Here is an 87,567-nt window from a genome sequence, read left to right on the forward strand (position 1 = left end):
CCAGCGCGTGGATCATCATGAGGTTGTCGACGAGACCGAAATCCTCGACCGTCAGCCCCTGCGCATCGACCAGCCGTCCGTCCTCGGAGGCGACGTCCATGAAACGGCCGACGCGGTCGGCATAGACGGCGCCGTCATTGGAATAGGCGAGGCAGAACTTACGCCGCCCGGCCATGTAGCCGAGCTCGTAGACGGTACCGGGATCGGCGCCGGCGCCCCGGAAGGGGGTGAGGTTCGCAATGATGGCGTCGGCCTTGTCCATCATCGCCTCGTTGCCGCAAAAGATCTGCCGCGAGACATCGGGCGCGGTGAGGTCGATCGCGTTGTCGAGGGGATAAAGGCCGGTAAGGCCATGAGCCGTGCAGATATCGACCTTGCGGCGGCCGATCTCTACCGCGTCCGGCAGGAACACGTCGGGGCCTGCCAGATAGATCTTCATGGAGTCAGAACCGGAAAATTAGGGTCGAGGAGCAAGCCACCGCGTGCGGTCTGCTCCCTCCCCCGCTTGCGGGGGAGGGTTGGGGAGAGGGTATCTCGGCAATCGAGAACCCCCAAGAGGAGAAAGCCCTCACCCGGATCGCTTTCGCGATCCGACCTCTCCCGCGCGCGGGAGAGGTGAAACCCATCAAGCCAGCTTGACCGTCTCGGCCTTGACGTCCTTGCCGAGCGCTTCAAACACCTTGGCGACGATGCCCTTGGCGTCGAGACCGGCGCGGGCGTACATCGCGGCGGGCGTGTCGTGATCCTGGAACACGTCGGGCAGCACCATTGAGCGGAACTTGACCATGCCGCTGTCCAGCACGCCCTGATCGGTCAGGAACTGCGCGACATGCGAGCCGAACCCGCCGACCGAGCCTTCCTCGATCGTGATCAGGATCTCGTGGTCGCGGGCGAGCTTGAGCACCAGCTCGGTGTCGAGCGGCTTCATGAAGCGCGCGTCCGCAATCGAGGTCGACAGGCCGTGGGCTGCGAGCTCGTCGGCCGCCTTCTCGCATTCGGCGAGGCGCGTGCCGAAGGAGAGCAGGGCGATCTTGCTGCCCTGGCGGATCATGCGGCCCTTGCCGATTTCGAGCGGAATGCCAACCTCGGGCATGTCGATGCCGCGGCCTTCGCCGCGCGGATAGCGCAGCGAACTCGGACGGTCGTCGATCGCGACCTGGGTCGCCACCATGTGCACGAGCTCGGCTTCATCCGCCGCCGCCATGATCACCATGTTCGGCAGGCAGCCGAGATAGGCGTTGTCGAACGAGCCCGCATGGGTCGCGCCGTCGGCGCCGACCAGGCCGGCGCGGTCGATGGCGAAGCGGACGGGCAGGTTCTGGATCGCGACGTCATGCACGATCTGGTCATAGCCGCGCTGCAGGAAGGTCGAGTAGATCGCGCAGAACGGCTTGTAGCCTTCGGTCGCAAGACCGGCGGCGAAGGTCACCGCGTGCTGCTCGGCGATGCCGACGTCGAAGGTGCGGTCGGGGAACGCCTTGTTGAAGATGTCGACGCCGGTGCCCGACGGCATGGCCGCGGTGATAGCGACGATCTTGTCGTCCTTCTGCGCTTCCTTGACGAGGCTCTGGCCGAACACGTTCTGGTAGGCCGGCGCGTTCGGCTTGGCCTTGGCCTGGGTGCCGGTGGCGACATCGAACTTGACCACCGCATGATACTTGTCGGCGGACGCTTCCGCCGGGCCGTAGCCCTTGCCCTTCTGGGTCACGACGTGGACCAGGATCGGGCCTTCCTCCATGTCGCGCACGTTCTTCAGCACGGGCAGGAGGTGGTCGAGATTGTGGCCGTCGATCGGGCCGACATAGTAGAAGCCGAGCTCCTCGAACAGCGTGCCGCCATCCATCATGAAGCCGCGGGAGTATTCTTCGACGCGGTTGGCGCGGTTGGCGAGGATCTTGGGCAGGCGCTTGTTGATCTGCTTGGCCGCATCGCGCAGCGTGCGATAGGTCTTGCCGGAGTAGAGCCGCGACAGATAGGCGCTCATGGCGCCGACCGGCGGCGCGATCGACATGTCGTTGTCGTTGAGGATCACGATCAGGCGCGAGTTCATCGCTCCCGCATTGTTCATGGCCTCGTAGGCCATGCCCGCCGACATCGCGCCGTCACCGATCACGGCGATAACGTTGTTCTTGCCGCCGGAGAGGTCGCGCGCCACGGCCATGCCGAGGCCGGCCGAGATCGAGGTCGAGGAATGCGCGGCGCCGAACGGATCGTAGTCACTCTCGCTGCGCTTGGTGAAGCCGGACAGGCCGCCGCCGGTGCGCAGCGTGCGGATGCGGTCGCGCCGGCCGGTGAGGATCTTGTGCGGATAGGCCTGATGGCCGACGTCCCAGATCAGCCGGTCGCGCGGCGTGTCGAAGACGTAATGGATCGCGGTGGTGAGCTCGACCACGCCGAGACCCGCGCCGAAGTGACCGCCGGTCACCGAGACAGCATCGATGGTCTCCTGCCGCAGCTCGTCGGCGACTTGGCGAACCTGCTCGATCTTGAGCTTGCGCAGGTCTTCCGGCGTCCGGATGGTGTCGAGAAGCGGCGTTTTACTGTATGCGTTCACGGCCATTTCCAATTTGTCAGCGCCGGAAGGTTCCGGTGCGCGATGGGTTTGCTCAATATCGGCGCAGCGCGAGTCCTCAAACCGTCGGAGCCACCTGCATGGGGCCAGGCCCCGTCTTCAAGCTTAGGTAAGCTTAAGTGCGCTCCGGTTCAGTCTCTGTGATCCCTGTCACTTAGATCGGCTTCGCCCGTCCCAGCCAATTTCATCAGCAGTTTGAAGCGCTTGTCGTCGGTAATCGTTGCCCACGCAAGGCTTACAAAAAGCCACACTCCGCGCAGCTTTACACCAAAGCTTGGGCCAAAGCCAACCCGCCGGGCCGATTGGGGGTATGCAGGTGCAACCGGCGGGCCGGCTTGGTTAACTGCGGCCCGTGACGGGGGGTTCCGGGCTCGTCCGGTTTCTTGGCGGACTTTTTTGCCAGAATCAGATCTTTTTCGTCCCTCGGAAGGCCTCAATCCGGAACGACCCCGACCAGCTCCCCACCCATGGAACCGTCACGCTTCATGGGACGGCGCCGTGCGATCATGAAAAATGCAGCTGGCAGCGCTCCCTGTGTGCCCTGTTAAAGGGACAAGCGCGGTCAGAAACCGAAGGGGGGGGAACTTGGCTTACTGGACGTCGAGCGGTGCGGTGCCGGTGGCCTGGCCGCTGGCGTCGGTGGTGATCTTGTCGACGCGGGCCTCGGCCTGGCGCAGCAGGTCCTCGCAGCGGCGCTTCAGGGCCTCGCCGCGCTCATAGATCGTCACGGATTCCTCGAGCGGCACCTTGCCGTCTTCGAGCCGCTTCACGATCGTTTCGAGTTCCTCGATCGCGCGCTCGAAGGTGAGCCTGGAGACGTCGATTTGGGTATTTTCGGCCATATCCGTTTCCGATTGCCCGATTCGCTTCACATGAGCAAAAGCAGAATTTTGCGGGCTTAATGTGGCGGGTTCGTCACGCGCCCATCAGGGCGCCGACATGCGCCGTAACAGATTCTTTCAGCCCTTGCAGGTCATAGCCGCCCTCGAGCACCGAAACAATGCGGCCCCCTGCGCTCTTGTCGGCGAGGTCCATCAGCTTGCGCGTCACCCAGGCATAGTCCTCGGCGCGCAGGTTCAGCGAGGCCAGCGGGTCGCGATAATGCGCGTCGAAACCGGCGGAGATGATGAGGAGCTCGGGGCTGAATTTTTCCAGCTGCGGCAGGATCAGATTCTCGAACGCGTTGCGGAATTCCGGCCCGCCGTCCTCGGACGCGAGCGGCGCATTGACGATGGTGTCGTGGTCGCCGCGCTCGCTCTTGGCGCCGGTGCCCGGAAACAGCGGCATCTGGTGGCGTCGAGCAGTACATCACGGTCGGGTCCGACCAGAAGATGTCCTGCGTGCCGTTGCCGTGATGCACGTCGAAATCGACGATGGCCGCGCGTTTGATGCCGTATTTGCGCTGCGCATGGCGCGCCGCGATTGCGACATTGTCGAAGAAGCAGAAGCCCATCGGCTTGCCGATCTCGGCGTGATGTCCGGGCGGGCGCACCGCGACGAAGGCGTTGCGATGCTCGCCCGCCATCACCGCTTCGGTGGCCGCGACCGCGCCGCCGACGCCGCGCATCACCGCTTCCCAGGTGCCCGGCGACATCGAGGTGTCGCCATCGAGATAGACTTGGCCGCTGGTCGGCGCGATGTGGCGCAGCTCGGTGACGTAGTGCTCGTTGTGGCACAGCGTGACGAGATCGAGATCGCCCTCCGGCGCCTGGTCGCGCGCCAGAAACTGGAAACGCTCGTGCGACAGCGCTTCCTCCACCGCGCGCAGACGATCCGGCCTCTCAGGATGTCCCGGCGGCGTGACGTGGTCGAGGCAGGCCTTGTGGGAGAGAAGGAGCGTGCTCATCAGGTCGGCCTCACAGAAAACGGCTCTTGACGTCGCTTGGCGCATCCGGCGCCAAAACGCAATGCAAAACCCAATCTCAGGCGTTTGGACGGCAATGGCAAAGGGTCGTCCCGCGCCGGCCCGTTTGATCCGGATCAATTCACCCGCAGGATGCGGGTGGGCGGTAGCGGACCGATCGGCCCATGCGCCCGGAAGAACGCGAACAGCGCGTCGGCGTCGTAGCCGCCATATTGCGGCGCCGAGCCCTGTTTGGCGACGGTAAAGCCGTCGCCGCCGACGGCGAGGTAATCATTGAGGGTGACGCGGTAGCCGCTTCCAGCTTCGATCGGCCTGCCGCTGAGCGTCATCTTCTCCGGCATTACGCGCTCGCCGAATGGTTTCGCCGCGTCCCAGGCATAGCTGAATCCGTTCGACACCTGCAGGATCCGCGGCCGCTTCGGGTCGAGCCATTGTTGTTCCAGCAAGTCCTTGAGCTGGCGGCCTGTGAGCGTCATGGTGACGAGGCGGTTGCGGAACGGCTGGCTGGCGAAGACGTCGCCAAACGTTATCGCGCCGTTCTCCTTCGGAACGATGTCGGTGCGGATGCCGCCGGGATTGGTGAGCGCGATGACGGCGCCGCCGTCCTTGGCATCGCGGGTTGCAAGCAATTGCGCATCCGCAATGACGTCGCCGAGCGCGCTTTCGCCGGCCTCGTTCGGAATGCGCGACAGCGTCTGCGTCACCGATCCGGCCGGCCGGTTGGCGATCGGCGCCGACAGCTTGTCGTAGGCTTCGATCAATGCGGTCTGCTCGGCATCCTTGGCCAGCGAGGCATTGGCGACGATGACGTTCTCGGCCCTGGCGCTGACGATGTCGCGGCTTGCGGGATCGAGCTTGAGGTCGATCGCGGTGACCAGCGTGCCGAATTTGTCGCCGCTGGTGACGAGCCGTCCATCGATATCGCAGACATAGGCGCGATGGGTGTGACCGCTGACGACGACGTCGACGGCGCGGTCGAACTTCTTGACGATGTCGACGATCGGGCCCGAGATGCCGGGACATTCGTTGTAGTCGCCGGCAGGCTCGCCGCCTTCGTGGATCAGCACCACGATCGCTTCCACCCCGCGCGCCTTCAATTGCGGCACGAGCGCATTCACCGTCTCGGCTTCGTCGCGGAATTCGAGACCGGCGATGCCGGCGGGCGAGACGATGCCGGCGGTGCCTTTCAACGTCAGTCCGATGAAGCCGACGGAGATGCCGTCGAACTCCCTGATCTCAAACGGCGGCAGCACGCTTTTGCCGGTCGCGGTCTCGATTGTGGAGGCTGCGAGGTAATGGAATTTGGCGCCCGTGAAGGGATGCGGCCCCTGGCAGCCGTCGACCGGATGGCAGCCGCCGTTCTGCATCCGCAAGAGCTCGGTCTTGCCCTCGTCGAATTCGTGATTGCCGACCGAGGTGATCGCAAGACCCATCATCGACAGCGACTCGATCGAAGGCTCGTCGTGAAACATCGCCGACAGGAACGGGCTCGCGCCGATCAGGTCGCCGGCGGCGACGAAGATCGTGTTCCTGTGTCCTTCGCGCAGCTGCTTCACCAGCGTCGCCATGTATTCGGCGCCACCGGCCGCCACCATCACCTTCTTGGCTCTATCCTCGGGATCTCCGATGCGAATGCCGCCCGGCGGCGGGCGCAGATTGCCGTGGAAATCGTTGATCGCAAGAATGCGCAGATCGACCGGCGCGGCGGTCTGGGCCGAGGCGGGGAGGGCAAAGGTAAGGGCGAGCGCGAAGGCGGTCAGGCGGAGAAGATGTCGCATGGAACCAGATTAGACGTTCGGCGCGAAGATTTCACGAAACCTTCTGTTGCATGCGGCGACTGCCGCGCACTCCCACCCGCCCCTTGAGGGGGCGGTGTCGCATGAAATGCGAACCGGGGCGGGGTGACAGACCATCCTGGCAGAAGGTGCCAGAAATTCTCGCGCATACGGGCGGGAGTTTTTGTGCGGCCCACCCCACCCCGCCCGCGCTTCGCGCGAGCGACCCTCCCCCTCCAGGGGAGGGTGGCAGCAGAGCGCTCCCTACCGCTTCTTCCGGTTCGCAAACGCATTGAACGCCGCCACCGCTTCGTCGGACTGCAGCCGCTCGCCGAACAGATGGCCTTCCTGGTCGATGCGGCGGGTGAGCTCCTCGGGCGGAGCGCGCAGCAGTCGGCGCGAGGTCGCGACCGCCTCGGCCGGCAAGCGGCAGATCTCGCGCGCCACCTTGCGCGCCTCGACCTCGGTGTGTCCCGGCGAGACCACGGTGTTGACGAAGCCTGCGGCGTGCGCCTCCGCGGCGGAAAAAGTCCGCCCCATCACCAGCATCGCGAAGGCGCGCTGGTAGCCCATCGTGTTCGGCATCAGCAGGCTGGCCGCGCCGACTGGTACGAGCCCGAGATGGATATAGGGTGCGGAGAAGGTCGCAGCGTTCGAGGCGAGCACATAGTCGCAGTGGAACAGCATCACGGTGCCCATGCCGATCGAGGCGCCGTCCACGGCCGCGATGATCGGCTTGGCATTGAGGGCGAGCGAATAGAGAAACTTGGCGCCATTCGACAGCATCTCGGGGTGCGAGGCGTCGGCCTTCAGGAAATCCTCGATGTCGTCGCCGGCGGTGAACACACCGGAGCCGCCGGTGATGATCATGCAGCGAATGTCGGAGTTGTTCTGCGCGGTGTCGATTGCGTGACTCATCTCCCGGTACATGTCCTGCGTGATCGCGTTCTTCTTGCTTGGACGACGCAGGGTGATCACGCGCGTTCCAAGCTCTTCGGTGACGACGATATTGCCATTCGGCATGAGAGCCCCCTGCGGTCGCCGCGGCGCTTGCCTTTGGCATGAACTCACGAAACGTCAGCCTACATCATCTTGCAGGCGTGCCAATGCGCTGGCTCAAGCTTTTCGATGCCGATCTTGTGACGCAGGTACATGGCGCCCGCAGCATCGGTGGGATCTCGCTATTGCGCGTTGCAACAAATGGCTACAATGTTTCAATTGAATAACCGCTGGTTGTGGGGCACGATCGTACCTTGCACCGTTTGCTTTGACCGATTGCTCGATTGATGATTGCCAAAACTGGTGTCGACGAATCCTCGCTGCACTACCGCGGCTGGCGTGTGGTGCTGGCCTGCTTCCTGATGGCCTTCTTCATGTTCGGCTTCGGCCTCTACGGCCAAGGCGTCTATCTCGCCGAGCTGCAGCGCGCCCATGGCTGGCCGGGCACGCTGGTCTCCGCGGCCAGCACCTTCTCGTTCCTCCTGACCTCCGTCCTCGTCATCTTCACCGACGATCTGCTCGCCCGCATCGGGCTGCGCAGGCTGATCCTGTGCGGCCTGTCGGCGCTGGGCGCGTCGACCGTGCTGCTGGCGCTGATGCAGACGCCCTGGCAGCTCTATCTCGCCTATGCGCTGATGTCGGTCGGCTGGACCGGTATGGGCACCGTGGTGATCGCGACCGTGCTGAACTCCTGGTTCGAGCGGCGCCGCGGGCTCGCGCTCAGCCTCGCCTTCAATGGTGCGACATGCGGCGGCATCGTCCTCGTCCCGCTGCTGCTGTCGCTGACCGGCAGCATCGGCTTCCGTTTCGCGATGCTGGTGGTCACGTTTGCAATGGTGCTGCTGGTGCTGCCGGTCGTCGTGACGTTCATCGCTTGGCCCGCCGGGACCTCGCCGGCATCGGCCGGACGTCCGTCCAGTGGCGATGCGGTCGCACCCAGCCAGTCGCGCAAGGCGCTGCTCGCCAACGCGGCGTTCTGGACCATGGTGCTGCCGATCGCGATCGCGCTGCTGGCGCAGATGGGCTTTATCATCCATCAGGTGACGTTCCTCGAGCCGCTGATCGGGCGCGCCAGCGCGGGCCTCGCCGTCACTCTCATGGCGGCGATGGCGGTGGTCGGCCGCCTGTCGCTCGGCCTGTTCGTCGACCGGCTCGATCCGCGGCTCGCCTGCGCGGCGTCGATGACGAGCCAGGCCGCGGCTCTCTTCGTGCTGCTCCAAAGCACGAGTCCGACCGTGCTGCTGGCCTGCTGCGCCGTCTACGGCTTCTCGATCGGCAACATGATCACGTTCCCGCCGCTGATCATCCAGCGCGAGATCGGCGCTGCCGCCTTCGCGGCCGCGATGGGGCTCGGCACCTCGATCAGCGGCATCGTCAGCGCCTTCGGCCCCGGCATCGTCGGCCTGGTGCGGAGCTTCACCGGCAACTACACGACGGCGTTCGCGCTGTGTGTGGTGCTCGATCTCGTCGCGGCCGCAATCGTGCTGTGGCGGCCGGGGGAAGGGCTGAGGTTGCAGCTTCGTAGCCTGGAGCGCGGCGCAATCCCTCGTGTGTGGTACGCTCGTCCCACACATTCGGTGTCATCGCCCGACTTGATCGGGCGATCCAGTACCCAGTGGCGTCAGTCGTTTATCGAGAAGCCGCGGCGTACTGGATTCCCCGCATTCGCGCAGGGCTGTCCGGGGAATGATTCACTGTGTCGCGGAGCATGCCCGGGTTTTCCCGGCTTGAAGCAGGTACTTTCTGGTTGTCGAGACTCAGAAAGGGGCCGGGCATGCGGTTTAGCGATAGCATTTTTGGAAGGCTGCTTGAACCGATCAATCGGCGGCAGTTTCAGACGACTGTGGATCGTTTGGATGGCGATGCCTACGACAAGACGTTCGACAGCTGGGATCATCTTGTCGCATTGATATTCTCCCAGCTCAGTGGCGTCGACAGCTTGCGTGCCCTTGAGGCGATCTGGAACGCCAATTCGCATCATCACTACCATCTTGGTGTCGGCAAATTGGCGCGCTCGACGCTTGCGGATGCCAATGCCCGACGGCCGGTCAGTATCTTCGCAGAAGTCTTTGAGCGATTGTCTGGGCATGCCGACCGAGCGCTGAAGCGGGAGGGTGCCGAGATGCTGCGGCTGATCGATGCGACGCCGGTGCCGCTGGATCAACTCAGCACCTGGGCCGGTTGGAACGGACGTACCCGTGGTCTCAAGCTTCACGTGGTTTACGATCCCGGCTCGGATCATCCGCGCCGTCTGGCGATCACGCCGTCGACGGTCAATGACGTCACACCAGCCCAGCAATTCCCGATCGAGGCCGGCGCCACCTATGTGTTCGACAAGGCCTATTGCAGTTATGCCTGGTGGACACGGCTTCACGACGCGGGCGCCTGCTTCGTCACCCGCCAGAAGAAGAATTTGCGCTTCAGAGCTACACGCTGGCGGAAGCTGCGGAAACAAAAGGGGAAGGGCTTTAAAATCATCGACGATGCTGAGGTAAAGCTCCTCAGCAGCTCCAAACTTGCTGTTCCGATGCGCCGCATACGCCTCAAACGCGATGACGGTACAAAACTGACCCTCATCACCAACGATCTGAAGCGTTCGGCCATCGAAATCGCTGCGCTTTACAAAACACGCTGGCAGATCGAGCTGTTGTTCCGCTGGATCAAGCAGCACCTCAAGCTTCGCAAATTTCTCGGCCGCTCCGAGAACGCGGTCCGTCTGCAAATCCTCGCCGCCATGATCGCCTATCTGCTGCTGCGGATCGCCGCACGCGAAAGTCGTCTAATCATGCCGGCTATCCGCTTCGCAGGTCTTGTCGCCGCGTCGCTGTTCGCACGAAAACCAATCGCCGACATCGACCGACCTCCCAAGGTGAACCCATCCGCTGCCCGCGACAGAAGCTCCCCCGACCAGATCAGCTTCTGTTATGCATAGAATTCCCCGGACAGCCCTGCGCATTCGCGGGGAATGACAGCGGAGGATGAAGGCGCGGTAGCGATGACGGGCAGGCAGGCAGGCAGGCAGATCTTACCCCAGCAGCGCCGCATCCGCCGCCGCGACCGATTCCGCGCTCTCCGTCACGGTGCGCTCGAGCGAAGGCGCCTGCACCGTGATGTTCTCGGCGAAGAAGCGGGCGAGCGAGACGTAGCGCGCGGCGTCCGTGGTGCCGTCGGCCTTGGCGGCGAGCGCCTCAGAGGCCAGCATGCAGCCGCCGAGCGTGGCGCCGAACTGCTGCAGATAGGGCGTCGCGCCGGCCAGCGCCTCGTTCGGCGCGGACGTACCGCGCTCCAGCAGCCATTTGCTGGTGCGCGTCAGCGCTTCCAGCGCCTCGCGCAGCTTGGTGGCGGTGGTGCCGAAGGTGGGATCGTTGGAGGCCTCGACTTGGCTGACGGTGGCCGAGAGCTCGTCGAGCAACGCCCACACCGAGGCGCCGCCATTGGCCGCGAGCTTGCGCGTGACGAGGTCGATCGCCTGGATGCCGTTGGTGCCTTCGTAGATCGCGGTGATGCGGGCATCGCGATAGTGCTGCGCAGCGCCGGTCTCCTCGATGAAACCCATGCCGCCATGCACCTGCACGCCGAGATAGGCGACCTCGTTGCCGATGTCGGTGGAATAGCCCTTCGCGATCGGCGTCAGCAGCGCCGCGCGTGCGGCCGCATCGGCACGCACCTTCGCGTCCTTGGCGCGGGTCGATACGTCGATCGCGACCGCGGTCGCATAGCAGATGGTGCGCGCCGCCGCGGTCTGCGCCCGCATCCGCATCAGCATGCGCTTGACGTCGGGATGGACGAAGATCGCATCCGAGCCGTCGCCTTTCTTGCCGACCGCGCGGCCCTGCTTGCGCTCTTGGGCGTAGGACAGAGCCTGCTGAAAGGCGCGATCGGCGACGCCGACGCCCTCGAGGCCGACGCCGAGGCGGGCCTGGTTCATCATCGTGAACATGCAGCGCATGCCCTGGTTCTCTTCGCCGATCACGAAGCCGATGGCGCCGCCATGATCGCCCATGGTCATGGTGCAGGTCGGGGAAGCATGCATGCCGAGCTTGTGCTCGACGCCGCTCGCATAGATGTCGTTGCGCTGCCCCAGCGAGCCGTCGGCATTGACCATGAATTTCGGCACGAGGAACAGCGAGATCCCCTTGGTGCCGGCGGGCGCGTCAGGCAGGCGCGCCAGCACGAAATGCACGATGTTGTCGGTCATGTCGTGCTCGCCATAGGTGATGAAGATCTTCGTCCCCTTGATGCGATAGGTGCCGTCGGCCTGCCGCTCGGCGCGGGTGCGCAGCGCGCCGACATCAGAGCCGGCCTGCGCCTCAGTGAGTTGCATCGTGCCGGTCCACTCGCCGGAGACGAGCTTCTCGAGATAGATCTTTTTCAGCTCGTCGCTACCATGCGCCTCCAGCGCCTCGATCGCGGAGGCCGTCAGCAGCGGGCAGAGGCCGAAGGCGAGGTTGGCGGCGCTCCAGATCTCGGTGCAGGCGGCGTTGATCGCGAGGGGCAGGCCCTGGCCGCCAAAACCTTCCGGGCCGGAGACGGCGTTCCAGCCGCCCTCGGTCCAGCGCTTGTAGGCGTCCGGCCAGCCCGGCGCGGTCGTGACCTTGCCCTCGCTCAGCTTGATGCCGTGTTCGTCGCCAACCTTGTTGAGCGGCGCCAGCACGTCGGATGCGAACTTGCCGGCTTCCTCCAGCACGGCCGCGGCAATGTCGGCGTCGAAATCGCCGTAATGGCCGGCCGCCACGGCGGCCTTGAGGCCCGCGCCGTGGTTGAGCGACAGCAGCATGTCAGAGATCGGCGCGCGGTAGGTCATGGCTCACTCCCGTGGACAAAATATTGGCGCCGTATTCCCATGAAACGGGGGCGGTCTCAATGGCCGGGAGGCGGGCCGGCGCCGGTCGGCCGCAGGGCCATCGCCGCGCCTATAATATAGAGTGAAGAGGGGAGGGGCGTCGGCCCGTGTGGTATTTTGCCCCTCCAGGCGGTTGAAATGCCGCGCCGCTCCCTATAGACCGACAGCACCTGAGGGAAATCCGCGGTAGCCCGATCTTCCGCCGTTCCGTCAGTCACCTGTTGGGGCGTAGCCAAGCGGTAAGGCAGCGGATTTTGATTCCGCCATTCGGAGGTTCGATCCCTCCCGCCCCAGCCAGTTGATATTGTTCGTCAAATCTCGTTGCTTCATTTGGAAATGGCGCTGTCCACTGTCCGTAGGGCGCCACGGCCCGGCACGCAATCAACATCTCTACACGTCCGTTGCTTCACCGCGCGCCGGATAGTTGTTCTTGAGCACATAGTCGATCGCAGCAAGAATGTCGGAGAAGTGCGGCCGCGCGAACGGCATGGTCTGGACGCTGCCGAAGTACAGCGTGCCGTCCGGTCGGATCAGATACAGCGCCGGTTCGGAGAAGCGCGCGGGCTCTTCCACGCCGGCGGACGTCATGCCGCGCCCTGATGAAATGAACAAGCCCCATCGGCGCGCGACAGCGAGATCGAGTCCATAGCCGATACGTAGCCGCGTCAGTCCCCAGGCTTCCCTGGTCTGCAGTGCCCGTTCCCTCGTATCGGATGATATAGCCACCACGGCTACGCCGCGCTTCTCGAACTCCTCGAGCTTCGATTCCAATTCCCTGAGCTGGGTCTTGCAAATCGGACAGTGAAGGCCGCGATAGAACACGAGAAGCGTGAACTGCTCCGGCTTCTCGCTTGCAGGATCGAAGGCGCCGCCCGAAGCAAGGTCGACGTGGAGTGGTGGCACGGGCTGCCGCGGAAGCAGTGGTTCCGGATTTGTCATGTAGATCATCCTCTAAAGGTGCTTCATGGCTGCGAAGCTGAGGCTCCGGGACTTGTGAGCCCACCCGATCTCTTTCATGCTCTACGCGCCGAAGGGATGCAGCCGCAAACTTCGCCCGAGATGCCAACGAGCTTAGTCCTTCGCATAAAGCGTTCGCGGCGCCACCCATCGGAACATCTTCCGGCCGAAAGCGCCTGCGAGACCGATAAACAGCACCGCCGTGCCGAAGTTCCACATCAGGATCATCACGGTCGCATCGATGATGTGGAAGAGCGACAGCGCGGTTGCCGTGATCGCGGCGACGGCCACGCTTCCCATGAAGGTGACGGCGGTCGGACGCAGCGGCGCTGCGTAGCGCAGCATCACCAGCATTGCGAGCGACAATGGCAGGCTGGTGAGCACGAGCGTGGCGAAGCAACGCGCGGCCTCGCCAAGGCTCATGCCGTCAGGACCGATGGCAACCCATTGCGTGAGGCACTGATAGCCGACATTCGAAAGCCAAAGGATGAGCGCGGGCATCGGCAGCAGAAGCCACAGACGCGACCGGTCGGGGAGGCTGACCAGGAAGGCCGCGATGGCCGCGAGCATGCCTGTCAGAGCTGCGGCCGGTCGCGGTAGCAGGTCCTTGATCGCATCGCATTAAGACTGACCTCTGCGTCAGAAACTGACTCATTAGTCATTCGCGCGCTCCTCCGTCCATTGGAACGCGGCTTCATGCCCGGCGTTCGCTTCTGAGAGTTGAGGTGCAGGGCATGGCCGAAAAGGAGACGCTCTATGTGGAGGAACTTGCTCGCTATGACTGCAGCCGTTGGATTTTGCGTTGCGATAGCCGGTCCTGCTGATGCACAGCGATCTGGCATGGGTATGAGTGGCCAGGGCATGGCCGGTGCGCACACTGGCTTCAGTGCTAGCCGAATGTCTCCGACGGCCACGCACAGACCCATGATGGCGAGAGCGCAAATGCATGGTCCTGCGGTCAGGCCGCCCGGCTGGAGTCATGGAAGGAAGGTCGGTTGGCACTGCCGTGTTGGGACCCGAGGGTGCATCCCGCCCGGCCTGCGCTGATGGAGTGACCGTCCGCCGCCCGTGCACGGGTTCTCTGGCGAGGTGCCCGAAGCATCTGAGCAGGTGGCAAGAGCGAATTCTCTTTCGCCGCCGTGTTCGGGCCTCGACGACGATCACCCAGCGCAGCACGACAATTTGGAAATCTCTTTACCAAACGACAGCGCTGCGAGCTTGAGGCCTTCGACGGTGGTCAGATAGGGAAAGATCGTCTCGACGAGATCAGCGACAGTCAGGCCCTGTCGGATTGCGAGCGTAGCCGTCTGAATGCTGTCAGCACCTTCCGGTGCGAGGATGTGCGCGCCGAGCAGCCGGTCGCTCCGTGCATCCGACACCAGCTTGATCAGCCCACGGGTATCGCGAGCGGCCATCGCCCGCGGCACCTGGTCGAGACCGATTGTGGAAACGCGCACGTCGTGCCCGGCGTTGCGTGCCGCAGCTTCCGTGAGGCCGACGCTTGCCACTTGCGGGTCGGTGAACACGACGACCGGCATGGCGCGGTTGTCGTAGCGCCGGCTATCGCCATTCAAGGCATTGATCGCCGCGAGCTTGGCGCCATAGGCCGCCATGTAGACGAACTGGTCGCGACCCGTCACGTCGCCCGCGGCGTAGATGCCGGTCCGGGTAGTCCGCATGTGTTCATCGACGACGATGCCGCCCTTTGGCGAGACAGCAATCCCGTATTCGGCAAGCCCAAGGCCTTCGATGTTGGGTGTGCGCCCGGTGGCGATGAGCACCTGGGCGGCCTCGATGGTTATGTTCCGTTCGCCGCGCGCGATGGTGAGCGCGATGCCTTCCCCCGTTTTCCGGATCTCGCGGTAAGCGACGCCGGCGACGACACGGATGCCCTCATCCACGAAATACTGCGTGAGCGCCGCGCTGATTTCAGGCTCGGCCTCGGGGAGCAGGCGAGACCGGCACACCAGCGTCACGGTTACGCCGGCGCGGACGAACATCTGGGCAAGCTCCGCCCCGACATAGCCGCCGCCGATCACGAGCAGCGACCGCGGCAGCGTCTCGAGATCGAGCGCCGTCGTGCTCGTCAGATAAGGCACGGTGTCGAGACCGGGTATGGCGGGAATCGCCGGACGCGCGCCGGTCGCGATGATGATCTTCCTGGCAAGAATGTGCGTGCCATCTACCGCGACCCCGCCGTCCGCAAAACGCGCTGGCCCTTCGCGAAGAGTGATGTCCCGGTAAGCCGGCAGCAGGTCGACATATTTGGTCTGGCGCAGTCCCGTGACGAGCGCGTTCTTCTGGCGAACGGTCTGCCGCCAATCGGTCACCGCGGCCTCAGCCGTGATCCCGGCGAAGCGCGCGGCGACGCGCGCATTGTGGAGTTGTTCTGCGGCACGGATCAATGTCTTCGATGGGACGCAGCCGACGTTGACGCAAGTGCCGCCGATGGTACCTCTGCCGACGAGAGCCACGCGGGCGCCCTGATCGGCAGCCGTGATCGCCGCCGAAAATCCGGCCGAGCCCGCGCCGATCACGACGAGGTCATAGGGGCCGTTGCTCGATCGGCGCCGACAATCCATAGCGATATGCGCCGCACTTCCCGGGCCGCAGTCATCCATCTCAGCTGCCTTGCGGCTTTGCATGCGCCGGGTAGCCTGCGTTCAAGCTCGCCGCTGCAATCGCGTCCGGATTCGTCTTTGCGTCATCGAAAGTCACGGTCGCGGTCTTGGCCGCAAATGAGACAGCGACCTTGGCGACGCCGTGGACTGCCGCCATCGAGCTCTTCACGATGTAGGGGCATGAGGCGCAGGTCATGTTGTCGACGGCGAACGTGACCGTCCGCTCGCCGGCAACGGCCGCCGTGCCCGATATTGCGAGAACGATCAGGGCGACGACGCCAAAGCTCTTGTTCATGGGGCAACTCTCCTCTCGGTTCTCAGGCGTCGAGCAGCAGCGGAGCGACATGGCCGAAGGCAAAGGCTGCCAGCACGAGCAGCGTCGCAAGCCAGAGCGCTACCTTAACGATACGATTGGAGATCGGACGGGCACAGATCGCGCCGTCGGCGCAGGTCTGTCCTGGCTTCCAATAAACGAGATAAAACCCATAGCCCAGCACCCCGACCGTCGCTGCCACGAACAGCGGCTGGTAGGGTGCGAGTGCGGTGAGATTGCCGATCCAAGCTCCGCCGACGCCCAGACTGAACAGGATGAGCGGCACGATGCAGCAAGAGGAAGCCGCAAGGGCGCCAAGGATGCCGCCAATGGCAACCACGTGCTGCTGTCCGACCAGGCCTCGTTCCGGCATGCCGGCCGCGGGAGGCACGATTCCTGTTGTTCCAAGTCGCCGGGCAGTCACGTCCTGTCTCTTTCCTTGCTCGAATTTCAGCCGCGCCGTAGCATCCGGTCTGTAGCGACTACAGGGTCAAGGAGATTCTCCAATGCGCGGTCACACCGGGGTGAAGAGCATGCAGCGGGCCGAGCTCGCCCAGCGGACGGGCTGCAACCTGGAGACGGTGCGTTATTACGAGAAGGTAGGTCTTCTGCCCGAACCGCCGCGTACGCCGGGCGGCTATCGGAGTTACGACGCGACGCACGAACGGCGTATTCGCTTCATTTTGCGGGCGCGCGAACTCGGCTTCTCGCTTCACGAAGTCCGTGAGCTATTACACCTCGTCGATGAGCGCGACCAGCCTTGCACTGATGTGCGCGTGATTGCTGCCGCACACCTCGACGACATAAGGGCGAAGATCGCAGACCTGAGGCGCATGGAGCGTGTGCTCAAGGACGTGGTCGCGCGATGCGCGGACGGCACCCAGCCAGAATGCCCGCTGATCGAAACGCTGTTCCGGGACCGAGCGATGACCTGAACGAAAACGCGCATCTGCGGGCTGCGTCTTATTTGGAAATGACGAGTAAGCTATTGAAATAGCTAGAGCGCATTTTTGACGTTTCTTCCAAATGCGCATTAAAATCACTGAATAATCAAACTGATTTTGATTCCGCCATTCGGAGGTTCGATCCTCCCGCCCCAGCCACCGGTATTATCAAGCCTCCTCAATCCTCCTCCGATCTCCTTCCCGCGCATCGCGCGCTTGGCGGCAATGCTTTGTTAATTATGGGCTTTTCTCCTCTAACCATGTCTTGCGTCCGCATCTCTCATCACCCGCCTCGGGCCGCCTTGAATTAAAAACGGAATTAAGCTAGATAACGCAGCGAAGTATGACTGGGCATTAAGCCCAATCGATCTTGGAATTTCCGAAATTATGACCAAGTTTTTCAACGCCAAAAATCTTCATTCCCTGCCGGACGGCGGGCTGGACGAGAAAGGCAAGCGCAAGCAGAAGCTCTATACCGATGAACACCATCGGAGCTTCAAACTGCTCGTGACCGGCAACTCGCGTCTGTTCTATTCGCAGTGGGAGAAGCCCAAGCACATGCTGAAGGAGAGCCAGAAGCGCCAGCCCAAGCTCACGCCACTCGGCAGCGTAGAGGATTTCTCTTACAGCGCCGCGCTCGCCGCGCATCTCAAACTGCAGGACGACATCAAGCAGGGCATCTATCCTGAGACCACCAAAGGCGTGGGCCGCCGCAAGACCGGCCCGACCTTCGAAACCTATGGCACGAAAGTCGTCGCAGGGTGGGCTGACAAGCGCAAGAACGCCAAGGATGCCGCAGGCATGAAGCGGATCATTCCGATCTATTGCACGGCGATCAACAACCTGCCGATTGAGAAAATCGGCACGCCCGAGGTGCTCGACGTCATGCGTCGGATCTGGGACGCCAAGCCGGCGATGGCCGAGGAAGTGCGTGCGCTGGTTGCCCGCGTCCTGAAGGCGGCGGCGAGGGAAGAACTGCGTCCCATGAGCGATCCGGCAAGCGTTGAGGCTATCGTCGCGGTGCTCGGCAAGCCCGTCAAAAAGCGCGGGCGGATTCGCGGACCCATGAAAGCGCTCAAGGGAGAGAAGATGCCTGAAGTTCATGGTCGAGCTGCGGGCCATCAAGAGCCAGTCGGCACGCGCGCTTGAAGCGCTGATCCTCTCCAACCTGCGCACCAATGCGGTGCGCTATCTGCACATCGACCATCTCGATCTGGAAGGCGGTGCTGACGATCCGTTGCGGCCGGGTCCGAAATGGACTGTGCCGAACGACCTGATGAAGGTCGATGACGACGGCCATCCGTTCATCCTGCCGATGGTCCCGCGTCTCGTCGCCGTGCTCAAAGAGCAGATTGCGTACCTGCAAGAAACCTTCCCGGCCAGCCGGTCGGGCTGTTGTGGCCCGGCGACGCTAGTCAGCTCAAAAATCCATTCGAGCAGCCGATCTCCGAAAACACCATGCGCGATCTGCTCGTGGATACGCTGAAGAAGAACGCGACGCCGCACGGCATGCGCGCCACCTTCCAGACGTGGGCGGAAAATGAGCTGCAGGACGACGGCGAAACCATGAAGTTCAATCCCGATGCCATCGGCTACTGCATGGCACACAATCCGGGCGACAAGGTCAAGCGCGCCTACCGGCGCAATCGGCTCTGGAAGCCCCGCATGGGCATCATGAATGCATGGGAGCGCCATCTTGCGCGGCCGAGGCCGCAGCTCAAGGCGGTCGCCTGAATATGCGGCGTTAGAGACGCAACGGAGGGCTCGTAGCTGAAAATTAGTCTTCACCGCGCGCCACGAACGGCGCGCGGTTGTACGTCGGGCCATTGCTCGATATAGCGCGTGATCTCGCTCGCCATCACCACCACCGAGTGTCCGTGCTTCTTGGCCTTCAGTTCGCCGCGCGCGATCACGCGGTCCAGTTTTGCCAGCGACATCCGCAATTCGATGGCAGCCTCCCGGCGTGTCAGGAACAGCCGCTGCGTTGGCGCTGGCACCTCTCGTTGCGCCTTGTGCATTCCCGTCATGGCCCGTCTCCTCTTTATCGGCGCTCCAGCTATCATCACTAGCTCCAGCTATCATCAGTCGCGGGCTTCGATCTCCCGCGGATGTAGCGGATGATGGTCTCGCTGAACCCGTCGATGTGGGTCCATCGGCCACAACCAACGCCGTTGCTTCTCGGCGTGGAGGCGGCAGATCCGCAACTGATCTTCGATCGATGCGTCGCGCTGATTGTCGGACGAGTAACGGGCGTAAAGTGCGATCTTCATGACTCCTCCTTAGTCCGGGAGACGGTCACGCTTCCGGTTCTCGGTTTCGGCTTGGACGAAATCCCGCGCGGCTTGCCGGGCGAGCAATCGCACCAGATTGATAAGGCGTGGATTGGGGCTGGACGCGACGAACGCAACCGTGGCTTTGGGCGCCGCATCGACGACCACGCGAAGCTTTTCGGCCGTTGTTCCTCTCGGTCGTGCCACCGCCGTGTCCCTGCCATTGCGCGGATCGCTCCGCCTAGTGACAAAGTGGCGACTTGCTGCCTCAAGACAAGGAAAAACAGCTCATGACATCAATGCGTTGCATCGCTGTCGCGCGCTGATCCGAGATGCGAGGAGTAGCAGATCGGGATGTGGCAAAGTCGAGCGCACAGAGAACATTTTCGTGATGACGAGTTCAAATCGCCATTTGCGTGATCGCGACATCGCCCATAGCTCCGCCCTCTTGTCATCCGCATCACAAACGACTCGCGGCCTTGCAACGAACCGAAGATTTGGCTATATATCCAGATATGCTATGGAGGCGATCAGTGAGCAAGAGCGCACAGAAAAGGGCGATCGAAAATTATCGATCCCGGCTGACGAAGCGTGGCATTGTGCGGTTCGAACTCCAGCCCTCGAGACCGACCGCGACCTCATCAGAGCGCTTGCGCGCAAGCTGACCGAGGAAGGGCCGGAAGCTAGGAATCTCCGGCGCACGGTTCAAAAAGCCGTTTCGAGCGAGCCGTCCAATCCCGGTGGCATCTTGAACGCATTGCGTCGCTCGCCACTCGTCGGCGCCGATCTCGACCTGACGCGCCCGCGCGAAGAAGGGCGCGAGATCGATCTGTGAAGCGCTATCTGCTCGACACCAACATCATCAGTAACGTCGTCAGGCCACAGCCGTCAGAGTCCCTGCTGGCCTGGATGGCAGTACAGCGAGACGAGGACCTGTTCATCGCGTCACTGACAGTCGCGGAAATCCGGCGCGGCATCCTTGAAAAGCCACGCGGGAAAAAACGGGATGCTCTCGATGTGTGGTTCTCGGGTCCGGAGGGACCTCAGGCCTTGTTCGCGGGTCGCATTCTGCCATTCGACGAGAAGGCCGGGCTTATCTGGGCGCGCCTGATGGCGGAGGGCAAAGTCGCCGGACGGCCGCGCAGTGGGCTCGACATGATCATCGCAGCCGTTGCGACGGCTAACGAATGTACTGTCGTAACGGATAACGAGGGGGATTTCGCCGGAGCTCAGATCATAAATCCGATGCGCAGACGCGGGCCGTGAGCGGCATCCGGTCCATTGACCTTCGCCTCATTGACGAACTCGTCGACCTTGTTCGCGTTGGAAGACCATGTGACGCGCGCTCGCCCGCCCCGGCAAACCGGCCGCGCGGCTATGCACTGGTCCGTGACATCCCGCACCACAGATCGATAATTTCTTTGAACACATCGCGAAGTCGCGGTTTTAAATGCTGAAGCTGTATTGGATCGATTTGCGGTCGGATAGGCTCGTCTATGCGACTGCAGTGCAGATACGTCGTGTAGCGCAGCTCGATCTGTAGCGCCTCCGTCGAAGAGTTCGGAGTGTCTCCGTAATCAAATAACCGCCCGAGAAGGGCTCGTTGCAGACCGTCCGGAAGCGTTGTCGTGCGAAGGCATTGATGGCGAGATTGGTCGTCTCTTGCCGACACGATACACCCCGTAGGTCACCGACGCAGACATCGTCTTCGATGGGTCCGAAAAAAGAGTGCAGATCAAGAAGCAGAACCCGCTCATGCAACGTCAGCAGGCGTCCGATGATATTTGACAGCTCTTCATGGTAAGGTGAGTGGTAGTCGACCAATCGTTGACGAAGAGCCGGTGCTTCCGGGAGCTCCTGATAGATCGGCGTTCCATCAAACATCGAGTTAAAGATGACAGCTTCGTGGAATGAGCCAAATAACAGTCCTTCCGGATCCCGATTTAGGTCAGTGACGTATCGACTGTGTGTAGCCGCGATAGTCGTAACGCCCAACTCAGGCAGAAAATCGTAGACCAGTGGGAGATACCAATCAGTGTTTCTCAGCCACGTTCGATGAAGTGGCGTAAATGCATTCGCGATCGATGGCGGAACGAAGGTGCCGCTGTGCGGCATACTAGCAACGACGGGAACTGATTTTCCCGGTGCCGGTTCCTCGATTCGATAAAGCTTCTGACAGCATGTATTCGCGCCAGCCAATATGTTGGTCACGGGAGCGTGCCTCACTCTCAAATTAACCGAACATCCACTCAGCTGCGCAGCCGAACGGCATCTACACCCCACTCTCCCCCGTTTGTTCACGTCAATCGCCAGTTGAGCAGGGGTCGCAATCTATCACTCAATAGACGCGACAGTGTGCGAAACATTTATTGCACGTCGATCCACAGGAAAAGGGATTGCAATAACGGGCGAACCAGCGTGGCCTGAACCGAGCGTTCGCCAAAATTGCCGATGCGTTCCAGATTGACGATTATGATCGCAACGCGGTGCCCGAATGTCTCGGTGTGTGGGAATTGGCTAAAGCTTGAGATCGACGTGTGCTGTCCCTTCTGCGGGTGTCTGTGCGGCATGCATTTTCGGGAAGGCTCGCAAATGTACTACCTGCATACGCTACGACAAGCTGACAGATTTTTCAGAGCTCGATCCGCATGACGAGTATCCGTAAGGGTTGAGGGGCCTCGAATTCTCTTACTATGAACTGAATCGACAGGCCAACTCGCTGAAAACGGCCAGAAGCACGGAAATACGCCGATGCTGACATCCTGACTTCCGGCATTGCGCGTTTGAGGGGGAGCGCCTTCCCTACGCCCGAGCCCGGTGTTCTGGCCGACCCCTTCTGCGGGGAGGTCCCCGCAACGCCCCCTTAGAGTTGAGAGTGCGGACTGGCTTCGCCGTGACGGGTTGCAGGCTGGAGGAGAGGCCTCCGGCGCCCGTCGCGGAGATCCGCGATGTCCAGAACGACCACATCCGCTCGCGCCGGCTCGAACCGGGCGAACCTCTATGATGAAATCACCCGACAAGATCGTCAGCGAGCTGGAGGCCGGCCGCGTGCCCTGGGTCCAGCCTTGGGGAACGGCAGCAGCGAAAGCGCCGCTCGCCATGCCGAAGAACGCCGCCACAGGCCGGCAGATTCGGGGATCAACATCCTGATCCTCTGGGGCGCCGTCATCGCCCATGGCTATCCCGGCCAGAGCTGGCTTACGTTTCGCCAGGCGCTCTCGCTCGGCGGTAATGTTCGCAAGGGTGAGCACGGCACGACCGTCGTGTATGCCGACCGCTTCGTGCCGGACGACGAGAAGAAGCGCGCGCGCGAGACCGGCGAAGAAGCCGCCACGATCCCGTTCCTGAAACGGTTCACGGTCTTCAACACGGCGCAATGCGAGGGCCTGCCCGAAGACGTCGCGATCGTCGCGCCGCCGCCTCCGCCAGGCCTGATCGAACCCCGGGTCGAGGCGCTGATCCGCTCCACCGGCATCGACTTTCGGATCGGCGGCAACCGTGCCTTCTACGCGCCGGACGCCGACTTCGTCATGGTGCCGCCGCCGCACGCCTACTTCGAACCAATCAACTGGCATCGGACGGCCTTGCACGAGCTCGGTCACGCCACCGGCCATGCCTCCCGACTCGGTCGCGATCTTACCGGCAGCTTCGGCACTGAAGAAGTACGCGTTTGAAGAGCTAATTGCGGAAATGAACGCGGGATTCTGCTGCGCCTCGCTCGGCATCGTGCCGACAGTTCGGCACGCCGATTACATCGGCTCCTGGCTCGAGGTGCTACGCGAGGACAATCGCGCCGTCGTCCGTGCAGCCTCACAGGCTAGCAAGGCGGCCGATCGGATTCTCGGCTTCCTGCTGGCCGACGACCGTGTCCAGTCCGGCATCGACAGGAGTGCGGCATGATCCTCCTCACTCCCGAGATACGCGAACGCCTACGCCCAACGGCGTGAGCCTGACACCGACCATGCCGGTGGTCAATTCTTCAACCCGCTCGGTGCGGAAGTCTGGCTCGCGACCGAGCTCGACTTGGAAGGCGATACTCTGTTTAGTCTGACCCATCTCGGCGAAGCCGAACTGGGGTCGTTTAGCCTGGCAGAGATCACGGCGTCCGTCTGCCGCTCGGCATGGGAATCGAGAGCGACCTTCTCTTCGAGGGCATGGCCCCGATCTCGGCCTGGGCCCAAGCCGCCAGGCAGATCGGCAGCATTCGGGCGGCGGAGCGCAAGATCTACGCCGCGGCGCCGTCCAAGCGCGAGCGCGGGTGATGGCGGTTCTCCCAGTCGTGACTTGTGAGGGTGAGCCGGAAAAAGAGAGGGAGAGGGCTGCGCCGGTCTTCGCGACGAGTTGGATGCGGAGAGAGAGGCTCTCCGCGCTCGTCGTGGAGACTATCCTGATGGCTACTGCCGTTCAGAAGATCACACTCTCGTCCTCGCGCGACATTCCCTTCAATAAGCTGGTGCTCAGCCAGTCGAACGTCCGGCGCCTAAAGGCCGGCGTCTCCATTGAGGAGCTTGCCGAGGACATCGCCCGGCGTACCTTGCTCCAAAGCCTCAACGTCCGGCCGGTCCTCAACGCCGAAGGCGCCGAGACCGGCATGTTCGAGATCCCGGCCGGCGGGCGCCGCTATCGCGCGCTTGAGCTGCTGGTGAAGCAGAAGCGCCTGGCCAAGACCGCGCCGGTGCCTTGCGTCGTGCGCAATCCCGCGACCGAGATTCCTGCCGAGGACGATTCGCTCGCCGAGAACATCCAGCGCGCGCCGCTGCACCCGCTCGACCAGTTCCGCGCCTTCCAGGCTCTGCGCGAGAAAGGCCAGACCGAGGAGGACATCGCCGCAGCCTTCTTCACCTCGGTCAACGTCGTGAAGCAACGTCTGCGCCTCGCCTCGGTTTCGCCCGTGTTGCTCGACGTCTATGCAGAGGACGGCATGTCGCTCGAGCAGTTGATGGCTTTCGCCGTCACCGCCGATCATGGCCGCCAGGAGCAAGTCTGGCTGGCTATCTCCGGCTCTTGGCAGAAGGAGCCGTATCAGATCCGCCGCATGCTGACAGAGAAGACGGTGCGTGCCCTCCGACCGGCGCGCCGTGTTTGTCGGCCTCGACGCCTACGAGGCGGCCGGGGGCGTGGTGCTGCGCGACCTGTTCGAGTCCGACGACGGCGGCTGGCTTGAGCACGCCGCTCTGCTCGACAGCCTGGTCGCAGAGAAGCTGAAGGCAGAGGCGGAAACGATCGCCGCCGAAGGCTGGAAGTGGATCGAGGTCGCGATAGACTTTTCCTACGGCCATACTCGAGGCCTACGCGAGTTGGACGAGGTGCCCTCCGGTCTCACGGCCGAAGAGCAGGCGACAATCGAGGCGCTCAACGCAGAACATGCCAGGCTCGAAGCCGAGTATGACAGCGTGGACGAACTGCCCGACGAGGTTGACCGGCGACTTGGCGAGATCGAGACGGCTCTCGCCTGCTTTCGATGATCGACCCGTCACCTATCAGCCGATCGACATCGCCCGCGCGGGCGTGTTCGTCGGCATCGACGCGGAAGGCAGGCTGTCGGTCGATCGCGGCTATGTCCGACCCGAGGACGAGGTGCCCGTGGCCGAGCCGGGGCAGGGGAGTGATGGCGAATTCGCTGCCGTGGCACCGGAGTGCGCGGAGCCATCGGCGCGGGTCAGCCAGCGCGCTGTCATCACCGTCGGCGGACAGATTGCAGAGCCCGAGGACGAGGATGATGATGCGGTGAAGACGCTGCCGGACCGCCTGCTGACTGAGCTCACGGCGGAGCGGGCGTTGGCGCTGCGCGACAAGCTGGCGGTCACGCCTTCGGTCGCCTTCCAGGCGGTGCTGCACAAATTCTGCCTCGACGTCTTCTCCCGCTATTCCTGCTACGGGACGGCGATGGAGGTTTCCGTGCGCAGCGCCGGCTTCCCGGTGCAGGCGCAGGGGCTGAAGGACACGCCGGCGGCCAAAGCGATCAACGCGCGCCACAAGTCCTGGGAGGAGCGTCTGCCGAAGGACAAGGCCGACCTCTGGGACTGGGTCACCGGCCTCAACGGCGACGAGCAGGCTACGCTCTTTGCGCACTGCGCCTCGTTCGGCGTCAACGCGCTCTACGAGAAGGGCGACCGCTACGGCGGCGGCACCACGCCGCACACCGTCGAGCAGCGCATCGCCGACGCCGATCGTATCGCGAGAGCAGTCGATCTCGACATGGCGGAAGCCGGCTGGCGTCCCACCGTTGAGAACTATCTCGGCCGGGTCCCGAAGCGCCGAATCCTCGATGCTGTGCGTGAAGGCGCCGGCGAGCGGGCGGCCCAGCTCATCGATCATCTGAAGAAGGGCGACATGGCCAAGGAGGCCGAACGCCTCCTGGCGGAGACCGGCTGGCTGCCCGAGCCACTGAGAATGGCCGACGCCGACCAGACGCCGACTGTCGACGCCGCGGAGCCCGAGGGCGATGCGCTGCCGGAATTCCTCGCCGGCGAGGACGAGGAAGCTCCGGCCGATGAAGCGGACGAGCCGCACATGATCGCGGCCGAAGTCAGCGGACCGCGTGCTGGAACCGTCCGCGGGCACCGGCCTGCTCGCTATCCTTGCTGAGATCGCCGGCGGCGGCCTCGTGCTGAACGAGCTGGCCGAGACCAGGGCCATGTTGCTCTCGTCCCTCTTTCCAGCCAACTCGGTCACGCGCTTCGACGCGGCCGAAATTGACGATCACCTCGATCCCGCGATCGTCCCGAGTGTCGTGCTGATGAACCCGCCGTTCTCGGCGATGGCGAACGTTTCCGCCCGCATGGCCGACACGGCCTACCGTCACATCGCTTCGGCCCTGGCGCGTCTCGCCGATGGCGGCCGGCTGGTCGCGATCACCGGCGCAAACTTCTCACCCGAAGCCTCGGCTTGGCGCGACGCCTTCACCCGGTTGCAGGAACGCGGCCGCGTGGTGTTTACCGCCGCGATTGCCGGCGCTGTCTATGCCAAGCACGGCACCAGGATCGAGACGCGCCTGACGATCATCGACAAGGCGCCGGCCGACGATCCGCACACGCTCCCGGAGTCGCCGGGACTAGCACCCGACGTCGCGACGCTGCTCCGCTGGATCGGCGAATACGTTCCTGCTCGCCTGACCATCAAATCAACCACCGCGCTTCCAATGTCGGCATCGCCCGCGCCTCGCAGCGTGCGCGGCTATCTCGTAGGCGCCGCCGCGCGGTCAGCCAAGGCATCGATCGTCGATCCCGAAGCCATCGACCTCGCCTATGAGACTATCGACTGGACGCCGCCCGAGAGCGCGCGCCTCAGCGACGCCATTTACGAGGAATACCGGCTGCAATCGATCCGAATAGTGGGCGCGCAAGCGCACCCGACCAAGCTGGTACAGTCCGCCGCGATGGCCTCAGTCGCGCCGCCGAAGCCGAGCTATCGGCCGCGCCTGCCGGCGAACCTGGTCAGCGACGGCATCCTGTCCGACGCCCAGCTCGAGACGCTGATCTATGCTGGCGACGCGCATGGCGACTATCTCGCTGGCGCTTGGACCGTGGACGAGACTTTCGATCTCGTCACGGCCGCCCGCGACGACGCGCCGAACGCCGTTCGTTTTCGTCGTGGCTTCATGCTCGGCGATGGGACCGGCACCGGCAAGGGTCGTCAGTCCGCTGGCATCATTCTCGACAACTGGCTGCAGGGCCGGCGCAAGGCGGTCTGGATTTCGAAGTCTGACAAGCTGCTTGAGGACGCGCAGCGCGACTGGTTGGCGCTCGGCATGGAGCGTCTGCTCGTCATGCCGCTCTCGCGCTTCCCTCAAGGGGGCGAGATCCGGCTGGCCGAAGGTATCCTATTTTTAACCTACGCTACGCTGCGGTCCGACGATCGCGGCGAGAAGCTATCGCGCGTCCGCCAAATCGTTGAATGGTTGGGAGCCGACTTCGACGGAGTGATCATCTTCGACGAGAGCCATGCCATGCAGAACGCCGGTGGCGGCAAGGGAGAGCGGGGTGACGTGACCCCTTCGCAGCAGGGGCGTGCGGGCTTGCGCTTGCAGCACGCGCTACCCCACGCCCGCGTCGTCTACGTCTCGGCGACCGGAGCCACCACCGTCCACAATCTCGCCTACGCCCAGCGGCTCGGCCTCTGGGGCGGAGAGGATTTTCCGTTCGGCACACGCGCGGAGTTCGTGGAGGCGATCGAGGATGGAGGTGTCGCGGCAATGGAGGTCCTCGCCCGTGACCTGCGGGCGCTCGGCCTCTACACCGCCCGCTCGCTCTCCTACGACGGTGTTGAGTATGAACTGGTCGAGCACCAGCTCACCGACGAGCAGCGGCGGATCTATGACGCCTATGCTGGCGCATTCGCCATCATCCACAATCACCTCGAGGCGGCGATGCAGGCCGCCAACATCACCGGCGAGACCGGCACGCTCAACCGCCAGGCGAAATCGGCCGCGCGCTCGGCCTTCGAGTTGGCCAAGCAGCGTTTCTTCGGCCATTTGCTCACCAGCATGAAGACGCCGACCCTGGTCCGCTCCATCGAGCGGGATCTGGCGGATGGCTATGCCGCCGTCATCCAGATCGTGTCGACCGGCGAGGCGCTGATGGAACGCCGGCTCGCCGAGATTCCAACTGAGGAATGGAACGACGTCCGCGTGGACATCACGCCGCGCGAGTACGTGTTGGATTACCTCGCCCATTCCTTCCCGGTGCAGCTCTACGAGCCCTTCACCGACAGCGAGGGCAATCTCGTCCCGGCCCGTCTTTCGCGACGGCCAGCCGGTCGAAAGCCGTGCGGCAGTCGAGCGCCGCAATGAGCTGATCGAGCGGCTCGCTTCGCTTCCGCCTGTTCCCGGCGCGCTGGATCAGATCGTGCAGCGTTTCGGCACAGACCTCGTGGCGGAAGTGACCGGACGTTCGCGGCGCGTGGTGCGCAGGGGTGACCGCCTTGGCGTCGAAAACCGCGCCGCCTCCGCCAATCTGGCCGAGACCGCCGCCTTCATGGATGACGCAAAGCGCGTGCTTGTCTTCTCGGACGCCGGCGGCACCGGACGTAGCTACCACGCCGAGCTGTCAGCGCGGAATTGCCGGCTTCGCGTCCACTATCTGCTCGAGCCGGGCTGGAAGGCCGATGCCGCGATCCAGGGTCTCGGTCGCACCAACCGCACCAACCAGGCGCAGCCACCGCTCTTCCGTCCGATCGCGACCGACGCGAAGGCAGAGAAGCGCTTCCTGTCGACCATTGCTCGCCGCCTTGACACGCTGGGCGCCATCACGCGCGGCCAGCGCCAGACCGGCGGCCAGGGCTTGTTCCGGCCCGAGGACAATCTGGAAAGCCACTATGCGCGCGACGCGCTGCGCCAGCTCTACCTGCTGCTCGTGCGCGGCAAGGTCGAAGGCTGCTCGCTCCAGATGTTTGAGGAGGCGACTGGGCTCGTCCTCCTGGATGCCAACGGCATCAAGGATGAACTGCCGCCGATCACGACCTTTCTCAACCGCCTGCTGGCACTGACCATCAATCTGCAGGGCGTGCTGTTCACGGCGTTCGAGCAGTTGCTCAACGCCAAGGTTGAGGGTGCAATCGCCAGCGGCGTCTACGACGTCGGCCTGGAGACACTGCAGGCCGAGAGCTTCGTCGTCACCGATCGTCGCGCGATCTACACGCACATTGCGACCGGCGCGGAAACCCGGCTGCTCACAATCACTGAGCGTCGGCGCAATCGCCCCATGGCGCTGGATCAAGCGCTCGATCATCTCGCCGATCCTCGCGCGGTGATGCTGGTCAATGAGCGCTCGAGCCGCGCCGCAGTGCAGATCCCCGCGCCGGGCTTCATGCTCGATGATGGCGAGATCGAACGCCGCGTGCGGCTGATCCGGCCGATGGAGCACCATCATGTTTCCCTGAAGTTGATGGACGAGAGCCACTGGCAGCTGGCGGAGCGCGAGGCCTTTGCTGCCGCATGGACCAGCGAAGTCGCCGACGTGCCGGAGTTCGCCGACAGCACGCTCCACATCGTCGCCGGCCTGCTGCTGCCGATCTGGAAACGACTCCCGAACGATTCGACCCGGGTTTATCGGCTTCAGACCGACGATGGCGAGCGCATCATCGGTCGCAGGGTCTCCTCGGCCTGGGCGGCGAACGCTTCCGTGAACGGGACCACCAGCTTGACCCCGGACGAAGCTTACTCAGTCCTGATGGAGGGCCGAACCGTCCTTGACCTTGCCGAGGGCCTGCAGCTCCGCCGCGTACGCGTGATGGGCGCCCACCGCATCGAGCTGTCCGGCTTCACCGACACGATGCGCGACCGGCTGCGCGCCTACGGCCTCTTCAGCGAGATGATCTCGTGGAAGCTGCGCATGTTCGTGCCATCAGATGCGACCGGTGCCGCCGTGTTGGCCAAGGTGCTCGACCATTATCCGGTCGAGCGCATCGGCGAGCGGGAGGCCGCCTGATGGCCCGCCACAACGCCTCCGAACTGGCCCGCCGTCTCGCACGTGACGCCGAAGCGGTGTGCCGCCATTACCTATCCAACGGGCGGCGACAGGGCCGCTACTGGATGGTGGGCGACGTTCGCAATACGCCCGGCCGGTCGATGTTCGTCCGGCTCAGCGGACCGGAATTCGGTCCTGGCGCCGCCGGGCATTGGCGAGATGCCGCCTCGGCCGAACATGGCGATCTCCTCGACGTGATCCGCGTGAGCTGCGGTTTCATCGACTTTCGCGATGTCGCCAATGAGGCACGGCGCTTTCTGAGTCTGCCGCGCGCTCAACCGCCTCCAAAGCCCGCGCGCACACCGGTCCCCGCCGGATCGCCGCAAGCGGCGCGGCGACTGTTCGCAATGTCGCAACCGATCGAGGGCACGCTCGTAGAAGCGTATCTCCGCGATCGCGGCATTAAGGCTTTGCACGCAACCGGAAGTCTGCGCTTTCACCCGCGTTGCTACTACCGGCCCGATGACCACAGCCCGACCGAGACCTGGCCGGCGATGATCGCCGCGGTCACCGATCTCTCCGGCCATTTGACCGGCGCACATCGCACCTGGCTTGATCCCGGCGGGTTCAGCGAGACGACACTCGGCAAGGCGCTGATCGACACGCCGAAGCGGGCGATGGGCGACCTACTTGGTCATGCCGTTCGATTTGGCTTAGCTGGCGAAGTCATGGCGGCCGGCGAGGGCATCGAGACGATGCTGTCGCTCCGCTGCGTCCTGCCGACCATGCCGATGGTCGCGGCCCTCTCGGCGGCACACCTCTCCGCCATCCTGCTCCCGGACACGCTTCGCCGGCTCTACGTCGCCCGCGACGACGATCCTGCCGGTGACCGTGCCTTGGCGACCTTGATCGACCGGACGCAGGAGGCCGGGATCGAGGCGATCGTGATCTCGCCACGGCTTGGCGACTTCAATGAGGACCTTCGCCTGCTCGGACTCGACGCCCTTCGGGCCGCAAGCCGCGTTCAGATCGCGGCGCAGGATGTCGCCCAATTCATGGAGCTGACGGCATAGCCGGTACGGGATGGAGGGGATGCGGTCGTCACCGCGAGGCCGATGGGTCGAGCTTCCCCTCGGCGGCGGAGAGGACCGCGCCCACGGCCTTCTTAGAGGGCGATCGGGCGGCAAGCGGCCCGGACCGGCAACCTCGTGGTCCGACTATTTCCGTCGGCGGCAGAGCCGCCTTTGCATCGCGAGGCAAAATAGTCGGCCCCTTCGGTCCTCCGCCAAGGCTCCGGCCCTCCGCTGCACTGCGGGTGCAAGTCCGTTCCGCCAGCCGCCTTCGTCGCCATGAAGGCCGCGATGGGCGCGGTCGATCCGACGAGGGAAAGCCCCGATGACCACCAACCATGACGACGATTTCGAGCCGCACCACAGCTCATCCCCGACCGACCAGATTCTGCAAGAACTCCAGCTCCACGGTTATCGTCCCTTCCAAGACGAGCCCGACCCCCGGCCGCTTCCGAAGCAAAGATCCTTGCCGGCAGCATCGCCGATATCTTCGACGCCCTTGTCGTCGCGCTGTCGGACACCCGCCTTGAGCCCGACCTTAATGATCTGCTCTGGTCAACAGTGAATGTCTTCCACCGTGCTATCCATCGTATTGAGCGCGAGCTTGATGATAACGAGGTGACCCAGCAGCGCTCCCAGCGGGAGCAGGACGGCAGCGAGGTCAAATCCGTCGAGCTGGAGCGATTGACAGCGGAGGGACAGACGCTGATCGAGCGCCGCAATGCCTTCGAGCTGATGCGCGACGAGGCCGCTGACCAGTTCGAACGCCACACCCACTCAGCTTGGCGACCGCGCAACGGCTCGATGGTCAACCACCGCAATCTCACCGCGGCAATGATCGACAGCCGCGACTTCCTGGCTGCGAAGAAGCGTGCCGACAACCAGGTGCTCGTCCCGGCGGGACCGAAAGTGGCGCTCACCGGCGGGATCGACTTCAACGATCATCGGCTGGTCTGGGCCAAGCTCGATCAGGTCCACGCCAAGCATCCGGACATGGTGCTGCTGCATGGCGGCAGCCCAAAAGGCGCCGAACTGATCGCCGCCAAATGGGCCGACAATCGCAAGGTGCCGCAGATCGCCTTCAAACCCGACTGGGCGAAGCACAACAAGGCAGCGCCCTTCAAGCGCAACGATGCGATGCTCGACGTGCTGCCGATCGGGGTGATGCACTTCCCGGCACTGGCATCCAGGACAACCTCGCCGACAAGGCGAGGAAGCTCGGCATCCCCGTGTGGACGTTTGGCGGCGCGTGAGCGCCGCATTTACTTCAATACGTAATGACGTGAAACCGGAAAGCCGGATCGTCGGCTTTCCGTAAAGCCACCTTTCAGTCCGGTTCACCCACAGTGATCGCGCCGCACAGGCAGAGAGTGCCAACTCGGTATCGTTCTCGATCAGGCCGTCGAGCAGCGCCTTCATGTCGCTCTGATCAGACGCCGATTGAAACGGCCCCGGCTGCCGCTCAATAGCCCAGCACCGCAATGGCTAGCGCCTTCTTCACCAGATGCAGTTCGTGTCTCTTGAACTCCGCCATGGCGCCTGTCTCAGCCATCATGTCGGCGCGTAAGCGCAGCTTAGCCCGATCGGTCGGGGCACCGTAAGGATAACGAGGTTTCGGCCGCAATCCACCGCCGGCTTCGACATACGGCTCCTGCCGGCGGACGCCACTCCGCTTCCATGGCGCTGATCCGGTCCGATCATGGTCCTGACGCCATCAACCCGCGAGGGGTCGGCTTACGCTGAAGCGTGCCGCCGCTTCGTCTTTGTCTACGCGGTGATTGCGGCCCCTGGCCGGACACGTCGGGCGCCTGTCGCGCGGGGATGGCCCCGCCACAGCACAGGAGCCGGATCAATGTCTCAGTCCCTCGCATTCGCCAATGGCTGGAACCTCGCTCGAACCCTTATGGTCTGCGTCGTCATCTTCCGCGCCGGCACGGGTGGATACGGTGTCATGCCCGCCACCGAATATGAAGGCGATCCCGCCGCCATCGTTCACGATTATGATCCGTTCGAGATTATGGACAGCTTGGATTGAAGAAGCCTGCGAGAGCGCAGCCCGACCCGGGATCGGGCTGCGCATAATCACAGTGACTGCAGAAAGGCCATGAGTTGATCCGGTGGACAATAACGTGCTGGCGCAGCGGCGATCGGTCGAAGTCGGCTCAATGCCGCCTCCTTCATGGCGAGGTCCGCCTCCATATAGATATGTGTCGTGCTTGGGTGCTCGTGGCCGAGCCACAATGCGATAACGGTGATATCCACGCCCGACTGCAGCAGGTGCATCGCTGTCGTGTGGCGGATCGTGTGGGGCGAGACCGCCCGTTCGGCGAGGGCAGGATGCTGGCACGCCGCCTGCGCAACCGCCTGCGCGAGCCGCTGCGTCACGCTCGAACGTGACAGTCGTTTGCCTGCGCTGCTCGGGAACAGGTACCCCTGCGAGCCGGCGCCCGGCAGGTGACGAAGCCACTGTCGGAGCGTCGCGGCGGTCGCCTTCCAGAGTGGAACGCTTCGTCGCTTTCTCCCCTTGCCATGGAGGTGTGCGACTGGCGAGACGTCCAGCACTACGTCATCGATCCGCAGGTTGATCGCTTCGGATACTCTGGCGCCTGTGTTGTAGAGGAGCGTGAACAGCGCCTGATCGCGCCGCCCGGCCCATGTCGCGCAATCCGGTGCCGCGATGATCGCATCCATTTCGGGCCGGGACAGAAAGCCGAGCACGGCTTTGTCGTGACGCTTCTGCGGGACGGCAAGGCTGCGCTCGATGACCGCAAGCGCGGTCAGATCCTCGTGGGCGGCGAACTTTAGGAAGGAACGGACCGCCGACAGGCGTGCATTACGGCTCCGCACGCTGTTCTTCCGCTCGCGCTCAAGGTGGTCGAGGAAGGCGAGGATCAACGTCGCGTCCAGGTCGGTGAGGGCGAGATCGGTCGGAGCTTTGCCGATCGCCTTTTGCGAGAAGGCGAGGAGCAGCTTGAACGTGTCGCGGTAGGCCGCGACTGTGCTGGGACTGACCGCCCGCTGCTGGCGAAGATGATCGACGAAGAAGCGTTGCAGGAGCATTGGGAACGAGGGAGTTACATCACTCATGGTGAGCCTCCGTGAACTGCGACGCGAGCGCCTCGAAGCGGCCTCCGGCGAGCGCCATCAGCTCGGGCACATCCTGCAAGTACCAGTAGGTGTCGCCGAGATTGACGTGGCCGACGTAAGTCGAGAGCGCCAGCATTGCGCTGTCGATTTCCGTACCGTCCGCCTGCCACAGCATCAGCCGGCGGCAGATAAAGGTGTGCCGCAGATCGTGGATACGGACGGAGGAATGGCCGCCGCGCGGCATGATACCGAGGCCAGCAGCCAGCCGAAGCCATGCTTGACGCGTAGTCCGATAACCCAAGCCCTTGCCGCTGCGCTCGTCGAGGAAGAACGACGCCGACTGGTCGGTCGAGCCGAACCTCGCCCGCCTGCGGAGGTAATCTCTCAAGGCCGCTGTCGCGGTCGGGTGCAATGGTACAATGCGTGTCCTCTCGAACTTGGAGTGCCTCACCGTGATGTGGGTTCCAGCCTCGTCGAGATCGCCGCACCGGAGTCTCAGCGCCTCGGAGATGCGAAGGCCCGTCGCGGCAAGCAGGCCAAGTAGCGTCGGGAGCGTGGCCGGGCCGGCGCCAAACACAGGCGGAAGGGCCCGCGCGGCTGCGATGATCGAGTCCACCTCGGCCGGTGTGAAGATGTGCGGTGCCAGGCGCCGCTTCGCACGCCCGAAGGGTGCGCCTTCCGGGAACGCAGTTGCTGGCTCGGCATCGGCCAGATTCCGCGCGAACGGCCGGAGCGCGTCGAGCCGCCCCGCCCAGGTGAAGGGGTCGGCATGCATCGCCTTCTCCTTCGCCCAGCGCAGCACAATGGCAGATGTGAGGGGACCTTCATGGCCGCTTGCGTCGGCAAAGCAGGCGAAGGCGCGCGTGAGGCTACCCGACCGGTCCAATTTGAACCCGAGCCGACGGCGTTCGGCGAGGTATGCCTCGGCGCGCGCGAGCATTGTGACGGGAGCGCTCATGCGATCGCTCCCGGCCAGGGCAACGCGACAGCCGATAGTCGAGCGATGTCAACCCGCGTGTAGGTTGCGGAGGTGACGATGCTGCGGTGGCGCAAAACGTCAGCGATCTGTTTCATTGACACGCCGGAGTTGACCAGTCGGCTTGCGAGCGTGTGACGTAGGATGTGAACCCGGCTTCTGTCCCAGCCGAGCCGAGCGTAGGCAGCATGGACCGTCTTCTGCACCACGCGTCTACCAACCGGCTCGCCCAGCGGGGCGACATGACGGACGAACACCTCGACGCCGCGCGGTCGCTGGCCGCTCATGGAGAATGTAATCGACGAGCGCTTCGCCGGTCGCGGGCGAGAGCGGGAGTATGTCGGACCGCCGAGCCTTCCCTGCGGATACCTTTACGATACCTTCCGTCCAATCGATGTCATCAAGGGTCAGACGGATGACCTCGCTTGAACGTAAACCGAGATCGACCAGACAACGCACGATGGCGTAGCCCCGTCGTCGCGACGGACATGGCCTGTCAAACGCCGAGAACAGTCGCTCGACATCCGCTGCCGACAGAGTTTCCGGGAGCTCCGCATCTCGCCAGAACGCCGGGCGCGGTACTGCTTTGCGGAGATGAGCAACGTCATCGCCAACCAAGGCGCGATAACGAAGGTAGCAACGGACTGCGCCAGCCATGACGCGAATGGTGCTGGTGCTCCAGTCGGCGTCGCCAAGCACAAAGGTGCGAACGGCATTGGGCGTGATCGCGCCGAGTTCAATCGGTCCTGTGCCAAACTGCTCCCGGAGCAGGCGTCGTACGATGCGCCGGCGATGATCTCGTGTGCCCTGCGTCAGCCCCCAGACGTCGCTCAGTTTTGCGTCGAATCGGACAAGCTCCATTTCGATCGCGTCGAGCGCTGGGGCCGCGACAATGTTGTGCGCGCGCAGCACGCGGAGCAGGTTGTTAAGCGCCGCCCTGTTGACGATCAGGCCGCGCGGAACTGGATGTCCGCATGAGCAGGTAGTCAGGTGGTCGGTGAGAAAGCGGCCGATCCGAAGTCTCGTCGATGTCGCCTGGTCCAGCGCCCTCGCTGCGCAACCAATCGCCGAAGTGAAGAGCTGAAGCGGCATATCGACGGCGACGCTCAGCGCAATAGCGACCACGCGCGAGATAGTCCGTGTAGAGGCCGATGATGGGCCAGAGAACATTGTCCGGATCTTCGATCCGGAGTTGGGGTCTAAGAGGCGTGGACATTCTTGATCTCCCTTGCTGATGAGAGACCAATCTGAAGCTCAGAATTATGTGCAGTTCAAAGAAGAAACGCCGGGCCACGAGCCCGGCGTTTCTGTCGATTGAGCGGCGGGCTGGCGTCAGCTCTCCATAATCTCGAACGGATCATAATCGTGCTTATGCGGATGTGAGCATAAGCACGAATTCGACCCCTTCCAGACATGAAGGGGCGCATCGCTAAGCGACTGCGGAAGGCCAGCGGGATTTACGCTCCCGCTGCCGCCTGTCTGCGGCTATACTCATGTTCGCGCCGTGGTGGTGGTGGAAGGCGCAACCGTCAGACCCTTATCTCACGGAGCCCACCGCCATGATCATCTTCGGACCACTGCTCGTCACCGTCGGCATCGGCTTCTTCTGCTGGCTGCTGTTCATGCTTGCTGTCTTTGCATTGCCTCTCTTCGTCGGCCTGACAATCGGCACCTGGGCCTTCCACGCCGGCGCCGGCGTGCTCGGCGGAATCGCAATGGGCCTCGTGGCGGGCGGCGCAACCTTTGGCGTCGGCCAGCTTGCGCTCGCTCTCGTGCCATGGATCTGGTTTCGGCTCCTGATCATCCTCATCTATGTCGCGCCCGCAACCGTTGCCGGCTACAGCGCCACGCATGGAATCGCCCAAATGGCGCTGCCTTCACCGATCTGGCAGACCATCTTCGCGATCTTCGGCGCCATTGCCGTCAGCATCACGGCGTTCGTCCGTTTCATTGGAATGGCCACGCCCGGACCAGCCGGACAGGGCTTGGCGAGGGGCTGACATCCTCATATCGACGGGGGTGGAACTTAACCATGCATCCGGAATGCCCGCGGTCCTCATCATCGAATTTGGAGTGAGCGCAGCCTGGGCGTCGAGGCTCGGCCCATCGTCACAGACTGGCCGGGTTCGTGCCGAAGACGGTATCGACCAGACAACGACGTCTCACAGACACGGCCGACGACTGCGTGAACGGGGCGTGCAGCTGAAGCTTGGTTGCGGAAGGGAGATGTATGTGCACCCGCGGCGTGCCAGGATAATCTGTCGATCCACTCGGCTGGCGCCTTCGCGTGCGCCGAAGCTCGCCGTATCTTGCGGCGGCTGGTACACCCCCAAGCACGCCAGTTGGCTCAACATGGTCGAAATCGAGATCGGTGTCTTGCGCGGCAAGTGCCCGACCGCAGAATCGACGACCCCAACCGCCTCGTCACCGAATCGGCGCATGGCAACGACAGCGCAATGCCGCCTGCGCTCGAATCAAATGGATGTTCACATCCGAAGAGCCGGCACCCAAATGGGCCACGCATATCCCAACGTGATCGAAAGAGTCACAATCACTGTGAGAGGTGCTAGGCTGGATCTGCTGACCCCATCGAGACTTCTGGAATATATCCCAGTTGCTGCGCCAGGGCGACCAAAGTCAGGCGGGCGGACTCCAATCTCGCCGTCGCCTCGCTCAGGGCCGCCCACGCTTTGTCCGACCGCGACACCGCTGCCGAGCCAATCTCAAGCAGGCTATCCTTGAGAGACGGCGCTGCCTCGTCTTGCATGGCGCGCCCCAAATCAAGCAGCGTGCTCGTTAGCGTTCGATGCGCGGAAGCGTCCTCTCGTTCCAGGTTTTCCACCTGTGTGAGGGCCTCGCGATAGTGTCGTATCGCTTCGACGACTCGGTTTTCGAGGTCGGTATTGTCGCTCATCTGTTTCTCCTCCGCGAGACTTTGAGCGATTTGTTGCCTGCTTCAACACACACCGGAGCACCATGTAGCCTCGGTCAGTTCAGGCTTGGAATCTCACCTCGCAAGAGATGTCCATGGCCGTACTCGGTCATCCATTTGGCCCGATTGAGATGGCTTTTGTAGGCGCGCCGGGCACGGTGAGGCTCGCGCTCTGGATCGATGTGCAGCACAATTTGTGCAACCTCCTCCCAGTTCGCTCCTTCGGCGTCGGCGTCCAGCAAACGTAGATAGGTGATGAGATGTTCGTGGTCGTATGGCGTTAGCATTGAGTCTGTCGGAGCCAAATCCGCCACATCGGGGTCGAGCGGGGGCTTTTGCATGTGCCTCCTTACATCTTTCGGTTGAACTGACTGGACTGCCGAATTTTGGCGATCTGATGTCGTGTCCTGCCATCGAAATGCGCCACGCGATGCCGGGTACGCACTGCCGGCTCTTTCAGGGTTCCGTAGAGACACAGGCCACGATGCGGACCACGCTCAGGATGTGCGCAAGATGCCACATACGGTAGCCGAACCGACGCGCTCGCGGCCAGTATCGCCTCCCTCGGTAGGCTGCAATATTTCGTTCGATGACACTTGGGCCGCTCACCGCTGGAGCCCACCGCCATGATCATCTTCGGTCACGGCTCGTCACCGTCGGCATCGGCTTCTTCTGCTGGCTGCTGTTCACCCTTGCCGTCTTTGCACACCCCTCTTCGTCGGCCTGACAATCGGCACCTGGACTTTCCACGCCGGCGCCGGCGGAATCGCAGTTGGCCTCGTGGCGGGCGGTGCAACCTTTGGCGTCGGCCAGCTTGCGCTCGTTCTCGCCCTATGGGCTTGACGCCCGGACCTGCGGGGCAGGGCATAGCGGGCGGCTGGGGTGACATCGAAAGGGGAACAGGATCAGGCATCCAGAGCGCTCGAGGTCCTCATCGTCGAAGCTGGAATGAGAGCGGCCTAAGCGTCGAGGCTCGCCCGATCATCGCAGAGAGGCCAGGTTTCGTGGCGGTCGTTGTAGCGGTATCAACCAAACGGCGGCGGCTCACATACGGCCAGTGGCTCTCGTGAACGGGCGTGCTGGCGAGGTCTGGTTGCGGAAACTGAGATCCGTCCGTTGCCAGGACAGAAAGCCAATCACCATTGAATTCGGTGGGCCGGACTCTCTACGGGACTCTGCAAGTCGTCACGTTCTCCTTGATGTCAGCTCTGTCAGGCCGAGCGCACACAACGGCCTCTTCGATGGATTGATCTGGCCGAAGGCCGGCTGAAGCCTCGACCGCCTATGGCGCAACAGCGGCGTCACAACTTTCTTCCCCTGCCGGCTGCGCCGTCATTCCTCGCGCGAGCCAAGAAGTCCTCCTTTGCTGTCGAGCCCCTTCGGGGTGCGCCGTCGGTCGCCTCCGGCCTCTCGATCACCATCGAGGCCGCAAGGTGCGGGCTCGGAAACAGAGATCAAGGAGAATTACCATGGCGACCATCGGCACCTTCAAGAAGACCGGCAACAACGAGTTCACCGGCGAAATCGTCACTCTCTCGCTCCAGGCCAGGAACGTCCGGATCATCCCCGAAACCAACCGCTCGGGCGACAACGCGCCCAGCCACCGGGTCTACGTCGGCCGAGTTCGAGATCGGGGCCGGCTGGTCCAAGCGCTCCAACGAAGGCCGCGACTATCTCGGTCTCAAGCTCGACGATCCGAGCTTCACCGCTCCGATCTTCGCCAATCTCTTCAACGACGAGGACGGTGAGAGCTTCAGCCTGATCTGGTCCCGCCCCAGCCGTCGCAACGGCGACTGACCCGACCCACAAGGCCTCGCCCGGCTGGTCCGGGCGGGGCATTGCCATGCTCAAGGGCTGGCCGCGCAGACCTTGCGGCGGTGGCGACGGCGCAGGTGGACGGGGCGGAACAGATTCCGATCAGCGGCGGCGAACCTGTCCCGGTTTGATTGACCGCCTTTCATTGGCCTCCAACACGCTATCGACAATCTCATCTCATGCGAGACAGCTTGCGATGAGCCGGTCGCACACCGTGGGATCCCGTTCGATCTGGCCGAACTCCTGGGCGCGCACAGTGCGACAAGATAGGTGGGAAGCGCGCAACATGAGGATGGCGAGTTGGTGTCGCGGCGAGGTGATGATTGCCGTGAGATGTCGCGCGCGAGAGGTTTTGTGGCTCGGGTGTCGCGCTATAGCTTGACCAAAACAACCGATTAAGGGATCTTCAACGCCATGGTCGACAAGGACACCCACATTGTTTCCCGGTTTACCGGTATCCCCACAGGCGGGATGCCGGGATGTCGACCACGCTAACTTATCAAGCGTATCGCCAACCTTGGCCTCGCCCTTCGCGGACGAGGTTTTTCGGCTTGTGAGCGTGCCTCGTCCCCGTCCAACAAGATGGAGAACACCATGGCACAGAATATTTACGACAATCCGGACTTCTTCGCCGGTTACAGCCAGCTTCCGAGACAGGTTCGCGGCCTTGACGGTGCGCCCGAATGGCCTTCCATACGTGCGATGTTGCCAACGGTTGCCGGCAAGCGCGTCATCGATCTGGGGTGCGGCTTTGGTTGGGCATCGCGCTGGATGCGTAAGCAAGGCGCAACCTCGGTGCTTGGTCTGGACCTCTCTAAAAATATGATCAGCCGGGCAACGGCGGATGCCAACGATCCAAAAATCGAATACCGGATTGCAGACCTGGAGACAGTGGAGTTGCCACGGGCAGCGTTTGACCTCGCTTATAGTGCACTCACGTTTCACTATATCAGGGATTTCAGCCGTCTCGTTCGCATGGTCCACCAGGCGCTCGTGCCTGGCGGGGAACTCGTATTCACCATCGAGCATCCCATTTTCATGGCGGCGGTCCATCCGCACTGGATCGCGGACGAGGACGGGCGCAAGACTTGGCCCGTCAATCGCTACGCGATCGAAGGCGAGCGCCAGACCGATTGGTTTGCGAAAGGCGTGATCAAGCATCACCGGACCATCGGTACTACGCTCAACACATTGATCCGCTCAGGCTTCCAGATCCTTGCCGTCGAAGAGTTTGCCCCGTCTGTCGAGCAGATCGCACAAACGTCTGAATTAGCGGTAGAGTTGGAGCGGCCGATGATGCTTCTCGTTTCCGCGCGTCGGTAGCATCCGGGGTCCCGGCTTAATCGAGCCGTTCGACACCGGTCGCGACCAGACCCGCCTGATGCAGCAATTCGGCGAACATGACCTGGAAGATTTCAGTATTGGGCGCTCACTGCAGCGAGTTTGCAGAAATGCTGCAAGCAGATTCTGAGAAAATAATTCATGGCTTATGATTTGCGAAGGACAGCCCATGAACGACGCGAACAATGACAGCGAAATTGTTTTGCGAGCGGCTCGTGCTGGCGATAGTCAATCTGTATAGCCGACCATCAACACTGCTTAGGTGATCCTCAACGCACCAGTTCTTACGGCCCAGCACACCCATACCTATCATCGACTACGATTAGAATGAACCGTCGTTCGTTTGATCGGGGCGGTTGCTGCGATGTCCAGCGCCTTCGCGATCCGGCCGAGCACCGTCACGCTGGCCGACACGTCGGCAACTTCGATTGCGCCGACCTAACGGACGCTTAGTCCGGCGCGATCGGCCAATTCTTCCTGCGTCGTCTTCTTCACATGACGTATCCGACACAGATTGATCGCCATGACCTCCTTGAGATCCATGACGACGGGAACCCGATAGGAACTGTCGTGCCAGGAACGATCGTTCCGAATTCGGACGATGCCATGCTGTTCATAGGCGCTGCCCAAAGCCTGTTCGCCCCTTCAGGGGAGCACCGTGATGCGGTCTGCGCATCACACCGCAAAGGCGAGATTATTTCGCCGCTTGCGGATTCTGTGGCAAATAAATCTCTAGCGTTGCTTCGATCTTGAGGGGGACGATCGCAATGAACAAAACCCCATTCCAGGACCAGCCGCCACTAACCGATCGTGTGAACGCCTATGACGAGCAACATCTCGCGATATATGTTCAGTTATTGATAGCCGAAGAAGAGGGCGCCGACTGGCGTGAGGTCGTCCAGGTGATCTTCGGTCTGGACCCTTCCCGAGAACCCGATCGCGCCAAAACCGTACATGACACTCATCTCGCGCGGGCCCGATGGATGACGGAGGCCGGATATCAGCATCTGTTGGAACCGCGGATGCAGTGACTGGGCATCATGGTCACGCAAATTGTGATCTCGCGTGATGCAACCTCTGGGTCTAGTTTGCTAAGCCGTCTTTCAAGATCGTGGTGTGTCCCTCCTTCGTGAGGACTGAACGAAGCAAGAGGAAACACCATGCCCACACAGTATTGGCGCTCGCCGGAGACGATTGAGCGCCTGAAGCGGCTTGAACGCCCGGGATTCGCCCTTGAGTTCCTGCGCCGCAATGCTGACTATCGCCGCGACTTCGCCCGCACAGAGCGCCAGATCGCGCGCGACGGCGTTGATCCCGAGACGGTCCGTTCCAGTCTCGCACGTCGCTGGGGGTTACGATTTCGCCCATGACCCAGCCTCTCCGGTAGGTCTCGAACCAACCATATGGCTGCCCGAGCTCTCACCGGGCACACTGATCCTGGCGCCGGCGCCGTCCGGCTTCGATACCTCCACGTCCTTCGATCGTAGCGCCTTCGCGCAGCCGCTCCTCGAGCGGAGCGATGCCGATGGGCGTGAGGTGGTGATCGCCGAGGGATCCGGTGAAGTCCATGTCCGTCTGCAAGACGAGCAGGCCGCGCGACGTCCCGCTGTGCTTCTGCCGATCGACAGCATGGCCGAGCTTCGGCTCGACGTCGCGTTGCGCTTCGTCCGCCGCCTTGGCGGCCAGAGTATTGGTCTTCTACCAGCGGCTCTCCGGCTGACGTCTCTTCAGAAACGGCGATTGATCCAGCTCCTTCACGCCTTCGACGTTCACGACTTGGGCGGCGGCCCGCGAGACGTGGCAGCGAAGGTGCTCGCCTCCGACCACGCTCAGCGTCGTTCGGTCGAGTGGAAGGATTCTCCACGCCCGCCGCAAGGCCAACCGTCTCATCCACGATTCGATCGCCTTGGTCGAGCGAGGCTATCTGAGGCTCCTGCGCGGCCTTTGGCTCGTCGATCCTCCAAGCAACCCGCCGTGATGACGCTAACCCGCTGGTAAGGCCTCGGTTCGCCTGGTTGCGACCGCGGGGGACACGCATGTGCGAAAATTTTCGTCCACCCCCAACGCCTGAACTCTCCGCCACTGTGACCCCGACATGCCGCGACTTGGCCGCGGCACTTCGAGGCAAGACGGAGACCTCCCATGCTCGACAGGTCCGCGCAGCTCACCACGCGCTACGTGCGCACCCATGAGGCCGCGCGCCTCCTTGGCCTCTCGCCGCGCACCTTGGAGAAATACCGCTGCCATGGCAACGGCCCGACCTTCCGCAAGCTCGGCGGCCGCGTCGTCTACGCCATCGGTGATCTCGAGGCCTGGGCCGATCAGGCCGCCTGCAGCTCGACGTCGGATCCGCGCTACGTCGAGGCCCGCGCCGCCGGCAACGCGCATCGCTAAAGGCAACGTTCGCCCATGTCGTCGTGCCGCCTCATCACGCCCAGCGAGCGAAGCAAGCTCGACCCGTTCGTTGTCGCTACCGGCTATGCCAGCCCGCGCGATCAGCGCGACCTGATGGAGCGGCCATTCTTCTCGCTCGCCAAGGCCAAGCGAACGACGCCGATCCTTTACGAGGCTGGCGACGTCCGTGTCGAAGTCTATGCAGTCCCCGAGCACGGTATGGCGACCATCTGGGACGCCGACGTGCTGATTGGGCGGCCAGCCAGATTGTCGAGGCTGAGAACCTCGGTCTGAGGACCTCGCGCTTCCTGCGCTTCACACCCTACCAGCTTCTGATCGCAGTAGGCCGGCAGACCGGGGCGCGCGACTACAAGCTGTTGAAAGGGGCACTGGCCCGCCTGCAGGCGACTGTCATCCGCACCACCATCCGGCACGGCGAGCATTGGCGGCGCCACCAATTCTCCTGGATCAATGAGTGGGAGGAATGCGCCAGGCGCGACGGTCGTGTGGAAGGCATGGAATTTGTCCTCCCCGACTGGTTCTATCGCGGCGTCATCGATCGCTCTCTCGTTCTCACGATCGATCCGGCGTATTTCAGCCTGACCGGCGGGATCGAGCGCTGGCTCTACCGCGTCGCGCGCAAGCATGCCGGCCGCCAGCCGAACGGATGGCTGTTCGAGATCGCGCACCTCCACAAGAAATCCGGCAGCCTGGTGCGAGTTTCCGACTTCGCGCTGCAGATCCGCCTTATCGCCGCACGCCAACCACTGCCCGGTTACAGCTTGCGCGTCGAACGCGAGGGCCGCCGCGAGCTGCTGCGCATTCTGCCGGCAAAGTTGTCCACTGCCCCTGTGGACGGCGATGTGGAAGCGCTCGGGACTTCGGACGCAAACCTTACCGGGAACTCCGCACGCAGCCCTATCGGGACTTCGCCCGCATGCATTAAGAATTTAACTTAGAGTCTAACTTAGAATCTAACTGTTGTAGTGGGCCCGTGCGTTTTGCGGATAATGCCGACGCATGCGTTGAGCCGCCAACCAAGCGCCCAAGCCAACAACAATCTTTGCCGCTTCTCCCCCACAGGGAGAGAGGCAAGCGATGATTGTCGCGCTGCTCAACCAGAAGGGCGGGGTCGGCAAGACCACGCTTGCCCTGCACCTCGCCGGCGAATGGGCGCTGCGCGGAAAGCGTGTGACGCTGATCGATGCCGACCCGCAGGGCTCGGCACTGGACTGGTCGCAGCAACGGGCGCGGGAGAACGTCTCGCGGCTATTCGGAGTCATTGGCCTCGCGCGCGACACGCTCCATCGCGAGGCACCGGAGATCGCGCGCACCGCCGATCATGTCGTCATTGACGGACCGCCGCGCTTCGCTGGATTGATGCGATCGGCGCTGCTGGCGGCTGACCTGGTGCTGATCCCTGTGCAACCGTCGCCGTTCGACGGTTGGGCGTCGGCCGAGATGCTGGCTCTGCTACGCGAGGCCCGCATCTATCGTCCACAGCTTGCCGCTCGCTTTGCGCTCAACCGCTGCGGTGCGCGCACGGTCATCGCCCGTGAGACAGCCGAAGCGCTCGCCGATCACGATCCGCCAGTGCTGGTCAGCACCATCGGCCAGCGCGTCGTCTTCGCCGATGCCGCGCAGTCGGGCCGGCTCGTCTTCGAACTTGCGGATAAGAGTGCTGCCGCCCGCGAGATCGCCGCGCTCGCCGTCGAAGTCGCGAGGTTCGCGCCATGAGCGAGCGCTCCAGAAAACGCGGCTTCGCGTCACGACCGGGCGATGCCGAACGCTGGATCAAGGCCAGCGAAGCGCGGCCGCGTCGAGTGGATGACGCATCGGCGTTCAGCGCGCGTCTGACCATCGACGTCGCGCCGGCGCTGCGCAGCCGCATCAAGGTCGCCGCGTTCCAGCGCGGCGTCACCGTCGCCGAGATGCTGCGCGAATTGCTGGCGCGCGAATTCCCCACGGACACCGGAGAGCCGTCATGAACGACAACGAGGCCTTGCCGCCACATACTGTGCCGATCTCGCATCGGCGCGGCGTTGCGCTCACGCATGTCGAGCTGACCTGGATCGAGAAGAGGATCGAGCACTGGCTACGCTTCGGCCGTCGCGCTGAGGAGAAGATCCTCGATCGCCGCCGCAGCATTTCAAGTTTTAACCCCGGCAGCATCTTCGGCTTCGTCCGCTGGGCGTCGAACGACTATGGCACCGTGGTGTCGCGCATGGACATCGTGCGCGCCGTGGAGGGCGGTCAGCGCTATCAGACGCTGCCCTTCGTGCGGCCCGGCGGCGAGATCCTGCTGCGCGTCGATAGCTGGCCGAAGGTCGAGCGCGTGTTGCAGGCGGTCGACGCGATCGAGGCGCTCGCCATCGATCCGGCTGACGCCGCGCCTGAATACTGGCGGCATCTCCACAACCGCCTCGCCGCCGGCCACGCGCCGCGCGGCTACACGCGCGAGCAGCATGTTGCCTGGCTCAAGCGCCGGAGCGTCACGCCATGACCCGCTTTGGCACCATCGTGGCGACGTTCATGGCGATGCTCGCCGCTAGCGGCTTAGTGTTGTTTCATCCGACGCCGCGGCTGATCTGGAATGCCACCCCAAGCACGCCGACAGGGTTCTACACGCTACATGCGGTCGGAGAGCTGCACGCCCTGGAACTGGTCGTGGTGCGGCTACCAGAGCCGATCGCGAGCTTCCTCGCCGATGGCGGCTTTCTTCCGAAAGGTATGCCGTTGCTGAAGCATGTGCTGGCGGTGCCCGGGCAGACCGTGTGCCGGTCCGGCGATGCCATCACCGTCGATGATGTCGATGTCGGCGCCGCGCACGATCGCGATCATCTCGGCCGTCCGCTGCCCCGTTGGAGCGGCTGCCTCACCCTTTGGCCCGGCGAGATCTTCCTCATGAACCCGACCGTCCCGGACAGCCTGGACGGCCGCTATTCGGCTCGCTCCCTGCCACCGCGATCGTCGCGCGAGCGGTTCCGCTTTGGACCAATGAGGCCGGCGACGGGCGCTTCGTCTGGCGCGCCCCCACCCATTGACCCGCTTCCCCACCCGCCAACCAAGGAGATTTCCCATGGCGCAAATCGGTCAGTTCACCCGCGATAAGTCCGGCTTCACCGGACGCATTCAAACGCTCCTCTTCGAGCGGATTCTCATCCTCGTTCCGGCCGAATCCTCAGATGCCGAGAACGCGCCGGACTACCGCATTCGCCTCGGCGATGGCGAAGGCCCGGAGATCGGCGCGGGCTGGAAGCGCACCAGCGAAAAGGCGGGCGACTATCTTTCGCTTGTCATCGACGATCCCACGCTGCCGCGGCCGATCCGCGCCAATCTCTTCCAGTCGGGTGACGACCAATCGGCCTGGACGCTGAACTGGAATCGACAGCCCCAGCGCGCCGAGCGGGAGTGATCGCATGCAGCGTCCCGTCGCTCGTGCCGGCAATAAGGCGCACCAGCGTTTAACCCCTTTGTTGGCGGGAGCAACGTCTCATCCTTTCATCCCGCTCAAACCTCAGACCGCCGCTGCGCACAGCGGCGGTCAAGGGTGCGCGCGGGCCGGAGCATCGCGCGTACCCTTGATGGGCGCGAGCACGACCCTTTCCTCGCGCTATGGCGCAGACATGGCCGGTGCCGTTACCGCCATTCTCCTGCTTGCCGGCTTGCTGACGATGGGCGCGCCAACGCCGGCCGCGTCTGCACAGGCAGCGCCGACGCAACATCAGCCGGCGAGCGATCACTATGCTACGCTCGTGGCGGAAGCCGCGCGGCACTTTGGCATTCCGGAAGCTTGGATTCGCGCCGTCATGCGGATCGAGAGCCACGGCAACCGGCGCGCAGTGTCACCCAAAGGCGCTCTCGGTCTGATGCAACTCATGCCCAGAACCTGGGCAAACATGCGCGCTCGCTATGGTCTTGGACGCGATCCCTTCGATCCGCATGACAACATCCTCGCCGGCGCCGCCTTTCTTCGCGAGCTGCACGACCGCTACGGCTCACCTGGCTTCCTCGCGGCCTACAATGCAGGTCCCGGGCGCTACGAGGATTTTCGGGATAGAGATCGTCCGCTCCCCGCCGAGACGGTCGCCTATGTCGCGGCCATCATCCCTTTTGTCGATGCGGAGAGCACGCCAGGACCTCTCCTCGTCGCGGCCTCTTCTCATTCATCCTGGACGCGGGCGCCGCTCTTTTTCGGGCACGCTGAGAATCGGTCTTCTGCCGCGCCGACGACACCCAGGGGATCGTCGAGCGACAAGCCGGTTGCGGTTTCCGTGCACGATCTCTCGGCCATCGCGCCGCTGTCGGAAGGCCTGTTCGTCGTGCTCTCGGCAACGGAACGATCGCAATGACTGCACCTCGTCGTCAACAAGAAAACCTCAATCGATGCACGCCAGCGAGCAGCCATGCTGCAGACATCTGCTCATTGGTCGCGCGATGGCCGCGTGCCGCCGCCATCAATCGGGAATTCGTGGTCAAGCGTGTCTCAGCGCAGGCCTGCGAGGAGAAAAGAGCAGGGGAGGGAGACGAGCAGGCAACGACCGAACGATGGCGAGATAAAAGGCCGCAATGTGCGGCTCGGTCGGTCGTCGTTTTTTGTGCCTGTTTCTCTTTGATCGGGCAATGTGCGGCTTCGGCGCGCAATGTGCGCCTCATCATCAACTCATTGCACGGGTTCTTAGTTTCGCACATTTGCGAGGCCGGCGATGGCTGAAGAGAAGGAATTTCAGCCTCGGCCCGGCCGCGTCCGTTCCTCGAGGAGCCAGCGGGCTAAGCCCTTCATCGCCCAGGCGCTCGCCGCCGCTCAGCGCGCCGGCGGCGGCGTGTCGCCAGCCGGCCGACTAACCAGCCATCGTCATTCGCGCTTCGGCCGCGGCCGGGTCGCCAGTGAACGGGCGAACCGTTTGCTTACGGGCCGGTCGCGTCTGGTGACGATCAAGACCCGCGTCGTCCGTCATACGGCGCGGTCCGCGCCGCTCGCCGCGCACCTCGGCTATCTCCGGCGCGAGGGCGTCACCCGGGACGGGGAGAAGGCCCACCTGTTCGGCCCCGAAACCGACGATGCCGATCCCAAGGCCTTCGAGCGTTGCCAGAATGACCGGCACCATTTCCGCTTCATCGTCTCGCCCGAAGACGCGTCTGAGATGGCTGACCTCAAAGGGTTCGCCCGCGAGCTCGTCGGCCAGATGGAGGTGGACCTGGCCACCCGACTCGACCGGGTTGCCGTCGATCACTGGAATACCCAGCACCCGCACGTCCACCTCCTCGTGCGCGGCATCGCCGAGGACGGCCAGGACCTCGTCATCTCCCGCGCCTACATCAAGGAAGGGGATGCGCGCCCGCGCGCAGGACCTGGTCACACAGGAACTTGGACTGCGCTCCGATCTCGACATTCGCCGCTCGCTCGAGCAGCAGGTCGAAGCCGAACGCTGGACACAGCTCGATCGCCAACTCGTTCGCGACGCAGACCGCCTCGGCGTTGTCGACCTTGCGCCCGATCGGACGCAGCAGCCCGATCAGTTCCATGCGTTGAAGGTTGGCCGGCTGCGGCGCTTGGAGAGCCTCGGTCTTGCGCATCAAGTCGGGCCAGGCCAATGGGTCATGGACGACGCCGCAGAGACGACCTTGCGCGAGCTCGGCGACCGCGGCGACATCATCAAACGCATTCACCGCAGCCTGACCGAACGCGGCATTGCGCGCGCGACCGCGGGCTACGTGCTTTCAGGCGAAAGCCTCGACGTCCCCGTCATCGGGCGTCTCGTCGATCGCGGTCTCGACGACGAGCTCAAGGGGACCGCCTATGCCGTGGTCGACGGCGTCGACGGCCGCACCCACCACATCAGGCTCCCCGATCTCGACGCCGCCGCAGACAGCGCACCGGGCTCGATCGTCGAGCTCCGCAAATTCGACGACGCGCGAGGGCAGCGTCGCGTGGTGCTGGCTGTCCGCTCCGATCTGTCGATCGAAGCGCAGGTGACGGCAAGTGGCGCGACATGGTTGGACCGGCAGGCGGTCGCGCGCGATCCGGTGGCACTTGGCCAGGCCGGCTTCGGCGCCGAGGTTCGCGAGGCCATGGAACGGCGCGCCGATCACCTCATCGAGCAAGGTTTTGCCGAGCGCCAGGCGCGCGGTTTGGTGTTCGCGAAAAACCTCATCGGTACGCTGCGCCGTCGGGAGTTGGAGGCTCTTGGTAGCCAGCTCGCTGCCGAGACGGGCCAGCCGTTCAACCCGTCGGCCGCCGGCGAATATGTCACTGGGACCTATCGACAGCGCTTCGCACTTGCCTCCGGTCGCTTCGCGATGATCGACGACGGCCTCGGCTTCCAGCTCGTGCCTTGGACGCCCTCACTCGAAAAGCAGCTCGGCCGACATGTCTCCGGCGTCGCCCGCGACGACGGTGGCGTCGATTGGGGTTTTGGGCGCAGCCGAGGGCTAGGCCTGTGAGCCGTCCCTCCAATCACCGAGTTTAAGGAAAGGGCGGCCACTATGTCCGCGACAAAATACTCTATGGGCAGGTCATCACTGTCTTGGCGATCGTCCTGCTGACGTTCTGGACCGCGACGGAATGGACGGCCTGGCGGCTCGGCTTCCAGCCGCAACTCGGACGCCCCTGGTTCGAACTGATCCATTTTCCGTTCTACCTTCCGCCCTCCTTCTTCTGGTGGTGGTATGCCTACGATGCCTATGCGCCACAGGTCTTCATCGAAGGTGCCTATATCGCGGCATCCGGCGGCATCATCGCCGCCGCCGTCGCGATCGGCATGTCGGTCTGGCGCGCCCGCGAAGCGAAGAATGCCGAGACCTATGGCTCGGCACGATGGGCAGAGGCGAAGGAGATCGCGCAGGCCGGGCTGCTCGGGCCCGACGGCGTGGTGCTCGGGCGGTTCGAGCGCACCTATCTCCGTCATGATGGACCGGAGCACGTCCTGTGTTTCGCGCCGACCCGGAGCGGTAAGGGCGTCGGGCTCGTCATCCCGTCGCTGCTGACCTGGCCGGGATCTGCGATCGTCCACGACATCAAGGGCGAGAACTGGCAACTCACCGCCGGCTTCCGCGCGGGGCATGGCCGCATCCTTCTGTTCGATCCGACCAATGCGAAGTCATCGGCCTACAACCCGCTGCTGGAAGTCCGGCACGGCGAGTGGGAGGTACGCGATGTCCAGAACATCGCCGACATCCTCGTCGACCCCGAGGGCAGCCTCGAGAAGCGGAACCATTGGGAGAAAACCAGCCACGCATTGCTGGTCGGCGCCATCCTCCACGGTACTTTATGCCGAGGAGGACAAGAAACGCCGCCGGCGTCGCAGCCTTCCTGTCCGATCCCAAGCGCCCGATCGAATCGACGCTTGCCGCGATGATGCGGACGCCGCATCTCGGCGAGGCCGGCGTCCATCCCGTTGTCGCCTCCGCCGCGCGGGAGCTACTGAACAAGTCCGGCAACGAACGCTCCGGGGTCCTGAGCACCGCGATGTCGTTCCTGGGCCTCTACCGAGATCCCGTGGTGGCGGAGGTGACGCGACGCTGCGACTGGCGGATCACCGACATCGTCGGGGCAGAGCGCGCGACCACGCTTTACCTCGTGGTGCCGCCATCGGACATCAACCGCACCAAGCCGCTGATCCGGCTGATCCTCAACCAGATCGGCCGCCGCCTGACCGAGGACCTAAAGGCCAAGGCTGGCCGGCGCCGGCTCCTCCTGATGCTCGACGAATTCCCGGCGCTCGGCCGGCTCGACTTCTTCGAGTCGGCGCTCGCCTTCATGGCCGGCTACGGCATCAAGAGCTTCCTGATCGCCCAGTCGTTGAACCAGATTGAGAAGGCCTACGGACCAAACAACTCGATCCTCGACAACTGCCACGTCCGGGTCAGCTTCGCGACCAATGACGAAAGGACGGCGAAGCGGGTGTCCGACGCGCTCGGCATGGCGACCGAGATGAAGGCGATGAAGAACTATGCCGGCAGCCGTCTGGCACCCTGGCTCGGTCACCTGATGGTGTCGCGCTCGGAGACCGCCCGCCCGCTGCTGACGCCCGGCGAGATGATGCAGCTCCCGCCGGCAGATGAGATCGTCATGATGTCGGGCCTCCGTCCGATCCGCGCCAAGAAGGCGCGCTATTACGAGGACAAACGTTTCCAGGAGCGCATCCTGGCGCCGCCAACGCTAACCAAACCCAACGACAGCCGGCCGGACGATTGGAGTTCACGACCACTCCCGCCGCGTCCCACCACACCGCCGGTGTCGACCGGCGACCAGACAGACGTAGAGGATCCGAAGACAGCCGACCGCCGGCGGCACCCGGAACTGGATCGCGACATCGTGGAAAAGAAGGAACCGCTTGAGAACGAATTCGCTCCTGACCTCCTCGACGAGCTCGATGAAGATGCCCCGCGGATCAGGCGCATGAACGACATGATGCAGGGCGTCGCGCGCCAGGCATCGCTCGATCCCGGCGACGATCTCGGATTGTCGAGGCAGGCATGACCGCCCCGAAGAAGAAAGCCCAGATGTCGGTCTGATCTCGATCCGGACGTCATGAGGACGCTGTCGGCCTATGCCGCCCGGCGCGAGCAGCCGATGTCGCTCATCGCCGAAGCCGCGATCGCGTCCTTCTTGTCGCCGGACTCGGATGAGCGGCGGGAGGCCGCTATCGCCAAGCGACTCGATCAGGTCGATCGTCGCATCGCGCGGCTCGAACGCGACATGGGGATCTCGGTTGAGACCTTGGCCTTGTTCGTCCGCTTTTGGCTCACGACGACACCGCCACTCCCCGAACCGGCTGCAAAGGCGGCGCGGGCGCAGGCGGCCGCGCGCTACGACAATTTCGTCGCGGCGCTCGGGCGACGGCTCAGTCAAGGGCCGAAGCTGCGGCAGGAAATCCCGGACGACTGCGATCGATATGAAAGCGACTGATGCGGATCGCTGAATGGGTCTCGTCATCGGGGCGCTGGAGGAGAGCGCCGCGCATCGAAGTTTCGCGTTTGCGGTCGCTCGCCTTCCCATTAGAGGCAGCTGGGAAGCGCTTCTTTAGGACTCGGGCGTAGGCGCTCGATTAGTGTGGATCGGGTTGGTTGGACACACAGCCCTCTCTCTTTGAGGGCCCCTTTTTGCTTCTCCGGGGCCTTCAACCTGTTCGGCGGAATTGCATTCGCCTCTCATGGATCCGATGTGCTCCGCTCATTCTTAGACGGAAATCTAGCATTGCGGGGCTCACGCCATAAATGGTCTGAGCTCTGTGAAGCAAACCGTTACTGACGATGTGGAGTGCGGCTTCGATTCGTAACCAAGAGAACGCCGCCGAGATAGTTGGCCTCTGCTTCGATACCTCCATCGCGAGCGCGATCGCCGTCCTCGGTCAGTGGCGGTGCGCACTCATGACCCAAAAAGCAGTGGGCCAACTCGTGACAAATATTGCTTCGCTGCCGGTGGGGGTGGTGGGAGTCGTTATGCACGATGGCGGTTCGGTAACCGCACGGGACAGTGACCGCCGAAAATAACGAACTCTTAGCACCCGAAAAAGGGGATCGAGGGTCTATCTCGCTCAGTTTGCTGAGGTGAATGTCATAGTGGTTACAAATAGCCATGGGATCAATTGGGTCGACCGGATCCAAGCCCATCTTCGCCCGAACGCGAAGGGCGATACGGTTCGCCTCCGCTTTGAAGCCCCGTCGAAACCCCACTTAGGTTCCTCTCAGCTTATTGTATGTGCTGATAACAATGTCTTCCATCAATTTTGCGTTCTGCTTGCTCAAATGTGGGTTCGCTCGCAACAATGCGGTGATCTCTGCAATTGGTTCTATTTTTTTCTTCCCCGATGCTCCAGGAATCAACGACTCGGCCTTAAGATTCGACCACTTGAGAAGTGCCGCTAGGCCATTCACATCTGGCTTAGCGCCCTGTTTAATGCGCGTAAGAGTTCGACGCGTTTACACCCGCCTCAGCGGCCACGTCTTTCCATGTGAGCTGACGACCTAATCTTACGGCATTGAGAGATGCGTAAAAGGCATCGCTATCGAATGGTTCTGTAGGCATGCCGGCTCCAGTTGCGATATTCAAATGGATTGCGAACTTGCAATTCGAGCGAATCTCGATTACAATTATCAAATCAATTGCTTTTTCGCAATTGAGGCAATTAGATCTGCCAGCTAGAGAATAGGAGAATGCTTATGGCGAATGAGGGAAAGGTCGAGGGAGAGATATTCTTCTTCTACGGCCAAGATAAGATAGTGGTCGATCAGGAGATCCCGACCGGAAAACAACTCAAAGATGTTATCAAGGCGCATGTGCCTTCTTTTGATCCGACTCACGATTTGGTGCTTGAAGGGCACGGCCACGACGCCGACCGGGTGATCGGGGATGGTGATACCGTCGATCTCGGGCGCGGTCATGGAGAAGGCGGGCCCAAACACTTTTTCAGCCGGCCTCCGACGAATTTTGGGTAGAATCGATGCTTTCGCCGGTGACAACTCGCCAGCTTGATCGGGTGCGCATTCGGTACCCGGATGTGCAAATTCAGCCCCTTCCATCAGGAGCGGCCCTGGTAACTATTCCTACGTTTAGTTTGCCGGGCGGCTGGAACGCATCGTCCACCTGCGTGAGGTTCATTTTGCCCGTGGGCTACCCGGGGCCGCATCCCGACTGCTTTTGGGCGTCGACCGGCCTCCGGCTTGCTAACGGACAGCTGCCCCAGGCCAGCCAAGAGCCGAATCCGATTCCAGAAACACCCTACGGCGGCCTGTGGTTCTCCTGGCACGTGGTGGACGCCCATGCGAACTGGAATCCTAACCGAGATGACATTAGTACCTATATTAACATTATCGCCGAACGGTTTCGCCGCCTGCAATGATTACGCTCGCCTTTGCCACGCCCCAGCTGCAATCGCTACGCGATGGCCTTCGCCACGAAACGCTCGAAAGTGCGGCGATTCTTCTTTGCGTGCCTGTGAGATCCCAAGCGAATGATGGTTGGCGCCTGCTGGTCCGCGAATCGTATGTCGCCTCCGGAGACGATTATCTCGAGCGAACCGCCACCTCAATTCGGCTGAACACGCAATTTTGCTTGCCTTTGGAGAAGAAGGCGAGGGCCAACAAGTGGTCGCTCATTTACGTTCACACGCATCCTCATCAGCAACTGCCTGTCTTCTCCAATATTGACGACACTGCCGAGATTGTCCTTGCTGAGTATGTGTCAGGACGAATACCGGACGTCCCGCATCTCGCGCTTCTGTTTGGTGCGACAAGATGCTTGGCTCGCGTACTGGGCACCCAAGAGCTCGCGCGAAGTCGTGGAAATCGGCGCCGATATAACAGTCTCCAGCGATCCGGGTAAGTCGTTGCTTCTTGAGGAGCGGTTCGATCGCCAAATCAGGGCGTTCGGAGAGGAGGGACAGGCGCGTATCGGGCAAATGCTGGTCGGTGTAGTCGGTCTCGGTGGAACTGGCTCCCTCGTCCTCCAGCAGCTGGCGCATCTCGGTGTGCGGCGCTTCCTGCTCGTAGATCACGATATAATCGAAGCGAGCAATCTCAATCGTGTCGTGGGTGCGCAGGCGCACGATGCGTCAACTACGCCAAAGGTGGACGTTGCTGAACGTCAGGTCATGAGCTTGCGTGCCGACGCCCAGGTGACCAAAATAGTCGCTGACGTCACTGACGGCCTAGTAGCTCGACGACTAGCCGACGCGGATTTTCTCTTCAACTGCACCGATACGCAGGCAAGCCGTCATGTGCTCAATCAGCTCGCGTATCAGTATAGGGTCCCGGTCATCGATCTTGGCGTTTCTATCACAGTGGTCGATAGGTCGACGCGGTTTGCCGGTCATGTTAAGATGCTTGCGCCAGGCCTTCCTTGCCTTTGGTGTATACGTCATCTCGATGCGGGACAGGTTCGCCAAGAGCTCATGACTGAAGCACATCGCGCGGCTGATCCATACTTTCAAGGAGGAGACGGTGTTCCGCAGCCAGCGGTGATCAGTCTCAACGGAGTTGTCGCATCTGTCGCCGTCACCATGTTTCTCGCAGCCGTTGCAGGCGTGCCAGCGCCAGCACGCTATGTCATCTATGATGGGAACCGATCTAGAATGAATGCGGTCACTGCCGAGATCGATCCAGCCTGCAATTTCTGCGGCCCAGACTCGACGGCTGGGTGGGGCCCCACATATTCAATGCCAACGCGCCAGCATGGTTAGAGCACGAACCATAAGATTTTGCGGCAAGGCCGAAGGGCATTCGGGAGCCGTAGCTTTGCTCAAGCAGATCGGCGACGTGGCGCTGGATCAGCGGGGCGTGCCTCGTTCACTGGTGATGATGTGTCCCGATGGATGTGGAGATATCCTTACCATCAATTTGGACCGACGCGCCGGTAAAGCGTGGCGCGCCGACGTCCGCGATGACAAATTCACCCTGTATCCGTCTGTTTGGCGCGACGAGGGATGCGAAGCCCATTTCATTCTTTGGAAGGACCGCATTCTGTGGTGTGATCGGCATGATGGACCGGAATGGCGGGATGATCGCGTAGTAGCCCAGATTCGCGATGAGTTGGGTCGTCACACCGACTTTGTACACTACGAAACCTTAGCCGAAGGGCTGGCGATTATTCCATGGGAGGCGCTTTGGGCGTGCCAGGCGCTGGTTCGATCTGATGAGGCGGAAGCCCGCAATTTCGGTTATTTTCGTATGCTGAGACCGAACGGACCAGCTATCCGTCGAGGGAAATGGGCTTAAGGAGGTTGCCTTGAGCAGCGATCGTTACCAGCTCAGCGTCAACGGCCAACATTTTGAAGTTCAGACGAGGGAATTGGTCGGGCTTCAAATTCGCGCACTAGCAGCCATTGACCCGGCTTATGATCTGGTACTGGAGGGGGAAGGAAGTGACCCCGATCGCATCCTAGGCGATGGCGACACGGTCGCGCTCACGGGCTCGCCGAAGCGGATATTTACCCGCCCTCCCACGGCGTTTGGTTGACTGAGAGCCCGTAAGTGCCTTTTCGAGCACAGGTTTTATGGATCGGCGTACCACCCCCCGATGATTTCGGACGTCGGTGCGGAGAGCGTGAGCTCACGCTAAAATTTGTCGCTTGCGACAAGGATCTCGCAAGCGAATGGGCACGGTCGCGTGCGGTTGTGTTCTCAATGGCAGATCCTGACGCGCCACTGCTCAAGATCGTCGTGTCTACTCTCGCCGCTACGGCCTTAGTCGAGGGTGTTCAAACGTACCTCGTTGCTCCTTTGGATGACATTCCCGCGATCGCACAAGCGCTTGCGACACTACCATTCAAAAATCGCGTCTTGCTGCGTGCTCCCACCGCGGTGCCAGGATTGGCGCAGGAGTGTGCATGTCTGCAGCCTGGAATGCCGCGGTCCACGAGTGTCAACCTAGACGGTTGCCGGAAAGACAAGCCGGAAGATCTATTTCTTCTCCAGCGCGCGTTCAGCGATTGCAGCGAAGTTCGATTCAGCCGATTAGACGGTGGTCGAAGCGCCGACGTGTTTCAGGCGTTTGCGCGACTTCGTGACTCGCGCGCCGGGCCGTATCCGTTGCCGTTTTTTGTTAAGCTGGACCGCTACACCAAAATCTCCAGAGAGCTTGATAATTACCGGGACTGCACGACGCTGTTTATTCCGTTCTTTGCCCGACCTAATCTTGATTTCGCGCGATGCATCCGGGGCGCCGAGCGAGGGCTAATTGTCGGAAATTTCGTCGAGCACTCTTGATTCTCTGCAAGAACTAGTTGATCGGGGTACTGCGCAAGCAGCTATCAATTCGCTCTTTGATGACGCCCTGCGTGGCTGGCGAAGCCAAGCCTATCTATCTCCGCAAAATAATCGGCACGTTCCGCTGGCACTGAGCCTCGGAGGTGCTATTGCGCAGTATTCATCTACTTCACGCACCCTCGCTGACGCATACGCCGAGGAGGCATCGGTCTTGGGAGCTACGTTGTCGGCTACCGAAATTGGCGGACAGCTCGACGGTTTGCCTGCGATCAAACATCATTGTGCGCTATTTCATGGCGACCTTCATGGTGAGAATGTGCGCGTTCGGGCGGGCCACGCCATCCTCATCGACTTTGCTGGTGTCCAGCACGGTCCGCTTGTTGCGGATCCAGCATGCTTGGAGACAGCACTCGTTTTGCGAGCCGCAGCTTCGAAGAAAGACTGGAGGGCCGTCATCCCCGATTTGTACACATTCGATAATCTACAAACCTTGCCGCAGCCTCGTGAGCCGGCAGCAGCTCTTTCATCGCTCTGGAACGCTGTTCGCCAAATCCGGCGCTTTGGTCTAGCTGAAGCGCAAAGTCCAAATGAGTACGCGACGGCGGTCGCAGTATATTTGCTTAGGCATGGTCTACGCGATCGCGACGATGGTGAGCAGCACATACGACGTCCAACGTTGGTATGGTTAGCTGAGCGACTAACGAAGGCGCTCGTATCGGAAGCCGGCGCCGGTCGGGAAGGTCCATAGGGTCGAATATGCCGCGACGAAATTATCCAGACGATATGCTGGCGAGATAGTCGCATCGTTCCCAAGAACCAATTCGCAAAGAAATGCGCCTGCAGCCTTCCAGAACCCCAGTCAAATTCATCCTTTGCCGATAAATCCAATTGCAGAAAATTGTCGCTAGGGTTTCGATCAGCACGTATTCGATACAGCAAGTATTTTTTCTCTGCCCTACGCCAGCCCCCTACCACGACTGAATACTTGTTGAACTGACCCATTTCCTGCCTCTTCTATTCATCCCCGTCGCCCATCGCACATTGCGATCGGCGTTCGACGGGGGACGATCGTGGGGGGCACTTCAATCCATTCGGAAGCCTTCTCGCGCGGCGCGCGCATGCTCCGCACCGCGCTTGGGCCGGCGATCGCGACTTTCCTCGAAGACCCCTCGATCGTCGAGGTGATGCTGAACCCCGACGGTCGGCTTTGGATCGATCGGCTGTCAGGCGGGCTGGAGGATAGCGGACGGACGATGTCCGCGGCCGACGGCGAGCGGATCGTCCGCCTGGTCGCGCACCATGTCGGCGCTGAGGTGCATGCCGGCAGGCCTCGGGTCTCGGCCGAGCTTCCCGAGACGGGAGAGAGGTTCGAGGACTTCTGCCGCCGGTCGTGGCAGCGCCGGCCTTTGCGATCCGCAAGCCCGCCGTGGCCGTGTTCACGCTCGATGACTACGTCGCCGCCGGCCACCATGACCGCCGCTCAAGCGGCGGCCCTGCGGGCCGCCGTCGAGTCGCGCAAGAACATCCTGGTCGCCGGCGGACACCTCGACCGGCAAGACCACTCTCACCAACGCACTGCTCGCCGAAATCGCCGGCCACCAACGATCGCGTGGTGCTGATCGAGGACACGCGCGAGCTGCAATGCCGCGCTCCCAACCTGGTCGCGCTGCGCACCAAGGACGGCGTCGCGTCCCTGTCCGATCTGGTCCGGTCCTCTCTGCGTCTACGCCCGGACCGCATTCCGATCGGCGAGGTGCGGGGCAGCGAAGCCTTGGACCTCCTCAAAGCCTGGGGCACCGGCCACCCCGGCGGGATCGGAACGATTCACGCCGGCACGGCGCTGGGCGCGCTTCGCCGCCTCGAGCAGCTGATCCAGGAAGCCGTCCTCACCGTGCCCAAGGCACTGATCGCCGAGACGATCGATCTTGTCGCGGTGCTGCGCGGCCGCGGCAGCGAACGCCGCCTCGCCGAACTTGCTTTCGTCGCCGGCCTCGATCCCGCCACCGGCGACTACCGCGTCCAGTCCGCCGGGGCGGGCGGCGAACCCTCGCTTGTCGGAGATCCCTCATGATTCAGTTTTCTTGCGCGATCCGTCGCATCCGCCGCCGCTTCACCGACATCGCGGCGATTGCCTTCATCTCCATCGCGTTCGCGCCCGCGGCGCACGCCTCCGGCTCCTCGATGCCATGGGAGACGCCGCTCAATCAAATCCTGGAGTCGGTGCAAGGCCCGGTGGCGAAGATCATCTCAGTCATCATCATCACCGTGACTGGGCTAACGCTTGCGTTCGGCGACACCGCCGGTGGCTTCCGCCGGCTGATCCAGATCGTCTTCGGCCTGTCGATCGCCTTCGCCGCTTCGAGCTTCTTCCTGTCCTTCTTCAGCTTCTCGGGTGGGGCACTGGTCTGATGGCTGCGATCGTCGATCCAGAGGTGCCGGGTTTCTTCGCGCCGGTCCATCGCGCGCTCACGGACCCGATCCTGATGGGCGGCGCGCCGCGCACTGTTGCGATCGCCAACGGTACGTTGGCGGCCGCCATCGCGCTTGGGCTGCGCCTGTGGATCCCCGGCGCGCTGATCTCGGCCGTCGGCCATGCAGCCGCCGTCTGGGCGGCCAAGCGTGACCCGTTGTTCCGTGGACGTCGTTCGGCGCCACCTCCGCTATCCACCCTACCTTGCCGCATGAGGCTTCTATGCTGAACCTCGCCGAATATCGTAACCGGCCCGCCAACCTTCCCGACTTCCTGCCCTGGGCCGCGTTGGTGGAACGCGGTGTGGTCCTCGACGAGGATGGATCGTTCCAGCGCACGGCACGCTTCCGTGGTCCCGATCTCGACAGCGCGACGTCTGCGGAGCTGGTTGGCGTGACGGCCCGCCTCAACAACGCGTTGCGTCGCCTTGGCTCAGGCTGGGCGATCTTCGTCGAAGCCCAGCGCATCGCCGCCCAGACCTATCCGTACAGCGCCTTTCCCGATGCCGCATCAGCGCTGGTGGATCTGGAGCGGCGGGATGCTTTCGAGGAGGCCGGCGCGCATTTCGAGAGCCGCTATTTCCTGACCTTCGTCTGGCTCCCGCCGGCCGAGGACGCCTCGCGGATCGAGGGCTGGCTCTATGAAGGCCGCGCGCAGAACGGCGTCGATCCCTACGAACTGCTGCGCGGCTTCGTCGATCGGACCAATCGCGTCCTGCAACTGGTCGAAGGCTTCATGCCTGAGGTGGCGTGGCTGGATGACGGCGACACGCTCACCTACCTGCACGCGACCGTCTCAACGCGGCAACAGCGCGTCCGCGTCCCAGAGAGCGCCGATGCATCTCGACGCGCTGCTCGCGGACGAGCCGCTCGCCGGCGGCCTCGAGCCGCGCCTCGGCAGCCACCATCTTCGCACGCTCACCGTGGTCGGTTTTCCGACCGCGAACTCATCCCGGAATCCTCGATGAGCTGAACCGGCTTGCGTTCCCTTACCGCTGGTCGACGCGCGCGATCCTCCTCGACAAAACCGACGCGGTAAAGCTGCTGACCAGGATCCGTCGACAGTGGTTCGCCAAGCGAAAGTCGATCGCCGCCATCGTCAGGGAGGTGATGACGAACGAGACCTCGACACTTGGTCGATCAGCGATGCAGCCAACAAGGCCGTCGATGCCGATCTCGCGTTGCAGGAACTGGGCACCGACGACGTCGGCCAGGCCTACGTCACCGCGACCGTCACTGTCTGGGATGAGGACCCCGGCCGCGCCACTCAGAAGCTTCGCCTTGTGGAGAAGGTGATTCAGGGGCGCGACTTCACCTGCATGCCGGAAGGGGTGAATGCGCTCGAAGCCTGGCTCGGCTCGCTGCCGGGCACGCTTACGCGAACGTCCGCCAGCCGCCGCTCTCCACATTGAACCTGGCCCACATGATTCCGCTTTCAGCGGTCTGGGCTGGGCCGTCGCGCGATGAGCATTTCCGCAGCGCACCGCTGTTCTTCGGCAAGACCGAAGGTTCGACGCCGTTTCGTTTCTCGCTGCATGTCGGCGACGTCGGCCATACCCTGATCGTCGGCCCAACCGGCGCCGGCAAGTCCGTGCTGCTGGCGCTGATGGCGATCCAGTTCCGCCGCTACCGCAAGAGCCAGATCTTTGCCTTTGATTTTGGCGGCTCGATCCGCACTGCGGCGCTCGCGATGGGCGGCGACTGGCATGGCCTCGGCGGCAGCCTGTCGACCACTGCCGATGACTCCGTCTCCCTTCAGCCGCTCGCACGCATTGGCGATGCGGCGGAGCGCGCCTGGGCTGCTGAATGGGTAACCGCGATCCTCGCGAAGGAAGGCGTCACGATCGACCCGACGGCGAAGGAGCATGTTTGGTCGGCGCTGACCTCACTCGCTTCCTCGCCCGTGGAGGAGCGGACGATCACCGGCCTGACCGTCCTGTTGCAATCGACCGCGCTCAAGCAGGCGCTGCAACCCTATTGCGTCGGCGGTCCGTCCGGCCGTCTGCTCGATGCCGAGGATGAGCATCTCGGCTTTGCGTCAGTCCAGGCTTTCGAAACCGAGGGCTTAATCGGGGCTGGTGCTGCGCCCGCCGTCCTCACCTACCTCTTCCATCGCATCGAGGGGCGGCTCGACGGCCGCCCGACGCTCCTCATCATCGACGAGGGCTGGCTTGTCCTCGACGATCCGGCCTTCGCCCAGCAGCTTCGCGAGTGGCTGAAGACGCTGAGGAAGAAAAATGCTTCCGTCGTCTTCGCCACGCAATCGCTCTCCGACATCGACGGCAGCAACATTGCACCCGCCATCGTCGAAAGCTGCCCGACGCGCATCTTCCTGCCGAACGAGCGCGCCATCGAGCCCCAGCTCACAGCCGTCTATCAGCGGTTCGGCCTGAACGATCGCCAGATCGAGATCATCGCGCGAGCAACGCCAAAACGGGACTACTACTGCCAATCGCGGCGCGGCAATCGGCTGTTCGAACTTGGTCTCGGACCGATCGCGCTCGCCTTCTGCGCGGCATCTTCAAAGGCCGATCATGCCGCCATCGAACGGCTGCTCGCCGAGCACGGCCGGGAGGATTCCACACCGGCCTGGCTCGCCGATCACGAACTGCTTTGGGCCGCCGATCTCATCCCTGACCTGACAAACATCGAGGTGCAATCATGACCGACCGCAAGACGCGACGTGGCTTAGTGGCGGCGACCGCTCTCTCGCTCGCCCTGTCTATCTCGCCGTTTTTGACGGCATCGACCTCCGCGCAGGTGATCGTCGACGATCCCAGCAACTTCAGCCAGAACGTGCTGACGGCTGCGCGTGAGCTTCAGCAGATCAACAATCAAATCCAAATGCTGACCAACCAGGCCCAGAGTCTGGTGAACCAGGCGAAGAACCTCGCGAGCCTGCCGATGTCGACGCTGGCCCAGCTTCCAATCGACGATCGCGCGGACCCAGTCGCTTCTCACGCAAGCGCAGAACATTTCTTTCAACGTTCAGCAAATTCAAACCGCGTATTCCAGCAGCTACGGCGCGGCGCCGACCACCGGGTCCAACGCGACGCTGTTCGCCGCCGCCCAAACCCGCTGGCAGAACTCGGTCGGCGCTTTCGAGGACTCGTTGAAGGTGCAGGCCGGTGTCGTCGGCAATATCTCGACAAATTCCAGCGCGATGACGTCGCTGGTGTCAGCCAGCCAGTCCGCGAGTGGCGCCCTACAGGCAGCTCGAGCCGGCAACCAGCTCCTTGCCCTGCAATCCCAGCAGCTTTCCGATCTTGTCGCGGTCCTCGCCGCGAAGGGGCGGGCGGACGCGCTGGAGCAGGCGCGCGTGACGGCAACGGAGTCGCAGGGCCAGCAGCAATACAAGATCTTCGCGACGCGCAGCGGCTACCAGCCCGGCAACGTGACCATGTTCAGCGGCAACTAAAGGCGCGGATCATGGAGCGTTCGGATCTCTGGCGCGGAGTGCGCGATGGTCATTCTGCTGGCCGTCTTCATGGCCACGCTGTCCTACATCCATCGGCGTCCCACGCCGCCGCGGGAGCTATCGGACGCTCCGGCCATCTCCGCACCCGACGATCTCTCGGTCGAGCTGAGCCGCTGCCGCGCGCTTGGACCAGAGGATGCCGAAGATCCGCACTGCAGAGCGGTCTGGGAGGAGAACCGCGCGCGCTTCTTCGGCAGGCCGGCGCGGCCACTTCTGCCGCAGGCCGCGCCGGCCACGTCGTCGACCACGGGCGCTACGGAAGGAGGGAGGTAGGCCATGAACAATGTCGGCGTCATCGACACCTTCCTCAATACCTTCACCACCTATATCGACTTAGGCTTCGGCCTGATCAAAGGCGAGGTCACCTATCTCGCCTCGACCCTGATCGTCATCGACATAACCTTGGCCGGCCTCTTCTGGGCGTGGGGCGCAGACGAGGACATCCTCCAGCGGCTGGTGAAGAAGACGCTCTACATCGGTTTCTTCGCCTTCATCATCACCAACTTCAAGAGCCTCTCAGGCGTCATCTTCAACAGCTTCGCCGGCCTGGGTCTGAAGGCCGGCGGCTCGTCGATCTCGGCAGCGGACTTCCTGCGGCCGGGCCGGCTTGCGCAGGTCGGTCTCGACGCCGGGCAGCCGCTGCTCGATGCCGCAAGCCAGATGATGGGCTTCACCAGCTTCTTTGCGAACTTCGTCCAGATCGCCGTGCTGATGGTGTCCTGGCTGCTGGTGCTCATCGCCTTCTTCATTCTGGCGGTGCAGCTGTTCGTCACGCTGATCGAGTTCAAGCTGACGACGCTTGCCGGCTTCATCCTCATTCCCTTCGCCCTTTCAACAAGACCGACTTCCTCGCAGAGAAGGTGCTGGGCAACGTCCTCGCCTCCGGCATCAAGGTCATGGTGCTCGCCGTCATCGTCGGCATCGGGACGGGGCTGTTCTCCCAGTTCACCACTGCCTACGGTGGCGGCCAGCCAACCATCGAGCAGGCGCTCTCGGTCGTGCTCGCGGCGCTCGCCATGCTCGGCCTCGGCATCTTCGGGCCTGGCATCGCAACCGGACTGGTCTCAGGAGCTCCGCAGCTTGGTGCGGGCGCTGCCGTCGGCACGGGTCTCGCAGTCGCCGGCACGGCGATGGCGGGAGGCGCGGCGCTTGGGCTTGCCGGAAGGGGAGCGATGGCGGCTAGCTCCGGCGCTGCGGCCGCCGCACGTGGTGGTACGGCGATTGCGGGCGGCATGTCCTCCGCCTACAGCCTCGCGTCAGCCGGTCAGTCCGGCGCCGGCGGCGTCGCGTCTGGTCTCGCCGGCGCGGGCCGTGCTGCGGCCAGTAGCGTGGCAGCACCCGGCAGACGCGCCGTTGCGCGAGCAGCCAGGATCAACGACGGAGAGCTTTGCATCAGGCGCCCGGTCCGGCGTCGCAAATACCGGTGGCTCCTCGACCATGGGGACCATTGGGCGTGGCGAGGCCGCCGGCGGAGCCACCTCTGGAGCGGCGATCGAGAAAGGTCCGCCTGCCTGGGCTCAACGCGTCAAGCGCAATCAGGCGGTTGTTCATGGCGCTCAGACCGCAGCACAAGCCCTCAAATCCGGCGACAGCCATGGTGGCGGCCACTCCGTCGACCTCTCGGGAGAGAATACGAATGTCAGTCTTTCGGCGATCGTCGGTCCGCTACGGCCGCACGCCCGAACCCGAAACACCCTATCAGCGGGCGGCGCAGGTTCGGACGACCGCATCGGCTCGGCGCGCGTGCAGGCGAAGAACTGGCGGGCTGATGGCCTTCGGTTCACTCGATTCTCGCTTGCGGTCTCGCCGGCGGGCTCGTCTGGCAGTCCACCCACGGCACCGTCGTTCCCTGGGTGGTCCAGGTCGATAAGCTCGGCGAGGCACAAGCAGTGGCGCCCGCTGTAGCTGACTACAGGCCGAGCGACCCGCAGATTGCCTGGTACCTCGCCCACTTCATCGCGATGGTGCGCTCGCTTCCGGCCGATCCGATCATCGTGCGGGAGAACTGGTTGAAAGCATACGATTTCACGACCACGGCTGGCGCGATGGCGCTGAATGATTACGCCCGCGCCAATGACCCCTTCGCCAATCTCGGAAAACAGCAGATTGCGATCGACGTCTCCAGCGTCATCCGCGCCTCGCCCGACAGTTTCGCGTGGCCTGGGTGGAGCACCGCTATCAGGACGGCGCGCTCGCCGGCCACCACGCGTTGGACCGCGATCCTCACCATCGCGGTTCAGCCGCCAACCGATGCCGATCGGCTGCGCAGAATCCGCTCGGCATCTACGTCAACGCCATCAACTGGTCGAAGGAGCTGGGACAATGACCTCGCCGATTTCCTCACATGCCAGCGGTCCGGCTTCGCGTCTCTTCGTCATTCCCCAAAGGCGGCAGCGTGGCGATCCGTGCTTCCGTAAATCCGCCTTGGCGGGTTTGCTGATGTCCGTCTCGACACTCGGCGGCTGCGCGCACAATTTCATTCCGCCCGACATCAACTACGACACTGCGGAGCCGGCAACACTCACCGCTGAACCGCCACCGCCCGTCAAAATCGTGGAGTTGCCGAAGCCGTTGCCGCTGCCCGGGCAGCTGAAACCGCTTGCTGCTGGTAAACGCGTCCCCGAAGCCGCCGACCCAAAAGTTCGCGTCGAACAGGCCAATGCCGCAGCGCGTGTGCAACCGGTCCGTCAGCGGCTTCATCAACGCGGTCCAAGTCTATCCGTTCTCCGGCGGAGCCCTCTATCAGGTCTATACGGCGCCCGGCCAGATCACCGATGTCGCCCTCCAGGAGGGCGAGCAACTCACAGGCTCTGGTCCGGTCGCTGCCGGCGATACCGTGCGCTGGATCATCGGCGACACCGAGAGCGGCGCGGGCGCGACCAAGAAGATCCACATCCTGGTCAAGCCGACGCGGCCGGAGTTGATCACCAATCTCGTCATCAACACCGACCGGCGGACCTATCTGCTCGAGCTGCGCTCGACGGAGAAGACCTATATGGCCTCGGTCTCTTGGCAATACCCCGAGGATCAGCTCATCGCGCTTCGGCAGCAGAACGCGACGGCTGAAGCCGCAGCGCCAATTGCGGCCGGCGTCGATCTCGCCTCGATCAACTTCCGCTACGCGATCGAGGGCGATGATCCGGCCTGGCGTCCGCTGCGCGCCTTCGATGACGGGAATAAGGTCTACATCGAATTCCCCAGCGGGATCGTCCAAGGCGAAATGCCGCCGCTGTTCGTCATCGGTCCGGCCGGCGGCTCCGAGCTGGTCAACTATCGGGCGAACCGCAACTACTACATCGTCGATCGCTTGTTCGCTGCCGCCGAGTTACGTCTTGGCGATAAGGATAGCGAGCGGCGCGTGCGCATCGTCCGAACTGACGGAAGGCTGCGGTCATGGCGATAGGCAGCGAAGACGAACGTCAAAGCGACATCCCACCCGTCGCACCGCCGGATCTTCGGCTCCGAGGCGAGCGTCCGCGTGTCACCCGCCTCTCGCGCAAGATTCTTATCGGCCTCGGTGCGGTGTCTGCCCTCGCAGTCGCGGGTGCGCTTGGCTACGCCGTCCAGACCCGCAACAAGGCGCAGACCGGACAGGAGTTGCTCGGCACCCAGAATCGCCCTTCGGCCGAGAGCCTCGCCGCCTTGCCGAAGGACTATACCGGCCTGCCGCGTCAGGCGCCGCCGCTCGGGCCACCGCTGCCCGGCGATCTCGGCAAGCCGATCCTCAACGCTGGAGCTGCACCGAACACCGTGGTCTCCGCAACGCCACCCGATCCAGAGTCGCAGCGCAGAGGGCAGGAGATCGAGGCGGCACGGGTCAGCCGCCTCTTCGCCCAGACTGTTCAGCAACAGCCGAACGTCAGCCAAGTCGATCCCGAATACGACGGCCGGCCACCGCGAACAACGCCAGCCACGACACCACCCGTCGATGTGGGATCCGCTCAGAACATGCAGGACCGCAAGACGGCCTTCCTTAGCGCTTCGACCGATAAGCGCGCGGTCAGTCCGGACCGGCTTGAGGCCAAGGTCTCGCCCTATGTGGTGCAGGCTGGCACCGTGATCCCTGCTGCGCTCATCACGGGCATCCGGTCCGATCTGCCAGGCCAGGTCACCGCTCAAGTCACGGAGGCGGTATATGATAGTCCGTCCGGCAAATATCTTTTAGTCCCCCAAGGCGCCAAGCTCATCGGTCAGTACGACAGCTCCGTCGCGTTCGGCCAGAGCCGAATTCTCCTGGTCTGGACTCGCATCATCATGCCGGACGGCAACTCGATTGTGCTGGAGCGCCAGCCCGGCGCCGACACCGGCGGTCATGCCGGACTCGAGGACGAGGTCGACAATCATTGGGGCATGCTGTTCAAGGCCGCCGTCCTCGACCATGCTCAGCGTTGGAGCCGAGGCGGGCACGAGCCAGAACGAGAACAATCTTGTTCAAGCGATCCGCAGCGGTGCGTCCAACAGCATCAGCCAGACCGGCCAGCAGATCGTGCAGCGCCAGCTCAACATCCAGCCGACGCTGACCATCCGGCCCGGCTTCCCGGTCCGCGTCATCGTGACGCGCGACTTGGTGTTGGCTCCCTACCGCCAGGAGGCAAGCCGATGAGCAAGCTGAAGCTCGGAACCATCCTCGACGACAGGCCGGTGAAGATCACCGTCGAGTTGCCGGCTGCCGTCCATCGCAATCTCATCGCCTATGCCGAGGCGATCGCGCGCGAGAGCGGACAGTCAGCCGATCCCGCCAAGCTCATCGCTCCGATGATCGAAAGATTCATGGCGACAGACAAAGGGTTCTCAAAGGTGAAACGGGCGGCAACAAATGGATAAAGGGAAGATCGTTCAGCGTTGCCTTGCAGAGGCGGCCGGGACCAAAGCTCATCAAGTCAAATCCGGTCATCGACCAGAATTTTGCTCACGTAGACGCGTTCAGGTGAAGAGGAAGTCAGATGCCGTATATCGATGCCACGGGTGTGAAGCTTTATTTTGAGGAAGCTGGGGAAGGTCATCCGATCATTTTCCTGCACGAGCTCGGCTCAGATAGCCGCGAATGGGAAACCCAGGTTCGGTACTTTTCTCGTGCTTATCGCTGCATCACCTTCAACGCTCGCGGATAAGCCCCGAGCGACGTTCCTGACGATCCGTCCCTATATGGGTGGGAGCTCGCTGTGAACGACATCGCCGCCAGTCATGCGTGGCCTCGTGCTCGAACGCGCACACCTGGTCGGATTGAGCATGGGCGGATATGCCGCCTTGCAGTTTGGATTACGCTATCCGGAGAGAGCTCGCGCGATTGTCGCGGCCGGTGTCGGATCCGGATCGGCTCCTTCCCAGCGCGATGGCCTGCTCGAGAGAAACCTCCATTCTCGCTCGGGCTTTCATCGAGCGCGGGATGGACGAGATGGCCCGGAAAATGGCGCATGGTCAGAACTCGTATCCAACTCAAATACAAGGATACCCGGAGCTGGCAAGAGTTTCAGGAGCGCCTGCGTCACTGCTCACCGCTAGGTCTGTCGAATACGATGGTGCGCTGTCAGCCGTTGCGACCGTCATTGCATGATCTGGCCGATCAGTTCTCAACGATGCGAACACCGGTATTGCTGGCTCTGGGCGATGAAGACGGGCCCTGCCTCGAGACCAACCTGATGCTGAAAACAGTGCTTCCCAACGCAGGTCTTTGGATATGCCCCAATACCGGCCACACCATCAATCTGGAAGAACAGGCAGCATTCAATGCTCAGCTCGACAAGCTTTCTTGCCGCGGTCGAGCGCGGTAGCTGGCGCCGCGGCAATCCGGAGCTTGAGGCTGAATCCAGTCTGAAACTTGACGTGCGATACACGCAAAAGCTAGTCACCCGTTCATTGCAACGCTCTAGGCGCTTGAAGTGAGTAGTCTCATGAAATCCCAGCACTGTTCGTTCATCTCAGCGAATTCATGGCAACGCGGTTGACCGTCCGGCTACACGCACGGGAGCGACAAGATCAGAACTTATCGAAGCCGCGCTCGATCGCTTTCTTGAATCCGATAGCGCTGCTGAACATTTCGCGATCATGGCAGACCGCATCACTGAGCTGAACGATCAGATCGGGCGTCTCGGTGCCGATCTCAAGATGGTGAATGAGGTCGTCGCCCTTCACGCGCGGGAGCTTTCCAAAACAGGCTGACCGGCCATTTCAGCGAGAGGGCAAGCGGCGATGAGACGACGTTTCGCGCACGGTGGCCCAGGTCAACGGCATCTACGCGCCGCGGCGCGAGTTAGCAGATGTAAATGGCCCCGCTCTTATCATGCGGGTGTTACTGCCATTGGCGGTCGGTTATTATTCTCGTACCTCTTCAGGACAATCAACGCCTTGATCGCCGCTCCCCTGACATTGGAGTTGGAGCTCGACGCCGGTCAACTTGGCTTGCTGACTTCTCTACTTTCTCACCTTCGCGGCAGCGCAGATACCAGTCGGCATCCTTCTAGATCGGTATGGTCCGCGGCCGATCCAGAGTGTGCTGCTGGTTGCTGCTGCGGTCGGCGCCGCATTGTTTGCTACATCAGACAATTTGCAGGCCGGGCGCTGCTCGGTCTCGGCGTCGCCGCGAGCCTGACCGCCGGATTGAAAGCCCTCGTTCTCTGGTTTCCGAAGGACCGTCTCCCGTTTCTCAACGGCCTCATGGTCATGCTCGGTGCAATGGGAGCGGTCACCGCGACCTCGCCGGCGCAGTTGTTGCTGGCTTGGGTTGGGTGGAGGACGCTCTTTGCATTGTTCGCTGTCGTCACGGCCGGCTGTTCGGCGATGATCTATCTCTTGGTGCCCGAGAGTGCATCCGCAAGGTCGGTCATGCGGGGAACTGCCCTGGACAGCTTGAAGAAGATTTATACCGATCCGCATTTCTGGCGTCTGGCGCCCCTATCAGCGACTTCCATCGGCACCGCCTGGGCGCTGCAGGGACTTTGGGCGGCGCAGTGGTTCACTGACGTTGAGGGACTTGATCGCACTGCGTTGGTGCAACATTTGTTTGTCATGGCGGTCGCGCTCAGCCTGGGTGCGCTCCTGCTAGGCGTTTTGGCTGATCAGCTGCGTCGCTGTGGCATTGGAACAGAGGCGCTCCTCGCTGTCGTCGGGCTTGTGTTTATTGCCGTGCAAGTCGCGATTATCCTGCGGTGGCCGTTGTCTTCATACTTCCTGTGGGCCGCTGTGGCCGCCGTCGGCGCAGCTACGGTGCTTCAGCTATGCTATCCTGGCTAGTTATTTCCTGAAAGAACTTGCCGGACGAGCCAATGCTGCGCTGAATGTGCTCCATATCGGTGAGGCGTTTGTCCTGCAATATGCCACCGGCGTCGTCCTTGACCATTGGACGCCTCAGGCGGGGCATTATCCGGAGATCGCGTACCAGATAGCCTTTATCCTCAATCTTGTCCCTCAGATCATCGCATGGGTCTGGTTCGCATTCCCGTGGGGCTTCGGACTTCGACCAGCGCTAGGTTCAGCGGATTGCGGGCGCCAGCGTCGGCGGCAGCCAAGGTTCAGCCTGCCGGGACTGGGAGGCGATCACAGCAAGCACCGGCGCCATTCTATGCGACACCGCGGCTATGTCGGTCCGTCAGCCGATAATGATGGAAGCAACGTCTTTTCGCCGCTCCAGCCTAGTCGCGACTGTAGAAACCGCGCAATACCGCACTCCTGTGGAAAGGTGATCAGATCGCGCTAAAAAGAAAGCTCTCCTCATCGCCGGCGATAAGTCGATAGACCATCCCATTGATCGGCAACACCGCGGTCGACCTGCACGTCAGGCTGATGCCGGCGCCCAACGCGATCAAGAGAATCCGCGACACGCTGCACTTTAGCACGAAGCTCTTTTTCGGAGAATCGATGGACGACACGTGCCATGAAGCTCGGGACCTCGCCGTTTCGCAGAAACGACGAATGTCTCGTCGTGTACGGCCTCCCAGGCAATCGTCTGATTCGTTGCCTGCTTCCCGCCGCCTTAGCCGATGCTCGCACAGGCAACGCGGCATTGTTCGCAGGGCGGCATCTGACTCGGTGCAGGCTCCTTCCCGGAGGGGAGGAACACCGTGACGAAGCTCAAGTTTGACCACTTGAACACGACAAGCCGATAAAGCTCACGATCGAGCTGCCCGCGGCGTCTTTAGGGATCTCAAAAGTTACGCCGAGATTCTAGCGCGTAGCCGAGGCGCGACGACGCCGGTCCAGCCAGCCAATCGATAGCGCCGATGATCCAGCGCATCATGGCGAGTGACCGAGCCTTGCAAAGGCTCCGCGAAATGCTGCTCGAGTCCGCCTCCGGAACGGCTGAGAGGTCCGGATAGCGCTCGCAAAGCAGATCGAGGAACGGACGCAGCGATGGATTGCAGTTATCCTGCCGCCAATAAGCGCGGAAGCTCAGCCGCGTCGGACCGTCAGCATCATGCACCTCGCGGAAGGTGACTCCCCTGGTAGGCAGCTCCAGTCGCACCTTCCAATGCCAGCAGGGCACCCCAGTCCGCGCCGACCATGGTGAAGAAGCTTGTCGAGCGCCGCATCATGGTGAAGCAGCCAACACGGTTCGGAACCTCCCAATTTGCTGACGAGAAGTTTGAAGTAATTCCGGGCCGGGCCGCGCTGTGACAACAGAAGCGCTTCCTCCCTCAGTTCGCCCCAATGAACAACGTCACGCCCTGTCAGCGGATGGTTCTTCGGGAGAGCGACGACGACTCGTTCGCTCCAGAGCAACAAGGATCTGTCGCTCCAACTTGGAGCGGGTTCGGCCACGAAGGCGATGTCAATCGCGGAACTGGCGAGATCCGAGATCAGATGGTCTCTCGATCCGTCCACCAGATGCAGATCGACTTCTGGGAAGCGCTGCCGGTGGTCCAGGAACGTGGCCCGGAGATTGCCGGCTGAGAACGAGGCGTGGACCCCGATGGTCAATCGACCGCTCTCGCCGCGCGAGCGGTTCTTGACACGAACCGTCATTGCTTCCGTCTGATCCACGATGCGCTGGGCGGCATCGATGAATTCCTGTCCCTCGATGGTCGGTCGCGTCCCGCCGTTGGTGCGCTTGAAGAGAGTGACGCCCAACTTGTATTCGAGATCTCGCAGGCGACGACTAAGGGTCAGGTTGCTTATTCTGAGCGTCTCCGCCGCTTAGCGTAAGCTTCGGTGCTGGGACGCTATGATCGCCCAGCGCAGCTCCCGGCAATTCCACAGGCACCGTCGAAGCTATGGCGAGTTGCCGGCGACCAGTGTTTTTCTTGAATGGGTCACTCCATTTATTGCGCTGCTTCAGAACTCTCTTCAATTCGGCCCTGAAGCGACGATTGAATGCTTCAATGAAGAAGTTGTCGGTCGGATGCGCACCAGAACTGCTCCGTGCCGAGTCCGATGAACGAGACACGCCATCAAGAATGCCTTGGCGAATGTTGAGGACCTGCGCAGCATAGTCGACAGCTTTTCGTCAAAGCGCGATAGATCAGTGGATAAACACGCGGAGTCCCTAGTAATCAGTCCTGTCCTTGTTGGATTAATCGAGTGACAACACGCCTCTCTCTGTGAGAGAGCTTGCCAAAGTAGCAGGTGCGTTGCCTCACCGACTTTTCGATATACGGCGGCTGCAATACGTATTTCAAAAATCGATAGGTCTCAAGTTGTCCGTGCGTGATTAAGTGAATGCAACTGATGTACGATTTTTTCCTTGATGAGGCGTCAGACTCACCAAGATGGTCGCGCCCATGGGTTCAATTTACCCAAGGTTACCCCAATGTTTACGTCATGCGCCAATGACTGATCGCGATATCATCTGGAATAATGACAATTGTGGGTGAGATCTCGCCAATCATCTCCACCACTTGATGATATTTCAGTTCGCTAGGTCGCAGATGCAGGGAAGAGAAAAGGCGCGCGGGGTCGGCCGCCAGATGATCTGCCGCCGCCGTTAGGTGCTGTTGCATCAGTCTGTTATTCCCTGTGGCGCCCGGGAAGGGGGCGGCGTGATTAGAATGCCAAAGCCTGACCAAGGCGGGTCTCTCGCGCGACTCGATATCGTCAAAGCGCTGAGAAGGATTGTACCTGGCGAGGGGGCATCGATTTCGATTGCGAGCACCGCGGCTTCGAATGCGATGCGTTGACTGCTTATCGGCAGCTCCGCTGGTCGTGGTGCTGCCTCAGACGACCGCCCAGGTTGCCGAATTCTGCGCTACTGTAAGTACAACAATGTCGAAGCAGTTTCACGCGGTGCCGGCACATCGCTTTCGGGCGGTGCGCTGCCTCTTGAAGGACGCGGTGTTGCTGGGACTAGGAAAGCTTAACCGGATCCTCGAGATCGACGTTGCGAACCCGCTGTGGCACAGCCGGGCGTAACCAATCTTGGCATTACCCAGCCGTCCAGTCGGAGGGACTTATTATGCGCCCGATCCGTCAACCCAAATCGCATGCACAATTGGCGGAAATGTTGCCGAGAACTCCAGCGGTGTTCATTGCCTCAAGTACGGCCTGACGATCCATAACGTCATCGGTGTCGAACTGGTGACGATCGATGGTGACGTTGTCCGATTTGGCGGCAAACATTTTTGGCCGTCAAATCGATCGCTGCGGCGCATAACGCGACGAGCTGCATGGCTAGTCTGTCGGAAGAGGACCGATTGCTCTTTTCGGCAGGACGAAGGGCTGCATTTCCGGCGGTCGAGTTCGCCTCGTGCCTGACTATTACTGCATGGACGGCACGATCCGCGGAAGCAAATCGGAAGGGTACTAATGCGGATGAAAGAGATGGAGGTGAGATATGGACTGCAGGTGGCCAATGTCTTTCAGCAATCTCCATCCGCTCATTCTTTACAATCCAAATGAGCCCGGAGAACTGGAACGCGCCGAGGCGTCGGCAACGATATTCTCCGGCTCTGCGTGGAAGTTGGCGGTGTATTGACGGATGAGCATGGTGTGGGAAGTCGAGAGCTACGACCTTATGGACACTATGTTCAATGGAAGTGATCTGTAGCAGCAGCTACACCTGAAGTGCGTCTTTGATCCAGAAAAGCTTGTCAACCCCTGTAAAGTCTTTGCGCAGCTTTGCCGCTGTGCGGAGTTGGGTCGAATGCACGTGCATGCTGGCAAGTCTCGCTTCCCTGGCATCCCTCGCTGTTGACGGAAAAGTCAATCGTGACTGTCTACCGGCCAACAGGCGAGGAACAACTAGCAGATGTCATCTCACATGGCGGATGCAGAAAAGAGAGATTTGAGGTCGTCGCTGGCGATAGCAAGCGTGCGCTGGGTCGGTCGGCGATGATGCCGCATACTCTCGACGTATCGCAAATCTGTGGGATCGTTGATTACGAGCCCGCTGAGCTCGATTCTGACCGCTCGTCGCGAGACACGTTTGGCGATCATTGAGGCAAAGCTCGAAATCCGAAGGGGCAGATGCCGCTTTCGAACCACCTAATGGGCAGTTTTCTTCACTCTAGTGGAGAGCCGACTGTTGGCGGAACATTAGCCTGTAATCTTGCGGTGCGGGGAGCCTTAAGGCGGTCTGTAGGCTATTCGACCCTCGTCGTCGCGCCGGACAGATCCGAGAGAGAGTCCCCGTTTTCCAGTGCGCTAGAAGGGCCGATTGCCGACCTCACGGCGCGGAGTAAGCGGGGATTCGATCCTCATGGCGTCCTCAATTGCGGCCGAATGCACTGATCACGAGCGATCTCAAGCGTGCGATGATCATCAAGCCAAACACTGATCCGGTGAAGCTTGCCAACCGTGTCGTGGTCGACATCGAGGCCTGACGACTTCTGTTCAGACCTGGATTCTGGTCGTCGTCTAAGATGAACCGCGCAAGGCGAGCTATCCTTCCAAGCGCTGGAGGCCGTGAAGTCAAAGACCTGGGCCGGGTCTTCCTTTATTGTCGTTTTGCGGAGTCTTGGTTGCCGTGCCTATTTGCAAGGGGAGGCCAGCTTCCGAAACTGCTTAGTCTCGCGGCTGCGAGGCGAAATATAGCCGGGGAGCGGAAATCTTTGGCAGAGCCAGATAACCTCGCGCTCGATCTCACGCCGCATTTCAATGGTGAGCTCCGAAGAGGACGACATAGCCTTGATAACCGTCTCAATGAGCTGAGCGCACTGAGCCATCTCCTTAGGCCCCAAACCGCGCGATGACAGCACATTCGTCCCGAAATCCGATGCCACTCGCAATCTTCGGTGGGTTGCAGTCACCGGGAATCGTGTTCCTGTTGGAGATTATGCCGCAGGATTCGAGGGTTCTTTCCACTGCGATGCCAGTCAGTCCGGTTGGCCGCAGATCGAGCAAGACCATATGCGTGTCGGTCCCGCCGGTCATTACCGAAAATCCCCGGCGAATCAGCTCTGATGCTAACGCATGGGCGTTCTCGACAGTACGTGCGGCGAGAGCGTGGAAATTTGCTGAGGCCGCGATATCTAGGGCACGCGCCTTCGCCGCGATGGCGGCAAAATTCGGTGTTCCCTGGCATAGTGGGAACACCGCGCGTTGCAGCGCTTCTGCTGAGCGACTCTTGCCGCGATGTCACTGGGTTTGCGGCGTCCCTACCAGCAAGAATTAGACCGCCGCGCGGGCCGTTCAGCTGCTTGTAGGTGCTGGTGGTCGTGACATGGGCATGATCAATCGGACTGGGGTGTTGTCTGCCCGCTATCAGACCCGCGGTGTGGGATATGTCGGCGAGCAAGAATGCGCCTACGGTATCGGCTATTGCGCGAAACCGCGCGAAGTCGATGTATCTAGAATAAGCGCTGGCTCCGCAGACGATCAGCTTGGGACGATGTCTCTGTGCAAGCTGGAGGACCTGTTCGTAATCGATTAGCCCTTGGTCATTTAGTCCGTAGGCGATTGCCGTAAAATGCTGGCCAATTATCGAAGCATTCGCTCCGTGCGAGAGGTGCCCACCGGCGCGGATATCAAGGCCGAGAAGCTTGTCGCCAGGCGCCAGCAGCGACGTCATTACTGCAAGATTGGCCGAAGTTCCTGAGTGCGGCTGAACGTTTGCATATTGCGCGCCAAAGAGAGTTGATTGCGCGGGCGATGGCAAGTCGCTCGATGCGATCGACAATTTCGGAGCCGCCATGAAATCGGCAACCTGGATATCCCTCGCTGGTGATATTCTCGAGCACCGAGCCGGTGCAGGCCATCACCGAAGGGTCCATCAGGCCTGCCGCGGCCACCATCACCAAACTGTTGTTTTGGCGGAGATATTCGTGTCCCAGCAAATTCGCCAATTCGCCGTCCTCAGAGCGGAGTGTGGAGCTACAGCGCCTGTAGAAGTCGTCGAGGTCCTCAAGTGCTTGAGCACTCATCTTTCGCTCCAACCTGGGTGGTTCGTCGGCAGTGTCTTTTGCGCACTCTTCTCATTTTCTAGTAGCGCGGTGGTCCAGAATTGATTAGCTGCATTGGGCGTTTGCAATTCTTATGGAGTGATCGGCCCAGATCACTTTGAGCTTCGGGCTTACGATACGCAACGACGCGTGTTCCCGTTAGAGCAATCATCAAGGGTGACTGCTTTTGCGGAGCGCCTAGAATCGCGAACCCGGCGCGCTTGGCGATCGCGGTAAACAGTTCGTCGTGCGTGCTTCCATTGAGAGTTAACTGTTGGAGCAGATCTGACCGTGCAGCACTTCAGCAGGTGAGAAATCAACGCGCGGAACGACGTCATTGATGAGAGCAGGTTATGATCGATCTAGCAGGTCGAGTCCTAGGCGCAGGTCGAGTCCTAGGCGATGTCCGGAGATTTCCGTCTGCAATAGGTGACATCCTTCTGTCATCTGATCAATTGCTAGGCTTGGTAGTTGACCGAGGTTCGACCGTCACTGCGCAATTCAAGGGGACACTGCCCCCAACAATCGCAACGCTATGATGCGGTCCGAATCTACCCTTCAACACCGTCAGACATCATTGGGTGTCGCTGGTTCCCCCGGTGCGCAGCGTCCACTGCGGCGCGACCTTATTGACGGCCAATACAATTCCCGCGATGCGTTAATTGACCAGGCTCTCAGTCGACATCGACCGTACGACCGAGCCGCTTTTTGGGTCGTTTGAGGCCTACCAGTCTTGGTAGTGTCAGAAATAGACGTTGTCTGGTTTGTTTGATCGCATTCTGGATAGTAGGCGCTTTGAGAGGGCTCCTTTTTAGCCTCCCCAACTTGATGCGCAAGGTCAGTGCTCCTCGAACGCGCCGGAGCAAATCAATGCACAAGTCGAGCAGCCATGGCGCGGCTGGTCGTTCATCGAGGAGGACCGCATGTTTGCTCGACACTCTCCCGAGCCCAGTGGCGGCTCGCGGGAACTCACTTGCTGGATGTCTATAAATGAGTGCTCTGATCTCACATTTGATGTGGTTCGCACGGTGTGGCGGAGCCGCTGCACGAACTTGATGCAATGTTGGGCTTTGAATGCGAGGTACGCAAGGTATGCCACTCAAATACGCGAATGCGGCACCCCTTTCGCCTAGTCGGCTGGCCGGGTCCGACCGGCACCTTTGCGAACAAGGGGCGACCTCCGCATGCAGCCCCTACGTCGCAGGAACGGCGCGCTAACGAACGAGTACACAGCTACGAAGCCAACAAGCCCTCCCCTGAAAGCAAGGAAGACTCAGGTTCCAGGGAGATAGCCAAGCCTCACTACAAGTTAGTGTTCCGCGATCTAGTCATGGATATTCGCGCACAACGCGTCACTCTTTGTGGTCAACCAATCAAGCTGAGACCGTTAGAATTTCGCCTGCTGCAACATTTCCTTGAGCACCCCCCGAGCAAGTGTTCTCTAGGGCCGAACTCCTGTCGACCATTTGGGGGCAGAACGTCCATGTCACTTCACGGACCGTTGACCTCCATATCGGCCGCTTGCGCAAGGCCCTCAACGGATGCGGCCAGCGCAACTACATCCGCACGGTGCACTCCAGGGGTTACTCCCTCGATGCGCAGGAGTAACCGCCAGCTTCTGCTCATCAGTTGGCAGCTTCTGTCCCAAGGCCCGTAGCCCAAGGGAGTTGGTTTGGGCTTGCTCGATATGGTTTCGCGAGGCCCGCTGACCCGACTTGTTTGATTTTCCTAAGATGGACCGTATACTTGGTTGGGACCGAAGTTAGTGACGTCGCGGCAACGAGACGGCCGGCGCTTTACCGTCGAAGGCTGCATCGTTACTCAAGAGTTTGCAAGCGCAGCATCGCCGAACAGATCGACCACTTCACGCACAAATTCGATGCGCCATACTTACGGGGCGCCAGCCCCGCTATTCGAACACGGCCAGTTTGTCTGCCATTCCAAACGCTAAGCTTGCGGGCTCCAAGCGAGCATCAACAGGAAGGCCATTGTTGATAGTGCAGCGAAGCCAACGATCCAGGGGATAACTGCCGGGCGTCCAAGCGGGAAGAAGAAAGGGGCGATATTAAGTATACCGAGGCCAATGTTGGTCATCACTAGGATGGGAAAGAAGCTCTCTGCGGTGATGTAAGGCCGCAGCAGAGAGAACCGTAAGGACCAGGATGTTGTGGGGGATCGGCAGGCCTACAATCTTCCCATTTTCGGTTGCGCCATAAACGTTGAAGTAGCTTAAGCGCAAGATCCCTGCACTTGCGACGAACAATGCTGCAACAGCGGCGGTTGTACGGAAATTTCCGATTGTCATGAGCAGAACCGCGGGAAAGATGCCGCTGCTGATAAGATCGGCAAAGCAATCCATGTTGGCGCCAAGCTCTCCGCGCTCCTTTGGACGAGCCTTAGCGCGGGCTGCCAACCAACCATCGATCCAATCGGCGACTACGGCCCAAAGTACGGAAATGAACGCAAGCTCGAATTTGTGCTGTAGTGCAAAAAATATCGCGAGCAAGGCCAAGCAAAAGCCGATCAGGGTGATGAGATTAGGAACGTCTGCGAGGAGCTGGATCATTAGCTTTGGACGGCTAGCGACGGGCGTCGTTCGCATTGAAGTCTCCTCATGTTCAGATCAAGGTCTGTTGAATGATCACTGCAAGCAGGGAATGAACATAGGCGCCATGCCCAGCTCCTGAAGGCCGCCCATGATGGCCGAGACTGGACGATCCGAGTGGTAGAGATTCGCGTGCAGGATCACTCCGACCATCCGCCCGCTATGCGCAACCTGGATGCCCAACGCACCGTTGGCACGCGCGATGTCTAAGATGGCTGGAAGGCCCGCTTGCGGAAGATGGCGTTGATTGATGAGCGCGCTTTCTGTCCCGACCTGCGCAAGGAGTGCTTGGTCCTCCTTGGCGATCGCTCGTCTCAAGCTGCGCCGCAAATCATCAAAATGCTCAATCTCCGCGGAGTCATAGCGAGCGGGTGGGAAATCCAGTGTCAGCAATCGATTCCCCGGATCGCAGTTTATGCTGATGAGGCCAATAGGCGGGAGTCGGTGTCCGAAGTCCTCGACGATGATGCCTTCCGGTGCGCGGCAAGAACCGCGCGCGAGGTGAACATGGTTCCATCACTCGCTTCCTCCGCTGTCACGCATAACTTCAGAAGGTTCGCTGGGGTAAGCCTGATGCTGAGCACTGCGGCCGCTGCCTTAAGCGCGGCGACAATGTCGGCTGTTGACGAGCCTAACCCGTAGCCGACCGGTATGTTGCTCCGGAGCCGTATCGAAAGTCCCAAGGCATGCGCGCCGATTTGGCTCAACAATAGAGCTATGGCACGTCGTACCTTTGATTTATCGGGCGGGTCAACGTCGACCGAGGGCTCGCTCCTAGGTGCCGCCCAGGCTACGCAGTTGAACCTGGAACAAGGCAAAGTCACAAGCCCCCGATGGATCTGGCCTGCTGCATCACGGAACGCCCCCTGAAGGATCTCGCCGTGGTGCCCCACGCCGACGCCGCCCGCCCCAGCCACCGCAAGCGGTCGTGTATATGAGTAGCCGTCCTGTCGGCTCGCATATTCACGAATAATCGTTGGCTCAACGGATTGTGGAGAGCTTATCCTGATATCCGACCGATTTCGAGCATGCCAAGCTACCTTCACGTTCTGAATCCGTCGACCTACCTATGTCTGCGCCAGGATCCTTTCGGCGCGCCACTTGGCCTTACCGAACTGGGAGCAGAACACGGGGCCCCAATGACCGTCAGTTGCGGCGCCCAGGGCCACCTCGCCGGCAAGCCCCTCGCTCCCCAAGCGCCCCGAGAACCGGTAGGAAATTTGGAGTGCTTCGTATGGATGCGCGCTGGCAAAACAAATTCCGGCGCCCTCGGTCGCGCCGCTTAGGGGAGCTTCCGTCATCGCTGCGCGATGGACGCCGCAAAGTTTCGTGCCAGTCTGCTCCAAGTCCAACTCATGATTGGCGCTACGGTGAAGAAATGAGATGTGTAGCCGCCAGCGCCCCGCCAGAAGAGGCGCCTCGCCATCAATTGGATCATGGCCGTTTACGTTTGGCGCGCTGGCGCGCTGCAATTCTTCTTTCATTCGTTGGGCAACGAGCTGAGCCTCGCCCGACTGCAAATTACAGGGGTCGATGATCACGGATTTCGAGGTGGCGCGAACATCGTCGAGCATGACGGAGGGCGTTCCGGTGAGCAGCAACTCCCTCAGTTGGTGGCCGTGAACGGCGTATCGCACCGTATCCCACCGAACCTCCAAACGAGGGACTCTGGCCAGCCCAATGGGCTCGACAATGACTGTTCGGATCCCCTGGTCACGCTCCAATTCGCCTGCAATCAGCTCAAGGTCCATCCGCCAACGCCGTTCCTCCGCCGCCGGGTCATGCGATGCGAACCAATGCTCAACTGCAGCGAGTGCTCCGACGATTTCTTCCTTTCCGACCTTCATCGGTCGGCCCAGTGACTGGTGCGGCGCACCGTTCGAGCCACGCGGCTTCGACAAGTTCACGGCGGCCGACGAGCAGGCCCGTCGAGTGGGGGCCGCGCAAGAATTTGCCTCCGCTGTAAACGACCAGATCGGCACCGCGCCCAAGCCACGGATCCGGACTCTCTGGGTAAACTGAGGCGGCGTCGACGAGATCAGGGATTTTTGCGCGTTGCGCGAGTGGCACCAGGCTTCCGAGTGGAAGCTGCGATCCTCGCTCTCGCATGGCGTTGACGCATATAAGGGCAACGTCGTGCTGGGTTAAAGCCCGTTCGACGTCCGTGGCGGACGTTACCGACCGGACCGCAAGACCGGCGACGCGAAGTGCTTGTTCGTAGGCGAAACGCTGATCGCTCGGGACCAACGCGATGGGGCCATTCTGCGCGAGGATCGGCAGCCGAACCATCTTCTCCGGATCATTGCCGGCGACGCATGCTGCCGCCGATAGCGCTACCGCAGCAGCGCTGCCCGCCGTAACGATACCCCATTCTGCACCCATAAGCATACTGAGACGCTCACCGACCGCCAGCATGAGATCGTCGAGATTGACAAAGCGATTTGCCGCAGCTGCCATCACCTGTTCGACCTCCGGTAGCATCCGGCAGTTTCCGTTGATCGCCCGAACACCGGCGCAGTTGATGAAAGGGCGCACTCCTAGGTACTCGAATGGTTCTTCGACAAACAAGTCCTGGCCCCCGTGGGGCGAGCCCTGCACTGGGTTAGCCCTCGAGGGGGTGATGCTGTCGTGCGTGATGGCACCGCGCGTCTCTTCTAAGCGGTTATCGAGAAAAAGGACCTGCGCAGCTGCGTAATCGCTGGGATCGTCGATTTCCATCCAGCGCACACCCGGACAAGGTACACCCCGCAGAACCGCCTCTCCCCGCGCAATGACGCGCGCGAGAGCGCATTCGTAAAATTCGTCGGTAATTCCAGCTCGGATGGTGCGCTCGATCTCAGGTAGAAAATTTCGCACCATGAACTCACGGCCAAAACGATGTATGTTGATCGTCTTCCAGAGTTCTTGCTTACTGATTTCGCCACTCTCCGATACGATTACGAGCTCTTGGATCCGCCATTGATCGTCCACGGAGACGGCGGCGCCGGTCATGTGCTCCTGCATCCGGTCCACTGCCACTGCATTAATGAGATCGGATTCCAACATCCGGTCGAAGATACCCCGGTCGAAGAAAACATCCCCCTCGATGATGATCACGTCATTGCACAGACGATCGCGAGCAGCCCAGAGTGAGACGATGTTGTTGGTCTGGAGGTAATCGTTGATGGGCACGTACTCTATTTCCACCCCGGCCAGTTCCGATCCCAGCTCTTCCCTGATGAGATTGCCCAGGTGTCCTACTACGATTGTGGCGCGCATGATCCCAGAAGTACCGAGCATCTGCACGCAGTTGCGCAGAATTGGCGTGCCATTGACCGGCGGTCGGGGCTTGGGTCGATGCGCTGTAATTGGGAGAAGCCGCTCGCCCTTTCCTGCGGCGAGAATGATCGCGCGTTCACTACGTCTTCCAGACATGGTCGCCAATAGACCCTGATCACTTTTACATCGGGCGAGACGTATGAACGCTTTCCATCCCTGCTCCGCCTCGGCACACGTCCTTTCGTGGTCTCTGTGCACACGAACGATCTCGCATGCGGGAGAGCAAGTCAATCTTGTTACATAAATACTACAATACGATTACATCTCAGCGTTCACCAAACGAGTAAGGTGATTGGCGACAATTCGGTTTGACGCCTAACGATACCGACGATGAAGCCGGAATTCTCAGAATGCCTAGCCGTTCTGTCGAGCAGATCAAAATCAGAGTTCACATTCCAAGATCCGCTGGTCGTCGGAACGACAAGAGCTTTTCGATCGATTCCGATCGATCACTGGCGGGTTCAGTCAGGCGGCCCGCGCTTTGTCTTTCGCTGTTGCCAGCGTTCCCAGGCGTTCGCAGTTGCGCCCGCCAATCTAGTCGGCAATTCGCTCCAAGGTCATGGCAATCCGATTCATTCCGGCAGTGCAAGCACAGGTGACATTCAAAGACGCGGCCGGGGCTTACGAAATCTTCAGCAATTGCGTCTCCGCGGCAACGCCGCGTACGCCTTCATCCAAAGGTGAGCACAGCGGTAGGACGCCCAAACGGCGTACAAAGAAGCACGTTGGAACAGTCGAACGAACATTGATCAAAAATCATGGAGGACAAGATGCAAGATGCGAAAGGGCGGTCTTTTGGAAGCTTCTCCGAGGTGGCAGAGAGCTATCCGGGGCGCCCTCCATATTCACCGCGCGTCCTTCAGATGCTTGCTGATCAAGTAAAGAAGCTAACCCCGAATCCAACCTTCGCCGATATCGGCGCGGGTACGGGTGCGATTGCCTACGCGTTAGCTGACCTGGGGCTTTCCGGCTATGCAGTCGAGCCCGACAGTGAGATGATTGCAGTGGGGCAGCGGCTTCGCTCAGCTTATCCGGCCGTATCTGGATTAACGCACCGGGAGAGTGCACGGGCCTGGCCGACGGCACGGTCGATTGGGTTTGCTACAGCTCATCGTTCCATTGGACGAATACAAAGGAAGCGCTGCGCGAAAGCATACGCATCTTGCGGCCTCGCGGGTTCTTCACAATTACTTTCATCCTTGCGGATTTTGAAAGCGATCCCTTTCAGCTGGAAATCGATAATCTGGTGCGCGACATGGCGCCGGCCTTGCGCCGGGCGCGTCCTCCAGTCATCGCCCAGATGCAAACCTATGAGGCACTCCTCAACCAATATCCCGGGTTCGGTAACTGCGTTTCTCTGGCGACCAGCGAACCGATATCCATGAGCGAGGAGCAGTATGTCAACTACTGGGCCAGTTCACATGATATCCCGAGCCAGGTTCCGCCGGAGGTCTGGAATTCCATACTGCAAATGATCGCGGAGACGTTCCGATGCAGGCAACCAGCGCGCTTGCGGTTTCGCTCCACAGCGTGGCAAGCCCAACGCACGTGAATTGATCATCATATGTCTCAACACGACCGAAAGCGCCTGCTCAGCCGACCTCCTAGCATCGCGGATAAGGTCAGTTTTGAAGAGAACGGTTCAGCTACCGCGGGATGCGATAGCCGCAACATTCGAAGCGAACTGCGAAGAAGGCTTGCGACGTCCTGCAATGATGACCATCTCGTTGTCGCGGCACTAGGCGGAGCAGAACTCGTCAGCTACGGCACACTTTATTATTGTGTTGCTGTTGTGGCTAACGAGGTTGCCCGTGATTTCGCAGTTACGGATGAATGGATATTCGCGTGTCTTTCCCTCGCTCTCTTTGCAAGTGCGATGATGTCGTCGATAGCGGGGCGCCTTATGGACCGATACGGCGCCGGCAGAACGATGATAGTCGCCTCAGTTGTGGGGGCTACTTGCTTGGGAATAGCAGCAATCTCTTGGAGTGCGGCGGTATTCGCTATCGCACTATTCGGTACGCAAATAGCGTCGGCGTTTCTCTTCTATGAGGCTGGGGTAGTATTCTTGATCCAGCGAGATGCGATCCATGCCAAGCGGCAACTCGCTATGCTGACGTTAATCGTTGGGCTCTCGTCAACATTGTTTTGGCCGCTCACATCTTTCTTGCTCACTTTGATATCCTGGAGAGCAGTCTTTGGGATCTACGCAGGCTGCAATATTCTCGTTGCCCTGCCGCTAGTGGTATGGGCTCTTCGCCGGCGCTCTGTGAGGTGCGATAATCAGAGCGATATCCAGGTGACGCACGATCACTCGCGAGCCTACTCCAAGGCGATTGAGTTTGTGTTGATGACGATCGGTTTCTCGCTCGCCGCATTCATCATCTCAGCATTCCTTGGCCAGATGATCCAAATCTTCTCATCAATTGATTTAGGTCCAAACAGCGCTTTGATCGCAGCGCTCTTCGGCCCTTCACAGGCCCTAATTGGGCTTTTCGCAGGCTCGCTCGCCGAACGAATAGCTGCAACTCATCTCGCCCTTGTCTCATGCTTTCTGCTCTCCGCGGCTACGGTTATCATCTTACTGGCGTCGCACTCGCTCGCTGGAATTACAGCTTTCGTTGTCTTACTTGGATTCAGCGCCGCTCTGAACAGCATCTGTCGTGGCACGCTGCCCTTGGCGATGTTCGGCCAGGACGGGTACGGAAGTCGGCTTGGTTGGATCAGTCTTTTCCGACTGTCCGCCGCATCTTTTGCGCCGTTTTGCTTCAGTTTTGTCCACAATCAGTATGGCATCATGGTTGCTTTGGGATTCCTGGCGGCCTGCGGGGTGGGATGCATGATCGCCTTTGTGGGCGTAAGCATGCGACTAAGACCCGTAGAGGGCGAGCGTGTCTAGGAAAGTACGCATACGACGAAGACCGCCTGATTGACGCATGCGCGCGGGGGCCGGGTAGCGCTATGATAGCGCTGCGTGAAGGTTAGGCAGCTTGCTGATCGGTGGGTTCGTCGGCTTGGCGCGGGAGCTTCCATTCCCAGGGCAGCAGTTCGTGCAGACGCGAAGCGGGAAGATCGGCGATCCGGGCGAGGACGTCGGCGAGCCAGGCTTTGGGATCGACATCGTTAAGACGACAGGTGGTGATCATCGTCAGCATGATGGCGGCGCGTTCGGCGCCGCGCAGGCTGCCGGCGAAGGTCCAATTGCGCCTTCCCAAGGCGATGCCGCGCAACGCTCTTTCGGCGGCGTTGTTGCTGAGGCAGATCCTGCCATCGTCGAGGAAGCGGGCAAAGTCGGCCCAGCGCCTGAGCATGTAATTCATGGGCTTCAGGACCTCGGAGGAGCGCGAGAGGGTTTCTCGCTCGCGCAGCAGCCAGGCGTACATGTCGTCGAGCAGCGGCTTGCTTCTCTCCTGGCGCACGGCACGCCGCTCGTCGGCGCTGCGGCCGTTGATGGCGCGCTCGATCTCGAACAACGCATCGAGGCGTCTGACCGCCTCCAGCGCGATCGGGGAGACCGGTTTACCCTTACTGCCTTCCCTGGCGTTCTTCTCGATATCGGCCAACTCGAAGAAGCCCCGCCGCGCATGCGCGAAGCAGAATGCCGGCGTGATCGGCATCGCTTTCCTTTGCGGGTCGAACAACGGCTCGAAGCCGCTATAGCAATCGGCTTGCAGGATGCCGGCGAAGGCGGCCAGATGCTTCTGGGGATGCTCGCCCCGTCGATCGCTCGAGGCGTAATAGACCGCAGCCGGCGGCGCCGGCCCACCATAGGGCCGGTCATCCCGCACATAGGTCCAGATCCGGCCGGTCGTGCACTTGCCCTTCGCCAGGACGCGGATGGTGGTGTCGTCGCCATGAAGGCGCTCGGCTGCGAGTACATGACGCTCGATCAGCTGGAAGAGCGGCATGACGGCGAAGGTTCCGTGGCCGACCTGGTCAGCGAGCGTCGACAATGGCAGGTCGATCCTCTCGCACTTGAAGCGCGCGCTCTGGCGGTTGAGCGGGATATGCATGCCGAACTTGTCGAACAGGATCGTCGCCAGCAATTGCGGACCGATGAAGCCGCGCGGCGTGGTATGGAACGGTGCCGGCGGCTGGCTGATCTTCTCGCAATCGCGGCAAGTGAACTTTTCGCGCACGGTCTCGATGACCTTGAACCGGCGCGGGATCTCCTCCAGCGTCTCGGTCACATCCTCGCCCAGCTTCGCAAGGCGCGCCCCACCGCAACAGGCGCAGGTCTTTGGCGCCTCAATGACGACGCGCTCGCGTTCGATGTCGTCCGGCCAGGGCTTGCGTACCGGCCGCTTGCGCGTGAAGGCGCGCACGCTCTGGGTTTTCGCCGCGGCGGCGCGCGCGGCAAGCTCATCCTCGCTCGCCGTGGTGGCGAGTTCTTCGAGTTCCAATTCCAATTGTTCGATCAGCCGCGCCGTGCGCTCGGAGCGCTGCCCGTACAGTTCGCGCTTGAGTTTCTCGATCCGCAACTCGAGATGCGCGATCAGCGCCGCGTTATCCGACAGCTCCGCCCGTGCACTGGCAGCCACCGCCTCGGCTCGCAGCCGCGCCTCACGCTCGGCCTGCAGCGCCGCCAGGGCACTGACAAGGTCCGATGGAAGGTCGTCCGGCTTCGATATCATGAAGCCATTGAATCAGATCAAGCAGAAGATTCAAACCCAAAACGGCTATCCGACCCGCGTCGGACGCTGGGTTTCTTGGGGGTTGCGCCAATCGATTCCGGACAACAGGTAGCTCATCTGCGCCAGCGAGATCGTCACTGCTTCGCCCGCAACCGAAGGCCAGATGAACCGCCCTCTCTCGAGTCTTTTGGTGAACAGGCATGCTCCCTGGCCATCGTGCCAGATCACCTTCAGAAGATCGCTTCGGCGACCGCGGAAGACAAACAGATGACCGCTGAGCGGGTCCTTGCGCAGCACCTCCTGCACCTGGAGTGCCAGCGACGGAAAGCCTCGGCGCATGTCCGTGTAGCCTGTCGCAAGCCACACTCGTGCGCCCGTCGGAACCGGGATCATCGGCGTACCAAAGCATCGAGAACTCGACGCAGCGCGTCTCCATCAACGTCGCCATCGACCCGGATGCGGTGCCCGCTACCAAGATCAATCTCAATGATGCCCAGGCTCTTCCGTCGACGCGCCGCCGTCGTCGTCAATGACGCTTCGGCCACCTCCCGCGGCGGCACAGACGGCCCAATCTCGACCGGCACGAACGGCGCTATACTCGCTTCACCGTGCTTGCAAAGCTCTTTGCGCCACCTGAACAGCTGGCTTACATGAAGGCCAGCCATGCGAGCCACCTCGGAAACACTGGCTCCGGGCTCGAGCGATGCTGCAACAAGCCGTTCCTTCTCATCCTGCGACCACCGGCGCCGCCGCTCGACCGATGTGATCACCTCCGCCCTCGAAATCGTCATAGTGCTTCTCCTAGGATTACCCCTAGGACCTGCAGCGTTCGCGTCCGTCAAACAAGACGGCCCTCAACGGAGGAATACG

At 62.0% G+C, this 87,567-nt stretch carries 72 protein-coding genes, 1 tRNA gene and 25 pseudogenes (1 of these 98 only partly in view); 61 read left to right on the forward strand and 37 right to left on the reverse strand.

Annotated elements, in window-relative coordinates; translation table 11 throughout:
- The 6 genes and pseudogenes from ACSKB8_RS44190 to ACSKB8_RS44215 all read right to left on the reverse strand — a co-directional run.
- Positions 1 to 439, reverse strand: the 5' portion of a protein-coding gene (locus ACSKB8_RS44190) for a nucleoside 2-deoxyribosyltransferase (protein ID WP_438111715.1). It extends 116 nt beyond the left edge of the window; 439 of the gene's 555 nt are visible here — the first part of the coding sequence; it begins with the start codon at positions 437 to 439; its stop codon lies beyond the left edge, outside the window.
- A 186-nt stretch (positions 440 to 625) separates the two neighbouring features.
- A complete protein-coding gene (gene dxs, locus ACSKB8_RS44195) occupies positions 626 to 2,554 on the reverse strand; it encodes a 1-deoxy-D-xylulose-5-phosphate synthase (RefSeq protein ID WP_130220925.1) in 1,929 nt (642 codons plus the stop codon).
- A 608-nt stretch (positions 2,555 to 3,162) separates the two neighbouring features.
- The gene (locus ACSKB8_RS44200; RefSeq protein ID WP_008551229.1) at positions 3,163 to 3,414 is read right to left on the reverse strand and encodes an exodeoxyribonuclease VII small subunit; all 252 of its coding nucleotides are present in this window, start codon (positions 3,412 to 3,414) and stop codon (positions 3,163 to 3,165) included.
- A 73-nt stretch (positions 3,415 to 3,487) separates the two neighbouring features.
- A pseudogene (locus ACSKB8_RS44205) lies at positions 3,488 to 4,418 on the reverse strand (histone deacetylase family protein).
- Positions 4,419 to 4,552: 134 nt separating this feature from the next.
- The gene (locus ACSKB8_RS44210) at positions 4,553 to 6,214 is read right to left on the reverse strand and encodes a bifunctional metallophosphatase/5'-nucleotidase (RefSeq protein WP_438111716.1); all 1,662 of its coding nucleotides are present in this window, start codon (positions 6,212 to 6,214) and stop codon (positions 4,553 to 4,555) included.
- A gap of 261 nt (positions 6,215 to 6,475) precedes the next feature.
- Positions 6,476 to 7,234 carry an enoyl-CoA hydratase-related protein gene (locus ACSKB8_RS44215; protein WP_438111717.1) on the reverse strand — a complete coding sequence of 253 codons (759 nt, stop codon included), beginning with the start codon at positions 7,232 to 7,234 and terminating at the stop codon, positions 6,476 to 6,478.
- Between the two features lie 263 nt (positions 7,235 to 7,497).
- Here ACSKB8_RS44215 and ACSKB8_RS44220 point away from each other — a divergent pair, with 263 nt between their 5' ends.
- Positions 7,498 to 9,120: an MFS transporter gene (locus ACSKB8_RS44220; protein ID WP_438111718.1), complete on the forward strand. Its 1,623-nt coding sequence runs from the start codon at positions 7,498 to 7,500 to the stop codon at positions 9,118 to 9,120.
- A complete protein-coding gene (locus tag ACSKB8_RS44225; RefSeq protein WP_438111797.1) occupies positions 9,027 to 10,142 on the forward strand; it encodes an IS4 family transposase in 1,116 nt (371 codons plus the stop codon). The genes ACSKB8_RS44220 and ACSKB8_RS44225 overlap by 94 nt, the downstream gene beginning before the upstream one ends.
- 93 nt (positions 10,143 to 10,235) lie before the next feature.
- On the opposite strand, the gene ACSKB8_RS44230 is transcribed toward ACSKB8_RS44225, so the two are convergent.
- Positions 10,236 to 12,014: an acyl-CoA dehydrogenase gene (locus tag ACSKB8_RS44230; protein WP_438111719.1), complete on the reverse strand. Its 1,779-nt coding sequence runs from the start codon at positions 12,012 to 12,014 to the stop codon at positions 10,236 to 10,238.
- 261 nt (positions 12,015 to 12,275) lie between these two features.
- Between ACSKB8_RS44230 and ACSKB8_RS44235 the strand changes: the two genes are divergently transcribed.
- Positions 12,276 to 12,350, forward strand: a tRNA-Gln gene (locus ACSKB8_RS44235).
- A 93-nt stretch (positions 12,351 to 12,443) separates the two neighbouring features.
- Here ACSKB8_RS44235 and ACSKB8_RS44240 read toward each other — a convergent pair.
- From ACSKB8_RS44240 to ACSKB8_RS44260, 5 genes are all read right to left on the reverse strand, one after another.
- Entirely contained in the window at positions 12,444 to 12,992 is a 549-nt protein-coding gene (locus ACSKB8_RS44240) for a peroxiredoxin-like family protein (RefSeq protein ID WP_438111720.1), read from the reverse strand.
- A 132-nt stretch (positions 12,993 to 13,124) separates the two neighbouring features.
- Positions 13,125 to 13,622 carry an NrsF family protein gene (locus ACSKB8_RS44245; RefSeq protein WP_438111798.1) on the reverse strand — a complete coding sequence of 166 codons (498 nt, stop codon included), beginning with the start codon at positions 13,620 to 13,622 and terminating at the stop codon, positions 13,125 to 13,127.
- A gap of 548 nt (positions 13,623 to 14,170) precedes the next feature.
- A complete protein-coding gene (gene merA, locus ACSKB8_RS44250; protein ID WP_438111721.1) occupies positions 14,171 to 15,631 on the reverse strand; it encodes a mercury(II) reductase in 1,461 nt (486 codons plus the stop codon).
- Between the two features lies 1 nt (position 15,632).
- A complete protein-coding gene (locus tag ACSKB8_RS44255; RefSeq protein ID WP_438111722.1) occupies positions 15,633 to 15,926 on the reverse strand; it encodes a heavy-metal-associated domain-containing protein in 294 nt (97 codons plus the stop codon).
- A gap of 22 nt (positions 15,927 to 15,948) precedes the next feature.
- On the reverse strand, positions 15,949 to 16,368 hold the full coding sequence (locus tag ACSKB8_RS44260; RefSeq protein WP_438111723.1) for a mercuric transporter MerT family protein: 420 nt from the start codon (positions 16,366 to 16,368) through the stop codon (positions 15,949 to 15,951).
- Between the two features lie 82 nt (positions 16,369 to 16,450).
- Between ACSKB8_RS44260 and ACSKB8_RS44265 the strand changes: the two genes are divergently transcribed.
- From ACSKB8_RS44265 to ACSKB8_RS44280, 4 genes are all read left to right on the forward strand, one after another.
- On the forward strand, positions 16,451 to 16,879 hold the full coding sequence (locus tag ACSKB8_RS44265; protein ID WP_438111724.1) for a MerR family transcriptional regulator: 429 nt from the start codon (positions 16,451 to 16,453) through the stop codon (positions 16,877 to 16,879).
- Positions 16,880 to 17,275: 396 nt separating this feature from the next.
- Entirely contained in the window at positions 17,276 to 18,037 is a 762-nt protein-coding gene (locus ACSKB8_RS44270) for a phage integrase central domain-containing protein (RefSeq protein WP_438111725.1), read from the forward strand.
- Complete coding sequence (locus tag ACSKB8_RS44275; protein ID WP_438111726.1) at positions 17,991 to 18,374, forward strand: hypothetical protein; 384 nt, start codon at positions 17,991 to 17,993, stop codon at positions 18,372 to 18,374. The genes ACSKB8_RS44270 and ACSKB8_RS44275 overlap by 47 nt, the downstream gene beginning before the upstream one ends.
- A complete protein-coding gene (locus tag ACSKB8_RS44280) occupies positions 18,347 to 18,622 on the forward strand; it encodes a hypothetical protein (RefSeq protein WP_438111727.1) in 276 nt (91 codons plus the stop codon). Before ACSKB8_RS44275 ends, ACSKB8_RS44280 begins: the two co-directional genes overlap by 28 nt.
- A 50-nt stretch (positions 18,623 to 18,672) precedes the next feature.
- On the opposite strand, the gene ACSKB8_RS44285 is transcribed toward ACSKB8_RS44280, so the two are convergent.
- Positions 18,673 to 18,915 (reverse strand): hypothetical protein, encoded by a 243-nt coding sequence (locus ACSKB8_RS44285; protein WP_298109524.1) that lies wholly within the window; start codon positions 18,913 to 18,915, stop codon positions 18,673 to 18,675.
- A gap of 90 nt (positions 18,916 to 19,005) precedes the next feature.
- Between ACSKB8_RS44285 and ACSKB8_RS44290 the strand changes: the two genes are divergently transcribed.
- The 3 genes and pseudogenes from ACSKB8_RS44290 to ACSKB8_RS44300 all read left to right on the forward strand — a co-directional run bounded on the left by ACSKB8_RS44290 (position 19,006) and on the right by ACSKB8_RS44300 (position 20,424).
- Positions 19,006 to 19,452 (forward strand): hypothetical protein, encoded by a 447-nt coding sequence (locus ACSKB8_RS44290; RefSeq protein ID WP_438111808.1) that lies wholly within the window; start codon positions 19,006 to 19,008, stop codon positions 19,450 to 19,452.
- Between the two features lie 221 nt (positions 19,453 to 19,673).
- Positions 19,674 to 19,993 (forward strand): annotated as a pseudogene (locus ACSKB8_RS44295) (hypothetical protein).
- Positions 19,990 to 20,424, forward strand: a complete 435-nt coding sequence (locus ACSKB8_RS44300) for a PIN domain-containing protein (protein ID WP_438111728.1) — start codon at positions 19,990 to 19,992, stop codon at positions 20,422 to 20,424. Before ACSKB8_RS44295 ends, ACSKB8_RS44300 begins: the two are co-directional and overlap by 4 nt.
- 228 nt (positions 20,425 to 20,652) lie before the next feature.
- Here ACSKB8_RS44300 and ACSKB8_RS44305 read toward each other — a convergent pair whose 3' ends face one another.
- Positions 20,653 to 21,459, reverse strand: coding sequence for an N-formylglutamate amidohydrolase (locus ACSKB8_RS44305; RefSeq protein ID WP_438111729.1), 807 nt, complete (start codon positions 21,457 to 21,459; stop codon positions 20,653 to 20,655).
- Between the two features lie 647 nt (positions 21,460 to 22,106).
- Between ACSKB8_RS44305 and ACSKB8_RS44310 the strand changes: the two are divergent.
- From ACSKB8_RS44310 to ACSKB8_RS44340, 7 genes and pseudogenes are all read left to right on the forward strand, one after another.
- Positions 22,107 to 23,058, forward strand: a pseudogene (locus ACSKB8_RS44310) (ArdC family protein).
- Positions 23,055 to 23,420: pseudogene (locus ACSKB8_RS44315) on the forward strand (DUF2958 domain-containing protein). Before ACSKB8_RS44310 ends, ACSKB8_RS44315 begins: the two co-directional pseudogenes overlap by 4 nt.
- 128 nt (positions 23,421 to 23,548) lie before the next feature.
- Positions 23,549 to 25,746, forward strand: a pseudogene (locus tag ACSKB8_RS44320) (ParB/RepB/Spo0J family partition protein).
- Positions 25,691 to 29,585: pseudogene (locus tag ACSKB8_RS44325) on the forward strand (strawberry notch-like NTP hydrolase domain-containing protein); the annotation flags it as partial. The pseudogenes ACSKB8_RS44320 and ACSKB8_RS44325, both read left to right, overlap by 56 nt.
- Positions 29,585 to 30,637 carry a DUF7146 domain-containing protein gene (locus tag ACSKB8_RS44330; protein WP_438111730.1) on the forward strand — a complete coding sequence of 351 codons (1,053 nt, stop codon included), beginning with the start codon at positions 29,585 to 29,587 and terminating at the stop codon, positions 30,635 to 30,637. The pseudogene ACSKB8_RS44325 and the gene ACSKB8_RS44330, both read left to right, overlap by 1 nt.
- A 322-nt stretch (positions 30,638 to 30,959) precedes the next feature.
- Positions 30,960 to 31,887: pseudogene (locus ACSKB8_RS44335) on the forward strand (DUF2493 domain-containing protein).
- A gap of 599 nt (positions 31,888 to 32,486) precedes the next feature.
- On the forward strand, positions 32,487 to 32,669 hold the full coding sequence (locus ACSKB8_RS44340; RefSeq protein WP_438111731.1) for a hypothetical protein: 183 nt from the start codon (positions 32,487 to 32,489) through the stop codon (positions 32,667 to 32,669).
- 47 nt (positions 32,670 to 32,716) lie between these two features.
- On the opposite strand, the gene ACSKB8_RS44345 is transcribed toward ACSKB8_RS44340, so the two are convergent.
- From ACSKB8_RS44345 to ACSKB8_RS44360, 4 genes are read right to left on the reverse strand one after another with little or no spacing between them, the layout of a single operon-like run.
- Entirely contained in the window at positions 32,717 to 33,721 is a 1,005-nt protein-coding gene (locus tag ACSKB8_RS44345; protein ID WP_438111732.1) for a tyrosine-type recombinase/integrase, read from the reverse strand.
- A complete protein-coding gene (locus ACSKB8_RS44350) occupies positions 33,714 to 34,679 on the reverse strand; it encodes a tyrosine-type recombinase/integrase (RefSeq protein WP_438111733.1) in 966 nt (321 codons plus the stop codon). Before ACSKB8_RS44350 ends, ACSKB8_RS44345 begins: the two co-directional genes overlap by 8 nt.
- The gene (locus ACSKB8_RS44355; protein ID WP_438111734.1) at positions 34,676 to 34,984 is read right to left on the reverse strand and encodes a tyrosine-type recombinase/integrase; all 309 of its coding nucleotides are present in this window, start codon (positions 34,982 to 34,984) and stop codon (positions 34,676 to 34,678) included. The genes ACSKB8_RS44350 and ACSKB8_RS44355 overlap by 4 nt, the downstream gene beginning before the upstream one ends.
- A complete protein-coding gene (locus ACSKB8_RS44360) occupies positions 34,911 to 35,822 on the reverse strand; it encodes a tyrosine-type recombinase/integrase (protein ID WP_438111735.1) in 912 nt (303 codons plus the stop codon). The genes ACSKB8_RS44355 and ACSKB8_RS44360 overlap by 74 nt, the downstream gene beginning before the upstream one ends.
- A 434-nt stretch (positions 35,823 to 36,256) precedes the next feature.
- Here ACSKB8_RS44360 and ACSKB8_RS44365 point away from each other — a divergent pair, with 434 nt between their 5' ends.
- Both ACSKB8_RS44365 and ACSKB8_RS44370 read left to right on the forward strand, forming a co-directional pair.
- Positions 36,257 to 36,697 (forward strand): hypothetical protein, encoded by a 441-nt coding sequence (locus ACSKB8_RS44365; RefSeq protein ID WP_438111736.1) that lies wholly within the window; start codon positions 36,257 to 36,259, stop codon positions 36,695 to 36,697.
- A gap of 252 nt (positions 36,698 to 36,949) precedes the next feature.
- A pseudogene (locus tag ACSKB8_RS44370) lies at positions 36,950 to 37,233 on the forward strand (transposase); the annotation flags it as partial.
- Positions 37,234 to 37,263: 30 nt separating this feature from the next.
- Here the strand turns inward: ACSKB8_RS44370 and ACSKB8_RS44375 are convergent.
- Both ACSKB8_RS44375 and ACSKB8_RS44380 read right to left on the reverse strand, forming a co-directional pair.
- Positions 37,264 to 37,611, reverse strand: coding sequence for a hypothetical protein (locus ACSKB8_RS44375; RefSeq protein WP_438111737.1), 348 nt, complete (start codon positions 37,609 to 37,611; stop codon positions 37,264 to 37,266).
- 74 nt (positions 37,612 to 37,685) lie between these two features.
- Positions 37,686 to 37,970 (reverse strand): DNA -binding domain-containing protein, encoded by a 285-nt coding sequence (locus tag ACSKB8_RS44380; protein ID WP_438111738.1) that lies wholly within the window; start codon positions 37,968 to 37,970, stop codon positions 37,686 to 37,688.
- Between the two features lie 1,128 nt (positions 37,971 to 39,098).
- On the opposite strand from ACSKB8_RS44380, the pseudogene ACSKB8_RS44385 reads away from it, so the two are divergent.
- Positions 39,099 to 39,426 (forward strand): annotated as a pseudogene (locus tag ACSKB8_RS44385) (DUF736 domain-containing protein).
- 612 nt (positions 39,427 to 40,038) lie between these two features.
- Positions 40,039 to 40,767 (forward strand): class I SAM-dependent methyltransferase, encoded by a 729-nt coding sequence (locus tag ACSKB8_RS44390; protein WP_438111739.1) that lies wholly within the window; start codon positions 40,039 to 40,041, stop codon positions 40,765 to 40,767.
- A gap of 327 nt (positions 40,768 to 41,094) precedes the next feature.
- Here the strand turns inward: ACSKB8_RS44390 and ACSKB8_RS44395 are convergent.
- Positions 41,095 to 41,328, reverse strand: a pseudogene (locus ACSKB8_RS44395) (helix-turn-helix domain-containing protein).
- A 224-nt stretch (positions 41,329 to 41,552) separates the two neighbouring features.
- Between ACSKB8_RS44395 and ACSKB8_RS44400 the strand changes: the two are divergent.
- From ACSKB8_RS44400 to ACSKB8_RS44470, 15 genes and pseudogenes are all read left to right on the forward strand, one after another.
- Positions 41,553 to 41,816 carry a DUF2285 domain-containing protein gene (locus ACSKB8_RS44400; protein WP_438111740.1) on the forward strand — a complete coding sequence of 88 codons (264 nt, stop codon included), beginning with the start codon at positions 41,553 to 41,555 and terminating at the stop codon, positions 41,814 to 41,816.
- Between the two features lie 129 nt (positions 41,817 to 41,945).
- Positions 41,946 to 42,155 (forward strand): transcriptional regulator domain-containing protein, encoded by a 210-nt coding sequence (locus ACSKB8_RS44405; protein WP_438111741.1) that lies wholly within the window; start codon positions 41,946 to 41,948, stop codon positions 42,153 to 42,155.
- Positions 42,094 to 42,783: a DUF2285 domain-containing protein gene (locus tag ACSKB8_RS44410; protein WP_438111742.1), complete on the forward strand. Its 690-nt coding sequence runs from the start codon at positions 42,094 to 42,096 to the stop codon at positions 42,781 to 42,783. Before ACSKB8_RS44405 ends, ACSKB8_RS44410 begins: the two co-directional genes overlap by 62 nt.
- Positions 42,784 to 42,927: 144 nt before the next feature.
- Positions 42,928 to 43,179 carry a helix-turn-helix transcriptional regulator gene (locus ACSKB8_RS44415; RefSeq protein ID WP_438111743.1) on the forward strand — a complete coding sequence of 84 codons (252 nt, stop codon included), beginning with the start codon at positions 42,928 to 42,930 and terminating at the stop codon, positions 43,177 to 43,179.
- A 15-nt stretch (positions 43,180 to 43,194) separates the two neighbouring features.
- A pseudogene (locus tag ACSKB8_RS44420) lies at positions 43,195 to 44,281 on the forward strand (replication initiator protein A).
- On the forward strand, positions 44,278 to 44,916 hold the full coding sequence (parA, locus tag ACSKB8_RS44425) for a ParA family partition ATPase (RefSeq protein WP_438111744.1): 639 nt from the start codon (positions 44,278 to 44,280) through the stop codon (positions 44,914 to 44,916). The pseudogene ACSKB8_RS44420 and the gene parA overlap by 4 nt, the downstream one beginning before the upstream one ends.
- A complete protein-coding gene (locus ACSKB8_RS44430) occupies positions 44,913 to 45,167 on the forward strand; it encodes a ribbon-helix-helix protein (RefSeq protein ID WP_438111745.1) in 255 nt (84 codons plus the stop codon). The genes parA and ACSKB8_RS44430 overlap by 4 nt, the downstream gene beginning before the upstream one ends.
- Positions 45,164 to 45,682: a DUF2840 domain-containing protein gene (locus ACSKB8_RS44435; protein ID WP_438111746.1), complete on the forward strand. Its 519-nt coding sequence runs from the start codon at positions 45,164 to 45,166 to the stop codon at positions 45,680 to 45,682. Before ACSKB8_RS44430 ends, ACSKB8_RS44435 begins: the two co-directional genes overlap by 4 nt.
- Positions 45,679 to 46,223, forward strand: a pseudogene (locus tag ACSKB8_RS44440) (S26 family signal peptidase). The gene ACSKB8_RS44435 and the pseudogene ACSKB8_RS44440 overlap by 4 nt, the downstream one beginning before the upstream one ends.
- A 35-nt stretch (positions 46,224 to 46,258) precedes the next feature.
- Entirely contained in the window at positions 46,259 to 46,594 is a 336-nt protein-coding gene (locus ACSKB8_RS44445; RefSeq protein WP_438111747.1) for a DUF736 domain-containing protein, read from the forward strand.
- Between the two features lie 211 nt (positions 46,595 to 46,805).
- A complete protein-coding gene (locus ACSKB8_RS44450; RefSeq protein ID WP_438111748.1) occupies positions 46,806 to 47,531 on the forward strand; it encodes a lytic transglycosylase domain-containing protein in 726 nt (241 codons plus the stop codon).
- The gene (locus ACSKB8_RS44455) at positions 47,528 to 47,893 is read left to right on the forward strand and encodes a hypothetical protein (RefSeq protein ID WP_438111749.1); all 366 of its coding nucleotides are present in this window, start codon (positions 47,528 to 47,530) and stop codon (positions 47,891 to 47,893) included. The genes ACSKB8_RS44450 and ACSKB8_RS44455 overlap by 4 nt, the downstream gene beginning before the upstream one ends.
- Positions 47,886 to 49,623 (forward strand): annotated as a pseudogene (locus tag ACSKB8_RS44460) (relaxase/mobilization nuclease domain-containing protein). The gene ACSKB8_RS44455 and the pseudogene ACSKB8_RS44460 overlap by 8 nt, the downstream one beginning before the upstream one ends.
- Before the next feature lie 56 nt (positions 49,624 to 49,679).
- Positions 49,680 to 51,661, forward strand: a pseudogene (locus tag ACSKB8_RS44465) (conjugal transfer protein TraG).
- Positions 51,658 to 52,090: pseudogene (locus ACSKB8_RS44470) on the forward strand (CopG family transcriptional regulator). Before ACSKB8_RS44465 ends, ACSKB8_RS44470 begins: the two co-directional pseudogenes overlap by 4 nt.
- A 335-nt stretch (positions 52,091 to 52,425) precedes the next feature.
- On the opposite strand, the gene ACSKB8_RS44475 reads toward ACSKB8_RS44470, so the two are convergent.
- Positions 52,426 to 52,794, reverse strand: a complete 369-nt coding sequence (locus tag ACSKB8_RS44475; RefSeq protein ID WP_438111799.1) for an ImmA/IrrE family metallo-endopeptidase — start codon at positions 52,792 to 52,794, stop codon at positions 52,426 to 52,428.
- Between the two features lie 549 nt (positions 52,795 to 53,343).
- Between ACSKB8_RS44475 and ACSKB8_RS44480 the strand changes: the two genes are divergently transcribed.
- The 20 genes and pseudogenes from ACSKB8_RS44480 (at position 53,344) to ACSKB8_RS44575 (ending at position 68,604) form a co-directional block, all read left to right on the forward strand.
- Positions 53,344 to 53,619: a multiubiquitin domain-containing protein gene (locus tag ACSKB8_RS44480; protein ID WP_438111750.1), complete on the forward strand. Its 276-nt coding sequence runs from the start codon at positions 53,344 to 53,346 to the stop codon at positions 53,617 to 53,619.
- A gap of 5 nt (positions 53,620 to 53,624) precedes the next feature.
- A complete protein-coding gene (locus tag ACSKB8_RS44485; protein WP_438111751.1) occupies positions 53,625 to 54,023 on the forward strand; it encodes an E2/UBC family protein in 399 nt (132 codons plus the stop codon).
- Positions 54,024 to 54,581: 558 nt separating this feature from the next.
- Entirely contained in the window at positions 54,582 to 55,361 is a 780-nt protein-coding gene (locus tag ACSKB8_RS44490; protein WP_438111800.1) for a HesA/MoeB/ThiF family protein, read from the forward strand.
- Between the two features lie 55 nt (positions 55,362 to 55,416).
- Positions 55,417 to 55,896 carry a DUF6527 family protein gene (locus ACSKB8_RS44495; protein WP_438111752.1) on the forward strand — a complete coding sequence of 160 codons (480 nt, stop codon included), beginning with the start codon at positions 55,417 to 55,419 and terminating at the stop codon, positions 55,894 to 55,896.
- A 10-nt stretch (positions 55,897 to 55,906) separates the two neighbouring features.
- The gene (locus ACSKB8_RS44500; RefSeq protein WP_438111753.1) at positions 55,907 to 56,137 is read left to right on the forward strand and encodes a multiubiquitin domain-containing protein; all 231 of its coding nucleotides are present in this window, start codon (positions 55,907 to 55,909) and stop codon (positions 56,135 to 56,137) included.
- Positions 56,138 to 56,304: 167 nt separating this feature from the next.
- Complete coding sequence (locus tag ACSKB8_RS44505) at positions 56,305 to 56,886, forward strand: hypothetical protein (RefSeq protein ID WP_438111754.1); 582 nt, start codon at positions 56,305 to 56,307, stop codon at positions 56,884 to 56,886.
- A complete protein-coding gene (locus tag ACSKB8_RS44510; protein ID WP_438111755.1) occupies positions 56,858 to 57,634 on the forward strand; it encodes a hypothetical protein in 777 nt (258 codons plus the stop codon). The genes ACSKB8_RS44505 and ACSKB8_RS44510 overlap by 29 nt, the downstream gene beginning before the upstream one ends.
- A gap of 370 nt (positions 57,635 to 58,004) precedes the next feature.
- Positions 58,005 to 58,957, forward strand: a pseudogene (gene trbB, locus ACSKB8_RS44515) (P-type conjugative transfer ATPase TrbB).
- Positions 58,954 to 59,295: a TrbC/VirB2 family protein gene (locus ACSKB8_RS44520; RefSeq protein ID WP_438111756.1), complete on the forward strand. Its 342-nt coding sequence runs from the start codon at positions 58,954 to 58,956 to the stop codon at positions 59,293 to 59,295. The pseudogene trbB and the gene ACSKB8_RS44520 overlap by 4 nt, the downstream one beginning before the upstream one ends.
- A pseudogene (locus ACSKB8_RS44525) lies at positions 59,295 to 59,571 on the forward strand (VirB3 family type IV secretion system protein). The gene ACSKB8_RS44520 and the pseudogene ACSKB8_RS44525 overlap by 1 nt, the downstream one beginning before the upstream one ends.
- 7 nt (positions 59,572 to 59,578) lie before the next feature.
- Positions 59,579 to 62,020, forward strand: a pseudogene (gene trbE, locus ACSKB8_RS44530) (conjugal transfer protein TrbE).
- Positions 62,017 to 62,773 (forward strand): annotated as a pseudogene (gene trbJ, locus ACSKB8_RS44535) (P-type conjugative transfer protein TrbJ). The pseudogenes trbE and trbJ overlap by 4 nt, the downstream one beginning before the upstream one ends.
- Before the next feature lie 45 nt (positions 62,774 to 62,818).
- On the forward strand, positions 62,819 to 63,106 hold the full coding sequence (trbK-alt, locus tag ACSKB8_RS44540; protein ID WP_438111757.1) for a putative entry exclusion protein TrbK-alt: 288 nt from the start codon (positions 62,819 to 62,821) through the stop codon (positions 63,104 to 63,106).
- A gap of 3 nt (positions 63,107 to 63,109) precedes the next feature.
- Positions 63,110 to 64,459 (forward strand): annotated as a pseudogene (gene trbL / locus ACSKB8_RS44545) (P-type conjugative transfer protein TrbL); the annotation flags it as partial.
- Between the two features lie 161 nt (positions 64,460 to 64,620).
- The gene (trbF, locus tag ACSKB8_RS44550) at positions 64,621 to 65,250 is read left to right on the forward strand and encodes a conjugal transfer protein TrbF (protein ID WP_438111801.1); all 630 of its coding nucleotides are present in this window, start codon (positions 64,621 to 64,623) and stop codon (positions 65,248 to 65,250) included.
- Positions 65,156 to 66,236, forward strand: a pseudogene (gene trbG, locus ACSKB8_RS44555) (P-type conjugative transfer protein TrbG). Before trbF ends, trbG begins: the two are co-directional and overlap by 95 nt.
- Positions 66,227 to 67,436 (forward strand): annotated as a pseudogene (locus ACSKB8_RS44560) (TrbI/VirB10 family protein). Before trbG ends, ACSKB8_RS44560 begins: the two co-directional pseudogenes overlap by 10 nt.
- Complete coding sequence (locus ACSKB8_RS44565; RefSeq protein WP_438111758.1) at positions 67,433 to 67,657, forward strand: DUF2274 domain-containing protein; 225 nt, start codon at positions 67,433 to 67,435, stop codon at positions 67,655 to 67,657. The pseudogene ACSKB8_RS44560 and the gene ACSKB8_RS44565 overlap by 4 nt, the downstream one beginning before the upstream one ends.
- A gap of 119 nt (positions 67,658 to 67,776) precedes the next feature.
- The gene (locus ACSKB8_RS44570; RefSeq protein WP_438111759.1) at positions 67,777 to 67,944 is read left to right on the forward strand and encodes an alpha/beta fold hydrolase; all 168 of its coding nucleotides are present in this window, start codon (positions 67,777 to 67,779) and stop codon (positions 67,942 to 67,944) included.
- A gap of 303 nt (positions 67,945 to 68,247) precedes the next feature.
- Positions 68,248 to 68,604 carry an alpha/beta fold hydrolase gene (locus ACSKB8_RS44575; RefSeq protein WP_438111760.1) on the forward strand — a complete coding sequence of 119 codons (357 nt, stop codon included), beginning with the start codon at positions 68,248 to 68,250 and terminating at the stop codon, positions 68,602 to 68,604.
- A 205-nt stretch (positions 68,605 to 68,809) separates the two neighbouring features.
- Here the strand turns inward: ACSKB8_RS44575 and ACSKB8_RS44580 are convergent, their stop codons facing one another.
- On the reverse strand, positions 68,810 to 68,965 hold the full coding sequence (locus ACSKB8_RS44580) for a hypothetical protein (RefSeq protein ID WP_438111761.1): 156 nt from the start codon (positions 68,963 to 68,965) through the stop codon (positions 68,810 to 68,812).
- Between the two features lie 213 nt (positions 68,966 to 69,178).
- On the opposite strand from ACSKB8_RS44580, the gene ACSKB8_RS44585 reads away from it, so the two are divergent.
- Complete coding sequence (locus ACSKB8_RS44585; RefSeq protein WP_438111762.1) at positions 69,179 to 70,063, forward strand: MFS transporter; 885 nt, start codon at positions 69,179 to 69,181, stop codon at positions 70,061 to 70,063.
- 1,155 nt (positions 70,064 to 71,218) lie between these two features.
- On the opposite strand, the gene ACSKB8_RS44590 is transcribed toward ACSKB8_RS44585, so the two are convergent.
- The 3 genes and pseudogenes from ACSKB8_RS44590 to ACSKB8_RS44600 all read right to left on the reverse strand — a co-directional run bounded on the left by ACSKB8_RS44590 (position 71,219) and on the right by ACSKB8_RS44600 (position 72,765).
- On the reverse strand, positions 71,219 to 71,896 hold the full coding sequence (locus ACSKB8_RS44590) for a LysR family transcriptional regulator (protein WP_438111763.1): 678 nt from the start codon (positions 71,894 to 71,896) through the stop codon (positions 71,219 to 71,221).
- Positions 71,897 to 71,944: pseudogene (locus ACSKB8_RS44595) on the reverse strand (hypothetical protein); the annotation flags it as partial. It lies immediately after the preceding gene.
- A 635-nt stretch (positions 71,945 to 72,579) separates the two neighbouring features.
- Positions 72,580 to 72,765, reverse strand: coding sequence for a hypothetical protein (locus ACSKB8_RS44600; RefSeq protein WP_438111764.1), 186 nt, complete (start codon positions 72,763 to 72,765; stop codon positions 72,580 to 72,582).
- A gap of 48 nt (positions 72,766 to 72,813) precedes the next feature.
- Here ACSKB8_RS44600 and ACSKB8_RS44605 point away from each other — a divergent pair.
- A pseudogene (locus ACSKB8_RS44605) lies at positions 72,814 to 73,805 on the forward strand (FAD-binding protein); the annotation flags it as partial.
- Between the two features lie 1,124 nt (positions 73,806 to 74,929).
- Here the strand turns inward: ACSKB8_RS44605 and ACSKB8_RS44610 are convergent.
- From ACSKB8_RS44610 to ACSKB8_RS44620, 3 genes and pseudogenes are all read right to left on the reverse strand, one after another.
- Positions 74,930 to 75,307 carry a hypothetical protein gene (locus ACSKB8_RS44610; protein ID WP_438111802.1) on the reverse strand — a complete coding sequence of 126 codons (378 nt, stop codon included), beginning with the start codon at positions 75,305 to 75,307 and terminating at the stop codon, positions 74,930 to 74,932.
- Positions 75,308 to 75,416: 109 nt separating this feature from the next.
- A pseudogene (glyA, locus tag ACSKB8_RS44615) lies at positions 75,417 to 75,770 on the reverse strand (serine hydroxymethyltransferase); the annotation flags it as partial.
- Positions 75,727 to 76,122 carry a hypothetical protein gene (locus ACSKB8_RS44620; protein ID WP_438111765.1) on the reverse strand — a complete coding sequence of 132 codons (396 nt, stop codon included), beginning with the start codon at positions 76,120 to 76,122 and terminating at the stop codon, positions 75,727 to 75,729. The gene ACSKB8_RS44620 and the pseudogene glyA, both read right to left, overlap by 44 nt.
- 1,452 nt (positions 76,123 to 77,574) lie before the next feature.
- Here ACSKB8_RS44620 and ACSKB8_RS44625 point away from each other — a divergent pair.
- A complete protein-coding gene (locus ACSKB8_RS44625; protein WP_438111766.1) occupies positions 77,575 to 77,748 on the forward strand; it encodes a winged helix-turn-helix domain-containing protein in 174 nt (57 codons plus the stop codon).
- A gap of 457 nt (positions 77,749 to 78,205) precedes the next feature.
- Here the strand turns inward: ACSKB8_RS44625 and ACSKB8_RS44630 are convergent, their stop codons facing one another.
- Genes ACSKB8_RS44630 through ACSKB8_RS44650 form a run of 5 tightly spaced genes read right to left on the reverse strand, consistent with a single transcriptional unit; the run spans position 78,206 to position 82,159 of the window.
- Entirely contained in the window at positions 78,206 to 78,742 is a 537-nt protein-coding gene (locus ACSKB8_RS44630; protein WP_438111767.1) for a CDP-alcohol phosphatidyltransferase family protein, read from the reverse strand.
- 39 nt (positions 78,743 to 78,781) lie between these two features.
- Entirely contained in the window at positions 78,782 to 79,138 is a 357-nt protein-coding gene (locus ACSKB8_RS44635) for a hypothetical protein (RefSeq protein ID WP_438111768.1), read from the reverse strand.
- 20 nt (positions 79,139 to 79,158) lie between these two features.
- The gene (locus tag ACSKB8_RS44640) at positions 79,159 to 79,791 is read right to left on the reverse strand and encodes a GHMP family kinase ATP-binding protein (RefSeq protein ID WP_438111769.1); all 633 of its coding nucleotides are present in this window, start codon (positions 79,789 to 79,791) and stop codon (positions 79,159 to 79,161) included.
- Between the two features lie 21 nt (positions 79,792 to 79,812).
- Positions 79,813 to 80,592, reverse strand: coding sequence for a hypothetical protein (locus tag ACSKB8_RS44645; protein ID WP_438111770.1), 780 nt, complete (start codon positions 80,590 to 80,592; stop codon positions 79,813 to 79,815).
- Positions 80,546 to 82,159, reverse strand: a complete 1,614-nt coding sequence (locus ACSKB8_RS44650; RefSeq protein WP_438111771.1) for an aminotransferase class V-fold PLP-dependent enzyme — start codon at positions 82,157 to 82,159, stop codon at positions 80,546 to 80,548. Before ACSKB8_RS44650 ends, ACSKB8_RS44645 begins: the two co-directional genes overlap by 47 nt.
- 949 nt (positions 82,160 to 83,108) lie before the next feature.
- Here ACSKB8_RS44650 and ACSKB8_RS44655 point away from each other — a divergent pair.
- Positions 83,109 to 83,615 (forward strand): class I SAM-dependent methyltransferase, encoded by a 507-nt coding sequence (locus ACSKB8_RS44655; protein WP_438111803.1) that lies wholly within the window; start codon positions 83,109 to 83,111, stop codon positions 83,613 to 83,615.
- A gap of 12 nt (positions 83,616 to 83,627) precedes the next feature.
- Positions 83,628 to 84,962: an MFS transporter gene (locus tag ACSKB8_RS44660; RefSeq protein ID WP_438111772.1), complete on the forward strand. Its 1,335-nt coding sequence runs from the start codon at positions 83,628 to 83,630 to the stop codon at positions 84,960 to 84,962.
- Positions 84,963 to 85,044: 82 nt separating this feature from the next.
- On the opposite strand, the gene tnpC is transcribed toward ACSKB8_RS44660, so the two are convergent.
- Genes tnpC through tnpA form a run of 3 tightly spaced genes read right to left on the reverse strand, consistent with a single transcriptional unit; the run spans position 85,045 to position 87,488 of the window.
- Positions 85,045 to 86,697 carry an IS66 family transposase gene (gene tnpC, locus ACSKB8_RS44665; RefSeq protein WP_438101914.1) on the reverse strand — a complete coding sequence of 551 codons (1,653 nt, stop codon included), beginning with the start codon at positions 86,695 to 86,697 and terminating at the stop codon, positions 85,045 to 85,047.
- A gap of 45 nt (positions 86,698 to 86,742) precedes the next feature.
- Positions 86,743 to 87,090: an IS66 family insertion sequence element accessory protein TnpB gene (tnpB, locus tag ACSKB8_RS44670; RefSeq protein ID WP_438101912.1), complete on the reverse strand. Its 348-nt coding sequence runs from the start codon at positions 87,088 to 87,090 to the stop codon at positions 86,743 to 86,745.
- Positions 87,087 to 87,488 carry an IS66-like element accessory protein TnpA gene (gene tnpA / locus ACSKB8_RS44675; RefSeq protein ID WP_438101910.1) on the reverse strand — a complete coding sequence of 134 codons (402 nt, stop codon included), beginning with the start codon at positions 87,486 to 87,488 and terminating at the stop codon, positions 87,087 to 87,089. Before tnpA ends, tnpB begins: the two co-directional genes overlap by 4 nt.
- Positions 87,489 to 87,567: the final 79 nt, after the last annotated feature.

The sequence above is a fragment of the Bradyrhizobium sp. BR 1432 genome (genome assembly GCF_051547705.1).
In the GTDB taxonomy this organism is placed as follows: domain Bacteria; phylum Pseudomonadota; class Alphaproteobacteria; order Rhizobiales; family Xanthobacteraceae; genus Bradyrhizobium; species Bradyrhizobium zhanjiangense.

Bases quoted from the DNA above. Each gene is read 5' to 3' on its own strand.
- ACSKB8_RS44200 (WP_008551229.1), bottom strand. From the start codon at position 3,414: ATGGCCGAAAATACCCAAATCGACGTCTCCAGGCTCACCTTCGAGCGC.
- ACSKB8_RS44210 (WP_438111716.1), bottom strand. From the start codon at position 6,214: ATGCGACATCTTCTCCGCCTGACCGCCTTCGCGCTCGCCCTTACCTTT.
- ACSKB8_RS44215 (WP_438111717.1), bottom strand. From the start codon at position 7,234: ATGCCGAATGGCAATATCGTCGTCACCGAAGAGCTTGGAACGCGCGTG.
- ACSKB8_RS44220 (WP_438111718.1), top strand. From the start codon at position 7,498: ATGATTGCCAAAACTGGTGTCGACGAATCCTCGCTGCACTACCGCGGC.
- ACSKB8_RS44230 (WP_438111719.1), bottom strand. From the start codon at position 12,014: ATGACCTACCGCGCGCCGATCTCTGACATGCTGCTGTCGCTCAACCAC.
- ACSKB8_RS44240 (WP_438111720.1), bottom strand. From the start codon at position 12,992: ATGACAAATCCGGAACCACTGCTTCCGCGGCAGCCCGTGCCACCACTC.
- merA (WP_438111721.1), bottom strand. From the start codon at position 15,631: ATGGATGACTGCGGCCCGGGAAGTGCGGCGCATATCGCTATGGATTGT.
- ACSKB8_RS44255 (WP_438111722.1), bottom strand. From the start codon at position 15,926: ATGAACAAGAGCTTTGGCGTCGTCGCCCTGATCGTTCTCGCAATATCG.
- ACSKB8_RS44265 (WP_438111724.1), top strand. From the start codon at position 16,451: ATGCGCGGTCACACCGGGGTGAAGAGCATGCAGCGGGCCGAGCTCGCC.
- ACSKB8_RS44270 (WP_438111725.1), top strand. From the start codon at position 17,276: ATGACCAAGTTTTTCAACGCCAAAAATCTTCATTCCCTGCCGGACGGC.
- ACSKB8_RS44275 (WP_438111726.1), top strand. From the start codon at position 17,991: ATGGTCGAGCTGCGGGCCATCAAGAGCCAGTCGGCACGCGCGCTTGAA.
- ACSKB8_RS44280 (WP_438111727.1), top strand. From the start codon at position 18,347: ATGCGCGATCTGCTCGTGGATACGCTGAAGAAGAACGCGACGCCGCAC.
- ACSKB8_RS44285 (WP_298109524.1), bottom strand. From the start codon at position 18,915: ATGACGGGAATGCACAAGGCGCAACGAGAGGTGCCAGCGCCAACGCAG.
- ACSKB8_RS44290 (WP_438111808.1), top strand. From the start codon at position 19,006: ATGATGGTCTCGCTGAACCCGTCGATGTGGGTCCATCGGCCACAACCA.
- ACSKB8_RS44330 (WP_438111730.1), top strand. From the start codon at position 29,585: ATGGCCCGCCACAACGCCTCCGAACTGGCCCGCCGTCTCGCACGTGAC.
- ACSKB8_RS44340 (WP_438111731.1), top strand. From the start codon at position 32,487: ATGTCTCAGTCCCTCGCATTCGCCAATGGCTGGAACCTCGCTCGAACC.
- ACSKB8_RS44345 (WP_438111732.1), bottom strand. From the start codon at position 33,721: ATGAGTGATGTAACTCCCTCGTTCCCAATGCTCCTGCAACGCTTCTTC.
- ACSKB8_RS44350 (WP_438111733.1), bottom strand. From the start codon at position 34,679: ATGAGCGCTCCCGTCACAATGCTCGCGCGCGCCGAGGCATACCTCGCC.
- ACSKB8_RS44355 (WP_438111734.1), bottom strand. From the start codon at position 34,984: ATGAGCGGCCAGCGACCGCGCGGCGTCGAGGTGTTCGTCCGTCATGTC.
- ACSKB8_RS44365 (WP_438111736.1), top strand. From the start codon at position 36,257: ATGATCATCTTCGGACCACTGCTCGTCACCGTCGGCATCGGCTTCTTC.
- ACSKB8_RS44375 (WP_438111737.1), bottom strand. From the start codon at position 37,611: ATGAGCGACAATACCGACCTCGAAAACCGAGTCGTCGAAGCGATACGA.
- ACSKB8_RS44380 (WP_438111738.1), bottom strand. From the start codon at position 37,970: ATGCAAAAGCCCCCGCTCGACCCCGATGTGGCGGATTTGGCTCCGACA.
- ACSKB8_RS44390 (WP_438111739.1), top strand. From the start codon at position 40,039: ATGGCACAGAATATTTACGACAATCCGGACTTCTTCGCCGGTTACAGC.
- ACSKB8_RS44400 (WP_438111740.1), top strand. From the start codon at position 41,553: ATGAACAAAACCCCATTCCAGGACCAGCCGCCACTAACCGATCGTGTG.
- ACSKB8_RS44405 (WP_438111741.1), top strand. From the start codon at position 41,946: ATGCCCACACAGTATTGGCGCTCGCCGGAGACGATTGAGCGCCTGAAG.
- ACSKB8_RS44415 (WP_438111743.1), top strand. From the start codon at position 42,928: ATGCTCGACAGGTCCGCGCAGCTCACCACGCGCTACGTGCGCACCCAT.
- parA (WP_438111744.1), top strand. From the start codon at position 44,278: ATGATTGTCGCGCTGCTCAACCAGAAGGGCGGGGTCGGCAAGACCACG.
- ACSKB8_RS44430 (WP_438111745.1), top strand. From the start codon at position 44,913: ATGAGCGAGCGCTCCAGAAAACGCGGCTTCGCGTCACGACCGGGCGAT.
- ACSKB8_RS44435 (WP_438111746.1), top strand. From the start codon at position 45,164: ATGAACGACAACGAGGCCTTGCCGCCACATACTGTGCCGATCTCGCAT.
- ACSKB8_RS44445 (WP_438111747.1), top strand. From the start codon at position 46,259: ATGGCGCAAATCGGTCAGTTCACCCGCGATAAGTCCGGCTTCACCGGA.
- ACSKB8_RS44450 (WP_438111748.1), top strand. From the start codon at position 46,806: ATGGCCGGTGCCGTTACCGCCATTCTCCTGCTTGCCGGCTTGCTGACG.
- ACSKB8_RS44455 (WP_438111749.1), top strand. From the start codon at position 47,528: ATGACTGCACCTCGTCGTCAACAAGAAAACCTCAATCGATGCACGCCA.
- ACSKB8_RS44475 (WP_438111799.1), bottom strand. From the start codon at position 52,794: ATGGGCTTGGATCCGGTCGACCCAATTGATCCCATGGCTATTTGTAAC.
- ACSKB8_RS44480 (WP_438111750.1), top strand. From the start codon at position 53,344: ATGGCGAATGAGGGAAAGGTCGAGGGAGAGATATTCTTCTTCTACGGC.
- ACSKB8_RS44485 (WP_438111751.1), top strand. From the start codon at position 53,625: ATGCTTTCGCCGGTGACAACTCGCCAGCTTGATCGGGTGCGCATTCGG.
- ACSKB8_RS44490 (WP_438111800.1), top strand. From the start codon at position 54,582: ATGCTGGTCGGTGTAGTCGGTCTCGGTGGAACTGGCTCCCTCGTCCTC.
- ACSKB8_RS44505 (WP_438111754.1), top strand. From the start codon at position 56,305: ATGGCAGATCCTGACGCGCCACTGCTCAAGATCGTCGTGTCTACTCTC.
- ACSKB8_RS44520 (WP_438111756.1), top strand. From the start codon at position 58,954: ATGATTCAGTTTTCTTGCGCGATCCGTCGCATCCGCCGCCGCTTCACC.
- trbK-alt (WP_438111757.1), top strand. From the start codon at position 62,819: ATGGTCATTCTGCTGGCCGTCTTCATGGCCACGCTGTCCTACATCCAT.
- ACSKB8_RS44565 (WP_438111758.1), top strand. From the start codon at position 67,433: ATGAGCAAGCTGAAGCTCGGAACCATCCTCGACGACAGGCCGGTGAAG.
- ACSKB8_RS44570 (WP_438111759.1), top strand. From the start codon at position 67,777: ATGCCGTATATCGATGCCACGGGTGTGAAGCTTTATTTTGAGGAAGCT.
- ACSKB8_RS44575 (WP_438111760.1), top strand. From the start codon at position 68,248: ATGGTCAGAACTCGTATCCAACTCAAATACAAGGATACCCGGAGCTGG.
- ACSKB8_RS44600 (WP_438111764.1), bottom strand. From the start codon at position 72,765: ATGCAACAGCACCTAACGGCGGCGGCAGATCATCTGGCGGCCGACCCC.
- ACSKB8_RS44620 (WP_438111765.1), bottom strand. From the start codon at position 76,122: ATGAGTGCTCAAGCACTTGAGGACCTCGACGACTTCTACAGGCGCTGT.
- ACSKB8_RS44630 (WP_438111767.1), bottom strand. From the start codon at position 78,742: ATGCGAACGACGCCCGTCGCTAGCCGTCCAAAGCTAATGATCCAGCTC.
- ACSKB8_RS44645 (WP_438111770.1), bottom strand. From the start codon at position 80,592: ATGAAGGTCGGAAAGGAAGAAATCGTCGGAGCACTCGCTGCAGTTGAG.
- ACSKB8_RS44650 (WP_438111771.1), bottom strand. From the start codon at position 82,159: ATGTCTGGAAGACGTAGTGAACGCGCGATCATTCTCGCCGCAGGAAAG.
- ACSKB8_RS44660 (WP_438111772.1), top strand. From the start codon at position 83,628: ATGTCTCAACACGACCGAAAGCGCCTGCTCAGCCGACCTCCTAGCATC.
- tnpC (WP_438101914.1), bottom strand. From the start codon at position 86,697: ATGATATCGAAGCCGGACGACCTTCCATCGGACCTTGTCAGTGCCCTG.
- tnpB (WP_438101912.1), bottom strand. From the start codon at position 87,090: ATGATCCCGGTTCCGACGGGCGCACGAGTGTGGCTTGCGACAGGCTAC.
- tnpA (WP_438101910.1), bottom strand. From the start codon at position 87,488: ATGACGATTTCGAGGGCGGAGGTGATCACATCGGTCGAGCGGCGGCGC.